Origin of the sequence: Paenibacillus sp. E222, from assembly GCF_013401555.1 — a bacterium.
Classification (GTDB): Bacteria; Bacillota; Bacilli; order Paenibacillales; family Paenibacillaceae; genus Paenibacillus.
Genome location: NZ_CP058552.1, coordinates 5,535,938 through 5,651,280 on the forward strand (window position 1 = coordinate 5,535,938; position 115,343 = coordinate 5,651,280).

86 protein-coding genes and 1 other annotated feature (2 of these 87 running past the window's edge) are annotated in these 115,343 nt (G+C 46.2%); of the genes, 20 read left to right on the forward strand and 66 right to left on the reverse strand.

Annotation, left to right across the window (positions count from 1 at the left end):
- Positions 1-674, forward strand: the 3' portion of a protein-coding gene (cyoE, locus tag HW560_RS24525; protein WP_373565014.1) for a heme o synthase. It extends 250 nt beyond the left edge of the window; only the last 674 of its 924 coding nucleotides appear in the window; its start codon lies off the left edge, out of view; the stop codon is at positions 672-674.
- Between the two features lie 101 nt (positions 675-775).
- On the opposite strand, the gene HW560_RS24530 is transcribed toward cyoE, so the two are convergent.
- The 5 genes from HW560_RS24530 to HW560_RS24550 all read right to left on the reverse strand — a co-directional run bounded on the left by HW560_RS24530 (position 776) and on the right by HW560_RS24550 (position 7,784).
- On the reverse strand, positions 776-2,545 hold the full coding sequence (locus tag HW560_RS24530; RefSeq protein ID WP_179264992.1) for an ABC transporter ATP-binding protein: 1,770 nt from the start codon (positions 2,543-2,545) through the stop codon (positions 776-778).
- The gene (locus HW560_RS24535) at positions 2,542-4,287 is read right to left on the reverse strand and encodes an ABC transporter ATP-binding protein (protein WP_179264993.1); all 1,746 of its coding nucleotides are present in this window, start codon (positions 4,285-4,287) and stop codon (positions 2,542-2,544) included. The genes HW560_RS24530 and HW560_RS24535 overlap by 4 nt, the downstream gene beginning before the upstream one ends.
- 136 nt (positions 4,288-4,423) lie before the next feature.
- Entirely contained in the window at positions 4,424-5,155 is a 732-nt protein-coding gene (locus HW560_RS24540; protein ID WP_090897219.1) for a Stf0 family sulfotransferase, read from the reverse strand.
- Positions 5,156-5,602: 447 nt separating this feature from the next.
- Entirely contained in the window at positions 5,603-6,427 is an 825-nt protein-coding gene (locus HW560_RS24545) for a stalk domain-containing protein (RefSeq protein WP_090897214.1), read from the reverse strand.
- A 121-nt stretch (positions 6,428-6,548) separates the two neighbouring features.
- A complete protein-coding gene (locus HW560_RS24550) occupies positions 6,549-7,784 on the reverse strand; it encodes an MDR family MFS transporter (protein WP_090897210.1) in 1,236 nt (411 codons plus the stop codon).
- A gap of 148 nt (positions 7,785-7,932) precedes the next feature.
- Between HW560_RS24550 and HW560_RS24555 the strand changes: the two genes are divergently transcribed.
- On the forward strand, positions 7,933-9,699 hold the full coding sequence (locus HW560_RS24555) for an ABC transporter substrate-binding protein (protein WP_179264994.1): 1,767 nt from the start codon (positions 7,933-7,935) through the stop codon (positions 9,697-9,699).
- 78 nt (positions 9,700-9,777) lie between these two features.
- On the opposite strand, the gene HW560_RS24560 is transcribed toward HW560_RS24555, so the two are convergent.
- The 5 genes from HW560_RS24560 to HW560_RS24580 form a co-directional block, all read right to left on the reverse strand.
- A complete protein-coding gene (locus HW560_RS24560; protein WP_090897205.1) occupies positions 9,778-12,447 on the reverse strand; it encodes a PAS domain S-box protein in 2,670 nt (889 codons plus the stop codon).
- A gap of 201 nt (positions 12,448-12,648) precedes the next feature.
- A complete protein-coding gene (locus tag HW560_RS24565) occupies positions 12,649-15,033 on the reverse strand; it encodes a polyprenyl synthetase family protein (RefSeq protein ID WP_179264995.1) in 2,385 nt (794 codons plus the stop codon).
- 189 nt (positions 15,034-15,222) lie between these two features.
- Positions 15,223-16,020, reverse strand: coding sequence for a sulfite exporter TauE/SafE family protein (locus tag HW560_RS24570; RefSeq protein WP_179264996.1), 798 nt, complete (start codon positions 16,018-16,020; stop codon positions 15,223-15,225).
- 732 nt (positions 16,021-16,752) lie between these two features.
- Positions 16,753-17,508: an SDR family NAD(P)-dependent oxidoreductase gene (locus HW560_RS24575; RefSeq protein WP_179264997.1), complete on the reverse strand. Its 756-nt coding sequence runs from the start codon at positions 17,506-17,508 to the stop codon at positions 16,753-16,755.
- Positions 17,509-18,114: 606 nt separating this feature from the next.
- Positions 18,115-18,630 (reverse strand): DUF6376 family protein, encoded by a 516-nt coding sequence (locus HW560_RS24580; RefSeq protein WP_090897190.1) that lies wholly within the window; start codon positions 18,628-18,630, stop codon positions 18,115-18,117.
- Between the two features lie 102 nt (positions 18,631-18,732).
- Here HW560_RS24580 and HW560_RS24585 point away from each other — a divergent pair, with 102 nt between their 5' ends.
- The gene (locus HW560_RS24585) at positions 18,733-19,701 is read left to right on the forward strand and encodes a bile acid:sodium symporter family protein (protein WP_090897187.1); all 969 of its coding nucleotides are present in this window, start codon (positions 18,733-18,735) and stop codon (positions 19,699-19,701) included.
- A gap of 89 nt (positions 19,702-19,790) precedes the next feature.
- On the opposite strand, the gene HW560_RS24590 is transcribed toward HW560_RS24585, so the two are convergent.
- The 11 genes from HW560_RS24590 to HW560_RS24640 form a co-directional block, all read right to left on the reverse strand.
- Positions 19,791-20,051, reverse strand: a complete 261-nt coding sequence (locus HW560_RS24590) for a hypothetical protein (protein ID WP_256222030.1) — start codon at positions 20,049-20,051, stop codon at positions 19,791-19,793.
- Between the two features lie 394 nt (positions 20,052-20,445).
- A complete protein-coding gene (locus HW560_RS24595; RefSeq protein WP_179264998.1) occupies positions 20,446-21,462 on the reverse strand; it encodes a sugar kinase in 1,017 nt (338 codons plus the stop codon).
- Positions 21,455-22,207 (reverse strand): 2-dehydro-3-deoxy-phosphogluconate aldolase, encoded by a 753-nt coding sequence (locus tag HW560_RS24600; RefSeq protein ID WP_090897182.1) that lies wholly within the window; start codon positions 22,205-22,207, stop codon positions 21,455-21,457. Before HW560_RS24600 ends, HW560_RS24595 begins: the two co-directional genes overlap by 8 nt.
- Entirely contained in the window at positions 22,200-23,312 is a 1,113-nt protein-coding gene (locus HW560_RS24605) for a DgaE family pyridoxal phosphate-dependent ammonia lyase (RefSeq protein ID WP_179264999.1), read from the reverse strand. Before HW560_RS24605 ends, HW560_RS24600 begins: the two co-directional genes overlap by 8 nt.
- The gene (locus HW560_RS24610; protein WP_179265000.1) at positions 23,290-24,390 is read right to left on the reverse strand and encodes an amidohydrolase/deacetylase family metallohydrolase; all 1,101 of its coding nucleotides are present in this window, start codon (positions 24,388-24,390) and stop codon (positions 23,290-23,292) included. Before HW560_RS24610 ends, HW560_RS24605 begins: the two co-directional genes overlap by 23 nt.
- A gap of 186 nt (positions 24,391-24,576) precedes the next feature.
- A complete protein-coding gene (gene asd, locus HW560_RS24615; RefSeq protein ID WP_063563527.1) occupies positions 24,577-25,662 on the reverse strand; it encodes an aspartate-semialdehyde dehydrogenase in 1,086 nt (361 codons plus the stop codon).
- Positions 25,663-25,779: 117 nt separating this feature from the next.
- Positions 25,780-26,061, reverse strand: a binding site (T-box leader).
- Between the two features lie 191 nt (positions 26,062-26,252).
- The gene (locus HW560_RS24620; RefSeq protein WP_179265001.1) at positions 26,253-27,098 is read right to left on the reverse strand and encodes a class I SAM-dependent methyltransferase; all 846 of its coding nucleotides are present in this window, start codon (positions 27,096-27,098) and stop codon (positions 26,253-26,255) included.
- Positions 27,099-27,244: 146 nt separating this feature from the next.
- Positions 27,245-28,117: a UTP--glucose-1-phosphate uridylyltransferase GalU gene (galU, locus tag HW560_RS24625; RefSeq protein WP_179265002.1), complete on the reverse strand. Its 873-nt coding sequence runs from the start codon at positions 28,115-28,117 to the stop codon at positions 27,245-27,247.
- A 1-nt stretch (position 28,118) separates the two neighbouring features.
- Complete coding sequence (locus HW560_RS24630; protein WP_090897167.1) at positions 28,119-28,556, reverse strand: GtrA family protein; 438 nt, start codon at positions 28,554-28,556, stop codon at positions 28,119-28,121.
- Positions 28,549-29,535, reverse strand: a complete 987-nt coding sequence (locus tag HW560_RS24635; RefSeq protein WP_179265003.1) for a glycosyltransferase family 2 protein — start codon at positions 29,533-29,535, stop codon at positions 28,549-28,551. The genes HW560_RS24630 and HW560_RS24635 overlap by 8 nt, the downstream gene beginning before the upstream one ends.
- A gap of 33 nt (positions 29,536-29,568) precedes the next feature.
- Entirely contained in the window at positions 29,569-31,836 is a 2,268-nt protein-coding gene (locus tag HW560_RS24640; protein WP_179265004.1) for a glycosyltransferase family 39 protein, read from the reverse strand.
- A gap of 203 nt (positions 31,837-32,039) precedes the next feature.
- Between HW560_RS24640 and HW560_RS24645 the strand changes: the two genes are divergently transcribed.
- Both HW560_RS24645 and HW560_RS24650 read left to right on the forward strand, forming a co-directional pair.
- Positions 32,040-32,723 carry a response regulator transcription factor gene (locus HW560_RS24645; protein ID WP_090897159.1) on the forward strand — a complete coding sequence of 228 codons (684 nt, stop codon included), beginning with the start codon at positions 32,040-32,042 and terminating at the stop codon, positions 32,721-32,723.
- On the forward strand, positions 32,723-34,249 hold the full coding sequence (locus HW560_RS24650; RefSeq protein ID WP_179265005.1) for a sensor histidine kinase: 1,527 nt from the start codon (positions 32,723-32,725) through the stop codon (positions 34,247-34,249). The genes HW560_RS24645 and HW560_RS24650 overlap by 1 nt, the downstream gene beginning before the upstream one ends.
- A gap of 148 nt (positions 34,250-34,397) precedes the next feature.
- On the opposite strand, the gene HW560_RS24655 is transcribed toward HW560_RS24650, so the two are convergent.
- The 8 genes from HW560_RS24655 to HW560_RS24690 form a co-directional block, all read right to left on the reverse strand.
- A complete protein-coding gene (locus HW560_RS24655; protein WP_111618948.1) occupies positions 34,398-34,988 on the reverse strand; it encodes an HAD family hydrolase in 591 nt (196 codons plus the stop codon).
- A 42-nt stretch (positions 34,989-35,030) separates the two neighbouring features.
- The gene (locus HW560_RS24660; protein ID WP_179265006.1) at positions 35,031-35,606 is read right to left on the reverse strand and encodes a GNAT family N-acetyltransferase; all 576 of its coding nucleotides are present in this window, start codon (positions 35,604-35,606) and stop codon (positions 35,031-35,033) included.
- A gap of 40 nt (positions 35,607-35,646) precedes the next feature.
- Complete coding sequence (locus HW560_RS24665) at positions 35,647-37,113, reverse strand: S8 family serine peptidase (RefSeq protein WP_179265007.1); 1,467 nt, start codon at positions 37,111-37,113, stop codon at positions 35,647-35,649.
- A 65-nt stretch (positions 37,114-37,178) separates the two neighbouring features.
- Complete coding sequence (locus HW560_RS24670) at positions 37,179-37,529, reverse strand: VOC family protein (RefSeq protein ID WP_090897142.1); 351 nt, start codon at positions 37,527-37,529, stop codon at positions 37,179-37,181.
- Positions 37,526-38,101, reverse strand: coding sequence for a GNAT family N-acetyltransferase (locus HW560_RS24675; protein WP_090897140.1), 576 nt, complete (start codon positions 38,099-38,101; stop codon positions 37,526-37,528). The genes HW560_RS24670 and HW560_RS24675 overlap by 4 nt, the downstream gene beginning before the upstream one ends.
- A 173-nt stretch (positions 38,102-38,274) precedes the next feature.
- Positions 38,275-38,580, reverse strand: coding sequence for a hypothetical protein (locus tag HW560_RS24680; protein WP_064638752.1), 306 nt, complete (start codon positions 38,578-38,580; stop codon positions 38,275-38,277).
- 98 nt (positions 38,581-38,678) lie between these two features.
- Entirely contained in the window at positions 38,679-40,433 is a 1,755-nt protein-coding gene (locus HW560_RS24685) for an ATP-binding cassette domain-containing protein (RefSeq protein ID WP_179265008.1), read from the reverse strand.
- On the reverse strand, positions 40,418-41,281 hold the full coding sequence (locus HW560_RS24690; protein ID WP_179265009.1) for an energy-coupling factor ABC transporter ATP-binding protein: 864 nt from the start codon (positions 41,279-41,281) through the stop codon (positions 40,418-40,420). The genes HW560_RS24685 and HW560_RS24690 overlap by 16 nt, the downstream gene beginning before the upstream one ends.
- A gap of 112 nt (positions 41,282-41,393) precedes the next feature.
- Between HW560_RS24690 and HW560_RS24695 the strand changes: the two genes are divergently transcribed.
- Positions 41,394-41,984, forward strand: a complete 591-nt coding sequence (locus tag HW560_RS24695) for a biotin transporter BioY (RefSeq protein WP_090897131.1) — start codon at positions 41,394-41,396, stop codon at positions 41,982-41,984.
- Between the two features lie 102 nt (positions 41,985-42,086).
- Here HW560_RS24695 and HW560_RS24700 read toward each other — a convergent pair whose 3' ends face one another.
- From HW560_RS24700 to HW560_RS24715, 4 genes are all read right to left on the reverse strand, one after another.
- Complete coding sequence (locus HW560_RS24700) at positions 42,087-43,976, reverse strand: beta-glucoside-specific PTS transporter subunit IIABC (RefSeq protein ID WP_090897128.1); 1,890 nt, start codon at positions 43,974-43,976, stop codon at positions 42,087-42,089.
- Positions 43,977-44,190: 214 nt separating this feature from the next.
- Positions 44,191-45,021, reverse strand: coding sequence for a BglG family transcription antiterminator LicT (licT, locus tag HW560_RS24705; RefSeq protein ID WP_090902232.1), 831 nt, complete (start codon positions 45,019-45,021; stop codon positions 44,191-44,193).
- 286 nt (positions 45,022-45,307) lie between these two features.
- A complete protein-coding gene (locus tag HW560_RS24710) occupies positions 45,308-46,750 on the reverse strand; it encodes a 6-phospho-beta-glucosidase (RefSeq protein WP_179265010.1) in 1,443 nt (480 codons plus the stop codon).
- A 466-nt stretch (positions 46,751-47,216) separates the two neighbouring features.
- A complete protein-coding gene (locus HW560_RS24715) occupies positions 47,217-48,047 on the reverse strand; it encodes an amidohydrolase family protein (protein ID WP_179265011.1) in 831 nt (276 codons plus the stop codon).
- Between the two features lie 306 nt (positions 48,048-48,353).
- Between HW560_RS24715 and HW560_RS24720 the strand changes: the two genes are divergently transcribed.
- Positions 48,354-50,084: a cellulase family glycosylhydrolase gene (locus tag HW560_RS24720; RefSeq protein ID WP_373564961.1), complete on the forward strand. Its 1,731-nt coding sequence runs from the start codon at positions 48,354-48,356 to the stop codon at positions 50,082-50,084.
- 149 nt (positions 50,085-50,233) lie between these two features.
- Here the strand turns inward: HW560_RS24720 and HW560_RS24725 are convergent, their stop codons facing one another.
- Entirely contained in the window at positions 50,234-50,650 is a 417-nt protein-coding gene (locus tag HW560_RS24725) for a hypothetical protein (protein ID WP_179265013.1), read from the reverse strand.
- A 399-nt stretch (positions 50,651-51,049) separates the two neighbouring features.
- Here HW560_RS24725 and HW560_RS24730 point away from each other — a divergent pair, with 399 nt between their 5' ends.
- A complete protein-coding gene (locus tag HW560_RS24730) occupies positions 51,050-51,496 on the forward strand; it encodes a hypothetical protein (RefSeq protein ID WP_179265014.1) in 447 nt (148 codons plus the stop codon).
- A gap of 105 nt (positions 51,497-51,601) precedes the next feature.
- Here the strand turns inward: HW560_RS24730 and HW560_RS24735 are convergent, their stop codons facing one another.
- The 3 genes from HW560_RS24735 to HW560_RS24745 all read right to left on the reverse strand — a co-directional run bounded on the left by HW560_RS24735 (position 51,602) and on the right by HW560_RS24745 (position 56,413).
- Complete coding sequence (locus tag HW560_RS24735) at positions 51,602-53,569, reverse strand: sucrose-specific PTS transporter subunit IIBC (protein ID WP_090897112.1); 1,968 nt, start codon at positions 53,567-53,569, stop codon at positions 51,602-51,604.
- 26 nt (positions 53,570-53,595) lie between these two features.
- Entirely contained in the window at positions 53,596-55,071 is a 1,476-nt protein-coding gene (locus tag HW560_RS24740; protein ID WP_179265015.1) for a glycoside hydrolase family 32 protein, read from the reverse strand.
- 358 nt (positions 55,072-55,429) lie between these two features.
- Positions 55,430-56,413, reverse strand: a complete 984-nt coding sequence (locus HW560_RS24745) for a LacI family DNA-binding transcriptional regulator (protein WP_090897103.1) — start codon at positions 56,411-56,413, stop codon at positions 55,430-55,432.
- A gap of 579 nt (positions 56,414-56,992) precedes the next feature.
- Here HW560_RS24745 and HW560_RS24750 point away from each other — a divergent pair.
- Positions 56,993-58,075 (forward strand): bifunctional 3-deoxy-7-phosphoheptulonate synthase/chorismate mutase, encoded by a 1,083-nt coding sequence (locus tag HW560_RS24750; protein ID WP_090897101.1) that lies wholly within the window; start codon positions 56,993-56,995, stop codon positions 58,073-58,075.
- Between the two features lie 170 nt (positions 58,076-58,245).
- On the opposite strand, the gene HW560_RS24755 is transcribed toward HW560_RS24750, so the two are convergent.
- The 15 genes from HW560_RS24755 to HW560_RS24825 form a co-directional block, all read right to left on the reverse strand.
- Positions 58,246-59,919 (reverse strand): ribonuclease J, encoded by a 1,674-nt coding sequence (locus HW560_RS24755; RefSeq protein ID WP_179265016.1) that lies wholly within the window; start codon positions 59,917-59,919, stop codon positions 58,246-58,248.
- Between the two features lie 161 nt (positions 59,920-60,080).
- On the reverse strand, positions 60,081-61,352 hold the full coding sequence (rhaA, locus tag HW560_RS24760) for an L-rhamnose isomerase (RefSeq protein WP_090897095.1): 1,272 nt from the start codon (positions 61,350-61,352) through the stop codon (positions 60,081-60,083).
- An 18-nt stretch (positions 61,353-61,370) separates the two neighbouring features.
- A complete protein-coding gene (locus HW560_RS24765) occupies positions 61,371-63,440 on the reverse strand; it encodes a bifunctional aldolase/short-chain dehydrogenase (RefSeq protein ID WP_090897093.1) in 2,070 nt (689 codons plus the stop codon).
- Between the two features lie 250 nt (positions 63,441-63,690).
- Positions 63,691-64,623: a glycoside hydrolase family 5 protein gene (locus HW560_RS24770; protein ID WP_373565015.1), complete on the reverse strand. Its 933-nt coding sequence runs from the start codon at positions 64,621-64,623 to the stop codon at positions 63,691-63,693.
- Between the two features lie 368 nt (positions 64,624-64,991).
- Entirely contained in the window at positions 64,992-65,702 is a 711-nt protein-coding gene (gene treR, locus HW560_RS24775; RefSeq protein WP_090897085.1) for a trehalose operon repressor, read from the reverse strand.
- A gap of 121 nt (positions 65,703-65,823) precedes the next feature.
- On the reverse strand, positions 65,824-73,383 hold the full coding sequence (locus tag HW560_RS24780) for a fibronectin type III domain-containing protein (protein WP_179265018.1): 7,560 nt from the start codon (positions 73,381-73,383) through the stop codon (positions 65,824-65,826).
- A 172-nt stretch (positions 73,384-73,555) separates the two neighbouring features.
- The gene (locus tag HW560_RS24785) at positions 73,556-74,212 is read right to left on the reverse strand and encodes a carboxylesterase family protein (RefSeq protein WP_090897077.1); all 657 of its coding nucleotides are present in this window, start codon (positions 74,210-74,212) and stop codon (positions 73,556-73,558) included.
- Between the two features lie 9 nt (positions 74,213-74,221).
- Complete coding sequence (locus HW560_RS24790; protein ID WP_090897073.1) at positions 74,222-75,244, reverse strand: SDR family oxidoreductase; 1,023 nt, start codon at positions 75,242-75,244, stop codon at positions 74,222-74,224.
- A gap of 96 nt (positions 75,245-75,340) precedes the next feature.
- The gene (locus tag HW560_RS24795; RefSeq protein WP_090897070.1) at positions 75,341-75,766 is read right to left on the reverse strand and encodes a cupredoxin domain-containing protein; all 426 of its coding nucleotides are present in this window, start codon (positions 75,764-75,766) and stop codon (positions 75,341-75,343) included.
- A gap of 203 nt (positions 75,767-75,969) precedes the next feature.
- On the reverse strand, positions 75,970-76,923 hold the full coding sequence (locus HW560_RS24800) for an EamA family transporter (protein ID WP_090897067.1): 954 nt from the start codon (positions 76,921-76,923) through the stop codon (positions 75,970-75,972).
- Between the two features lie 337 nt (positions 76,924-77,260).
- Positions 77,261-79,474: a DEAD/DEAH box helicase gene (locus tag HW560_RS24805; protein WP_179265019.1), complete on the reverse strand. Its 2,214-nt coding sequence runs from the start codon at positions 79,472-79,474 to the stop codon at positions 77,261-77,263.
- Positions 79,471-80,811, reverse strand: a complete 1,341-nt coding sequence (locus HW560_RS24810) for an ATP-binding protein (RefSeq protein WP_179265020.1) — start codon at positions 80,809-80,811, stop codon at positions 79,471-79,473. The genes HW560_RS24805 and HW560_RS24810 overlap by 4 nt, the downstream gene beginning before the upstream one ends.
- A gap of 7 nt (positions 80,812-80,818) precedes the next feature.
- Positions 80,819-82,417 carry a TerB N-terminal domain-containing protein gene (locus tag HW560_RS24815; RefSeq protein ID WP_179265021.1) on the reverse strand — a complete coding sequence of 533 codons (1,599 nt, stop codon included), beginning with the start codon at positions 82,415-82,417 and terminating at the stop codon, positions 80,819-80,821.
- A 196-nt stretch (positions 82,418-82,613) separates the two neighbouring features.
- Positions 82,614-85,154, reverse strand: coding sequence for a diguanylate cyclase domain-containing protein (locus HW560_RS24820; protein WP_179265022.1), 2,541 nt, complete (start codon positions 85,152-85,154; stop codon positions 82,614-82,616).
- A 46-nt stretch (positions 85,155-85,200) separates the two neighbouring features.
- On the reverse strand, positions 85,201-85,806 hold the full coding sequence (locus tag HW560_RS24825; protein ID WP_179265023.1) for a biliverdin-producing heme oxygenase: 606 nt from the start codon (positions 85,804-85,806) through the stop codon (positions 85,201-85,203).
- A gap of 235 nt (positions 85,807-86,041) precedes the next feature.
- Here HW560_RS24825 and HW560_RS24830 point away from each other — a divergent pair, with 235 nt between their 5' ends.
- The 4 genes from HW560_RS24830 to HW560_RS24845 all read left to right on the forward strand — a co-directional run bounded on the left by HW560_RS24830 (position 86,042) and on the right by HW560_RS24845 (position 88,671).
- A complete protein-coding gene (locus HW560_RS24830; protein ID WP_179265024.1) occupies positions 86,042-86,839 on the forward strand; it encodes a Nif3-like dinuclear metal center hexameric protein in 798 nt (265 codons plus the stop codon).
- 168 nt (positions 86,840-87,007) lie between these two features.
- Complete coding sequence (locus tag HW560_RS24835) at positions 87,008-87,433, forward strand: DMT family transporter (RefSeq protein WP_179265025.1); 426 nt, start codon at positions 87,008-87,010, stop codon at positions 87,431-87,433.
- A gap of 35 nt (positions 87,434-87,468) precedes the next feature.
- Positions 87,469-88,167, forward strand: a complete 699-nt coding sequence (locus HW560_RS24840) for a Crp/Fnr family transcriptional regulator (protein WP_179265026.1) — start codon at positions 87,469-87,471, stop codon at positions 88,165-88,167.
- Between the two features lie 18 nt (positions 88,168-88,185).
- Positions 88,186-88,671 (forward strand): DMT family transporter, encoded by a 486-nt coding sequence (locus HW560_RS24845; protein WP_076291148.1) that lies wholly within the window; start codon positions 88,186-88,188, stop codon positions 88,669-88,671.
- A gap of 85 nt (positions 88,672-88,756) precedes the next feature.
- Here the strand turns inward: HW560_RS24845 and HW560_RS24850 are convergent, their stop codons facing one another.
- From HW560_RS24850 to HW560_RS24865, 4 genes are all read right to left on the reverse strand, one after another.
- A complete protein-coding gene (locus tag HW560_RS24850; RefSeq protein ID WP_064640900.1) occupies positions 88,757-89,473 on the reverse strand; it encodes a YebC/PmpR family DNA-binding transcriptional regulator in 717 nt (238 codons plus the stop codon).
- Between the two features lie 210 nt (positions 89,474-89,683).
- Positions 89,684-91,405 (reverse strand): assimilatory sulfite reductase (NADPH) hemoprotein subunit, encoded by a 1,722-nt coding sequence (gene cysI / locus HW560_RS24855; RefSeq protein ID WP_090897035.1) that lies wholly within the window; start codon positions 91,403-91,405, stop codon positions 89,684-89,686.
- A gap of 54 nt (positions 91,406-91,459) precedes the next feature.
- Positions 91,460-93,301 (reverse strand): assimilatory sulfite reductase (NADPH) flavoprotein subunit, encoded by a 1,842-nt coding sequence (locus HW560_RS24860; protein WP_179265909.1) that lies wholly within the window; start codon positions 93,299-93,301, stop codon positions 91,460-91,462.
- Between the two features lie 211 nt (positions 93,302-93,512).
- Positions 93,513-93,902 carry a winged helix-turn-helix transcriptional regulator gene (locus HW560_RS24865; protein ID WP_256222027.1) on the reverse strand — a complete coding sequence of 130 codons (390 nt, stop codon included), beginning with the start codon at positions 93,900-93,902 and terminating at the stop codon, positions 93,513-93,515.
- A 177-nt stretch (positions 93,903-94,079) separates the two neighbouring features.
- On the opposite strand from HW560_RS24865, the gene HW560_RS24870 reads away from it, so the two are divergent.
- Positions 94,080-94,640 carry an NAD(P)H oxidoreductase gene (locus HW560_RS24870; RefSeq protein WP_090897025.1) on the forward strand — a complete coding sequence of 187 codons (561 nt, stop codon included), beginning with the start codon at positions 94,080-94,082 and terminating at the stop codon, positions 94,638-94,640.
- A 192-nt stretch (positions 94,641-94,832) separates the two neighbouring features.
- On the opposite strand, the gene HW560_RS24875 is transcribed toward HW560_RS24870, so the two are convergent.
- Positions 94,833-100,046, reverse strand: coding sequence for an S-layer homology domain-containing protein (locus HW560_RS24875; RefSeq protein WP_179265027.1), 5,214 nt, complete (start codon positions 100,044-100,046; stop codon positions 94,833-94,835).
- A 425-nt stretch (positions 100,047-100,471) separates the two neighbouring features.
- Complete coding sequence (locus HW560_RS24880; RefSeq protein ID WP_063563476.1) at positions 100,472-102,028, reverse strand: ABC-F family ATP-binding cassette domain-containing protein; 1,557 nt, start codon at positions 102,026-102,028, stop codon at positions 100,472-100,474.
- Positions 102,029-102,273: 245 nt separating this feature from the next.
- Between HW560_RS24880 and HW560_RS24885 the strand changes: the two genes are divergently transcribed.
- Positions 102,274-102,747 carry an SET domain-containing protein gene (locus HW560_RS24885; RefSeq protein ID WP_090902226.1) on the forward strand — a complete coding sequence of 158 codons (474 nt, stop codon included), beginning with the start codon at positions 102,274-102,276 and terminating at the stop codon, positions 102,745-102,747.
- Positions 102,748-102,952: 205 nt separating this feature from the next.
- On the opposite strand, the gene HW560_RS24890 is transcribed toward HW560_RS24885, so the two are convergent.
- The 4 genes from HW560_RS24890 to HW560_RS24905 form a co-directional block, all read right to left on the reverse strand.
- Entirely contained in the window at positions 102,953-103,561 is a 609-nt protein-coding gene (locus HW560_RS24890; protein WP_090897019.1) for a DUF1349 domain-containing protein, read from the reverse strand.
- 261 nt (positions 103,562-103,822) lie between these two features.
- Positions 103,823-105,166 carry a dihydrolipoyl dehydrogenase family protein gene (locus HW560_RS24895; protein WP_090897015.1) on the reverse strand — a complete coding sequence of 448 codons (1,344 nt, stop codon included), beginning with the start codon at positions 105,164-105,166 and terminating at the stop codon, positions 103,823-103,825.
- Between the two features lie 39 nt (positions 105,167-105,205).
- On the reverse strand, positions 105,206-106,720 hold the full coding sequence (gene opuFB / locus HW560_RS24900; RefSeq protein ID WP_090897011.1) for an osmoprotectant update ABC transporter permease/substrate-binding subunit OpuFB: 1,515 nt from the start codon (positions 106,718-106,720) through the stop codon (positions 105,206-105,208).
- On the reverse strand, positions 106,713-107,756 hold the full coding sequence (locus HW560_RS24905) for an ABC transporter ATP-binding protein (RefSeq protein WP_179265028.1): 1,044 nt from the start codon (positions 107,754-107,756) through the stop codon (positions 106,713-106,715). The genes opuFB and HW560_RS24905 overlap by 8 nt, the downstream gene beginning before the upstream one ends.
- A 616-nt stretch (positions 107,757-108,372) precedes the next feature.
- On the opposite strand from HW560_RS24905, the gene HW560_RS24910 reads away from it, so the two are divergent.
- Both HW560_RS24910 and HW560_RS24915 read left to right on the forward strand, forming a co-directional pair.
- A complete protein-coding gene (locus tag HW560_RS24910; protein ID WP_090897004.1) occupies positions 108,373-108,735 on the forward strand; it encodes an iron-sulfur cluster biosynthesis family protein in 363 nt (120 codons plus the stop codon).
- Between the two features lie 245 nt (positions 108,736-108,980).
- Positions 108,981-109,757, forward strand: coding sequence for a M15 family metallopeptidase (locus HW560_RS24915; RefSeq protein ID WP_090897001.1), 777 nt, complete (start codon positions 108,981-108,983; stop codon positions 109,755-109,757).
- Between the two features lie 211 nt (positions 109,758-109,968).
- Here the strand turns inward: HW560_RS24915 and HW560_RS24920 are convergent, their stop codons facing one another.
- Positions 109,969-110,739 (reverse strand): alpha/beta hydrolase, encoded by a 771-nt coding sequence (locus HW560_RS24920; protein ID WP_257031428.1) that lies wholly within the window; start codon positions 110,737-110,739, stop codon positions 109,969-109,971.
- Positions 110,740-110,888: 149 nt separating this feature from the next.
- Between HW560_RS24920 and HW560_RS24925 the strand changes: the two genes are divergently transcribed.
- Entirely contained in the window at positions 110,889-111,509 is a 621-nt protein-coding gene (locus tag HW560_RS24925) for a TetR/AcrR family transcriptional regulator (protein ID WP_257031429.1), read from the forward strand.
- A 258-nt stretch (positions 111,510-111,767) separates the two neighbouring features.
- Here HW560_RS24925 and HW560_RS24930 read toward each other — a convergent pair whose 3' ends face one another.
- Positions 111,768-112,043: a hypothetical protein gene (locus tag HW560_RS24930; protein WP_110001016.1), complete on the reverse strand. Its 276-nt coding sequence runs from the start codon at positions 112,041-112,043 to the stop codon at positions 111,768-111,770.
- 130 nt (positions 112,044-112,173) lie between these two features.
- Here HW560_RS24930 and HW560_RS24935 point away from each other — a divergent pair, with 130 nt between their 5' ends.
- A complete protein-coding gene (locus tag HW560_RS24935) occupies positions 112,174-112,806 on the forward strand; it encodes a nitroreductase family protein (RefSeq protein ID WP_179265029.1) in 633 nt (210 codons plus the stop codon).
- 210 nt (positions 112,807-113,016) lie between these two features.
- The gene (locus tag HW560_RS24940) at positions 113,017-113,481 is read left to right on the forward strand and encodes an AraC family transcriptional regulator (protein WP_090896988.1); all 465 of its coding nucleotides are present in this window, start codon (positions 113,017-113,019) and stop codon (positions 113,479-113,481) included.
- A 91-nt stretch (positions 113,482-113,572) separates the two neighbouring features.
- Here the strand turns inward: HW560_RS24940 and HW560_RS24945 are convergent, their stop codons facing one another.
- Positions 113,573-114,817 (reverse strand): aminopeptidase, encoded by a 1,245-nt coding sequence (locus HW560_RS24945; RefSeq protein ID WP_179265030.1) that lies wholly within the window; start codon positions 114,815-114,817, stop codon positions 113,573-113,575.
- Positions 114,818-114,918: 101 nt separating this feature from the next.
- A protein-coding gene (gene mbcS, locus HW560_RS24950) for an acyl-CoA synthetase MbcS (RefSeq protein WP_179265031.1) crosses the window boundary here: on the reverse strand, positions 114,919-115,343 show its end. Its footprint extends 1,186 nt past the window's final position; only the last 425 of its 1,611 coding nucleotides appear in the window; its start codon lies off the right edge, out of view; it ends in the stop codon at positions 114,919-114,921.

The following is a 115,343-nucleotide window of genomic DNA, read 5'->3' on the forward strand; positions in this document are numbered from 1 at the left end:
TCGATGCGATCATGGAACGCACCAAAACACGTCCAACGGTAACTGGTCGTGTAGATACCAAAACAGGTTTGATCCTCGGTATTGCCATTACGATTATCGGGGGCATCATGTTGTATATCGCTTCCCCTTCGGCTGCCGTATTCGGCATATTGGGACTGCTGTTGTACGTGTTCCCTTATACGATGTGGACCAAGCGGACAACGGTATACAATACGGAAGTTGGAAGTCTTTCAGGCGCTGTTCCTCCACTCATTGGTTGGGCAGCCATTTCACCTGAGCTGGGTCACTATGAAATTTGGGCTTTGGTCGTTACCATGCTGTTGTGGCAGATGCCTCACTTCTATGGCATTGCCATTCGGAGATTCGATGAATACAAAGCGGCTGGTGTTCCCATGCTTCCTGTTGTAAAAGGAATCAGACGGACATACATCCAGACGAATGTTTATCTGGTATTGTTGCTATTCTCCAGCTTCTTGTTCTGGCCGATGAGTCCGTTTATTGCCATTGTTGCGTTTTTGGTAAGCCTGGCCTGGCTTATTCTTAGTGTGGCAACCTTCGATAAGAAAGAAACCAAGAAATGGTCACATAAAATGTTTATTTTCTCCATTAACCACATTACGATCATCTTCCTGGTCATCATTGCGTATTCATTGATTGCACAGCTGATCAAATAAAGGTGGACCCAATGAGCAATAATAAAAGCCGTACAGATCTTAACTCTTTCGAAAAGAGTTGTCTGTACGGCTTTTTTCATTTTTTTATCGTATATCTTATCCTAACCCACTTTAACCGGTGTTTGTTCACCTTGCCAAAGCAGCTGCATCTCTTCATTAGTGGCAAGCAAATCTGATAAGCTGCCCTCGGCTTCAATTCGTCCATCCTTCATGACGATGATATGATCTGCCTTCGCAAGTGCTGCTCTGCGGTGAGACACCGCAATACAGGTGACATCTGGCTCCTGGAACAAACCTTCCCAGACCTGCTGCTCGGTTTCCACATCCAGCGCACTGGACAGATCATCGAAGATGAACAGGTCTGCTTCCGTCATCAGCATGCGTCCGGTAGCCGCGCGTTGAATCTGACCACCCGACAGCATGACACCTCTTGGACCTACGGACGTTTCGAGTCCTTGATCCAGGTTTTGAATATCTTTATCCATAACAGCCAAACGAATGGCTTTTGCAAGTGCGATTTCCGTACGGCCCTGTTTGCCCTGAACAATATTCTCTTTCAGCGTATCACTGAACAGTCGGGGTACTTGCGGCGTATATGCTGCTCTAGGCGGCATCAGGAAGGTAGCGGGATCTACATCTGTACCATTCCATCGAATTGAACCCTCCTGTTTGGGCAGCAGTCCCAGAAGTGTGCGGACCAGAGTCGATTTGCCAGAACCGATCCGTCCAGTGATGACCAGAAATTGTCCCCGCTTCACACGGAAGCTGATATCCTGTATTCCATTTGCGGAATGAGGATATTGGTACGCCAGATTGCTGATCTCCAGCTCTCTTAGCTTCTCTTTGGGATCTCTCTGTTCATCAGGAAGCTCAGGCGGATCTTCATTCAGATACGTCTCTCTGAAATCCATGATCCGGTCTTCCTCACCAGGGCGAAACAAGGTTCGCATGCGGTCAAAAGATACTTTGAGCCGTTTATGCTGGAATACCATATAGCCAAACAATGAAATACTAAAGCCAATATTGGCAAGATAACTGGTGAACAAAGCAAAGTTACCTACGGTGAAATTGCCGGATTTCATCTCGGCCGCACACATCAGGAGAATGAGACCTGTACATATACTGAGCACATGCTGATTAAGTGATCTCATCCACTGTTTGAACAGATTATCCCGGAGTGCGGCTTGACGACGTTCTTCATTCAGTTTGTTAAAACGAGTAGAGACATGCTCTTCTGCCTGCCCAAGTTTCAGTGCCTGCACAGCCCCAAAGGTTTCGGCAATGAAACTGGTGATACGTCCTGTCGACTCACGATTGACCTGAGCATATCGACGAGCCCGATTACCAGACAAGTTATTCAGCAACGTTACGACTACCAGTGGCAAAACAGCTACCAAAGTGATTTTCCAGTTAATGTTCGCCATAATGATGATGGATACGATGGCGAACACAAGCCTTCCCCAGAAATCCACCCAGGATTCTACGTACTCAACCACTTCATCCACATCATCCCGAAAGCGACTCATCGCTTCTCCCGGTGAAGCTGGCAGATTACGTCCTGGCCAGCGCATAATACCAGCGAGCATATTGGTACGCAGAATGGCCTGAATATGGTAAATGTACGTAATCCATGCATAGAATGCAGCAAAAAACGTACCTACTCTTACTGCCCTGATCAAAGCAATGAAGATCAGGGGAGCTGCCAGCCACATATAATCACTGGAACCCGTCGTTGCCCGGTCAAAGAACCACTGCATCCCGATCCCTATTGCCAGCGGCAAAGAATGAAATATACACCATAATAATCCGTTGATCAAAAATAGAAAAGGCCTGAATCGAAATAAACGGCCTATAAATCCTGTTACATTCACGCCAATTCCTCCTCTCGCCCCGTAATCAGCAATCTGGCATAATGTGACGACGGATCGCTGGCGAGTGCTTCTCTGGCTCCGAATTCCAGTACCTTGCCATCACCCAGTACCATAATCTGATCGACCTTTTCCAAAGTAGCCAAGCGATGTGCAATGATAATTCCCGTACATTGCTTCATCAACTGATCAATGGCAGACTGAAGCATGCTCTCTGTAGCGGCATCCAGCCGTGAGGAAGGCTCATCGAGAATAACCAGGCTTGGTTCAGTCAGAAATACTCGCGTCAAGGCAAACAATTGAGCTTCCCCTGCGGATAATGAAGAACCGCCTGCCTTCAGATGGGTGTCCAACCCTGCGGGCTGTGATTCAATCCAGTGACTTAATCCAAGTCGATTCGTTGTCTCCTTAATAATCTGATCCGAGACGTCCTGGTTGAACAGCGTTAAATTGTCTCGCAACGTACCGTCGAACAGCTGTACATCCTGCGTAACCATACCAACCCTGTGGTAGAGTGCAGGCAAGGTAAGCTCTGAAATGTCTTTGCCCCCAACTCGAATCGTTCCGCTATCCAGATTATACAGGCGCAGAAGCACCCGACTGAGACTTGACTTGCCGCTACCTGTACGACCGATGATGCCAAGCCGTTCGCCAGGTTTAATGGCAAAGTTAATATTTTGTAACACAGGTTTATCCTCGTTATAACTGAAGTTCACCTGCTTGAATTCCAGACCAAGCGGCCCTTCTGGCAGCTGATCCTCTTTTCCGTTTTCGATCTCACTGCGCAAAGATAACAGCTCTCTTGACCGAAGCATGCCGGATTTGGCCTTCTGAAACTCTTGAACCTGATCGCCCAACATCTCAATCGGATCATTAAGCATCTGGGTGTATTGATATATCAGAAACAGGGTACCGATGCTAATGATGCCTTGCATGTAGTAATGAACACCAAGCAGAAGTACTGCCGTGACTGCGAGTGCGAACAGAATGACCGTTGTATTCCATGGAATCACCCGAAGCAGCCAGGCTTTCCTTCCTTTTTGAAATACAACACGCATCGTACGATAAAAGCGATTCATCACATACGGGACATGCCCGTTCGCTTGAACATCTTCAATTCCCGCAATACGCTCTTCAATTAATCCAAACAAGGATGCACTCGCTTCCCGCTCATTTTTGGAAGAGTTTACTCCCAGATTCCGAATGAACACCATAAACAGAATCGATAACAATGTAAACACCGTCATGACGATCGCAATCGGGATGTTTACGGTGAACATAAATCCGAGAATTCCGGCAAGCAAGACAAAGCTTCCCACCACCTGCACAATAAACATCGCGAAGAAGTTGGAGATACTCGTCACATCACCATCCACCCGTTCAATCATTTCTCCCGGCGTCTTCACATTATGAAACCGCATATCCAGACGCAGACAATGCTTCAGGAGATCTCCCCGTAACCGGTTCGTTGCTCGCCAGGCCACATCATTCCCCAGATAACTTACGGCTACTGTAATCAATTGATTTACGACGGCAACAATTAGAAACAATCCGGCAAGCTGGATCAGGTTAGAAAGGATTCCCCCACTTGCCGCTGTATCAATGAATCGTTTGATAATCTGTGGATTCAGGAGCTGCAGCCCTGTTGACGTTAGCAACATCACCATAAGTATGGCCAATCGGCCTTTGACTGGTTTTAGATATTGCAGCAGCCAGGACATGGAGCGTTTCTCTGTTTTGGGCATAGCCCCTCACCCCTTCGTATAACATTTCTTTTCATTTTGGTGATTCAAAGCATTTTGCTCCCTCACTAAGATGAATCATACATAACAACAATAAATGCAACGTTTCCAACTCGTGGATGAATCTTACCAAGTGTATTTACCATTTAACATTCTCCCAATCTCTTTGGCATTCTTCCCGAAATCTTTGCACCCATTGTTCAGAAATCTCGTCTGCGATCGGGTCAAAGAACGGGGGCGATACGGTTACACCGTCAGTCTGAACATCCAAAAAATCTAGCACCTGCATGACGGTCCCTTCGTAATCCTGTATAAAATCCTCATAAACAATTGTCAGCGGCACAATGCCTGACTCGGACAGAAAGTCTTCAATTGCTGCTTCGCACATATTACTCTCCACAAGCAGATGTTTAATCGCATCAAAATTATATTGATCTGCAATATCTTGTAACTGAGGGCTGTCTCCGTGCTTGCGGTGCCATTCACCCGAGACAATGGCTCTCCACCATGACACAGCCAATCTGACTTTGTTGCGACGCGTCATGTAAATGTGCTTGGTGCAATTAGGGAAGCCCGTACTCCATACCTCAGCCCGCGATAACGTTGTTGGCAGACTATAGAGACTGCGGAATGCGTCAATCCATCGTTGTTCAAAATTAATTTTGATGCCGAATACTCCGTTCGACGTTGTTCCCTGATCCCAGATCCGTTCCAGATCTTCACGCTTTAATGTGTCTGGGCTCTTATGCTGATAATGCAACCACTCCCTCGGATATCCTGCGACACCCGTAGAACTTAAGGCTTCACCCAGCAGAGTACTGCCGGTTCGTTGGGAAAACCAAATGGTATAACTTTGAGCAGGTCGTTTCATATCGCTGCCTCTCTTTCTCCCCTTAGGGGTGATTTCCCATCAAAAAGTACTACAAAACCTCCCTTCTATGTGCAACAAATTGGGTGGAATGCATGCAAAAAAGCCATAGATGAACTAATGTTCATCTACAGCTTGTAACAATAAGAGAACCATATGAAATAAGAAGCGTTTCCGGATTTCTCCTCTGCACGCAATAATGATGAGCGTCCACGACAGGGGTGCACAAACATGACTGTCTAAACGCCAACACAAAAAAACATTGGTTAAGTCACTTGCTCATGCGTATTCAGTTATCGATTCAGAATGCGCCCTGTCTGGAACATGTTCATCTTAACCACCCGTCACACATATTTGTTGTTTATTGTAATCGCTCCACTGTAATCCGTCAAGATAATATTAACTCAATTGTTATTTCCTTCATGCCACTGAACATCATATGCTACGATTTCAACGATCATAACCCAAATAGGGAATTTCTCTGAGATTAAACATTAACTGATTCACTTTCCATACTCCATTACTGTAAACAAGTTCAATATTTCGATCATTTACATAATGAGAATCACCCGTTAATGTGTTTCCGATTACGAACGATTGGGATAATGTCGCTGTTGTACTGCTTGTGTAATAGACGGAGGTCTCTGGAGCATCGTACACCATCCAATCACTTACGAGATCCTGCCTTTTGAGAATAAATTTGATTAAATCTTCAGTGAAATAAGGCTTGAAATACGTACTGACCTGCTTAATCTGAGACAAGCCTGAAATTTCATTCAATTTCTCTGACAAAACATTTATTCGTCCCTTGGTTATTTTCACAGAATCAGGTATCTGAATGGTCTCCTCTTGCATACTCACTATCATGTTTTGTTTATTCAAGTGGATGATTGCCTGTTTAGTTTGTGGATTCCACTCTAGCTTGGCTCCTAATATTTGGCTGACAAATCGCAGCGGAACGTATGCTGTATTTCGAATTATTTCAACAGGAGAATCCATTTTGATGATCTGTTCATTCACTCTCGCATTTTTAAAGTTAACCACAAGCCAAATTTCTTTTTCATCCGTTTTAATTCGAATGCTTTTCCCTTCCTTATACCACGTTACATCTGCCCCCAAGTTGCTGGACACAACCCTCAAAGGAATTAGCACCCGGTTATTGGACAATACGCCAGTCCCAATCTCTAACGTGTCATTCTCAGCTAAACTCGGCGTTGAAAACGCGGCAAACATAACACACGCCAGCAATGTTAAGGTGAACTTTTTTAATATCATTTGGAACCCCCATGAGGAAATGTTTAACTAATTAACGCTGATTTCTCAATGAAAGTTATGGTCCCCAAAAAAAAATTAAAACAGCTAATGCTTATGTGTCATACAACTGGCATCGCTTAAGCTAGGCACTCACTTGTATGGGTGTGGTCTCCTTCTCCCTGACTACAAGACGCTTATGGGCTACGATAAGAAAAGGCAGTCCAAGTGCAGTGGTCAGGGCCAGCGGTACAAAAACGAACAGACCATTCCCCGTCCCAAATTGGGTTAATAACAGACCTCCCAGAATCGGTGCCATGACGCTGCCCAAGTTATTGAATCCAATTGTGCCAAAGTACGTCCCTTTCCATTCGGGTTTGGCAATACGGTCAATCAGCACATCCATCATGGTGAACATGAGCACTTCCCCAATGGTGAACAGAATGACACTGATCATCAGCAGCATAACGCCTTCAGCTATGCCAAACAGGAACAGACTTGTAGCGACCAGCACGTTTCCAAGAATGAGAGGTACAACCGGTGGGAATTTGCTGGCCACCCGCACAATCGGGAATTGGATTACAAGCACAGTCAACGCATTGAGTGAAAGCATATAGGAAAACACTTGACTTCCATGTTCAAAAAGAGGATTCTGGGCCACATACTGAGCCAGGGTCGAGCTAAAGTGCCCATACCCGAGCACGCAAAACGTAGTTCCGATAAGTACTGGCAAAAATACACGGTCGCGTCCCGTAGTAGCGAGTGCATCTCGTAAACGAGGTGCAGTGACCTGAACATGTTCCGGCAGATTTGCGCGCTGCAATCGAAATTGCAGGAACAAAACCAGGCCGTAAACGATATATACCAACCCGGAGATCATGAACGGAAATGTAGACTCCGCTGATCCAAGCTGAAGACCGATAATAGGTCCAAACACGACACCCAGATTAATGGCCGCATATCTGAGGTTGAAGACAAGCAGTTTATGTTGTGGTGGAGTAATATCCGATAGAAGTGCACGTGACGTGGGCTCAAACACGGCGCGGCATAAACCGTTTAACGTATTGGCCACAAAAAATACCCACAGGTGCTCAGCTGCTGAAAAGATGAAGAAAACACAGGCCCAGCCAAATACGGAGACCATCATGACCACTTTGCGGCCGATTCGATCGGAAATGTAACCTCCATAAAAGCTGACCATAACCCCCGCCAGAGAACTAACCGCGACGGTAATTCCAGTCTGTGTGGGTGTAGCTCCCAGTACCTGAGTCAGATAAATGGATAAAAACGGGATGCTCATGGACGTCACCAGACGTCCAAACATCGTTCCAACAATGATGGTCCAGGCTAAAGGGTGAATTTGACGTAAATGCTGCTTCATGCGTATGGTTCTCCTGTTCTAGATGTTTTTGTCTCAGATGGGCTACCTATGCCCTATCCCTTTATGTATAATTGTATGGATAAAAGGGGGAAATAAAAGTGTAAGAAAACGTGAGCACATTTCACCCTTTATGAAGGAGCACATTCATATGGATACAGCAACAACCCATTATTTGCGTCTTGCCAGAGCAAAAGAACTTGCTCTTCAATTTCATGAATCGGTTCCGGTAACGATCGAGAGCCTTTCCGCTGCCCTATGCTGCACCCCACGCAACGTGAAGTTTATTCTGCGCAAGCTGGAGGAACAAGGCTTTATTCACTGGCAGCCCGGGCGAGGCCGGGGACATCATTCGGAGATGACATTACTGCGCAGTGTGAATGAGGCACTCGAAGAGAGCTTTCTGGAACTCATGGGCAGAGGTAAAATGAAGGAAGCGATCGAGTTGATCGGCAGCACAGAGAAGAACGACGCTCTCCGGGAACGGCTGCTGAATTCATTGAATAAACAGATGGGATTCCAAAGTCATGTTGAAACAGCTTCCGGTCAGGATGTGCTTCGCATGGTGAGATCACGAAGATTGGCAGACCTTGACCCTGCTTTTGTGTATACTGCTTTTGAAACCTATCTGCTTGGACAGGTATGCAGCACGCTAATCACCTATGACGCCAAAACAGGAACCTTCCTGCCGGATCTGGCGCATATGTGGGAGTACAATGAGGAACAAAGAGTTTGGACTTTCTATCTGCGCAAAGGTGTACGATTCCACCATGGTCGGGTCATGACATCCCGAGATGTCCAATCTGCATTGCAACGCTTGCGCATTGTAGACAGTCCATTCATTTGGCTATACCGGGATATTGAGCATACCGAAGTTGTCGGGGATTACTGCATTCGTTTTTATCTAAGTCGGCCTAATCGCTTCTTCCTGAACTTGCTTAGTTGTGTCTCAATGACGATTCTCCCCTATGATGTCGATGTAACCCAACAATTGATTGGTACCGGACCTTTTCGGATCAATGAAATAAATGAAACGGTACTGGTCATAAGCGCATTCGATGCCTATTATGGAATCCGTCCTCATCTGGATCGAGTAGATATTTGGTTTGTACCCAATCTGGGTCCTTATGAGCGCCATTATGAGTTGCCGGGAACAGACCGACTGAAATTAGCTACAGACGATACAGGGACCAACAGTGTTGATTATCCAGCATCAGGATGCCGATACATGCTGTTTAATTTCCGCAAAGCCGGTATTCACCATCAACTGGAATTTAGGCAAGCCATGCGCATTGTATTCGATCCCGTCGCTTTGGTAAGGGAACTGGGCAGCAATCGAATTACACCGGCAAACAGCTTTCTTCCCTGGAAAAGCGCTGAGCATGCTTGGCGCGAGTCTTCTCTTGAGGATGCCCGTGAGCTCCTGCACATCAGTGGATACCAGGGAGAGAAGATTATCCTTGCGTATACTGTGGCTAAAGACCAAAAAGAAGCAGAATGGCTTAAACAACGCGGAGCCTCCATCGGCTTATGTATTGAGCTGCAACCCTTCGTTGAATTTCCCAATGTGAGGGATACAAGCGAAGCCGACCTGATTATCGCAGAAGAAGTTTTGGAAGATGACTGGCAATTTGGCATGATTAATTTCTTCATCAACAAACGCAACTATTTTCATATTTGTTTATCACCTGATTTACAGTCCGTATTTTATCAACAAATGGAGAATTTCCTTCAGCAAAATGAAGAGCAAAGGGCGTTGCTGCTCAATAAAGCAGAGGATTTGCTTCGCGATAACTGCTGGATATTGTACGGCTGCCACATGAATAAAAAAGCCCTGCTTAATCAAAGTCTCTTTGGCCTTCATACCGCTGAGTTTGGGTTCATGGATATCTCCAAACTATGGATCAAAAATCAGTAATTTAGTGATTCCCGGAATGGGACATAGCAAAAAAAGCCGCTAACATATCTATCGATAAGTTAACGGCTACATTGCTAATCAAAAGTCCCTTCTTACGGAATGTTGAATTGAATGGTATGCAGTGGGATGATTCTTTATTTGGTAAAACTCCTCCATCACTTGCATAATGGATTCACTTTTAATTGGTTTGCTTACATACGCATCCATTCCAGCCTTCAGACATTTGTCCATATCCCCTCGAACTGCGTTTGCAGTAACCGCAACAATATAAGGGCATGCCTCTGGCCGGATTGATTCCTTAATCGCTTTGGTCGCTTCAAATCCATTCAGTCGAGGCATGTGCACATCCATGAACACAATATCGTACGAACTTCGTTTGACAGCTTCCACTGCCTCTAAACCATTCACGACATGATCAACAAGATGTCCTTTCTTCTCAATCATCCGGCGCAGAACAAGCTGGTTCACCTCATTGTCCTCCGCAATCAGAATTCGAAGTTGATCCGTTTTATTCTTTTTCTGTTGTAGATCGTATCTGTTGAATTCCTCCATGTTGCTGGTTTTAAACGACGCTGTAAACATAAATGTGGTCCCCGGATCGCCGGACTCTTCAATCCAGATATCACCCTGCATAAGCTCTACAAGCTTCTTGCTGATGGCCAGTCCAAGTCCCGTACCTTGAGGCTTGCGTGTCATGAAATTCTCCAATTGGTAGAAGGCTTCGAATAAATGCTCCCTTTTCTCCACTGGAATTCCAATCCCTGTATCCTTCACCTTGAACTGAAATTGAATGTCATTGTATTGTTGTCCGGTAACCTTCACCTCGATTTCAATACTGCCTTCCGGGGTGAACTTCACAGCATTGCCGATGATGTTGGTTAGGACCTGTTTTAGACGGTAAGCATCCCCAAACACGGGAACAGGAATGGCGTCATCCAGGCTTAGACGAAGATCCAACTGCTTCTCCCGAATCATTGGCGTTACGATCTTAACCGTCTCCGTCACAATTTCCTTAAGATCGAAGGGTTCATCCATCAAATCGGTTTTACCCGACTCTATTTTGGAAAAGTCCAGAATATCATTAATAATCGCAAGCAACGAATCCCCGCTTTTTTGGATGATTTCAATATATTCCTTTTGTTCTCCGCTAAGTCCAGGTGTGTCCAGAAGCAAGTCCGTCATCCCAATTACTCCGTTCATGGGTGTACGGATCTCATGGCTCATCATCGCCAAAAACTCACTTTTGGCCTTATTCATTCGTTCAGCAGTCTCTTTGGCTACAAGAAGCTTTTTCTGTTCCGTAATATCCTTCGCAATTAAGTAGAACCCTACGTTTTTCTCATTAATAATGATAGGGGCAAGCGTTGCCAAAACTTCTGTCTCAGAACCATTTACGTGCTGAATAGCATTGATTTCTTTTTCAGCCATCTCATACTGGCTATTGAGAATCAGTCCCAGATGATACGGTCCGATAAACCTGCATATACTGGTTCCGATCATTTCCACAACCGGGCATCCCGTCATTTTCATAGCTACCGGGTTGGCATTTATGATATTGCCGTCCATATCAAAAGAAATGATGGCATCATGATTATATTTCTTGAGTGAAGTATAACGTTCCACCGACTCCTGAAGCTTGAATTCGACGAGTTTACGCTCTGTAATATCCTGCAAAGTCCCGTTTAGCTGTATCGGTCGTTGATCCTCATCAAAGGTAATTAACCCTCGCAGATGAAGATACTTTTCTTTACCATTTGAGCCCAGATGCCGATATTCAAAATCAAGCGGTTGGCCTGTTTTCACCCATTCAATACAGTCCTTCAACCGCTGCTCCTCCGCCTGTTCCATGAATGCAAAGATATCGCTGGCCTTATACTGCTTATTGTTATCAATTTCAAACATCTCGTATATTTGATCGGACATTGAAACATGGCCACTCAGCATGTTCCACTCCCAACTGCCAATCATGGCTATCCGTTCAGCCTCTGCACTAATTTCCTCATGTTTCTTTCTCTCCGATATATCGCGCCCAATGGCAAGGATTTGTTGTTCTTGCCCAGGCTCCCCGATAACCTTATATGTGGTTTCAAACCATAGACTGTGCCCATCTTTATGGCGAGCCTGCATATTCAACATATGACCTGTGCTCAAATCGATCTGTGAGACACGTTCCAGGTCCTGTGGGTGAAAAACGGCAGTATTGTTATTGCCAACCACTTCTTCTGGAGAATAACCAAGCAGATTATAAATAGAAGGAGAACAATAGCGACAAATCCCGTCAATGGTCGCAATATAGATGATTTCTTGTGCATTATCAGAAATAAGTTTGAACATTTCTTCCGTTTGAAGCAGCTTTTGTTCGGTTGTTTTATGATCCGTAATATCTACAACATGGCAAATAAAATACAGAGGTTCTCCACTGACTTCGTTCATAGCCAATGAGACATGTAGTGATATCCATACAACATCTCCATTTTTCTGAATATAACGTTTTTCGAATTTGTACTCTTGCGATTTACCTTCACACAGTTCGCGCTCGTACATCAGATCCTGTGCAAAATCATCGGGATGGGTGATATCCTTGTAATGAAGATGGATTAATTCTTGAGCTGTATAACCCAGCATTCTGCAAAAAGCAGGATTCACTTTCATCCACTGTCCTGTTGGAGCAACAAGTGCAATCCCAATAGGTGCTTGATTATAAATCTGCTCAAACAATTCGTGATGATCGACCTTTTGAACCTGCATCTTAAGCTCTCCTTTTGGTGTATAAACACAATATTTGCTTAATACCCGAATTTTTCATTGTTGAAACATCTCATTTTCTAAACGTTTGTGTCATTAAAGCAAAATAAGACCTGGATTCTATTCACATGGAATCCAGGCACCTTTGTTTTATTTCATATAAACCAGCCGAAGATGGGAATGAGATTTAGTCAAAAAAAGAATTTACCGCTCCCGTCCAATGATGTAATCCAACAGATGCCTCAGAAAAGAGATCGGCTTCGGCATTTCGTTCAGCGCATCGGTTGCAAGACAATAGTGCTCCCACATCTCTTTCTTCGCGCCATCTTCACCCAAAATGGATACAAAGGTTGAGCTATTGTTCCGTACATCCTGACCTGCCGGCTTTCCGAGTACCCGATGATCCCCTTCCAGGTCCAGCAGGTCATCCTTAATTTGAAAGGCGATACCCGCATGATACGCAAACTTCTTTAAGGATGCAATCTCCGCTTCCTTCACTTGAGCCAGAATGGCTGGCATCACAAGTGCAGCCTCGAAAGCAATACCTGTTTTGTAGAAACAGATCATGTTCAATTGTTCAAGGGACAGCGTTTTTCCTTTAGCATTCAGATCCATCGCCTGTCCCATGCACATATCCTCTGCTTTTTCAGCGGAATATTGAATCAGGGTAAGCACGGTTGAGGCATCAAACTGATTGAGGGAAGATTGCTCGCCAATGGCCTTTTGGATGAGAAATAAACCTGTCAATTCCGCTGTTGCGCTGTTGTGCACCTGATGTAAGGTAGAGCGCCCCCGCCGGGTCGAAGCATTATCCTGGGTCGGCAGGTCATCAAAGATCAGTGAAGCGGTATGCATGTATTCCAGTGATCTCAGAAGAGGAATGATAGATGATTCATGCAGACCATATTCACGCACACCCATCACCCAGGTCAGAATCGGCCTTAGCCGTTTTCCATCTCCTTGAAGACTGTAATTCGCAGCATCAATAAGCGTGCCTTTCATCTCTGGAAGACCACCCGGCTTGGATATCTGTAATTCAATATTGATCTGTTCACGAACCGTGCGAATCGTATCCAGAAAATCCTGTTTTTCGCGCTTGTCATTCTGCAATTGGAGGATGACCTGATCCCGCAGCAATTTATCTAGGAAATCCACATCATCGGCTTTTCGCACCATTTGTTGAATGAGGCGATTGAATTCCGGTTGTCCGGAGGCAAAGATGTTCATCACTTCGTTGTATTGTTCCTGACCCAACCGCTCTTTACAACGCTTAAGTCCATTAATAGCACGATCCAGTATGACCTCACGAGTCTTCGCATCGGAATGATACACCTCATGAATCAGATAAGAGATAACCGCCCAGTATAGCTCATACGGATTAATTAAATCGGGCCGCAGGTCACGATACTTCAGATAGTAGGTATACGGAGTCACGGCTCCTTCCTCCATATCGTCAAACATATCCGCGAAATCGTCTGCGAGCTGATTATATATGCCATAGTAGAACGTCCGCAGATCAAACCCTTCATCCGCCGATGCACTAAGCACAGAACGAACAATGAGTCTGGAGGATGAGGATTTAATAATAATCGGGATATAAAGTTCTTCATTGGAATAATTCGCGTTGGACAATTTCTTGGCACGGTCTATTTCCTGAGACTGAAAGAATACATAGGATTGCTCGAAGAACGTACGCTGCGTCTCAGGGCGCTGGTAGTTCTTGATATACTCGAACGCATCACGCAGCTCGCCATGAACATATTGAATGACTTGGAGATTGGCTCCCTTCCATTCGCCGATATCCGGTACGATCCCGGTGAGAAGCGCATTCCGAATCAAGAGAGAATACTGCTGCTTCTCTTGCGCAGTCAACGCCTGCGAATCCAGCAGGTCATCAATAAATGGATAGGTCAGTCCGTAAGAATAACCAAGCCGAATTGCAGCATCCAGCCTCTCGGAACGCTCTGCCTGGGGAGTCTCATCATTCATATCATCGTTCACATGCAGAACAACGCCAAGAATGATCTTGAGAAGCTTGCGCTGCGCCTGTTCTGCATCCAGTTCTTTGGGGATATTGGATGCGACATTTTTTAATTTGCTGATGACCCAGATAACGGCTGTTTCCACGTTCTCCTTCTGAGCCCAGCGATACAAGGCAGCCAGACTGATATAGTCCTGGTTTCCCTTGCGTTGGGTTGTATTTGAACGCATAAAGTACGCTTTGGTATCCTGAGCAACTCGCTGAATGCGTGCTTGGGTGTCCGGCGAATCCAGTGCTTTGCCCAGATCCCGCATATAGATGTAAGAAATACTGCGATCCAGGTAATCATCCAGTTTGCCTGCAGCATTAAGCCAATGGATATATCTATGAGCATCCCGGGAATCCGGTTTTCTTCGACTTGTTGATAAAAAAGATAACCAGGAAAACGGTTGAATATGTTTCTTTTGCCACAACTGAATATCTTGCGTAAGGGCAGTTATATACGTGTTATTCAGAAGTTGTTCATGAAGAGAAGTAAAATACTGAGCGGCCTTCTGCTCAGCCAGCCGATATCCTGCATCAGCCTGATCTGTAAGTACGTTATTCATAGGATGGTTACCTCAACTTCTCATAATGTTAAACATGTATCCATGAAAGGAGTTTGAGGGTGCTCCATGGACGAAAACTGATGTGAATTCATGCAACAACAAATTCCCCAGCTCATGTTCATAACCTTTATACGGCATTCCATCCGTTTGGTTACGAAATCGTCATGGTCGCTTTTATCCTATGCGGTTTTACAAAATGGAAGACCATACCTTCACTGCTGTAATGGCGATAAGAACTATCAGTCCGTACCGAAGCAGTCTCACATTAATCATTGAACTCACTTTGGAACCGAGAGAAGCTCCAAGCAGACTCCCGATCACCGTATAAATGATGGGCTCCAGCGGAATGTCTCCACCCAGAATCTTGCCCACCACCCCACCAATGGCGGAGATGAACACTATCGCAAGTGAAGAAGCAATGGTCGTCCGGGTAGGGATCTTAAGCACGGTGAGCATGATTGGAATCAATATAAAAGCACCACCCGCACCGACAATTCCCGAGACGATCCCCACGGCAAGAGCCGATCCTGCCGCAACATATGTGTTGAATGTCAGCTGTCCAGCCGAGCCTTCTGTTCCCTTACCAGGGATCAGCATGAGCACAATCGCGATAATGGCCAGAATGCCATAGATCAGATTGATGACTTCTCCATTCAGATGACCTGATATGAATCCGCCGATCAGACTCCCAACCAAAATACTGGAGCCCATGTAAGCCACCAGACCTTTATGAATGAGAACTTCACTCTTTTTCCCGTTCCCTGTTCTTCTAATGTAGGCAATCACACCAGCGAGTGAGGCAAAAAACACCTGAAACATGCTGATCGACGACACCTCATGTGCGGTGAACGGTTCCAGCCCCATGAGAGAAGGTACATACAACAACAACGGGTAATTAATTATGGCTCCACCAATACCCAGCAAACCGGAGAAGAAGGAACCGACCAGACCCAGTATAAACATGATGACAAAAAGCAGAGTATCCATCGGTTTTTCTTCCTTTCTTGCGGTGTGAAACATGATGCAAAAAACAGTATACGCAGTTAAAATAATCAGCTATAATAAAAACCAAGTAAATTAATCCGAAATGAGTGATTAAGCATGTTTAACGTGTTGAAGACTCTTTTTGAAAATAAATGCCCGCTATGCAACGAAAAATTACAATGTCACAGTGATGCGTTATGCGCAACAAAAACATGCTCACACTGTCACTACAAAGAAGAGAGTTATGGCTCTCTCGGTGTGCGTATTGTCTATAACACCACAAAATGATAAAAGACGCATGTCCACTTATTGTATCATGATCTCTGAACAACCGGGATGACTATATAAAATTATTTTCATAATGAATACTCTTCGTATATGGAATACAAAAAGGGGATGTCCCATAAGTCATGAATATGACAGGGGGCATCCCTTGTTCGTGTTATTTTGTTTGAATGAACCTGAGACACGCTATTCGCTTCCATTGGCCCAGATCTGAGAACTAACGAATCACAGAGACGTTATTTCGTCGATTTGGTCCATTTTTCAGGTTTTGGCAAAGTGTTATGACGAAGTAGCGTTACTGAGGTTCGTTAAATCTTGCCAGCGTTGATGATCCGCCTTTTAAGGTGCGGTAGGTTCGTTAGCGCTTGAGGCGAGGAAGAATTCCTTTTGAGATAGCCTCTTATCCTTTTATTTTTCGGAGACGGACTGGATTACCTTACAGCTCAAATCTTATTTTGTTTTGAAGCTGAGGAATCCATCATCTACCGCAATCGTTGTACCATTCACTGCACTGGCAGCGTCACTGAACAGGAAGGTTACAACACTCGCAACTTTCTCCGGTTGAATGAGCTCTCCCCGCATATGTTGCGTGGCAAGTGCATCCTTCATCGCTCTGTCATCACCCAGAATCGGTGTCTCGATGAAGCCTGGCGCTACACCAACCACACGAATGCCATGTTCGGCAAGTTCCAAGGCACCGGATTTGGACATCATTACAACAGCCGCCTTGGCTGCATTGTAGTTAAAGCTTCCCACAGCGGCAATACTTCCGTAGATCGATGCTGTATTGACGATGGTGCCTTGTACATTCAGTTCAACCATTTTTTTGGCGCCATAATACATGCCGTAATACACACTGTGCTGGTCAACATCGATTACTCTGTGATAGGATTCCGGGTCCATCTCCAGAAATGGCTTCACAAGTCCAATGCCCGCGTTGTTGAAAATACCGCTCAATGTTCCGTATTTCTCTACGGTCCAGTCGATCAGGGCCTTGATCTCGTCTCCTTTGGACACGTCTACTTTGTATGCTCCGGCTGTGCCACCACTAGCTTCAATCTCAGATGCAAGCTTTTTGGCACCCTCTTCGTTATAGTCTGCTATGACAATCGTTGCACCCAGATCCGAAAGCTGAAGCGCTGTTTCTTTACCAATCCCACTCGCTCCGCCGGTGATAATGATTACTTTTCCATTTTGTTCAGACATAACGCAGGTCTCCTTTGATAAGAACATATTTTGTACACTAAAGTAAGCAACTATATTTTCCTCTGTTCTTTAATCATATTAAAAGTATCACCGCTTCTTCAAACTATGGGAAATGATTTCTCTATTATGAGAAAAATGTCATATCCAGCACACAAATCCATTACATAGTCTTGCTAGTGTGAAGTTAAATATTCATCCGATTCGGAAGCAGAATCGAATTTTTCCTTACTCATAAAAAACGCAGCCAACAGAGTAATAATAGCTGGAAAATGACCCCAATGACCGCCGTAAAGTCATCATTGTGCCTTTGTACGAAAACAAGGAAGAGGGTCAGCAGCACATACCTCACCCTTCACGCAGCTATGGTTAATCTGGCTTCCACATATACAGAGGAAGAGCTGGAACTTATTAAAGGGTTTCTGAGTAAAGCAGGAAACGTCCTGGATGAACAGATAGAAGATTTAAGCTCCAAAATCCGTGGCAAATCAACATCTTAATATTAGAAAAATAAAAAGGACGAAATCCGCAAGTGATCAAAATCACTCCGTTATATCGTCCTTTTTGGGCATGAAGCCCCTTTGCTCTAAGCCTAACATGGTTTAACTCTTAATTGGATTGGTTCCCCAGCCCACTTAACGGATCTTTTAAACCATTAATATTGGTAATCAATTCGGGAATCCCTGTCTTTTCCCAGTTTTCAGCCGTAAAACCCTGCTCTGCAAGCGTGTTCTCAAATTGACCCACAACTTCGGTTAATTGATTGTTGTAACTGACCAGATTTTCATGAATGCTTTCCCCGATCGCTGGTGCTGTCAGCTGAGAGAATTCGCTGGCTTCCGCCTGAATCTGATCTATTTTCTCCTGTACCTGGTTTGTTATTTCCGGGTTACTCACCGCTCCTGATGCGAGTTCTTGCAGATCGGCTCCGGCGTTCGATACTTGCTCTATATAATCAGTAGCCCCACTAACGTAATTCAAACTTTGATTCGCTTGTTCTATAACAGAACAGGCAGATAACACAAGAATACTTGACGTAATAAGGCCTGCCATCATCAATGTGTGCTTTCTTTTCCGTTTGATTATGACCATCTCCCCTTCTTCAACTTGAAGTGTTTCTTCCAAATTTATGATAACTGCTCCGTATGCTACATTGCAAATGGGTCTGCACTCAGCGTTATTAACATGTATAATAAAGGAATCATACGGTAAAGGGATGTCATGAATATGCTTCAGGCCTTAAATGTACGCTTGAACCGCATCATGCCACTGATTACTCCAATCAGTATTATTATTGGCGTTCTTTGCGGGAGTCTTCTTTCTTCTTATACCTTTTTGTCGCCATGGCTTTTTGCGTTCATGACGTTTGCCGGAAGCATCAGTCTCGGGATACGGGATTTTGTGAACGTGATGAAGAAGCCTTTTCCGCTATTTGTTTGTCTGTTTATTTTGCATCTGGCGATGCCTCTCATTGCTCTGGGCATGGGTCATCTCGTTTTCCCAACGGATGCCTACACGATAACTGGGCTTGTGCTGGCTGCCCTTATTCCGACAGGTGTGAGCAGCTTTATCTGGGTTAGCATCTATCGGGGCAATATCGCGCTGACGCTGTCGATTATCCTGATTGACACTATACTTGCTCCTTTCGTCGTACCTGGCGTGTTATCTTTGCTGATCGGCACTAGCGTATCGCTGGATATAGCAGCCATGATGAGCAGTCTGTTCTGGATGATCGTTGTTCCCTCTTTGCTTGGGATGCTTTTGAATGAATGGACCAAAGGGGCCATTGTCCCCGTCTGGGGGCCCAGACTGAATCCGTTCTCCAAATTGTTCATGGCAGCGGTTGTTGCGATTAATGGCTCTGTTGTTGCTCCTTATTTGTCTGACTTTAACTGGCAGCTTGCTGGTCTGGCAGCGATCATTATTTTTCTGGCCTCATTCGGCTATGCTCTGAGTTACTTCATTGCCCGATTACTCGGTTGGAATGAAGCCGATCAGGTCGCGCTTGTGTTCAACGGAGGCATGCGCAATATTAGTTCAGGAGCGGTGCTTGCCGTATCGTATTTCCCTCCACCAGTAGCCGTCCCGGTTGTGCTCGGCATGGTATTTCAACAGATGTTGGCCTCGCTTGCAGGATACCTGCTTGGCCGCCGCTCGCAGACGCTTCACAATGCTGATAAGACGTCTGCAGCCTAGTACAAAATAAGCAAAGCAAAAACGCCGACCATATGGTCGGCGTTTTTTTGGGGTATCACTATACACTATTTGCTAATTCTTCTTGAAAACTAATAATTCGAATCGTAGAACGTTGCTGAAACACCCAGAACAACGAGAAGTATCCATATTACAATTCCAATCGCTGCCCACAGCAATGCTGCTTTGGCATAATTGGCTTTGGAAGGGTTAGAATCTCCAAATGCCCATACAAACAACATAATAATGTTTACAAGCGGAATCGCCATAAGGAACAATGTGAGCATCCAACTACCGAAACTTACTGGCTGTGGTCCTGGCTTATGTACTCTTTGACTAGCAACTTCTGACATAATGTTTCTTCCTCCTTTCTTCTTCATTTCAATTGCTACCTGCTAAGACAATCTACTTCTACTTTATAAAAGAAAAGTTTGCCGTTAATAAAAATACCGGAAATCTCATGAATTTACAATGTAATATTTACCATATCAGTTTTAACATCAAATTTTTATTACATATCCTCCATCTCCAATACACAAAGGACCTGCAATGAGTGACACTTTGAAGTAAAGTGCCTATCCTACAGATCCCCGTACACTCTATTTCCATTTTCCTCACACTAATTCACAAGGTATCACAACGATTTCAGAAAGCCCACAATTCTGGAGGATCGTACCGAGACCATGTTAATAAAGAAGAAGATCAGCATCTATCGCTCATACGTTCCAGGCATTCTCCACTAAAATATTACCTTGTTACATCACGCACGGTGCTGTTCCTCGCCTGTAGGATGTCTCCAGCGGAAGCCATCGGTGTATCACCTGCTACGGTATGCGCCAGCATTCCGGCTGTTGCAGCAAAAGAGATGGTCTCCTCTGGCATCCAAGCCTCCAGTTCACCATACATAATACCGCTTGCAAACGCATCGCCCGCGCCGATCCGGTCATAAACGGAAAAGGTCAACGGCTCGGAATAGGCGAACGCCCCTTCCTTGAACAGATAACCCTGTAGGCAGTGTCGGTTATCGCTGTATATGGTACGATGCGTTCCGGCAAGGGTACGCACGCCATACCGTTCAGCAACCACGGGAATGAGCTCATTCAGCTGCTCTTCCCTCTGTACTTTATCCGTATTCAGCCCCAGAATATGAAGAGCATCCCGCTCATTCATCAGGACAATATCTGACAAATGCAACATTTCCTCATAGTGCGGCTTCGCAGTGACATAACCCTGATCCCCCCATAGAGCGGGACGATAATTACAATCAAAAACAACTGTGCCGCCTTGTTCTTTGACCGCCTGTGCCAATTTTTTCATCGCCAGTCTCACCGAATCATTCATCGCCAGCGTGATTCCGCAGAAATGAATAGCATCCATGCCCGATGCAATTGTCGCAAAGGGATACGTGCCTTCTGAGGCAATATTAAAGCTGCTCTCCATCCGGTTAGAGTAGGTCACCCGCCCAGGTCTGGCCCCATAACCATTCTCCAGAAAATACATCCCGATATACTGCCCTCCGCGAAGCACATACTCGGTGCTCAGGCCCAGTCCGCGCAAATAGGATTCGGCGGCATCACCCAGCGGATTGACTGGAAGCCTCGACACCAGCAGGCCTGAGTATCCGTAACGTGTCATCGCCGATACTACATTGACCCCACTGCCCGAAAAGGAGTATTTCAGCAGATTACTCTGAATCAACAGATCATGTCCCGGAACTTCAAGTCGCATCATGACTTCGCCAAAAGCCCCTACGCGTTTAACCATACTTCTTCGCCAGCATCTTCATTGATGCATATAACGACTGCACATCACGTACAAGGGTCAGACCCTCCTGATCAATAATGGAGGAATACACATGTGGAATAACCTGCGGAACCCCCGCCTCCAGTGCAATTTCGAGAATGGCTTCAAAATTATCCATATCTATGCCACCGGTAGGCTCTAGCGCAAAGTCTGCTTCAGCACACGCTTTCGCTACTGCTCGCAGCTCCTCTTCCCTTTTCAGACCCTGCATCGGGAAATACTTCAACGCATTGCCACCCATATCCCGCACCAATGCGATGGCAGCGTGCACAGGCACGACGGCAAGCTCGGATTGGGCAGCGCTCACTGGCCCCGTCGAAATATTGACAAAGCCCGGCTGACCTGTCGGGGAGACGAGACTGTTAATCCAGCTGTCCCGGTCTCCGAGATTTGCCCGTGTCGCACCGACTGCCGGAAATACCTGATTGATATGACTGCCCGGAAAATGTTTGACGATTTCGGCGACGACAGCAGCCTGCCGATTGTCTCCGGCACCCAGTCCAATTGAAACGGCATTGTCAATTTCACGGCCATAGGCTTCCATCGCCTCGACTGCTTCTGACACAGTAGCGTAATCCTTGGAAAGAACACCGACGAGAACATGGCCCTCAGCCGCATCAAAAACCTCTTTTGCATTCGTAATGTCCTTGGCAAGCACATTCAAAGCCACCCGATTGTTATAAAATCGTTTTGCGATCTCAGACATGTCCTTCTCCTCCTGTCAGCTGTCGAATTCGATCTTCAATGACACGCATGTCATCCCCCATCAACGGGCGTGGATCAATATCGAAATACCCCTGCCTTACGCCATAATCACGTGTATAAATGGCGATAGGTCCGCCCCTCAGCTCCTCATTGAGCTGTTTGGCACTGATCCCCGCCTTCGCCTCGTCGACCTGAATGCGCCCTCTGTAAATCGCTCGGCCCGCTTCGTCCTGAACGATCGATACCTGAATCCCGGCTATCTGATTGAGTGACATTAGCGCCTGCAAGGAATCCTTTTCCTGCTCACTATGGTCCGCTTTGACTGCATATTCATCCAAAGCCTGAAGCAAGCCAAACGTAGTTTCTTTACCAACCTTCATACTGCGCCCGATCCCGTGAAGCTGAACCTTCAACCATTCGATATAGGTTCGTTTACCTGCCACAATACCGGAAGTTGGGCCTTCAATGGCCTTGGATCCGCTGTAAATGGCTAGATCCGAATACTTCACATATTTGTGCAGGTCCTCTTCCGCAGCCGCATCGACTATGAGGGGTACCTCGCACTTCTGGGCAACCTGCCAGGCTTCCTCTACGGAAATCATGTTTTTCTGTACCGCATGATGGGATTTGACGTACAGGATGGCAGCCGTTTTGTCGGAAACCGCATCCGCGATATGCTCAGCCCGACCTTCGTTGGCATATCCGGCTTCGATCAGCTTTCCACCACCAAGGTAAACCATCGTCTCCACAGGAGCTCCGTATTGTACATTGTGGCCTTTCAGCATAACAATTTCATTATTCGTGATTACTCCCTGATGCAGCTTCAAACTTGCGTGGCGTTTACCCTTTGTTACCATGGCAGCTACGGAGAGCGCGATGCCGCTTGAGGCGGAATTGACAACAACGGCCGCTTCGGCACCGATTAGACGGGACACATAATCCCCTGATTTGTCTACAAGGTCTGCGATTTCCACATAAGTCTGCCCACCTTGCTTCATGGCGTCCATGACTGTGTCCGTCGGTGCCGATACGCCGAGAATACTCATCCGGCCGCTGGCGTTGATAACACGTTTCAGTCCATATTTAACATTTAATGAATTGCTCACCCACAATCACTCCTTTTACTTCAATTTGACGGCTGGCTATCTTGCTTACGCCCTCGGAGTCCACAAGCGTTACAGGCTTGTCCACTACTTGAAAAAGAGTCAAATTGGCTTCATCACCTGCCTGAATCCTCCCCAGCTGCGGTCTGCGCAGCCACTCGGCTGCCCGTACGGTCACTCGATCTATCGTCTCGCTCAACGAGTAACCAAGTGCCAGAAACTTGCTTAACAGATTAGCCATGCTGTAGACCGGGCCGTTCAGGCGATTGCCCCTGTAAATATCCGTACTGATTGTGTCCGGGTCAATCCCATGCTGCTTGGCAGCTTCTGCAACCTGAAATGAAAAACTCGCTGTCCCATGTCCTACATCCAAATGCACCCCACGCTTGATGGCATCCTGCAATACTTCCAGCGGCGCGCCGCTATCATCGAACAAATTATTGCTTTTTCCATTCAAATAGTGAGTGACTACATCACCATCCTGTAAGATCGGCATCACCTCACGAATATCCGGTGGGGCTGATCCAATGTGAACCATAAGCGGCAGGCCTGTTTCCTGTGAAAACTCTCTTGCCAAATACAGCGGCTGCAGGCCGTTTTTGCCGACCACACTTCCACTGATTCTCGCTTTTAATCCCACGATGAACTCAGGATATGCCCGGGCAGCCTCTAGCACCTTGTCCCGATCAATCCAGTCCAGATTCGACAATTCGTCAGTACGCAGTAAGCCGAGTCGAGATATGTTCAAAAAGGCAAACAGCCGGGTAGCCGCCTTATGAGCGCTTATCGCCAGATCGCCAATTCGATCAGCCCCGCAGCTGCCTGCGTCCACAATTGTAGTAACGCCCTGCTTTACACCGATTTCATCCATATCGTCCCCATAAGGATCAAGCTCTGGAAAAGCATGTACATGCATGTCGATCCATCCGCTGGATACGTATGCTCCAGGCGACTCCCACATCCGATCTCCCGTTGCCGTTCCGCCAGGAGCGATCTTCACAATCCTGCCTTCATGGATAACCACATCCACCTCTTCACCGCTTGTAAGACGGACTCGACGCAATACCAGCTGACCGTCCATCACAATCCCCTTCCTGTTCTGGAATATTGGATTCACCTGTTCCTGCTTCATATGTATTGATATGAGAATACCCCTCTGTTCAACAAAAATAAATTCATCTTTCCAGATGCTCATACTCTTGTCTACTAAAAGGGGTAGCCTGTCAGTCATATTCTATTACTTCTATTCCTATTTCCACAATCCTGTTTATTTCGGCTGAATATATCCTTCAGCTTTGAGCAATTCAGCGATCAGTACAGCACCGCCTGCTGCTCCGCGCAGCGTGTTGTGAGACAGTCCTACAAACTTGTAATCATACAGGGAGTCTTCGCGCAGTCTGCCCGTAGAAACACCCATACCGCGCTCGATGTCACGATCCAGCTTCGTTTGGGGTCTGTTCTCTTCTTCGAAATACGTAATGAACTGTTTCGGTGCGCTTGGCAGACCCAGTTCTTGCGGACGACCTTTGAATTGCAGCCAACGGTCCAGAATTTCTTCTTTGGATGGTTTTTTCTCAAAGGATACAAAAACTGTCGCCAGGTGACCATCTGTTACCGGAACACGAATACATTGTGTTGTAATTAATGGGGACGACGCTTTTACAATCTCATTATTTTGAATGCTTCCCCAGATGCGAAGCGGCTCCTGTTCACTTTTCTCTTCCTCGCCACCGATGTATGGAATCACGTTATCCAGCATTTCCGGCCAGTCGGTAAAGTTTTTACCTGCGCCAGAGATCGCTTGGTATGTGGAAGCCACCACTTGAGTTGGATTGAACTCGCGCAACGCGTGGAGTGCAGGCACATAGCTCTGAATCGAGCAGTTTGGTTTAACTGCGATGAATCCGGTTTTGGTTCCGAGACGTTTGCGTTGAGCTTCAATCACGTCCAGATGTCCCGGGTTAATTTCTGGAATGACCATGGGTACATCCGCTGTCCAGCGATGAGCCGAGTTGTTGGAAACAACCGGAGTTCCCGTTTTGGCATAAGCCTCTTCGAGCGCTTGAATTTCATTCTTTTTCATATCTACAGCACAGAATATAAAATCAACCTGGCTCGCAAAAGCTTCCACTTGGGAAGCATCCTGCACAACGATGTTTTTCACGGCTTCCGGAATCGCAGCAGCGAGCTTCCATCTGCCTTGTACGGATTCTTCGTATGTTTTGCCTGCCGAGTTGGCACTTGCTGAAATAGCCGTTACTTCAAACCATGGGTGTTCATTGAGCAGATCCACAAAACGCTGACCTACCATCCCCGTTCCTCCGACGATACCGACTTTCAATTTTGCTGACATAAAATCATCATTTCCTTTCGGTGTGAGTTTCCTCTAATTAAACACTATTCAGGCATTTCCAAAGCGTGTAGCCAACATCCCGGAAAAACCAAAAAATCCCATCCCCAAGACAAAAGTCTCAGGGACGAGATTGTTACACTCGTGGTACCACCCAGATTCGCCAATATGTCGCCATACCAGCCTCTTCGAGTTAAGGATAACCGCACGCACTCCATCATGCCGCATCCGCATATACTCTCGCTCTGTAACAGGAGCTCCTGTCACACCATCCCTCGATCATGAAAGTTCCGATGTGCTGCTCTGAGTCTTTATTCAACAAAAAATTCTTTACCCCTTTTCAGCTGCCGGAGCTCTCTGTGAAAGAAACCTTTTATCTACTCATCTCTTCATCGCATTTGATATTGCGATTATAATATCAAAATTACCATCGTGAAGTAAACACATTTTTTTAGATCATGGAATTTATGCGTTTTCAGCGGAACTGAACAATTCAATTATCGCAACAAAAATTGCAGCTAAACGCGGTCTGTCTTCTGTGTAAGTACGTCGATAGACGTTTTTCTTATAAATTGCTGCAAATGGCTATTTCTTTACTGCTTTTTGGCAACCATCGCATACGTTCCCAGTGGACTCCCAGGCCCCGTCGCATGATGTGTCCTAAGTAATTTAAGTTCAGAAAGAAGGAGTGTTTTTACCTTGTCCGGGATCGGAAGCATTTGCAGTTCCACAGGCGCTTCTGCCAGTGTCATTTCGGTTTCCCAACGACCGTCCTGCAGCTCGGAAGAATGGATCGAAATCTCTTCCTTAATTGTCCAGCCCGCCGCAGAGACAAGCTCTTGGATATCCTCCGGTGTAAAAAGCGTACGCACATTGGAGAAGCTGTTCTCCTTGTAACACTCGACCTGGGACTGAATCAGAACGGATAACCAATGCGAGAGCTGGCTCACATCTGTAACTCGTGCATCCCATTCAGCGAAGCATAACTGATGTCCCCACGTCCTAACCTTGCTAAGAATCTGCGCGAGTTCATCAAATGATTTCAAATACCATGAACAATGGGAAAGTACGATCACATCAAACTCATTCTCGGCAAATTGAGCCTGATCACTTAGGATGTCAAACTCATAATCCATTCGAATTCGGTCACCCAGCGGAGATTTCAGCAGCTTGGCTGCTGCTTCCCCTACGGTCAGTGGTGCACCATAATCCTCTGGTGCAATATCTACACCATGAACGTACCCATGCTCCCCCACCAGATGTGCAAGCACGGCCGTTGTATCTCCCTGACCACAACCGATTTCCAGAACGCGGCTGCCTTCCTTGATTCCCCAAAAGAGTCCCAGTTTCAACCGATGCTCGGTCTGAATGTATTGAATGGCGGCGTTATCCTCCACGTCCATATAGTGAATAAGATCCCTGATGATAGTCTCACTCATGATTCCTCACTCCTCAAAGAGCAACTTGAACTTCCTGCCATTGTAGCGTGACAGGCATCATTGTACAAGGCTGGAGTCTATGACAGGACCATAGCACGGAGGAGCCCCACCTACAGCAGATCTAAACCTCTGCTACATATCAATCCCTATGCCCATTGGGTAGTAAGCTTCTGAAGATATGGTGTCAGCATGGGCTGTAGTTCCTTACGCATCAGTCCAATCTCCAGGATGGCCTGAATATATCCGAACTGATCACCAATATCGTAGCGGCGTCCTTCCAGCTCAAGGGCCAGTAATTCCTCCACCTGGCTTACTTCTTTCAACGCATCCGTTAGCTGATATTCCCCTCCAGCACCTCTCTCAATTCGATCGAGAATAGGAAAGATGGAAGGTTTCAGAATGTAACGTCCCATCACAGCTGTTCGGGAGGGCGCTTCTGCAATGGAAGGTTTCTCTACCAGATTGGTGATCCGGTGAACCCGTTCCTCTGCCCCTTGTGAATCGATAATCCCGTATTTACTCACGTCAGCAGGTTGCACCTGCCGCACGCCAACAATCTGGCTGCCTGTCTTTTCATATAAATGAATCATCTGTGCGAGCGCCGGTGGATCTGACACCATAATATCATCACCAAGCAGTACGGCAAATGGATCATCTCCCACAAACTGACGAGCACATCCAATCGCATGGCCTAATCCAAGCGGCTCTTTTTGACGGATAAAATGAATACTCGCCATTTCGCTGATCGCTTGCACTTCTTCCAATAGCGCTTGCTTGCCTTTGGCGTACAGGGAATGCTCCAATTCAACCGATTTGTCAAAATGATCTTCGATTGATTTTTTATTGCGTCCGGTTACGATGATAATATTTTCAATGCCCGATTGTACCGCTTCTTCCACAATGTATTGGATGGCCGGTTTGTCCACTATCGGCAGCATTTCTTTGGGTTGTGCCTTGGTTGCAGGCAAGAATCGGGTGCCAAGCCCCGCTGCCGGAATGACTGCTTTTTTAATTCTCATATTATGAAATACTCCTTTCATTAGCATCAGATGAAGGGTCAGATCCTTGAACAGGCTCAGCCCGGAACACCCAATACCGACTGGCGATATAGTTTATAACCATGCCCGAGAGAGTCGCCAGTATTTTACTCATGACAACGCTCCAACCTAATGTGCTATTGCAGATGTACAGAATCAGAGAGGATAACGCCAGAACAACTAGATTGGTAATTACAAAACGTATGATTTCGTTTTTTTTGCCCTGTCTTCCCGCATTCTGAAAGGTCCATCTGCCGTTCCACCAGTAACTGTTCACGACCCCACAGCTATACGAGATCACCTGGGCAATTAGAGCATGTGCGCCTGCGGCAGCGAGCAGCGTGAATACCATCGCATCCACTGCCGTATTCAGGACACCCACAATTCCGAACTTAAATATAGTGACCAACCGATTAGTCATGATGAGCAACTCTGCCCGTTAACCGTGACTGACTCGACTGACTTTCCACCTGATACACATCTCTTATGATATAGAGCGGACGCGCCTTCGTTTCATCATAGATTCGGCCAACATACTCGCCAAGAATGCCCAGCATGACCAATGTGAAGCCGTTAAAAATCAGCATGATGCTGACCATTGAAGGCCATCCTTTGATCGTTGAATCGGTAAATATCGCTGAAGCGATGACACTTAGCATATAGATGAAGCCTCCGATGGATAAAACAGCTCCCACGTAACCTGCAAGCTTGAGCGGTTTGTGTGAGAATGAGGTGATGCCGTCCAGACTCAGCTTCAGCATGCGTTTTAGCGGGTATTTGGTCTCCCCTGCCAAGCGTTCATCCCGTTCATACTCAATGGCCGTCTGACGGAATCCCACCCAACTGACCAGACCGCGGACAAATCGATTTTTTTCAGGAAGACGTTTCATCTCATCACATACCTTGCGATCAATCAAACGGAAATCCCCCGTGTCCACTGGAATATCCGTATCCGTCGACGCACGCAGTACACGATAGAAAAGGCTTGCCGACCATTTCTTGAAGCGGGTCTCCCCGCTTCGTCTGGTCCGACGGGCATAGACAACCTCATAGCCCTCTTTCCACATGGCGATCATGTCCAATATCAGCTCGGGAGGGTCCTGAAGATCCGCATCAATAATGACGACTGCATCGCCTGCTGCATAATCCATCCCTGCCGTAATTGCGATCTGGTGACCGAAGTTGCGTGCAAAATCAATCAGCTTCACACTCTCGTCCCAACGGGCGTAGTCACGGATCATCTGTGCACTTTGGTCCACGCTGCCGTCGTTGACAAAGAGAAGCTCGTAGCTCTCTCCCGTGCTGCCCATGACTTTTTTCAAACGACGATAGGTTTCCTCAATCACCGCTTCTTCGTTATACATTGGAATGATAATGCTATAACGGCACTTTTGAGCCATGTTCGTTCCCTCCCTTGTACCATTTGATCACGCTTATAATTTCACTTCATATAAAGTGGTTTGACCACCGAAACCGAAACCGGAACCCGAACCGCTATCCGTACCTGTCTTCCACTCTGACGTTGGAATTTCGGTACCATGCTCCTTGATCCAGTCACCGATATCCGAACTGCCACCTCGGCCGCCCATGCCACCTACCATGAAGTATTTCACCTGTCCACTCTTCACGAGTTGTTCCAGTTTTTCCGGGGTATACACCGGATCTGAGCCGGAGAATCCGCCAAGCGTAATGACTGCTTCATTCTCATCGATGATATATGGGGCTGCCTGGTTATAGTCCGTTGTTGCAAAGAGATAGGTTTCACCTGTGTTATGCTCTCTCAGATAATTCAGTGTTGTGATGTCCACTTCTTCGTTGCGGTTTCCCGCTCCACCTCGACCACCTGTCGTCGGCAAGCCTCCTCCGCCATTCATGTTTCCGCCTGAATTCGGAGGTGTTCCCATGCCCGCATTGTTCGGGTCAGCTTCATCGGACGATGGAAAAGCCTGATCGGTGTTGGTGTCATTTGATGTATTCGGCTGAGCCATACCCATACCGCCACCATTGCGATCACCTTGTCTATCTCCCATCGCCATGCCCATTCCGCCGAACATCCCATTGGAACCTGTCGGTCCAGCCGCCGGAATCATGCTGTTGCCTCCATACGTGATAGGGGTAAAGGCCCAATAGGTCGGACCGATCAGCATGACCATGAAGCCTGCGATAATCAAACCCTGTTTCCATGGATGTGAACGATTAAGCATCACAATCAGGATAACCGTAATCAGAATGCCTGCAATTAATTCAGCTATAGACCAAGCTGCCCCGATAGTTTCGTTATACACCTGCATGATATACCAGCCGAAGATGGTCGTAAGCAGTACGGATATCGGAAGCAGCCAGGCTTGCCAGCCATGGCGTTCACGGTACGCCGTCCACATGGCTGCAAATCCTGCTCCGGTTAATGCCGCTACTGGAGGGGCGAGCATAATCAGATAATATTGATGGAAGAAACCAGCCACACTGAAGAAAGCAGCTACCGGAAGCAGCCAGGCCAGCCAGAACAAAGCTTCCTTATGCTTCTCGGTTATATTTCTCCGTTTTAACCCTGCAAATATGGCGATGCAGCCAAGCAATACCATCGGCAAAAGCCAACTGGCCTGACCGGACAGTTCGGTCTGGAATAACCGCAAAGGACCTTTCTCCCCGGTGCCAAACATGCCGCCCATGCCACCACCGCCGCCATTACCACCACCGAAATTTCTTCCATTAGGCATCTCGCCACCGTTAGGCATCTGACCACCCGGGAAAGTCATTCCATTCATGCCACCCATTTCACCATTTCCCGGTGCATTGCCTGTTGGAGCCGAGCCGCTGGCCGAATGATCAGATGCTGAGGTCTGGGAAGCTGCGTTGCCACGGGCCTTGCCTTCATCGGAGGCGTTTGGCATGCCAGCATTCGCTGATCTGTTCTGTTGCCCTGTGAGACGGGATAAGCCGTTATATCCAAAAGCCAACTCCAGCACTGAATTGGTTTCACTGCTGCCGATATAAGGCCGTTCATCTGTAGGTATTGAATCCACGGTGACTGCCCAGGATAAGGAAACGACTGCCAGCACCGCCGTACTTCCGATCAGCAGAATGATTTTTCTTCTCCACTTTGCATTGAATGCAAGCAGATAGAACAAGTAGAAAGCCGGAAGAATCATATAGGCTTGCAGCATTTTCATATTAAATGCAAGCCCAATAAGTGCAAAGGCAACCAGGATACGCCACGTACTGCCTTGTTTGCTTCCCTTGAACAAAAACCATGAACCCAGCAGCAATGTGAATACCAGCATGCTGTCAATATTGTTGGTGCGGCTGACTGCTGCCACAACAGGAACAGTCGCCATTGCAAGTGCCGAGATTCGCGCTGCGGCAAGACCAAATGTAGGCTTGACCATGAAATATATCAGCAGCACCGAACCGATCCCCGCTAACGCTTGCGGTAAAATAACACTCCATCCATGCAATCCAAAAACGTAAGCAAAAGCGGTTTGAATCCAGAAGACAACCGGTGGTTTGTCTACGGTTACCGAACCAGCCGAGTCAAGCGATGCATAGAAAAAGTTATGGAAATTCCTCAGCATGCTCCCGACGGCGGTCGTATAATAGGAATTGGCATATTGGTCGTTCCAGATGCCATACCCGTTCAGAAATGCCGCCAGTAAAACAATCGGCAGAAGGACAAGGTCAATCCTTCGTTTGGCGTTATTCAATCTCAATCACTCCTTCAAATTCTTCATGTCTACTATTGTGACAGGCCAAAATAAAACTGGGATGAGTGCCCGCTGAATGTTGCCTGAGGATAACTTGCAAACTTTTCAGCTAATTTTCAGTTTGGCGAGCGATAATACAGCATATAGACCTCTAGAATTGAGGGTATGTAATTGATGGATTTAACGGGAGGGAACGCCTGCTTATGAAGCTAAGTACTGGCATTAAAATACTATTGGCCGATGATGAACCACATATTTTGCAATTTCTGGAGCTAGGACTAAGCAACGAAGGATTTGACGTACGTACGGCCCCGGATGGAGCCGCTGCGCTTGAATTGGCACTCGACTTTCGTCCACATATGGCCATTCTGGATGTCATGATGCCCGAGATGGATGGGTTTGAGGTTGTTGAGCGTCTGCGCAAGAGCGGGGCTCACGTCGGGGTGATCATGCTGACAGCCAAAGATGAAGTCGAAAATCGGGTAAAAGGCCTATGGCTTGGTGCTGACGATTATATGATTAAGCCTTTTGCGTTCGATGAACTGCTTGCACGGATTCAGGCAAGGCTGCGTAATCAGTTTCCTTTATTAATAGGGGCTGTGACTCATGGCCCATTCCGAATTGATGATCAACGCAAAGAGATTACCTATCACGATCAGATTCTGGAGTTATCTCCAACCGAATATGAACTATTAAAATTCATCGTGCTCAATCATGGTATTGTCCTGAGTAAAGCGACCATTCTGAACCGCGTGTGGGGATATGATTTTGGTGGAGAAGAGAATATTGTGGAGGTGTACGTCCGCTCCTTGCGTGACAAACTGGGGGATAAAGAACATAAGCTCATTCGTACACTTCGAGGTGTCGGATACAGGGTGGATCTCTGATGGTCTCTCTATTAAAGAAAGATAAACATCTTTGGACATGGCTGCATCAATGGATATCGCCACGTTCGCTCCGCTCTCAATTACTTGCACGCTCCCTGTTCATTCTGGCTGCTCTGCTATTGTTAATTGGCATTCTTCAATTCTGGATTATGGAAAGCTTTCTGTATCGCAACCAGGCGAAAACCATGGAAGAGCAGCTCATGTCCATGCCTCCTGTGTGGCTCGGATCGTCTTCACGAAGTGGTGCGACAAACAATCCTTTTGGCGGGCAATCCGGATCAGATCCAAGAGGATCAGGCAATCGTTTCTTATACATTCCTGATCGTTCACTGGCTTTATTTGATAATCAAAGTGGCTTCGAGGATATTTTTGGTGAAGACGGTCTGACAGCTCCTCGCTTGACGTCAGTTGAATATCAGAACATTACAGATCGGATCAACGATAAACAGCATGTTCCGTACCGGATTGTAACGGATAATCAAGGCAATGAGCAGCTAATCGTCTTCTCTTCGCCTGGACCGCGTAATCGCGGCTTACCCATGGTGCAGATGGGCACGGCTACGAAACCGCTAAAAGATCTGATTGTGAAACAGCTTCTGATCTTCTTGATGTTATCCCTGCTGGCTATGATGGCCGGACTCGTTCTATACGCCAAAGCACTTCGCCGGACGTTAATTCCATTGTCCAGTATGGTAGATACGGTGCAACGAATCGATGCAGGCAGCCTGGCTGAACGTCTTCCTTCTGTCCAGGGACAACAGGAAGTGGATCAGCTGGCGCTTTCATTTAACGGCATGCTTGAGAGGCTGGAAGACTCGTTTGAAGCAGAACGGGAGTCAAAAGAACAGATGCAGCGTTTTCTGTCCGATGCTTCCCATGAACTACGTACCCCTCTTACCTCCATTCACGGATTTATTGAGGTGCTCCAGCGTGGCGCAGCCTCCAACAGCGAGCAATTATATAGCGCACTGAACAGCATGTATGGTGAATCGGTGCGGATTAACAAACTTGTAGAAGATCTGCTGATGCTGACCAAGCTGGATCAGGCGCCTCACCAGGAGCAGGAAGTCATCCAACTTGACAGTCTGCTGCTCGAAATGCAGCCACAGTTGATCATGATGGCTCAGGAAAGACAGGTTCATCTCGACCTGACCGCTGAAGTTCATGTAATGGCCGATGCTCACAAATTAAAACAGGTTGTACTCAATCTGTTCCACAATGCAGTGCAGCACACCGATTCAGATCGGGGAACCATCAGTATTTCGTTGTATGCCGCTCAGCATAAAGCCGAGTTAACCGTCAAAGATAACGGCTCTGGGATTGAACCGGAACATCTCCCTCATATCTTTGAACGCTTCTATCGCACAAGCTCTTCCCGTTCCAGAAAACAAGGAGGCGCGGGTCTAGGGCTTGCCATTACCCGTTCGATTGTGGAATCGTATGGCGGGAAAATAACAGTGCGCAGCCAATTAGGAGCAGGAACGGAATTTACGATTTTGCTGCCTTTGGTCAAGATCGAAGCCTAGCTAAACGAGGCTTGTAAGACGACGCTTTCGGTTTTATTGCGGCACTTATCGCATGCTAAATAACCTTTTCATTTCTGCGGAGAAATGAAAAGGTTATTTGTTTGTTATTGGATTGGTGGAATGGTGAACAGTGCCTTTGTATCAAGGGTTATCGTGGGTATGCGAGCCATTCGTCAATTTCAGCAATCCATTGATGCTGTTCATCAGCAAGTAATGTTTCCCATCCCAGCTCAGCAGCAGGCTTCAAATTTTTAGCCTGATCATCCACGTATATAATACGTACATCCCTGTCTAGATGAGATTGTACAAGTTCATATATCTCTATATTGGGCTTGCAATATCCGACCTGATTGGAAATGGTTATGCTCTTGCAATACGGCTGGATCAACGGCAAAATAGCTTGAATCCATTCATGACAATGATTGCTCAAGAGATGAAGTTCTGCCAGCTCGCTCCATCGTTCAAGACAATGCATGGCAGGTAGCAACTCTGTTGTTTGATCAAGCAATTCATAGGCATACATCTTATCCATCTTGGGATATTGGGTTTGCATCCAGATCCAGAACTGCTCCTCCGTCAACCTTCCTGTCCACAAATCCTTACGTATAGCACTCAATTGCTCGATTAAAACAGGAAAAGGCGTACCTGCATACCTAGCAAGCTCCTGCCAGAATGAAGAGGAAAGATTGGTGATCAGAACACCGGCCAGATCTAAAACAAGTTGGGGTTTGGAATCCATGGGATCACTCCTGTGCAGTCATCTTGATTCATTACTGTAGGGTTATCGTGGGTGCTTCAACAGTTGGTAATGGTTGTACGGTTCATTCTCGATTTCAATCCTATTCAGATATTCAAACTTGCATTTCTGTATTACCTTGCTGGATGCCTGATTCGTTAATAAAGCGATGGCATTCAATACTTCAACGTTTGTATTTTCAAATAAATACTGCGTTATTCCTTGTACTGCCTGCGTTGTAAAACCACGGTTCCGGAAGTGTTTCGAAATGCCGTACATAATCTCCCGATTGGGCGCTGGCAGTTCATCCTTGATCCCCGAGCAGCACCATCCGATGAACTCATCATTTTCTTTGAGCACAATAGCCAACCGTAAACAGAGGTTTCCGATGTCTCCTCCGGCCAAAACAGCTTGTTTAAAATTCTGATTCTCAGGGATTTCGTACTGAGTGAGCCAAAGGGCTCTCTCTTCAACTGTCGCATTCCAACCCGGCAAAAATTCGTAAACCTCCGGTTGCCAGGTGATTTCCTGCAATTTCTGCAAATCCTCAGGTCGATACTCACGCAAATAAATATCTTTGCAATCAATGATTAATTCATCACTTTGTATAATTTGTTTCATATATGCCTCTTTTCATTGCTTTTATTGGTTTATTGAGAACCTAATTTTCTTTACAATATAAGGCCGTGTACCATTGCCATAAGGGCAATGCGTTGGCTGTTATGGAGTCAGGATCTTGCGTTTTTTCAAGTTGGGGGAAATACTCTGGGTATTGAGCCATATATTCGCTGACACACCATCGAACTGACCAATTGATATCTGTCGCCCAGTTCATCCAATTATGTATTTCCTCCTTTGGAGCATTTTGCAATAACCCATGCATATACCACCCCCTTACGCCACCTTCTTTTTCATGCAATAAGCACTCCCAATAAAACTGCCGCTCTTGTTCGTTCATTGGTTCACGGAGGGTTGATACCGCAATTTTACGAACAATAGGGGACGAATCCTCAGTGAAATCCCATAACTCTTCTCGTGATAATACATTACTCCGAACTAGCATAGTTAACGCAAGCGCTCTTTCAATCTCATCCACCGAATGAATACCCATAAAGGGGTTTTCAATACTTGTAATTAGTAAAGTATTTGGTATGTACATTGGCCCATCAGCAGTTTTCAGATAACGTATCGTATTAGCAACATTAATTCTCGGAGCAGGGTTATCGTAACTCTCAAATGTGTCACCATGCTCAACCAAGGCGCGCCTCAACATATCGGAACTTAGTTCCGGAAATTGAGAGAACAAATGGGCGGCAACACCAGCGACAAGCGCAGCAGCTCCAGATGTTCCTCCATAATAAGATACACTGCGATCACGTTCTTCCATTTTATAAGAAGGAATTGTAAGATGTAGTCTGGGTGCCAAAATATCGGGTCTGAAGTGACCGTCTCCATTTCTGCCATAAGGTTCATCCGGGAAAGAAACATGTGATGAACGATCAGCCTTTCCACGATCAACGTAGCCACCAACCGCTAAATACTGTATTGGCGGCATAACGTTATTTAAACGTGTATTTCCATTCGAGCAAATAACCAGAATCCCCTGTTGAACGGCTGAATCCAGTGCTTTTACTGTCGAGTTTTCTCTCGTATTCTGAAGATGAACTTCATTATCTAATGCCTGCCAACCCGTGCTTAGAATAATTTTTATATTCCAGTCGATTCCATGTTCAAGGATCCAGTCGATTCCTTTTTTCAGACGTTCTCCTTCTCCTGCTGTAAATGCTCCATGATCAAGAACGATAAATGTGGCCGCTGGTGCAATTCCGATATGTGTCATTCCCTCTAATCGGATTGGCTCATGGGCCAAAGCCAGCACACTCATAAGACCATGCTCACCTTTAAGGTGATCTTCCTCCCCGTTATTAGTTGAAATGTCCTTCATGGTGACGGTCAGATTTTCATGTACGGTAACACATTTAATTCGAGTATTTAAGTGATTTATGAGATGATGTGGCTTGATTGAATCAATAATTACGATCCCTACTCCCTGACCTGAAGTATGAACATCAGGCTGTTCAGAAAAACCTAACCTTTTCCATGTTGGATCGGGTATTGCTCTATCCACACGATCACCTCAGATTTGGATATTATTAAAACAATTTCACCTCTTGCACATTGTCAGTATCCTAACTAACATTTGCATACCATCAACCAATTCCCGTCTGGATCTTGAAAATTAAACCATTGTTCATGTTCTATTGGTGTTCTTATATTTACATTTTTGGAGTGCATAAACGCATAGGCTTCCTCAATGTTGAGTGTATCAAAATGAAATGCCGGGGTTTTAAATGTATGATCCTCTGAATAAATTTTGCTATCTAGCACAATACGTGTTCCATTCATCGGAATAATGTACAGATGACCAAATAAAATCTCCCCGTCAACAGGCAATCCTAATATATCGCAATACCACTCACGTGCCTTTTCAATATCACGAACAGGAATAAACACCGTACTGATCTGATTTAAAATAGGGCTCACGCCAGTCCCCCCTTATCAATAAACTCGTCTTTGGTTAATCCGAACAGGATCATATCCTGGTATTTTCCATCGGTATAAATCACCTGACGACGCACGCCCTCCTGTACACATCCAAGCTTTCTCATCATGGCTGCGGAAGGTTCATTGCCTTCGAGAACAGAATCATTGAATTTATTAAGCCTACGCTCGAAAAAGGCATATTTGAGCAAAATTCGAATGGCTCTCGTCCCGTATCCTTTTCCGCGATGATCCCTGTCAATTTGAATTCCAATGCTAAAGGTACCATTCCGCTCATCGATGCTGTTCAGGTTCAGGCCCCCGACATTCTCACCATCCATATTTTCAATCGTGAACATGATCCGTCCCCTGTCTAGAGAAAAATCGGAGAAGGCTTCCGTAAATTTCTTCGCCTCAGCATTCGTAGGTGGCAGTTCTACCTCACATTCCAGTAAACGACGAGCGGGTGAATCAAACCGGTTATAATAATGATCCTCCCAATCTTCCTCACGCAAAGCACGTAATCGAACCTTATCATCCTGCCAAAAATAATCGCTATAGTTAATCTCTCTCATTCTGATATCCCTCGCTTGGCCATGAATTGTTATCAATTTAATATGAGCTACGCCTATGATAACCCATATTGTGGAATTTGAGGAGAATTGTTTTCATCAACGATACAACTAAAAATAGCCCCCGGACAGGAAAATCCTGCCGAAGGCTATCATCTATTTTATATAATACGTCTTTACGATTCTTCTTCTTCCGGGTATTGAGGCTTGGTTACATTATCGGGAACCGTTTCATCGTAAACGTCCTGACCGGGATAATCCCGAACTTCCCCTTCGTGCAGCTCATGATTTTCATAATCGAAACGATGTGCGGTCCTTTGATCCACTCGCCATGGCGAGCTTTTGCCAAGAGATTCAGACATTAGAGATGAGCCGTAAGGACCTTCAGGGAACTCTTCGAGTGTGATATCATTTCGCTGCGACTCCACCGTGGACACATCGGTATATTCTTGCCTTTCTTCTTGCAAAAATTTATCCTTCATCGTTCGTCCCTCCATATCTGCTTCGTGGTGATCAAAGCATGTTTATTTTGAACGGAAATGAAAGGATTTATGCATGAACCATGGCTAAAATCCATTCTTCAATCTCTAATCCAGATATAAAATACAAAAACAATAAGTCCGAAGATGCAAATCCATGTATCTCGTTTGGACCATACCAATAAGGAGGAACGTGCTCCAAGCAGGGAATTCTCTCTAACTTTCCGCATTTCCATCGCAATTGTCATATCTTCTGCACGCTGAAACAGCGCCATGAGCAAGGGAATGACCATTGGACCAAGATCACGCACACGTACCGTATTCGGTCGTAATGCAGCTTTGCCGCGTGCCCGGACGATCAGCGAGAATCGCTGCCATTCACTCCAGATCATCGGGATAAAACGAAAGATTAAGGACACGGCGAGTGCAAACGACGACACGGGCAGTTTAATTTTTTTGCCGATACCAAGCACCCAATTCAGTCCCTCGACCATGCGACCATAAGGTGTAGTCAGTGAAAACCAAAGACTTGCCAACGTGACGATAAACAAACGATATACATTCAGTAACGTCCCCTCCGCCTGTATCAGGGAAAATCCGAAATGCAGACCGCCACCTTCTGTAGAAAGAGTCGTCCCTGACAACGCGGTTGATACGATAAAGAACAGTACGAGCGGTTTCATTAATTTCAAGCATCCCATAAGTGCCTGCCGTGGCAGCACAACGAGCGCCAAGATGACTGGCACCAACGTAAGGGAGAGACCTAACCAGTGGTGTTGAAGCATCGTAGCGGTCACGAGTAAAATGTATAAAATCCATTTCAGACGCGGGTCCATAGCACCATACAATCCTCTGCTTGATCCTGATTCAACGTGGGCGTATATGGCCTCCTGTGTGCCTTTTCCTCCCGAAGTATCGGAGCTTGTTAAGGCAAGCTTTGCTTCATCTATTCTGAATTGATCCTCATTACCAATAACATCAACCTTCGGCTCTAAAGGCTCATTGACGGACTGAACGATACCTTCAGCCATTTCCTCCGGAGTCAACGCAGTACACGTAAAATGAATGCCCGCCGCCGCAAATTGTTGTGCCAGTTGCATAGAATGTGGCAGACCAATTCCGGCAAGCTCCAGCAGATCTGGCCTTGTATGAATTTCCAGTGGTGTGAGATCAGCAACCAGACGTCCCTCTTGCAACAAAAGAACCCGATCTGCATGCGGCAAAAATGTGTCCAGGTCATGTGTAGCCACAATGGCTCCCTCACCTGCAGTTCGATGCTGGTCCAATGCATCCAGGAGCATGACAACACTTTGCGCTTCCAATCCGGCGCTGGGTTCATCGAGCAATAGCCATGAAGGCTGCGTCGCAGTTCCCAAGGCAAGCCCTAATCTTCTCCGTTCTCCCCCACTTAGTGCAAAGGGGGATCTGTCCGAATGGAATCTGTCTCCCTCTCCCTGACCTGCTGGGGAATCCCAACGTTCCAGTGTCTCGGAAATCTGCTTTTTCTTTTGTTCATCCGGTAGCCGATATGGACGCAGGGAATAAGCAAATTCACGCCCAATGCTTCGGGCGAACAGCTGTTGCTCTGGGAATTGAAAGACCAACCCCATTTGTAGCAGAATGGACTGTGGTACTTTCCCGTTCTGCCAGAAAGGCTGTCCGTCCAGCTTGAGGCTACCCGTATCTGGCGGTTTTAGACCGGCGATGGTTTGCAGCATTGTGGTTTTGCCTGATCCTGTGCAGCCTAACAATAAAGTAATTTCGCCACGGTTCAGTCGGACAGTGATATCTTGAAGCAGCGCTCTTTTGTCAGGTTGTGATGAAACTATACCTACATGTTCTAATTCGATTGCCAAAGCGTTACCTCCTTAACCAACTGCTCTGGTCGCAGAGGTGTTGCATGTTGCAGCATACCTTTCTGTTTCAGGAGTAGAGCCGTCTGCACTGTAAAAGGTGGAGCAAGCCCAAGCTGTTTGCAGGGAGAGGGTTGTTTTACTTCTTTTCCAGCGTCAGCCGCTGTCTCTTCCTTATCTTTCCCATAAAAGAAAGCCGCAGGCGCTCCATCGTAAACACAGCGTCCCTCTTCCATGGCAATAATTCGATCGCACAGCGTTGCTTCCTCCAAATGATGCGTAATCCAGATTACCGCCGTCCCTTGCTGGACAATGGCTTGAACTACCGCTTCCATTCGTTCTCTCGCTCCCGGATCAAGCATGGCCGTAGGTTCATCCAGAATAAGTACATCCGGCTTGGCCGCCAGCGCTACCGCGATATTCAGCAGCTGCTTCTGCCCTCCCGACAGCATCGATATTGCCGCCTCTGGCGGATGTTTAAGTCCTACCGTATGTAATGCGTGCTCTCTCCGGCGTAATTGTTCATCAGGAGATTCCAGCAGCGAGGATAAGGCAAAATGAAATTCCTCCTCAATGGTATCTCCAAGTACCTGCGCATCAGGCTGCTGGAGGACTCCACGAACAACCAGTTCTGGAGCAGCCTTTCTTTCTCCGCCGGATAGCGGAATGAATCCAATCAGCAGTCCAGCCAGCGTACTTTTGCCGCTACCATTGGCTCCCACAATACTTATCCATTCTCCCGGAGCTAATTCCAGCGAAACTCCATCCACCGCCTTACGAACACGTCCTGACTCGGACGCATAATGAACACGAACTTGATCCAGTGTAATCAAAGGTGTAACGTCTTGCATCGCAAATTGGTCCTTTCCCTTTTGAATCTTTTGTGGTACGATCCAAATCGTTAACCACATACGTTTAATCGGTTAACAATAAGATTACCAAAATTGAAAGGAATGTTCAAACATGAAATTATCTTTGCGAGGTATTGTTTTCAGCGCACTCATGGCAGCCATACTTGTTCTTTTTGGTTACATAAGTATTCCCATTGGTTTCTCTCCTGTGCCGATTACATTGCAAACACTTGCGGTTATGCTGGCAGGCGGACTGCTTGGCCCATTATATGGTTTTCTAAGTATCGCTCTGGTCGTCATTCTGACTGCAATTGGATTCCCGCTTCTGCATGGCGCAGGCGGACTTGCAGTACTCCTTGGGCCTACCGGGGGATATGTCATGATGTGGCCCTTCTCCGCATTGCTCATTGGGTTATTACTCAGCAGAATCAAACTGAACGGATTCGTTGGTTATTTCCTGGCCTTTATTGTATTTGAGGTATTTGGTTCAATGTTGATCTATGTTTCGGGCGTGCCATGGCTGGCCTATGCTTACAAAATGTCGTTACCCGAAGCCATGATACAAGGGTTCTATCCCTACATCATCGGTGATCTGATCAAAGCCTTGTTCGCTGCGATCATCATCGCACCTGTACGCATGGTCTTCCCTCCACAACGACTGACAGGCAACATGAACTCAACGGTTGTAAAGGTTGAATCCTAATCGTAATTGGTTAGCGTAAGCTTGAACTGAAATTACGAACAAAGCCGCGTCCACGTAAACAGAAAACGTTCTGTTCCACGTTGGACACGGCTTTTGTTATTTCTACTCTTGTTCCTGTCCTTTTCCACCATACAGGGTAAGTAACGGCTCTTGTACCCGAACTTGTCCCGTAATCAAAGGAACTACTTCCTCATAATTCGCAGAATTCGTAACAATGATAGGGGTTACCGTATGATAACCAGCGGCCTTGATTGCAGCGATATCGAATTCCAGCAGCAAATCTCCTGCTTTAACCCGATCACCTTCCTGAATATGTGATGTAAAGTGCTGACCATCGAGCTTAACGGTATCCACTCCGACATGGACCAAAATCTCCGCACCTGTATCTGATACAACAGCCAGGGCATGTTTCTTTTTGAAAGCCACGGTAATGGTACCGTCAAAAGGAGCAACGACTCGGCCAACTGCCGGCTCAATCGCAATGCCTTTGCCCATCGCACCGGATGAAAATGCCGGATCTGGCACCTCAGTCAGTTCAACAATGGTCCCCTCAATCGGGTTTAGAACTTCTTGATCAACGGAATCCGCTGTTCTTACTGATGGAGTGGTAGATTCCGTGCTTTTTTCTTGTTCTTCCTCTTCAACCGGATCTTTGAATCCCATAATGTACGTCAATGCAGCCGAAACAACAAAGGACACGCAGATCCCAAGAATCAGTCCAGGGAAACCCTCTCCACCCGGTCCATAGAAGATCGGCAAAGTCAACAGTCCTGGAGCGCCTGAAGCGAATGCCTGAGTACCTGCTTGACCAATGATGGCTCCACCAACGGCACCCCCGATCACTCCTGCGATAAATGGACGTTTGAGTGGCAGAGTAACACCATAGATGGCAGGCTCCGTAATCCCGAACAAGGCTGTCAGTGTAGATGAACCCGCCAGCGTTTTCAGCTTTTTATTTTTGGTTTTCAGCATAACACCGAATGCAGCACCAGTCTGTGCGAAGATGGAAGCCGTCGCAGCAGGTTTGACACCATCACGTCCATATACAGCAACGTTATTGATAAATACGGGAATGAGCCCCCAGTGAATTCCGAAAATAACGAGCAGCTGCCAGCTTGCACCCATAACGGCTCCTGCCAATAACGGACTGAATCCAAAAGCGGCCACCAGTCCTGATGCAATGGCATTACCTACATATACTCCAAATGGACCAAATACGAGCAGGGTAAGAGGAACCATAATGACTAGCAAAAATAATGGAGTGACAAAATTTTTCACACTTTCGTGAAGAACCTTATTGAAGAATTTCTCCAATTTGCTCATGACGATGACTGCCAGAATAATAGGGATAACGGTAGATGAATAATTCATCAATATCACAGGGATACCGAAGAAATCGGTTGGCGTTCCCTCCGCCTTGAGCGTGACGATGGAAGGATAGATTAATGCGCCAGCAATGGTCATCGCCACAAACATGTTACCCTGGAATTTGCGAGCGGTTGTAACCGCTAACAGCAAAGGTAAGAAATAAAACAAGCTGTCTGCTGCTGCAAATAGGATCTTATACGTGGTTTCTGTCGTTTCCAGCCAGCCGACATTACTTGCAATGAGCAGCAGCCCTTTCAATATACCGGCTCCCGCCATTACCCCTAGCAGCGGTGCGAATATACTGGAAATCACATCGATAATGCCGCCTAAGCCTTTTGCGGACTTCTTGGACTTTTCCTTTTCGGAAGAGTCATCCAAAATGTTGCTGATCTGACCAATGGCGTTATAAACCTCAGGCACCTTATTGCCAACGACCACCTGAAACTGTCCCCCGTTTTCCTTGACTGCGATGATTCCTTCTGTCTTTTCCAGCTTGGCTTTGTCTGCCTTGGCGTCATCTTTCAATACAAACCGCAAACGTGTTGCGCAATGTACCAGTGATACCACATTTTTTTCCCCGCCGACAAGCTCGACGATCTCTTTTGCGAGTTTTTCCTGACTCATGATGTGCACCCCCATATTTACTAAAACAGGCATCATACCGATTTTTTTGCACGCAAAAAACCTAAGCCTAGAGTAAGGTTTGGACACATGGGTCCTGCCTTCTCATGACTTAGGTTTTGCCTGCATAACCAGTAACAATCCCAGTTAAATCGTATTCAATTCCTGTTAATCTCATATTATTATGATTTAACCAAATTTGTCAACATTTTAATTGTTATCGATTAACGACCCGTTCAATGTGGACGGTCAGATACAATTTCTCTTCGTTGGTAAGCTGATGGTTGTATTCCTTGTTGACGAACATTTCGATTTTCTCCGTACATGCCGCCGCTTCCGGGTGCTTCTCTTTGATCATGTCGTAAAAGTGGTCATAATTATTGTCATAATGCGTGCCGCTTAATACCCTCTGGGAGAAGAACTTCAGATGCGTAATGAAGCGAAAATAGCTGAGAGACTCCTCATCGAATTCCATCTTGAAGTGATATTTCGCTATATTAATAATCTGCTGAATAAACTTCGTGATGTTCATCGTTGTAATGACTTCTTCATTCATCTCCGCATTGACAATGTGCAGGGCAATATACGCAGCTTCATCCGGTGGAAGCTCGATATGAAGTCTGGACTTGATCTGCTCCAGCGTTTTCAGACCCAGTCCGAACTCCGCCTTGTACAGCTGTTTGATTTCCCACATCAGTGCATTCTTGATTTCTACTCCTTCACGATATCGTTCAATCGCAAAGTTAATATGATCTGTTAGGGAAACGTAAATATTTTCATTCAGGTTACGGCCCAGATTTTCTTTGGCGTAGGTAATAATTTCTTCCACAATTTCGATCAGTTCCATAGGCACTTCGCGCAGCAGCATTTTGAAATTGTCGGATGTCTGCTTGTTTTTAAGCGCAAATACTTTCTGGATGCGGGTCTCGTCTACTTTATCCCCCGGCTTTTTCTTAAAGGCAATCCCACGCCCCATCACTACAAGCTCTGCTCCATCCGCTTGATAGATGCTAATGACGTTATTGTTGATAACCTTTGCTATTTTCACTTCAATCCCCCCGTCACGATCCACTCTCTTGGCAGTCATATATCGTCTTTTGGGCATACAAAAAAAACCTGAAGCATCACAAAATAAACAAGACATGTCGGTCTGCTTTTTTTGGTGCTTAGGTTTTGCCTACTTCAAGTAGTAACAATCCCAAAACGATATAATTGCGTCAAGTATAGCGCGAAGAGACACATATGTCAACGCTTTCAACGAGGGAACAATCGGAAGTTCCATGAAGCGTGGTCCTTCCGATATGATATGGAGAATATCCCTCCTCTTCCCCTGCTTATTCCGATTCTAAATTGCTGCCATCGGATTGAATTACATTTTTGTACCAATGGAAGCTCTTTTTCTTGATCCGCTTCAAATCACCCTTACCTTCATTGTCACGGTCCACATAGATGTACCCATAGCGTTTTCTCATCTCGCCTGAAGAAGCGCTGACAATATCGATAGGGCCCCAGCTTGTATAACCGATGATCTCTACACCGTCCTGCAGAGCTTCACCCATCTCGACAACATGGCGTTTCAGATAATCAATCCGGTATTCATCATCAACCTCACCATCAGGGGTAACCACGTCATTGGCTCCAAATCCATTCTCTACAACAAACAGCGGTTTTTGATACCGGTCATGCAGCTGATTGGCTGTAATACGGAAGCCTTTGGGATCAATCGTCCAGCCCCACTCCGATTTGGCCAAATAGGGATTGGCTACAGAACCAAATACATTGCCGCTCGTCATGTTTTTGACGACTTCCGGGTCTGTGGAGGTTGTACGACTTGAATAATAACTAAACCCGATATAATCAACCGTATGGTTTTTCAGAATTTCCGCATCACCTGGCTGCATGGCAATATTCAATCCATGATCCTTGAAGAAACGTTTGGCATAGCCTGGGTACTCTCCACGCGACTGAACATCAATGAAGAAGTAAGACTCCCTGTCTTTCTCCATGCCCTGGAACACATCTTCCGGATTACAGGTATAAGGATAAAAGCTTCCTGCCGCAAGCATACAGCCGATCATTGCGTCCGGGATGATCTCGTGACAGGCTTTAACCGCCAGTGCACTTGCCACCAGTTGATGGTGTGCTGCCTGATACTGAATCTCTTTGACATGATCACCATCCTTGAAGACCAGACCCGCACCAAGGAATGGCAGATGCAGCAGCATGTTAATTTCGTTGAACGTCATCCAGTATTTCACCTTGTCCTTATAACGGCTGAATACAGTTTTCGCGTAGGTTTCGAACAGAGTCACCAGCTCACGGCTTCTCCAGCTGCCATATTTCTCAATCAGATTAACCGGTACATCGAAGTGAGCAAGTGTTACTACAGGCTCGATGCCATGCTTCAACAGTTCATCGAATAATCGATCATAAAATTGCAAACCCGCTTCATTCGGCTGTGCATCTTCTCCGGTGGGGAAAATCCGTGCCCAGGCAATCGATACACGCAGCGCTTTGAATCCCATCTCCGCAAATAGCGCGATGTCTTCGGGATAACGATGATAGAAATCAATCGCTTCATGCGAAGGATAAAACTCGGTTTCCAGCGGGGTTAATGCAGGGACATTACCCTTCATGATGCTTCTGCGATTCTCTCCTGTCGGCAGCAAGTCAACAATGCTCAGCCCTTTGCCATCTTCCAGATAAGCACCCTCTGCCTGATTGGCAGCAATGGCTCCACCCCACAAAAAGTCTTTGGGAAACTTAAAATTAGTCATTCGTATTCTCCTTCCAAATATGTAATTCTGTTATCCGCTCCAATCGCATGAAACATGAATAAGACAAAGTATTTAAGTTGAACTACACATTTACTTCATAAACGGAGAGGACAGATAAAATCTGGAGAAGCAACGCTAAAAGCGTTCTGAAAGAAAGCTGCTTCGGAAGCATACGCTTCGCCTTTATCCCTGGGTTTCCCTTTAAAAAGGGAATCCAGAAATCTGGGGATAACAGCGATCGGAGGATTGTTCTGGCAGCGCAGTGTCCAATGTAAAATCGTTCTTTCAACTTAAATACAAAAAACCCGAACCAGCCCGAATACACGTTGCAGTGTATACAAGCCAGCTCAGGTTATGCCCATATCGGTAACATTCCCAGATCACAATTATGCGGATTGGTTAAAACTTTAACAAGAATTAGGGGACCTGTCAACATCGTGCAGCCTGATTCTGCTGTCTAATTCAATCACGATAACTGATAAAAGGTAGCACAGGTGCCGCCGAATATCATCTGCTTCTCTACCTCAGACATGCAAGAAGTATGCTTTGTGATAATCTCAAGCACTTGAGCATATGTACCAGCCACCGTACATACAGGCCAATCCGAGCCAAACATCACCCGATCTGGACCAAAGGCTTCTAAGGCGATATTCAGATAAGGGGCAAAGTCCTCCTGTTTCCAGTTTGTCCAATCGGCTTCCGTTATCATTCCAGATAATTTGCAGTATACATTCGGTTGTTCTGACAAAGAGTATAGCGCTTCCTTCCAAGGGGAAACCGTTCCTGCCTTAATATCGGGCTTCGCCAAATGGTCAAGTACAAATCGCTGTTCAGGAAACATCTTAACCAGCTCTACAGCATAAGGGAGCTGCTCCTTGGACACGAGCAGATCGTAGGCCAGATTATATTGCTGTAGCAAAGCAATTCCGCGCTGAAAATCGTCACGCAATACAAACTGGACATCCGGTTCATCCTGTATTACATGACGCACCCCCTTCAGCCAAGGGCTTGATGCATACTTCTCAAGTTGATGCTCAGCTTCTACAGAACACAGATCCACCCACCCCACAACACCCCTGATGAACTCATGCCGTTCTGCCAAGTCCAGAAGCCATTCGGTTTCCTCCAACGATTGTCTAGCCTGTACCGCCATACAACCGGATACCCCTGCACGGGTTAACAGAGGCTCCAAATCTTCTGGAAGAAACGATCGTCGAATGACGCTCATGTGTTCCTCGATCCAACCATATTCACGAATATTATAATTCCAGAAATGTTGATGCGCATCCAGTCTCATTTAATATCCCCTCCTGAGATTTATTTAACTTCAACCACGGATGTAATGCAACGCTATTTATTTGAATGAATTTAGAATAAAATAATCCATTAATCACTAATTATGACATGGATTTTGTGCTAATTACGGGGGTGTTTACTTTCGATGAATCGTGCTATATTTGCATTTCAGAAAACGTTTTCAATACTTAATTTGGTGGTGATTCCATTTAAATCAATCCAGAATCCTGTTCTATGCCGAGCTTAAATCTTCATTTTTTTGTAAGCGCTCTATATTAGTTCAACAATAATCATTACAAAGGAGAATATGTTAATGAACAAAAAACGCAGATCGTTCCTCTCGCTCACTATCGTAACGGCAATGATTCTATCCCTGTTGTCATCCGCCATCGCTTCTGCTGCTACAGATGAATCTATTCAGGCAAGTGCGGCCGCTGCTCCAACGAATATTCAGTCCTATGTTAATGCGATGGAACCGGGCTGGAATCTGGGAAACTCGCTGGACGCCGTTGGTACAGATGAGACGGCCTGGGGTAACCCGCTGATCACTCAGCAGCTGATTCAAAATATTGCTAATCAAGGCTACAAGAGCATTCGTATTCCAGTGACCTGGCAAGCTCATATAGGAGGAGCACCCAACTATACAATTGATACCGCTTACATGAATCGTGTACAACAGGTTGTAAACTGGGCGCTTGATGCCAATCTGTATGTCATGATCAATATCCATCACGATTCATGGCAGTGGATCAGCTATATGGAGAATGACCATGCCAATGTTCTTGCTCGTTACAACTCAGCCTGGACTCAAATTGCAAACAAATTCAAAAACTCATCCACGAAGCTGATGTTCGAAAGTGTAAATGAACCACGCTTCACGGAAGGTGGTACAACGAATACCGCTACTGCTTACGCTTTGCTGGATGAGTTAAATGTATCTTTTCATAACATCGTGAGAGCATCGGGGGGAAATAACGCAACACGTCCATTGGTCCTGCCAACGATGCATACCTCTTCCGCTCAACCAGATCTGGATGCATTATCCCAGACGATTGCGAAATTAAATGACCCTAACATTATCGCTACCGTTCACTACTATGGTTTCTGGCCATTCAGCGTGAATATCGCAGGGTACACCAAATATAATGCTGAAGTGCAGCAGGATATTATCGATACATTTGACCGAGTGTACAATGCATTCACAGCCAAAGGTATTCCGGTAATCGTCGGTGAGTATGGCTTGCTCGGCTTTGATCAGCACACAGGTGTCATTGAGCAAGGTGAGAAGTTAAAATTCTTTGAATTTATCGGCCAGTACCTGCGTCAGAAACAGATGACCACCATGTTATGGGATAATGGACAGCATTTTGGCCGTACCAGCTTCACCTGGTCTGATCCGGATCTGTATAACACGATGAAAGCAAGCTGGACTGGTCGTTCCTCCACAGCTGAATCCGATCTGGTTTATCTGAAAAAAGGGGCTGCAATTCAGGATAAAACAGTAAAATTGAATCTCAATGGCAATACATTTAGCTCTCTTGCTAATGGCAGCACAACTCTTGTTCAAGGTACAGATTATACGATCAGTGGTGATGTGCTCACATTGAAATCAAGCCTGTTAAGCAGACTGACCACGTCCGGCAATCTTGGGGTTAATGCCAAGCTGACCGTCAAATTCAACAAAGGCGCAAACTGGAACCTGAATATCATCAAGTATGATACGCCTAAACTGAGCAATGTAACGGGCACAACGAGCTCGTTTGCGATTCCGACAACCTTTAATGGCAATCAGCTGGCCACCATGGAAGCCACTTATACAAGTGGCGGAAACGCAGGTCCGCAAAACTGGACTTCGTTCAAAGAATTTTCCTACACTTTCAGTCCGAATTATAGCAGCAACGTGATTGAATTGAAACAAAACTTCTTCAACGAAACGAATAATGGCGAAGTTATTCTCAAGTTCCACTTCTGGAGCGGAGACGTCATTACGTACAAAATAACGAAGAATGGTTCCAGTGTAGTCGGAATCTCTTCCTAATAGGGTTTCACAATTCAATGTATAGCACATAGGAATCAGCACATAAAAATTCACGAAACGTTGTGTCCAGGGCAACAGGCTCCGGACACAACGTTTTTCATTGATACTCGGTTCATCGGACTGGCGACAGGAACCCATAATCAGGTGATTCACAATAAAAATGAGACATCTCCACTCCGGCTGTGAATGACATATGTCGCTCCCAGACCTTTATAAACCAGCCCAACAGGAGCTCTGTTGCTGGAAACAACGTAGAGTTGTTGCGGACACAAGCTGCGACACAGCTCAATGTCCTGACAGCACTGCGGCAAGTTATTTTCAAATACAAAGGCGTGTTTCACTACAAATTCTGGCGAAAGCTGATTACGGAATGCCATTTCCTGAATGTAACGCACGGTGACTGCACCAAGCGACTGAAATTGTTCCCCCTCCTCTTCGCTGTGTACAAGCACGACAACCGCAAATCCCCTTTTCAATAATACATCCACAAAATTCTTTCCCGCCTCACTGTGTCCTGTTGATACCACCATCATTGCTTCATCCATTGCCGCCAACCTCGCCTTCACATCAGATCCTGCAAATGCCATCTGGAGTACGTTATGTGCGAATCATAGTCCTCTGTCTGCATCTCTGCAATTGAACTGCATGCGATTTCTGCACCGTTCTGATCGATTCCAGACAATCCAGGTGAGCAATTCTTGCCTAATCTCCTCTTTTCGCAGTCATGCGGCATGTTGCTTGGTCTGTCATGAGCTGAAGAAAAAATCGAGATAATGGAGTCCAAAACGCAGATATATCTCTTGTTAATCGCTTACATGTGTGGATTTCAAATCAAACATCGGAAAATCAGGCTTATATCCATTCCGGTTGATTTTACTTAAACTGTGTTCAGTCGTAACATAATCCGCAGGATAACAAAAAAAATAGAAACAATAAGATGATTTTGCCTATGGAGGTTGGAGCGTGTGATTGCAAGTTGTGATGTGAAAATTCGACCGGAGATTCGTGTTGATGCCCGGATTAGTTCCATGGAGATTATTCGGTACGATATGCGAAAATTACCTTTCGTAGCGCAGGAACGTTCATCCTGCTACTGCGGATTGTTCAAAATCTCATGCGGGAATGTTCATGGTTTTGCCGAATTTAAATTGCCTGTAGGTTCCCATCCGTCCGATCTGGTAAAATGGGCTTCGGTGTTCAGAGCTTTAAAAGGTATGGAGTTGTCACAGGTCATGCAATATATCCAGCAGCATCAAGAACTATGGGGAAATGAACGCATGCTTTTCCTGCACGAAGCCGTCAGCAATTTGCTTTTCAACCTGGAGCAAGCCAGCACATCTGATGTGGTGTTAAGCCGGGACGAAATTCGTGCCTTTCTGATGCAATACGCACTCACCTATTATTCTTTTTGACACCTTCCGTGAATAGAAAAGATACATAAAAGTGCAAAGAAACCCTGGTGATATACACCGGGTTTCTTTGCATTTTCCAACCTGTCTTTTTCAAAGGTTTTACGCTTATTGCGGTTCAGTAAATTTCACAACGATTAGTGCTTCTCCATTAGCTTGAACAGGGCCTGTCATCGCTGGCATCACCTGCTCGATTCTATCATTCCCATTCGGGATGAGCACAGGTGTAATCAATGGCAACCCTGCGGCCTGGATCGCTTCCATGTCAAATTCAATCAACAGTTGTCCTGCAGTTACGGTATCTCCGCTATTCACATATGCGGTAAAGCCTTCCCCCTTCAGTCCAACGGTATTAATTCCAATATGCACAAGCATCTGAACACCTGTTTCATGTTCCAGGATTACGGCATGTTTGCTCTTGTTCATCACATGAGCGATGACGCCGTCAAAAGGTGCAAATACTTTGCCCTCAGAAGGCTCAATAGCGATCCCTTCTCCCATATGCTTTTCCGAAAATGCAGGATCAGGAACCTGCTCCAAAGCAACCGCTGTGCCTGTGATGGGTGATGCAATCTCCAGCATAGCTACCCTCGCACGATAGTTAACAGCCTGGCTGGCAGATGAGTTTGACTTTTGCGACAGCACTTCCGTCTTGCTCTCTTCTCCTGCATTGCTCGGAACTTCCTCCGCAACCGGCTGATCCTTATATCCGAAGAACCAGGTAAGTGCAAATGCAATTCCCATGGCTACCACGTTGGACAAAATGTACAAAGGCAATTGGCTGTTCAGATACAGCAGGGTGCCCGGAATAACCGTCACCGCCATACCTGTACCTTGCAAATGGAACAAGGACGCGATGAATCCACCGACAGCGCCTCCGACAAGACCCATGATAAACGGTTTCATATACCGCAAGTTAACCCCGAAGATCGCAGGTTCAGTAATCCCTAGAAATGCAGAGAATGACGAAGGCAGTGCGAGTGCTTTCAGCTTTGTATTTTTGGTCTTCAACCCCACTGCCAGACAAGCTGCTCCTTGCGCAGCCATAGCACATGTAATAATCGCGTTAAACGGATTAAAGCCCGTTTTCTCCAGTAATTGAATCTCCAGAAAGTTAAAGATGTGATGTACACCGGTAACAACAATAATTTGATGGAAGAAACCAATAATAATGCCCGCAATACCGAATGGCAGTCCCAATACGGCTGTCGTCCCATGCAGCACCCACTCCTCAAGAGAATGGAATACCGGACCAATTGCGAAGAGCCCCAATGTAATCATGACCGTCAGCGTAATAAAAGGAGTCAGAATTAAGTCTAGAGCCTCGGGTACCCGTCTTCTCAGAACCTTCTCAAACTTCGCTCCGATCAATCCGACGAAGAATGCAGGCAGCACCGAACCCTGATACCCGACCACCGGTATGAATCCGAACATATGCAGCGGTTGTGCTGATCCATCGGCCACAGCGTATGCATTCGGCAGCGCCGGATTCACAAGCATTAGTCCCAAAACGATACCGAGAACTGGACTACCGCCAAACACGCGGAACGCAGACCAGGCTACGAGTGCAGGCAGGAATGCAAATGCCGTGTCCGTCAGGATTTGAGTAAATAACAGGAAATTGGGCGAAATGTCCTCCGGTGTTGCACCAAACAGCGATAGAATTTCATTTTGAGTGAGCAGCCCGCGCAGACCCATGAATAGCCCCGTTGCTACAAGCACAGGGATGATCGGTACAAATACGTCACCGAACGTGCGAATGGCCCGTTGAAAAGCATTACCTTCCTTTTTGCCCTGACTCTTCACGTCTTCCTTGGAAGATCCTTCGATGCCCAGCTTCTCAACCTCTTCAAATATCCGGTTCACTGTTCCTGTTCCAAAAATGATCTGATACTGGCCCGAGTTGAAAAAGGCCCCTTTGACTTTGTCGATGTTCTCGACCTGCTTCTGATCGATCTTGTCCTTGTCATTCACCATGATCCGAAGACGTGTTGCACAGTGTGCAAATGATGCGATATTTTCTTTGCCCCCGATGGCACGAATAACGTCCTGGGCAATCTGCTGATTATCCGACATGGTCCTTCATTCCTCTCACGTTATATCTAATAATCCCATTTGGATGCCTGAAATCCTGCCTTGCCTCCATGTGCAAAGAAGCGAATCTCTGTGCTATCCTTGCTTGGAAAGATACGGCTAGTGAATACCTCTTCTCCATCATTGACAAAGATCTCAACAGAAGAAGAATCCACAAAGATATGGAACTTAAGCACGTCTGCATTCAATGTGCAGCGCCGTACATTCCCGTTCTGTTCCGCAAGCGTTGCGCCTGATTGCGAGCGATCCAGAATTACTTTCTGATTCAACCGATCATACTGCACCACGGTCTTCTCTTCTGCACTCGCCCGCAATTCAATGCCTACAACCTCTGCCTCAACACCAAGGATTTCACATTCCAATTCATAAGCCATTCCAGCAAAGTCTGCGAAAGATCGAGTCTCATCATCGATTGTGAATTCCATATGAGTTCCTTCAGAATTCCCACGCAGCTTCACCATTTCAGAAACTGGCTGCTGAATTAACTTCCCCTCCCGGAGTGACAACTGCCGCGGAATCGTCAAGCAATGTGCCCATCCACTCTTATCTGTCGGATACTCCAAATCGGGAAGTCCCATCCAGCCCACCAAAATTCGTCTTCCATCCGGCGCCTGCATCGTCTGCGGGGCATAAAAGTCAAACCCACGATCCAACTCCTGAAATGGACCATGTTCGAAGTGCCTTGTCTGAAGATCCAGTGGTTCACCAATCAGATAACCCGACTGAAAAATGTTGTGATACTCATCTCCCTGACTCTCTATACCTTGCGGCGAAAAGATCAGCACACCCTGACCCTGCATCTCCAGATAATCGGGGCACTCCCACATGTAGCCAAAGTTAGGTAGTCCAGTGTGAATCTCTCCAAGAAATGTCCAGTTTCTGAGATCTGACGAGCGATATAATACCGTGCATCCCGTTTCATCTACACGCTGGGCTCCAATCACGCAATAATACATGTCACCCTGCTGCCAAACCTTGGGGTCTCTGAAATGTTCCGTGTAGCCAGAAGGTACTTCTGAGATCATAGGTTGATGCACTTTGGTTATTGAACCGCTTTCATCCATAATCGCCAGACACTGATACGGATGCCTGTTCCAGTTCTCATCTCTTGTATTGCCTGTGTATAGCAGATTGAGCTGGCCATCTTTTTCAATAGCACTGCCCGAATATGCCCCGTGTGAGTCATATGTGTCGCCCGGCTGGATTCCAATTCCGACTTCTTCCCAGTGCACCAGATCCGTTGAACGGGTATGGTACCAATACTTCAATCCATGCTCGGTTCCGAGTGGGAACCACTGATAGAACAGATGATAATATCCCTGGTAATAGGAGAATCCATTAGGATCGTTAAGCAGTCCGGTTATCGGCTGGATATGGTAATGCTGTCTCCATGGACAAACAGAAATCAAAGCTTCCAGCTTGCCTATTTCTCCAGGCTCTGCCTGCTCGATTCGTCTGTAGCGTTGCTCTCTAGTCATTTTCATAAAAAGTGTTCTCCATCCTAGCTAATATAAATTAGAAAAAGAAAATTTACACTTGGTCACTTCAATGGCAGAACCATCTTTCGATCGCTGTTATCCCCAGATTTCCTTGATCCCTTTTCTAAAGGGTGAAATCCGGTGATAAAGGCGAACACTACGTTTCTACAGATTTTTTCTGCCCTCTCCGTGATCGTGTAACTCTTAATTTAATTTATTTAAAAATCCAAAAAAAATAGAGGAACCGGTTCCAACACACTCAAAAAAATAATTCCATATGGCTTTTCGCCTGCCACCTTGTTCCCATATCCGTATTGGCATCCAGTGTGGAACCGGTTCGATGGAATTATCATAAAGGATTCATTTATATCTTGTCAACGCTTTCTCGTGGAATAATCTCCACATCAAGAATCGTGCACTGCTCCACTGGCTCGCCTTGTACCAGACGAATAATGTGTTGGGCCGCCACTTGACCTGCCTCGAAATAATGATATTTTACGGTCGTTAGTGTAGGATGAATCATCTCGGTAATTTCATAACCGCCAAATCCGGTAACCGATAAATCCTGAGGAATTTGTATCTTATTGGAAAAAGCAATCTTCATCACACCCAGTGCGATGTTATCTGTTGCGCCCACAATAATGGTCGGTTTGCTTTCTTTCAAAATCGCTTCTGCGGTAATGATAGCCTCGGACATTTTGAAGCTTGTCTCATAATACGTCACATCACATCCGCCACATTCGTCAATCGCACGCTTGAACCCCTGTTTGCGATGGATACCCACCGCCTGATCTCTCTCGGTAACGCCAATATAGACGATTTTTCGATGGCCCTTTTCCACAACATGCTTACCCATCTCATACCCCGCCTGATCATCATTATGAACCAGACTGTGCAGATGTTCATGCTGCTGCCCTACCAATAGCACCGGAATTCCGATGTCTTCAACGGCTTTGAGATGTGCGTCCGTTACTTCTGCGGCAAGCAGAATAATGCCGGATACCTTCTGTCTGGCAAAGTCATATATGGCATCAATCTCGCGCTGCATATCCTGGCTCGTATTCGCGATCAGCATCTGATACTGATTATTTCTTAATTCTTCATCGATACCTATCAATGTCTGAGAGGTTGCAAAGGAATCCAGACGAGGCACAACCGTTCCAATAATGCTGGTTCTTTTGGCCTTGAGACTCTGTGCAAACGTATTGGGTACGTAATTGTATTGTTTAATAATGCGCTCAATTTTCTGCCGTGTATCGTCACTAACAGAACCACCATTCAGGAAACGAGAGACGGTGCTCTTCGCCACGCCTGCCATTTGGGCGATATCCGAAATCGTTTTATTCATAACTTCTCCTCTTATTCTCATTCACTTGAATTCACTTATATTACCTTATATTATACTTCGAATGGCAAACCCTTGCGAATACTATTCCCATGGAGATATTAGTAAATCTCACAGAAGACTGGAAGTGGATGCTTAATGCGCCACGGTAAAGCGTTATTGATGCATGGCATTAATTCAGCTTCTTGCAGATAAGTAACATGAGATGCTAGTATAACTTCAATTCATAACGTGCATCATGAACTACAGAACAGAATATCAATATTCATACAGGCTATGACGGAAAGAGTACGCGGAGTTATCGTTCATTACAGGGACGCGGTGCCGAAGACTGAGAGCACCCGAAAGGAACACGCCGCCGAAGTTCACTCCCGAGCCGATTGCTGAAGAGCTGCTCCTCATGGATATAGCTTCTAGGACAATCCGTTCCTTGCGTTAAAAGGTCAAAGTGAGAAACAGATCGGCTGTATTCAATCAGCAGAACCGTTTCTAATTAGGGTGGTACCACGGCTTCTTCGTCCCTTACGGATGAAGGGCCTTTTTGTGTTTTTTTATAAATCTAAATTGAAGGAGTGGATCAGCATGGATCAAAGCAAGAACTTGGAACAATTAAGAGGCCGATTGAGTGAGATTAATCATAACCTCCTGCACTTGTTGTCAGAACGGGCCCAAATTACACAGGAAATTGGTCAAATCAAGGAAAAACAGGGTGTACCCAAGTTTGATCCGGTTCGTGAAAAAGAAATGCTGGAGGAACTGACTGCCGCCAATCCGGGACCTTTCCAAGACGATGCCATCAAACTTCTGTTCAAACAGATTTTCCAAGCTTCCCTGAACCTTCAGGTCGACGAACATAAGAAACAGCTGCTCGTTAGCCGCAAAAATCAGCAGGAAGATACTGTCGTCTCCATCGGAAACGTCAAGGTTGGCGCTGGTAAACCGATTCTGATCGCCGGACCGTGCTCGGTTGAAAGTTATGAACAGGTACGCGAAGTTGCCGCAGCGCTGAAAGAAGCCGGCATTACTGTGATGCGCGGAGGTGCATTTAAACCTCGTACTTCTCCATATGACTTCCAGGGACTTGGAATCGAAGGATTGAAAATTCTGAAGGAAGTTGCCGATGAGTTCGGATTGAAGACCATTAGTGAAATAGTACATCCAAGTCATATTGAAGTGGCTGGCCAGTATATTGATGTTATCCAGATCGGTGCACGTAACATGCAAAACTTTGAACTGCTCAAGGCTGCCGGGGATGTTCAGATTCCTATTCTGCTCAAACGTGGTTTGGCGGCAACCATTGATGAATTCGTTCATGCTGCGGAGTACGTTGTCTCCCGGGGAAACAAACAGGTTATGCTGATTGAACGCGGCATTCGCACCTATGAAAAAGCAACACGAAACACACTAGACATCTCAGCTGTACCGATTCTGAAACAGGAAACTCATTTGCCTGTGCTTGTGGATGTCACCCACTCTACCGGGCGTAAAGATATCCTTGCCCCATGTGCCAAGGCAGCTCTTGCAGCAGGTGCGGATGGTGTTATGGTTGAAGTTCATCCCAATCCGGCTGTAGCCCTCTCGGATAGCGCACAGCAATTAAATATCGAGCAATTCCACCAGTTCCTCTCCTCTGTGAGACAATCCGGATTGCTGAAGGATCAATAGGTCATTAACAATAAATAACAATAAAAGCCTGACTGAAATGTACGGTTCATACGAAAAACGGTATGATCCTACATTTCTCAGGCTTTTGATCATCATAATCTTAATCTTATTTTTAATTCACATCTTATTCTTATCCTTAATCTCTTTACATCGGCCCTGCTCCATTATTCTCAAACCTCAATAATAATGGGCAGAATCATCGGTCTTCGTTTTGTCTGGGCGTAGATGTAATGACCGATCTCGTCTTTCAGCTTTCTTTTGATCACATTCCACTGATTCGCCCCGCTTCCGGTTAACTCATCCATCTTGTTCTGAACCAGCTCATGAAGCTCTTTCATGAATTCTTCGGAATCCTTCACAAACACAAAACCTCTGGAAATCATCTCAGGTGCTCTCACCATATGTTTCTCTGTTTTGCTCAACGTAGTCACAATCACCAGCATGCCATCGGATGACAGCTGCCGGCGATCACGCAGCACGATATTCCCGACATCGCCCATGATCAGACCGTCGACCAGACTGTTGCCTGAAGCAATTTGGGGGCCAGGAGAAGCCACGCCGTCTTTGTACTGAATCATATCCCCATTGTTCACGATGAATACGTGATCCCGTTCGATGCCTACGGACTCCGCCAGTTGTCTATGCTGATACAGCATGCGGAACTCACCGTGAACAGGAATCAGGTAATCAGGCTTCATCAGGGTCAGCATCAATTTGAGTTCTTCCTGACTGCCGTGTCCTGATACATGCATACCTGCTGCTCCGCTTGAACCGTAAATGACGCGTGCTCCGAGCACATACAGATTATCAATGACATGCGCAAGATTTCGTTCGTTTCCAGGGATCGCCCCAGCAGCTATAATGACGGTATCTCCAGGTGCGACCTTCACATGAGGATGCTTGGAGGCCGCCAAACGGGATAATGCTGCCATCGTTTCACCCTGACTTCCCGTACAGAGCACAACGACCTCATCAGGTGGAAACTGGTCCGAATCAATAGCCTCTATGAGCAGCCCCTCAGGTACATCGAGGTAACCCAGTTCACTGGCTACAGCCACTACATTAATCATGCTTCTGCCCAGCAGAGCCAGCTTGCGTCCTGTTTCGAATGCTGCATTTACAATCTGCTGCACTCTGCTTACATTGGATGCAAAGGTTGAAATAAACACTTTTTGTTTGGCACGAATAAACGCGTCCAATATGTGGTCACCTACGACACGCTCGGAAGGAGTGAACCCGGGTCTCTCTGCATTGGTGCTCTCGGACAACAGCACATGCACACCTTGTTTGCCAATCTCGGCCATACGATGCAGATCGGGATAAGGCCCATTTACAGGTGACATATCAAACTTGAAATCCCCGGTATGCACGACATTTCCCCCAGGTGTCTGAAAGAAAATACCCAGGCAATCCGGTATGCTGTGACTCGTCGCAAAAAAAGAAACCTGAATTTCACCCAGCGTAATGCTGGATTTGGAATCAATCGTATGCAGATCGGCTTTGCGCAACAGCCCATGCTCTTTGAGTTTCAGTTCAATTAATCCACGTGTCAGTCTGGATGCATACACCGGGATATTGATCTGTTTTAACAAATAGGGAATACCGCCAATGTGGTCTTCATGTCCATGAGTAACCACAAGCGCCCTCACCTTGTCCTGATTTTCCAGCAGATACGTCACATCCGGAATGATGAGATCAATGCCCGGCAGCGTTTCATCCGGGAATTTGGAGCCACAATCGATGACAATGATGTCCTGATTATACTGGATAAGATACATGTTCTTGCCTATTTCATTCAAGCCGCCAAGTGCTGCGATATACAATTTGTTGTGGGCGAGATTCAAATCCGATTCATCCTCCTCTGCGTTGCAGTAATAGGCAAACGATACTTTGCATTTTTCTATGTATTTTTAGTATGGAAATTCTGACCGCGGTTATGCATTTTGCATTTTTTTCATGCAAAAAGGCCACAGCAGAGAGCTTCTCTACTGTGGCCTGCATCATCCTATACGAAAGATTTATCTCGTTGAAGCAAAACTTCCTGCTCATAAGTTTTGATCTTAGCAATCCACTGTTCACGTACAGGTACTTGCTGTTGTTCGCAATAATAATCCCAGATCGCGCCGAAAGGATAGGACTTAAACTCTTCTGTCAAAGCAAGACGAAGGGTGTAATCTCCTTCCAGTTCCGCTGATTTCAGCGCATCCACAGGTTCCAGCATCGCACGCAGCAATGCTTTAATCGTGTTGCGTGTGCCAACTACCCACGCCGCAACCCGGTTGATGCTGCCATCAAAGAAGTCGAGTCCGATATGTGTCGTTGGAAGCAGATCATGACGTACCAGTTCGCGGGCTATTTCCAGCAGCTCATCATCCATAATGACAACATGGTCACTGTCCCAACGCATTGGACGGCTGACATGCAGCAGAATGCCGTTGGTGAACAGGGCCAGTGAAGACAGTTTGTTGGATATGACTTCCGTTGGATGAAAATGTCCAGCATCGAGGCAGATTAACGTATCATTTTGCAGCCCATAGCCCATATAGAATTCATGAGAACCAACGACATACGCTTCGGAGCCGAGGCCAAACAGCTTACTCTCGACCGCATCCAGGTGATACTTGGGATCAAGCTTCTCAGCAAACACCTCATCTAGGGAATCCTTCAACCGCTTCCGCGGTGTCATCCGATCGACCGGATTATCCTTGAACCCGTCCGGTACCCACACATTGGTTACACAGGTCTGCCCCAGCTGCTCGCCAAAGTAAGCGCCAATGCGGCGGGATGCTTTGCAATGATCAATCCAGAACTTGCGAATCGCCGGATCGGAATGACTTAGCGTGAAGCCGTCACTTGATTTTTCATGCGAAAAGCACGTTGGATTAAAATCCAGGCCAAGCCCCTGTTCTTTGGCCCATTTTACCCAATTCTCATAATGCTTCGGCTCAATCCGGTCCAGCTCCACTTGTTCGTCCGTATCTGCGTAGATGGCATGCAAATTGACCTTATGTTTGCCCGGAATCATGGAGAAAGCTTGCTCCAGGTCTGCCCGAAGCTCTGCAGGTGTCGTTGCAGCCCCCGGATATTGACCTGTAACGGATATTCCGCCCGTAAGTTCCCCGTCTTTATTGAGAAATCCTTTCACATCGTCCCCTTGCCAACAGTGAACAGACACTTTGATCTCCGCGAGCTTCTTCAGCACTTCATCCGTATCAATTCCATGCTGAGCATATAATGATTTGGCTGCTTCATATGCTTGCTTGACCTGATTTTCCATGTGCGAGAACCCTCCTTATTATCGTGTAAATGCTGCTGGCACACCGCCATCAATCGTCATCATGCAACCGGTTGTTTTTTCCGATTTGGAAGAGGCAAAGAAGGCGATGCCTTCCGCAATATCTCTCGGATAAATATTGACGAGCAAAGTTGTACGTTTGCGATAGTACTCTTCCAGTTGATCCGGTTCGATACCATAGGCTGCTGCACGTTCATTTCTCCATGAACCGTTCCAGATCGCTGAACCTTGCAGAATGGCATCCGGGAGAATCGTATTTACACGAATGCCGTATTCTCCACCTTCAGCCGCGATGCAGCGGGCCAAATGAGCCTCAAGTGCTTTGGCCGAGCTGTAAGCAGAAGCGCTTTTACCCGCATATACCGAGTTTTTGGAACCGATAAATACCATACTACCGCCAATTCCCTGCTGTTTCATCAACTTGAAGGCTTCACGCGCCACGAGGAAGTACCCTGTACCCAGCACGTTCATATTCAAGTTCCACTCCTTCAACGATGTTTCGTCAAATGGACTGGAGGTGGCCAGGCCTGCATTGTTCACGATAATATCCACGCCGCCATATTGTACGGCAACTTCGGCATACGCAGATTGCACGGCTTCCTCATCGGTCACATCCATCTTCAATGCATATGCGCGATTAGCACCATATTGATCGTTAATTTCCTGAGCTACCTTCTGCGCTCCTTCAAGGTTAAGGTCCGCAAGAACGACATGTGCCCCTTCGGATACCAATCTGCGTGCAGTTTCACTTCCAATTCCACCAGCACCCCCGGTAATAAACGCCACTTTGCGGGAAAATTCAGTCTCCGCTGGAGCCAGCGATAATTTGTATAGCTCAAGCGGCCAGTACTCCACATTGTAGGATTCATTGGCACTGAGGGATACGAATTGGCCCAGACTTGTCGCACCGCGCATCACCGCAATGGCTCTATGATACAATGCCCCGCTTACCTGGGACAGGGCCCAGCTCTTGCCTGTGTTGATCATGCCCACACCGGGGATAAGAATGACGCGAGGTGCAGCTTCGAACATCACGTCACCTTCATTTTTGTTGCTCTCAAAATATTGTTGATATTGCTTTTTGTAGGCGGCCACGCCCTCTACCAGCTTGGATTTCAGCCCTTCAATATCCTCCGCGTCCGGTGTCCAATCGATGAATAGAGGTACCACTTTGGTATGCACCAAATGATCCGGGCATGCCGCGCCTACCTGTGACAGCTTCGGTGAATCCACTCCACCAACAAAAGCAAGCACATCCTCCTGATCGTCAAAGGACAAAATCATTTTTTTGCTATCCGATACCGCTCCCCGAATGGTCGGCATTACTTTGGATACGATCTGGCGACGCACTTCTGCCTCAAGCGCAGGATGCTTCTCTCCGCCAAACAGAGTTCCTTCGTTCACACGTGCTTCAATGAAAGCTTCCGCTTCATTAATAATTTTGATCGTCTGCGCGTAACATTCTTCCGATGTTTCTCCCCAAGTCACAAGCCCGTGCTTCTCCATCAGAACCAGTTCCGCATTCGGGTTCGAGAATACGCTTTCAGCAATCATCTTGGATAGTGTGAATCCCGGACGCACATAAGGAACCCATACAAATCGATCCCCGTAAATCTCTTTCGCCAGTTCTTTTCCGTTATCTGCACAACACAGACTAATAATCGCATCCGGATGGGTATGGTCCACATGTTTATATGGAAGGAATGCATGCAGCAGCGTCTCAATGGATGCACGCGGGTGTTTGGAATCGATCATGCAGTGCCCCAGATATTCGACCATCTCTTCATCCGACATGGATTCACGTTCGATTAATGGACGAATGTCTTCGAGTCCAAGGCCTGTAAAATGCTTCGCCTGCATGGAAGCCAGGTCAGATCCACTACCTTTTACATACATCACTTCTATATCACGGCCGCGAAAATCTTTCACCGTCGTTTTGGTAGACGTGTTACCTCCGAAAATGTTACATACACGACGATCTGACCCAATCAAATTGGATCGGTAGACCAGCTGCTCCAGTCCGGTTGTTTTCTCCGAAGCCTGTGATGAATTCCATAAACTCTGTACCATTTGTTCCCCTCCGATAATGTTTGTTTTATTCCTAATCAGAGTTTATCATCTTTGTTTTGTTTTGAAAACAAAAGATTTTAAATATAAACGGAAAAATTCAAAAGAGTTTCTGTTTTGATGATTTTTCTTTCAATAAAAAACACCCTGACGTGTTGGTCAGAGTGTTTGGAAGAGAATTTTTGGTCAGAACAAGCTTAAGGTCACTAGTTGATTAGATGAATCTTTTTAGAAATGCTAGACCCTATAGACCTTAGTAGATCCCTGCTTTTTTTGAAGTATTTTTAATTCCATAAGTGTCGTTCACAACCGTGTTTCCAAAGGATGTCAAACTTCCGTTAGGACCTGTAGCCAAGTCCAAATAGTTCAAATCGGAGCTGTTGCCATACCAGGACCATGCGAGCCAGCCTACCCCTTTTTCCTGACCATATTTCATGATTGCATATTCATCGACGTCTCCGTTCGTGTGGTATCCACCGAATTCACCAATGATCAGGGCCAGACCTTTGTTTAAAACGCTTTCCATGTTGGCTTTTACGGTTGCCGCGTCTTTACCGGCATATTCATACATGTGAATCGAGAACACAGTATTTTTCTGTGTATCTGCTGCAAATACACTTTGTCCATAATCCACGATGGATTGCGGGTATTGCCCCCAGCCTGCTGCATCCACGATCAATGTATTGTTAATACCGGCATTTCTCAGCTTGGGAATTGCTTTTTTGTATCCGTCAGCCCAGGCACTGCCGTTCCATGTTCCATACCATTCGTTCGCAATATTTACGATAACCCTGTCTTCTTTGCCAATGAGTGCTTCCTTGATGCTAATCCAGTAGTTCACTGCTGCGTCCAACGAATTATAGTCATCCTTACCTGTTGCATCATGTACTTCAAGCACCGCAATCATTTTGTTTGCGCTTACAACATTAATGATGTTTTTAACAGAGTTCAGATCGTCTTTGGTGTACTGCACGCCATTGGAGAGCACAATCCGTACGGTGTTGGCACCTGTTTTGGCAATCGCAGGAATCGCCGTGTTCAGGTCGTTCTTAAACCATGAATGTCCATGATTGACACCTCTCATAACAAATGCCTTGCCAGTGGAATCGTACAATTTGCCTCCGTTTACATAAAATCCTGTAGCAGCAGACGCTTTGGGTGCAGCACTCCCCAGAATCACCAACATAAGTGCAGCAATTACGGTAAAGACTGTACACTTTTGCAACTTGACCATTCGTTAGAACCTCCTACATTTTTTTGTTTATTTCAATTAACCCTGCTCAAGGCAATAAGTTAACTAAAATCAAGAGTAAATCATCATTAAATAAGGTTATAATCAAGAAAATATAACCTCATAATAAGATAAATGATTTAATTATATTTACCTTATCGTTAAGGTTATGGACATATAATAAAATGAAAACGCTTACCGGTCAAGTTATTTTTACCATGAAAAGGAATGAAATTTTGTGCTCCACAGCAAAGAGAGTACCTCATTCACCGATAAAAGAAGTGAACAGGTACTCTCTTGGTCATATGGATGGTCAATGGATATCATCTGCGCCGGGCAAAATCCACAAATCTGAACTTGTCGGGGCGATGCCTTGCTTCTGTGAACTGGAATTGACTCGCGTCCTCCAGGTAAACCTGGCTCCTTACCACAACTACATTGTGGAACCCTTCGAGATCAAGCAACTCCCTATCTTCAGCGGTAGGCTCCTCCACCAAAATTTCCTTTTTGGCAAAAGAGATGGTCAGCCCGAGTTCTTCCTCAATGTACTCGAAGATAGAATCATTACATATTTCCCTGCTCAAACCGGGAATAAGCCTCTGGCTTATATGGTCCTTATCGAGGATGACATGTTCGCCATCCACTTGCCGTACACGTCTGATCTCCCAGACCTTTTCATTCAGGCCAAAATTGATTTTCTTGAACAAGGCCTGATCAACCTTTTTTTCTTCAAAAACCTTAACGTACGTTTTGGCCCGATGTCCCATTTTTTTAGCCAGTTCCTTGAAGCTAACGAGACCTGAGATAGGAAAATCAATTTTACGTATATCCAAAACAATGGAGCCCTTACCTTGAATTTTCTGAATATAACCTTCTTCAGACAGCATTTTCAGCGCTTTGCGAATTGTCTCTCTGGACGTTTGATAACTTTCCGATAAATCCAGTTCCGAGGGAAGCAGCGTGCCAGCTTCAATTTCTCCAGTCCGAATACGAGCTGCGATATCTTCATAGATTCGGATAAATTTATTATTCATCATTCATCACCACTGTCCATTACCCTTTTTTTATCATATTAGCAACCTATTATAACATTAAAAGTCGAATAACGGATAATGTCGCAACTATCGATGATAAAATGATGAATTGACATGTGATTCAATCCAAGTCTTTTACGTCAAATTTTGACGCGTTATCCTTACCATCTATGTCGCTACTCGTTCCTTTATCATCCATAGTTGGATTCTCTTCCTCCATAGTTTGGTTCTCTTCAATAATACGGATCAGCTTGTTCAGTCGGAAGATGAGGGCTGCCGCCTCGGATCTGCTCAGATGCTGCAAGGGACGGAAACTGCCATCTTGGTATCCCGTAAGCATATACATTCCAGCAAGCTCTTCAACCTCTTCTTTGGCCCAATCGGATACATCCATCTGATCCGTAAAAGCACGACGTGAAGTTGCGGGTTCCGGCTTGATTTTGCGAATAACATTCGCGATGATCTTTGATGCTTGTTCCCGGGTTACCAGCGCATAAGGTGCAAATTTACCATTCCCCATACCATGTACCATACCACGACTTACGGCTGCTTCGATCTCCGGAGCAAACCAATCCTGATCGTTCACATCCTGAAAAGCATTTTGATAATCCGCAGATGTGTCCACACCCATTAATCGCACAATAAGTGCTGTGAATTCAGCTCTTGTAATGGGACGACGGGGTTCGAAGCGGGTTTCACTCACACCTTGAATGATGTTTTGCTCTGCCAGCCATATAATCTGATCTTTATTGAATGTTTGACCAATATCAATGAACTTGATCTCTTTCTTGGCTGTTGTTTCCGCTTTGTCATTTTGCTCTGGTTGAGACACAACGGACTGGGCATCCTCCGGTTTGGAGGAAGTTACAGGTGAACCGGCCCCACTTCCGTTTGAAGGTGGATACGGCATAGTCACAGCCACGGCCTGCTGGCTTTCACTTTTTTCCCCGGCTGAATTTTCAGTCCACAATATGACATCATAGCGCTGCCCACCCGTTAATCCTGTCCAGATGTAGCTTCGATCCTTTCCACGATAAATCTCCCGCCCACTACTAGAAAGTACGATTATTTCATTCAAAGATTCCAACTTCCAGCTCAACGCAATGCTGCTTGTACTCTGAGAGGTGGCTGAAACGGTGAATTCTTCTGATGGCAATGTCTCGAACTCAGGTACATTAACTGTCTCTCCGTCTCCCGCCTCATTAAAAGGCACAATAGAAAAGTCTGGATAGCGCTGGGCACTTTCCAATTCAGTCACATGTATCGACGTTCCCATTGTTGTCGCAATCAGCTCGTCTTTCCGATAGATGCGATAGCCTGCTGCCCCAGGAATCATATCCCATACAATATCTGCACCATGCTGAGCGCGTTCTTCCACTTGGGGTGGAGAAGGAATTTTGCCTGGCAGTGTTACTGCTGTTAGATTAAAGCCGACCTCGCTCTTACCGGAAGCATTAACGGTTTTGATGGTGTACACATAATCTACACCAGACTCAAGCCCCCGGTCCTCGTAATAAGGCTCGTCAACAGACACTCGGCCGATCTCCGCACCGTCACGTTCAATGATGAATTGCTCAGCCCCCTTGACACGGCTCTTTTCGAACTGAAGTTGTATGCTCTCCTGTGTCGAACGATATTCCACTTCTTTGGGAGCTTCCGGTTTGGTTAACAGCGTATACTCGAGCTTATGTGATATATCCCCCTGCTCGTTCTCGGTATACAATTCGATGGAGTAGTTCGTTCCGCCCTGCAGCTCATTTACGATATACTCTTTTTGTTTACCTCTATACAGCTCGATACCATCCATTAGAACCACAAACGTTTCGTTGAGATAAGGGAAATCCCACTCCAATCTGGCATGCTCCGTCTCCGGATATAGCTTTATCTCAACAGAATCGACATGAGGCAGGGTGAAAAATGGAGCAACGACCATTGGACTTCCTTTACCTGCCGTATTATAAGGAACGATCTGTACTTGATCATATTGAGCTGCGCTGGTAAGTCCATTAAGGGTAACCTCAGTCAAATCATTCTCTGTAATGGTTGTGAATTCGTTATCCGCTATCATTACAATGTAACCCTCTGCCCCTTGGACCTTTTTCCACTTAATCACTGCTGCCGTCTCTTCAATTACATCTGGGTGCAGCGTTTCCTTAATTGTTGCAGGCAGCGTACGCAATTGAACATCAAATCCCGTATCGCTATCGCCCGAAGCATTCGAAGTCTTAACCGTATAGGTGTATCTCTCTCCCGGCGTCAGGTCACTATCTTCATAAGAAATGCTGTCAGCCGGAATACGGTCAATTTCAATACCATCTCGCAATATGATCAACTGTTCTGCTCCTCGTGTGGCGCTGCCACTCAGATCCAGCTTTGCCGATTGATCGGTTACGGCAGCAATACTTGCTGTTTGTGGGGATATGGGCTTGGTCAACAAAAGAACCTGAACAGGAGAAGAACGGTGACCATCCTCATTCATGACAGTAAGTTCAAACGCATACGTTGTGCCATCCAATAAACTGGCGAGATGGACCGATGGTTCGGACACAGTCTGTACTTCCCCCGTGGTCTGATTGCGTATTTCATATGCGGCAGCTCCCTTTACTGCTTCCCACGCCAAATCAAACGCGTGCGTTCCCTTGATCACCGTAATCCCATCTGAGGATAGTGGCAGGGTTTGAGTTGTTATTCCATAGGTAAGGGAAGCACCCGAACCACTTGCATTAACCGCCCGGATCTTATACGTATATTTCGTGCCTGGCAACAAATCCTCATCTACGAATTGGGTTTCACGCGCATCCATGCGAGCAATCTCTCGCCCATTGCGTTCAATGATGTATTCGTCTGCACCCTTAACTCCTGTTTTGGTAAAATCAAGATTAATACTGTTTTCCGACACTTCCAATGCCTTAATCTCCACTGGTTTCTCAGGCAATGTCAGTACAGATACATTCGTCGCTTCGGATGAGGTCCCTTGTCTGTTCATGGCAACAAGTGTGTAATGATGCATCGTTCCATCCTCAAGTCCTGAAATCAGTGTGGTCAGCTCTGTTCCACGGTAAATCTCTTTGTTCCCCTGTTTAATTACATACTCCGAGGCACCTGCTACCGCAGCCCATGACAAGTTGGCTTTATGTACCCCTGGTTCAACTACGATTTCTGAAGGCGATGCTGGTTTGGATAATCGAATCAAGCTGGCGGACTGACCGACTCCAGACGTGTTCAAGCCCTGTACTTCCACTAAATACTCCATGCCTGGTGACAATTCTTCAGCCGTATAGGCAAGTCCAGAAGTTCGACCCACTTCGGCCCCATTGATACTCACAATATAGGATTCGGCTGTATTTACAGATTCCCATTCCACACCAATGCTCGTTTCATCCGTATGTGTTACTGTGAGTCCTTCTGGTCTGGTTGGCAAAGTAAGAAGTTCACCGCTTGTGGGTGCACCGTAACCGGCTGCATTTCCGGCCTGCACCTGATACGTGTAGTGGCGGCTGCCAGATAACTGATGGACTTCAAGCTGTGTATCTGATATCTCATAACTCTGCCCCTCAAGAACGACCCGGTACTTCGTCGCTCCGGGTACTGCATCCCATCTGAGTGTTGCTCCTGTTTCAGTCGGCTGAACAAAGTGAAGACCTGAAGGACTCTCGGGAAGCGTCGTTCCAGATACTCGATTGGATTGACCTTGTCCACTTCCATTGCCTGCCTGAACGTCCACCTGAACCAACGTTCCCGCGGTCAATCCCGTTAGCAGATATTCATGGGTTCCAGCAAGCAGCGTCTCTCGCTTCTCCCCATTCACAAAGACTTCGTATCGCTCCGCGCCTCTTACAGGATCCCAACTTAGACTCATGCTCGTTGTTGTAGCATTATCTATACTCAAGTTTTCAATGGCCCCCGGCAATGTCATCAGCTTCTGCAAGCTTGTTACCGGGCCTTCTCCTGTCTCGTTTGCGGCCAGCAATTCATAGCTATACTCTGTTCCACTATCCAGACCTGCGTCCACATACTCCGTTTCCAATCCTTCGTAGATTCCTGCTCCACTACGTGAAAGGCTGTAATACGTGGCTGAAGTTACCGTCTCCCATCCCAGAGAGATCTCATGCTCCCGAATCTGCACTGCCTCAAATTCACCGGGTGCTGCAGGCAATGTCAGAAATCCCGCCCTGCTGCTTTCTCCCGCACCACTCTCATTCAGAGCTGTGACCGAAATCGTATGAATGCTCCCCGGGACCAGATTGGTCAAGTACGGAATATTGGAAGAATCGGAGATCGTCTGGTCATAAACAATTCTTCCATCCGAAGTTGCAGCCGTGATACGGTACGCAGTAGCCCCTTGAACCGAATCGAAATGCACTTCTGCCAGCCCAGGCTGGGAATCGACTTTTCGAATTTGTAATGATGCCGGTGCTGCCGGGATTGTCAGTGCACGGACAGCTACTGCATCACTTATGCCAGTGTGGTTTCGAACTCTCACTTCGTAATCATAGACTTGCCCACCACTTAGGGAGTCATCAATGTGCGTATGTTTTGGATAATCCAGTGTCCACGACTGGCCTGTCGTTTGGTTTATAATTTCATACTGATACCCGTCGGTATACCATTCTCCTGTCGGCAAATCCCATGTAAGTTCTGCCGAAGTCTCACTGATCTGTGTGATGCTCACATTTCCCGGTTGCTGTGGTTTGCGCTGGATCTGATAAGGCGCCGATACCGTCTCATATGTATTCCCTGCCACATCCATTGTTTTGGCATGGATATACCAAATGCCTTCGGATTCAATTGAAATTACAGGCTCATTCGAGCGAGCTTCATTCCAGTTGTCTGGCGATAAGGCACTGTTGGTCACATTGTACAATCGCGAATTCTCATTGATACCCGAATCAGAATCTTCATATTGAACGGTAGCAGATATATTAGTGTCACTCCAGCCTTGTCCATTCGGTGTAAATGTAACCGTTGGAGCAACCTGATCGACATAAGCCGTACGACTAATCTCCTTGCTAACGTTTCCGACAGCATCTCTCGCTCTGGCTCGAATGACGGTGGGACCGTTTGAACTCACGGTGCCTGAGTTTCCTGCAATATACGGGGCCCCATTCAAACTATATTCATACGAAATGGAATGTTCGTCTACGCTGCCAGCAATCGTAAATTGTACAGCTTCCTTGCTCCAGCCTGACTGACTTAATGTAATAACCGGTTCTGTTGGAGCGGTCTTATCCAATCGAATGATTGCTTTCGCAACAGTACTTACGTTCCCTACCTGGTCAAGCGAGCGCGCATATACTGTGGTTTTTCCTTCTTTGGTAACCTTCACTTCTCCAGTGTAATCGATCCAGGGGCCTTGTTCGTTTAGACGATATTGGCTTTTGGCAAGTCCACTGCCTGTATCTTCACCACTGGTGATTTCAAAAGACACATCCTGGTTTGTCCATTCATCATCACTGAGTGTAATCTTTGGCTCATCAGGGCCAGTCTTGTCAATTCGGGCAGTGGCTGAAGTTGACGCACTGACGTTAGAGGCCCGATCCACACTTCGCGCCTGAATCTCGGTTATTCCTTCCGTATGGATAGTAAATGGCTCTCGATAATCGACCCAAGTCCCTTCACCTCCAAGCCTATATTGCGTAAGACCCACTCCGCTTGCTTCATCCGTACCTGCCGTTAACGTCACCGTTACTGCCGAATGGGTCCACTCCGGAGGATTTAACGAAATGACGGGAGGTGTCGGAGCTGTACGGTCCACTCGCGCTGTAACCGAAGCCTCCTGTCCTGTATTGCCAAATGCATCTATACTTCGTGCAATTATGAGCGTGTTTCCTTCAGAAGCAACCGTAAAGGGAGCAGTGTATTCCTTCCATTCTCCTCCAATCCCTAGTTTGTACTGTGTCTTCTGCACACCACTTAAGGCATCCGAACCTGCTGTAATCGTAACCAGGACATCTTCCTTGGTCCAAGAAAAAGGATTGACTGCTAAAGAGGGAGCGGTGGGACCAGTTGTGTCCTTTGTGATCTGACCTGCAGAGGCAAATGCAGTCTGTATGCCTTCTCCATTCAGAGCTGCTACATATACGTCATATATTCCGTCTGCAAGTCCTGTTAGCGCAAGTTCAGTCCGAGTTGATGAAGTTGTACCCGATGCAAGCACTTGTCCAACGGAGTTGCGTATTTCCGTTTTGTAATTCGTTCCCGCAGGATTGCCATTATTGTTCCAACTAGCCGTAACGGAGTTACCCGACTGGCTCACAGCTGCATCGCTTGGTGTATTGGCCAATGTAAATTTGCTAGCTGGGCTTGAATACCCCGTATAGGAACCGACCGAATTTTTGGCGCGCACAGCAAAAGAATACGGGGTATTCGGTGTAAGCCCGGTCACCTGACGACTATTGGATGTACCTGTATCGAAGCTCTGATTCGTCGTTACATTTTTCAGTTCATATGTCACGGAGGCATCATTCGCCTTCTTGTCCCAATTCACCGTTAGATTATTATTGTTAACCGATGTAAATGTTGGTGTTCCCGGAACCACGAAACTTTTTACCGTGAAATTGACCGTGCCCGCTGAGGAGACCCCTCCCTTGTCATCCATAACCCATACCTGCAACGTATGTGCACCATCTGCGAGCGTATCCGGCAATGTGTAATTCGTGTTAAACAACTGATTGGAACCTGTAGCCGTCATTTGTGTCAACATATTTTCGGAGCCTCCGTCGATTGACCATTTGACAGTCAGAAGATCTCCCACATCCGTATCCCGGGTTGTACCGGAAATTTGGAGCTGTTCTCCTTTATAGTAGGTCTGGCCTGAAGACGGAGCCGATAGTGCAAAAGAAGGCGGTGCATTTTTGGGGCCAATTCCCACGATCGTCGAAAATTTGCGTGAAGCCTGGTTGGCAGTTGCTTTACCGTCCCACCAAAACTGCGCAGCAGTATCCGTTGCGGTAATGGTCTGGCCTGGCGTAAAGGAAGATGGAGAAGAACCACCTGTCAGCTGTGCACTGTCCGGGCTATTGTACTGCCCCATGAAAATGCGATCCGCGTCCACGACGTTATACGTGTTAGCATAAAAAGCGGTTACCTGAACTCCACCACTGTAATTGCGCCAGCCGTTCTCAATCACTTCAAACGGAGAAGCATCGTTGCCATTCACCATCGTATCCCAATAGAACGTACCTCCCAGATTGAGCGTAGAGCCGCTGCGATTAACAGCCTCCAGTTCCACCTTCATATAACCGCCCTGAGATGTGGCATTCACAATGGATACGCGCAAAATATACTCTACATTGTCTTTTTGCCTGGACATTTCGATTACATTATTATTGATTCGATAATAATTAAGGGGCAGCGACTTAAAATTAACGGGTGTTCCGTTATGATCAATAATGGTGGATACATTCCCTGTATCACCACCGTAGAATACATTTGTATTTGGAAGCAACACAATTCTATATTTGCCATCACTATTCATCTCCACTTTCACCTTGGAGGATTGAACAGCCTTCATGCTGGAAGTATCGGATACAATACTGATGGTTTCCACCGCTTCAGCCATAACGGCCGTTGAACCCCATTCGACCAGCATGGCTTGGGGTGACAGCAAGGCAAATGCCAGTACCACTTTGCTAAGCTGCTCGGCCTGTTTTTTTATACGTTTCTCAGATTTCTTCTTCAACGTCTGCTCTCCTTTTCTGCACACACAAAAAAGGAGGCACCCCAACAAAGGAACAAAGTCCTCTGTTGGGGTGCCTCCCCTAACAAGTGTCATTTTTTCTTGATTATAACGATTCAAATAACGAAAGTAAATACTTAAGAAGGCTGAATTTTGTCAATTCACGATTGATTGATTATAACGAATGGCTGAGAAACCATTTGTACAACTCCGGGTTTTCATACGTTTCTGTCCAAGCATCATGATCCCCTTCAGGGTATATCGTCAGCTTCACATCCGCATTCAACGCTTCAAGCGCATGAACAATTTTCTCGGATTCCGTTACATAAACGACGTCATCCTTTGCCCCATGAAACGCCCATATCGGCGTATTACGCAGTTCTTCCGCTTTGGAAGGGTCCGCTCCCCCACATACAGGAGCCAATGCAGCAAATGTATTGGGGTAAAAGAGTGGCAGATCCCATGTACCATACCCGCCCATACTCAGACCTGTAAGATACACCCGGTCTGGGTCAGCTGCTTCGGTTTCCAAAACATGTTCCAGAAGGGCCATAACAGCTTCGCGATGCATACCCCAAAATTCGTCCACAGGACATTGCGGTGAAATCACGATAAACGGGAAACTCTTGTCCTGATCGGCAATAAGCGGAACCCCGTTTGCTTTAAGCATTTCCAGATCATTACCGCGTTCCCCGGCACCATGAAGAAACAAAATGACAGGCCATTTCTGGTCCTCTGCAAGTGGTTCCTCCTTCTCAGGAATGTGCAGCAAATAATCCAAAGTGACGGTTTTGGTGATTTCTTTTACCAGTCGATGCCCGGTTTGCGACATATGCTCGCCTCACTTCTCATCTCTAATTTTCAGTAACGCTTCATCCAATGCTCCAACCACCTTGTCACACCATGCATCAAATTCGGGATCTTCGGTCTGCAATTCAGGATGTGCAAGAATATATTCTATGGTACTCCGGATTCCTTGATCAGCCCGAATGGTTGCCACAAATTCCGGAACAAGCCTTTTTAATTTACTGTTATCAAATACAACCGTATTCGCCTTGTCTCCCAGCAGACCGCCGCGAAGATCCTGATCACTGCACGCCGCCAAAAACTCGGAAGATACATGCACCGCATGAAGCTTGACACCAAGCACTCCTGCAATAATTTCATAGATCTGATTCCAGGTTACTGACTCATCTGAGGTAATATGTACCGATTCACCAATCGCGTGAATATTGCCCATAAGGCCAATAAATCCTTTGGCAAAATCACGGTTATGCGTTATGGTCCAGAGAGATGTGCCATCTCCATGAATGAGTACGGGTTTATTTTCACGTATGCGCTTGAGGACCTGCCAGCTTCCCTCTGCTCCATGTACACCGAGAGGTACAGAACGTTCACTATACGTATGACTTGGACGCACAATGGTGACCGGAAATCCTTCTTCACGATACTGTTTCATCAAATAGTCTTCACAGGCAATTTTGTTGCGCGAATATTCCCAATACGGATTGGATAATGGCGTACCTTCCGTGATCCGATAGTCAGCAAGTGGTGTCTGATAGGCAGATGCCGAACTGATAAATATAAACTGCTTTGTTTTATCTTTGAACAAACGGTAATCTCTCTCCAGCTGTGAAGGTACAAACGCGATAAAGTCTGCGACAACATCGAACTCCAGGTCGGCAATCAGCTCCGCAACCCGTGCTTCATCGTTAATATCGGCTTGCAGCACTTTGATTTGCGCAGGCAAATTATCATTTTGATTTCCTCGGTTGATCAAATAAAGTTCGCAGCCTTGCTTCGCAAGCTGATCGGTAATTGCTGTACTGATGGTACCTGTTCCTCCAATAAAAAGCGCTTTCATATTTGGCCACCTCCAGATGAAATTGATCACTAGTCCATGATATCATGCACACAAAAGAGGAGCAAAGATTCATTGAAGAATCTTTGCTCCTATCCATTATATGACCTTAATTGTTCCGTAAATCATGTACATACCGCAGTGAATTTCATATTCACCAGGTTGGACATCCTTGTCAACAGTGTAATAGTTGTTTCCTTTTTGCATATAAAGATCCATGCCCAGCTTGTCAGCCGCTACCGATTTAACATGCGTAACCTTGCGGGTAAGGATAAAGTTAATTTTGGTTGGAACCCCGGATTTAACTTCAATAACATTAGGTTCAAAGCCGTCGTTGCTTACATTCACATCAATAACTTCATATCCCTTCAAGTCTTCTGCCGTCTCGACTTTGGCCGTTACGGCACTTCCTGAGCCTGGGGACATATCCTTGCCCATAAAATACACCATAAACGATCCAAGCAGCACAACTACAACAAGACCCAGCGTTAGCCAAGGCCACATTTTTTTGATCCAGCTGTTCATCTCAACGCTCCTCTGTCTATGTTCCCATTCTATTAATACTCTTCTTTAGCATACCCCATCCAGTTAAAATTGAAAATGACTCGAATGGGCCATATCGATGGTACGTTACTTAGCCCAATAAATATATTCATCCAAAAAGAGCCTGAATCACTCAGGCTCTTTCAGCTATAGCTATTGTCTTGATCGTTCTATCTATTCACCAATCAGGAATATATAGGTGTATTTCGACTTCGTCTCATTCGTAACTTATAGATCTCTGGCAGCGCTACACCAATCAGCACTATGATAACCCCGATCCATTGCAAGGCGCTCACATGCTCGTGAAGCACAATGGATGAGAGCAGGACTGCGATTGGGAGCTCAACCGCTCCAAGAATTCCGGCCATGTCGCCACCAATATGAGGCACACCTACTGCGAACAGTACGGGTGGGATAAAAGCTCCGAAGAAGCCCAGTAACAATCCGAAAACAAGCAACTGGCTCCAAATTAATCCGTTAAACAGGAATGTCGGTGGGAACAGGATGCACAGCAAGACCAGACCCCCGGTAACCATCCAGGCACTGCGAAAAGCCGGATGTGCCGTTGGAACCGCTTTTCCACTAAACAGTACAAACAGGGAGTAACTTACAGCCGCCATTAAGCCAAGCGCTATGCCCAAGCCGTTAAACTCTCCGAGTCCTTGTTCCAGAAAACCAGCTGCCAGCAATGTTCCACCGAACAGGATAATCAAAGTCAGGAATGTTACCTTGTCAGGACGCTGACGTTTGCTCACCGCCTGAATCAATACGCTAATCCACGTAAATTGGAACAAAAGAATAATGGCCAATGACGCGGGAATATACCGCAAAGACTGATAATAGACAAGACCGGTAATTACCGTTGGAGTCCCTGCAGCCATCAATAGCAAACGCTGCTTCCACGTTAATTTCTGAAGCGCTTTTGCCACGGCTGCTGATGGTTTTCCATCGGCCTGTGATTTTCGTTTCATTCTAAACTTCGAGTATAATGCCAGCATCCAGGACAGAATGAAGCCCGTGATCAGCTGTGTGCCCACGACCTCTCCAAGTTTGTACCCTTCGCCGTAAGCCAGAACCACAATTGTGGATAATATGCCATAGCTCATCGCTCCAGCGAGAACGGACAGATAATATTTCATTGTAAGTAAACCTCCTGATGATCGAAAAATGCGTCCGCATGTTTGATCCATGCCAAGGTCACAGACACCATCCAAATGCAAAAAATCCTAACTACGAGCAAGGAATACAATGATTCCCTGGCATCGTAGTTAGGAAGTATAGGCTTCCCGTAGAGACCCTCGCCCTGTGTACACTTTCGGCCTGCGAGGTTATACGAAATGAAATATGCATTTGTTGTTTGCGGTTCGTGTGTGACGACTTTTCATATATTACATGGGAGGTGAGGTGGTGTCAACCCTGATTCACAATTTAAATTTCTTTAATTCAAATTAAAGACAAAACACATGCGTTATTGCGTCATTTCACAGATGAAGAATCCCATGTTAACGTTTGCTGTAATCCTTCTTTGAGCCCATTTAAATCCAATCCATCCACTGCAAAGGCCACTCGGATCAATGGAGGAGACACAAATTCATCATATTTACCAAGATACGGTGCTTCATCTTCTGAAAGCAACGCAGATGCGTCTTCTGCTGCTCGACACTCACTCATGATCTCGGCCAAAAGTGTGCGACCATCCACTTTGCCTGACACGACAAAATAATAAGGCTCCATAGGTACAACAGATCGCAAGGCTAGCTTGTCAGACAAGTTGTGCTTCATTAAACGTTCGAGTGTGCGGAAAGACTTGCTTCCCACCCAAGGTAATACATACAAGGAATCTCCTCCTGCTGGAATGACAACCTGCTTCAATAATCCACTTTCACGCGCAAGTCGACGGGCGCGCTCCAAACGATTTACCGCTTGCGGAGATAGATACGGATATATCACTGTGTCTGACAGTACTTCTCGCATTTTCTGGACGACCGTCGTATGAATGTCCCCACCCGCACCAAGCCATAACGTATCCACTTTGCCTTTGGCCGCCTTGACATACACGGATTTATGCTTGTGATCCACCTCTTCCACTTTCCACAGCTTTCCGGCAAGGGAGAAACAGTATCCAGGTGGCGGCACGGTTGTAATCGACCCGATCTCCTCGGAACCGTTCAGCACTTTGTGCTCTTCATCATCTTTGAACACCGCGTAAAAGCGATAGTTATTGACGGTTTTCTCACCCGTAAGCCCGATAATTAATGTCCGATCTTCTGTCCATTGCAGATGATCAGTCTCAATCAAATAATTCAGAAAAACCTGATATTGATCTGCACGAATCTGCGCGAATGGTGCGAGTGAAAGGATAGCCTCAGCCAGTTCTTTGGGTTCAGCCTCCCCCATGCTTTTCAGCATGCTCATCGTCTGATGATAGAGCACACCCATAGGCATCTTACGAGCCTCAAGCGGTTCAACCCACTTGGTCTTAACATACAATTCAATCACAGCAATCGCCCTCATCAGTGTCCATGGCATTCGAGCAGGCAATTGGGCTTCCTCATCCTCTTCTTCCGGACATACAAATAACATTTCGGAAGCCATATCCTCGCGCCTGCCTGATCGTCCAAGACGCTGTACAAAGCTTGATGCGCTATACGGTGCTCCAAGCTGCACAACCCGCTCCAGCTCACCCAGGTCAATGCCCAGTTCCAACGTTACGGTAGCCGCAGCAACTGCTGGCCCTGACCCGGTTCGCAAGGCTGCTTCGGTCTCTTCTCTCAACATGGCGGAAATACTCCCATGATGAACATGGAATACGTCCCGCTCCTGTCTCCGTGCGGCGACACGTCGCATCTCAAGTATAGTAACTTCGGCATCCGTCCGGCTATTGGTGAATATTAAAGCTTTTTTGCGATGTGTACTCTCATAGATGAAGTCGTAATAGACTTTACGTGCGTTATGCAGATGTTCCGCCTGTTCTTCATCCCGTGCATCCGGAAACGAAAAATGCTCCACTCGCAGACGCAACTTGCGACCACCGGGGGAAGAAACCACCTCCACCCCCTTGTTAGTTCCAGCAGCGAGCCAGGCTGTAGCCGCATTATAATCACTTAATGTTGCGGATAATCCGACTCTTCGCGGTTTACATCCAGCCATACGCTCAATTCGTGCCAGTTCACTCAATACCTGAATACCTCGATCCGCTCCCATGAATGCATGAACCTCGTCAATAATGACATACCGCAGATCATGAAATAACGCCGGAATGGCATTGGGACGATTCATCAGCAGACCTTCAAGCGATTCAGGCGTAATCTGAAGCACACCGGAGGGACTTCGCATGAGACGTGTTTTCTCTGCCTGAGGCACATCTCCATGCCAGTGCCATACCGGAATATTCCCCTCGGACAGCAGATCCTTTAGTCGCTCGAATTGGTCATTAATCAGTGCCTTAAGCGGCCCGATGTACAAGATGCCCACGGATTTGGAGGGCCGTTCATACAGCTCGGTCAGTGCTGGAAAAAAAGCCGCCTCCGTCTTGCCGGAGGCTGTGCCTGCCGCAATCAGCATATGATGCGGGGTATGAAAGCAAATATTGCAAGCTTCAATCTGGGCAGGCCGAAGTGATTCCCATCTTTTTTTATAAATAAATTCCTGTACAAAAGGGGCCAGTCGATAGAAAGGGTTCTCACTCATAATTCAAACTCCGCCAGAAAATCATCCAGATCATCCGGAGATGATGAATCCGTTCCTTTTCCTGCTTCCGGCGGTTTAACTGCTCGCTCACCAAGCAATTGAGCATAGGTCACTTCGGGATTCTGATGGAGCGTGTGCAGCACATCCATGAAGTCCCGCACCACTTCACGTGTAGTCAGTAACTCATCCGCACCGAGCCGGTTAACCGCTGTTTGCATAAAATCAACTAAATCCTCATCCGTCAGACTTGCACTATACCCAAAATGCAGGGCATGAATCTGACGCAGCTTCTGCAGCAGAATCAAAATCTCTTCATGGGATAACATCGTAAGTTTCAGGATCGGTCCGGTATAATTCGCATATTCTCTTGCTGCATAGCGACCATCAATAAGTCTGGAGCGAAGCGCTTCATAACTAAAGAGTCCGCGTCTTTCATCCTCCACAAATTGTGGTGTGCCGCCTACAAAAATACCCAGGTGTTCTGCTTTGCCCTGCATCGTATCATTGAACATGGTAAGCAGCTTCTCGTAGTTGCTTTGCCGGGAGATGCTGTTTGTAATTTTATAAAGATTCACCGCTTCATCTATAAACAACAGCAATCCTTTATAACCGATCCGTGCCGTAAATTCGGACCATAATTTGAAGTAGTCATACCAGTTATCATCGTCAATGATGACGCCGACAGCCAGCTCTTTCTTGGCTTCCGTTTTGGTTGCGAATTCGCCTCTCAACCAGCGCAGCGCAGCCTGTTTGCGGTCATCATCCTCCAATTTATAGCCGTTCCAGTACGAAGCCAGCACTTTGGCAAAATCAAATCCATGCACCAAATTCTGCATTTCGTTTGTCACCGCATAGATCTGCTTCTCAACTTCAGCAGGAAGAGCCGGATCATCCGGGCGCAACCCCTGACTCTGCATCGCTTGTTGCTGAAGACCGGCAATCCATTTCTGCAAAATCGGTTCCAGTGCCCCGCCATCCGGTCGTGTACGAGTAGACAGACGAGTCATCAGCTCACGATATGTTGCGAGCCCCTGACCTTTGGTTCCCACCAGTCTGCGCTCAGGTGACAAGTCGGCGTCCGCCACAACGAATTCGCGATCCATCGCATAGTTACGAATCATCTGCAACAGAAAGCTTTTCCCGCTTCCATACCTTCCTGTAATCAGCTTAAAAGCTGCCCCGCCTTCTGCAATATTGTCCATATCCCGCAAGATCGCGTCCACTTCAGATTTCCGACCAACAGCAATCTGCTCCAGTCCGATTCGTGGCACAACGCCTGCGGTCAACGAATTCACTAGTGCGGTAGTCAGCCGCTTCGGTATTTTAAGTTCTGCCACTGCCCAATCACCTCTTCACATGTTCAAACACATTGATATAATCGAAAACTAGGCGATCACCATCAATCAGTAGATCACCAATCGTTTCCATAGCCATATCATTCATTTCATCCAACAGGAGTGCAGGCATCGTTCCGTATTGCTCAGCCACCCGCATCAGGTCCGTATGCGGGTTAACACCAAGCAAGGCATAAATTGCCTGTACATGCTGCGGAGACAGCATTTCAGAGAACTGCAACCACTCTTCATCCAAATCAGCAGAAAAATTCGCCTCCCATTGTAATGATAATGGCTCGCTAATCCCGCTTTCATGAACTCCGTAAGTTTTAAGCGCTCCCTCAAAGCCCACCTCCGGTTTTTCAGACTCCTCAGCTCTTTCAGTGTCATCCGTTGAATTTTGAATCGTTATAGGAGCTTGGCTGCTCGCATTGTTCGCATCCTCATCTTCGGAGGTACGATTTTCCTCGATCATGAGTGCTCTGCGCACATATTCACTTTCCTGCTGCAGCGATGCAAGTTTCTCCGCATCAATGCGGACTATCGGTTGCTCTACTACTGGCATTTGCTCGACTGCAAAGGCTTTGTCCAGGTAACGTTCAATCACATTTGCAAGCTCAGGTTCAAGGGTCTTTCCACGAAGTCGCCCTCGGAAACCGAGCAGTTCACGGCATTTATTTTCCGTGCATCGAAAAACCCGGGTTACAAACTGGACAAAATCTGCATGCTCTCCAATCGGAACATATGTTATTCGAACCGATTTTCCATAAATGGAGTCGTCATATACGGCCTTTCGAAACAACGTACGTTCGATCGTCCTTTCATGATTTAGCTCAAACTGATTCAATATGCCGACCTTGCGTGTACGCATCAGATAAGAATCAACCAAAGCCATGACTCGGGGAATGTACTGTTCCAAAATTTCTTTGCCGCCGTCCCTGTAAAATTTGCTGAGCGTAATGTCGTAGTCATAATATCGTTGTAACAGCTTCAGCGAGATATCCGATATATTGCTGCTTAACAGCCGGTGCAATTCCTTATCCAAAATCTCCGGTGTAAGATAGCCACTCGAAAGCTCCACCATCTCGGATAATGACATGTTCAACTCATGTACGAGATCATAATCAATAATCCATTCCTGCATGTATACATCCAACTGCGGAAGCCGTTCACGATAGTTGATCCATAGCTCTTTTAATTGGTCGTAACCTTCCTGTGGTTCCTGCCAACCAATTCCGTTGATCAGCTCATAAATATGAACAAACAGATAAGACAGATCCGTATCAGGGAACCGTCCTTGCCGGACTTCAGTCCTCCAATACATATACCAATGGCGCTGGGGTTCGTTCATTACACCATAAGTCGGCCAATAACTCATAAAAGGAACCCAGGGAGCCTGTTCCCCTTCCACTTCCATGAGTTGCCTTGCTTCCTCCACAAACCTTTTCTCCGAAGACAATATGCCGCCAGGTAATCTTATATCAAAATCAGCACGGACAATCGTTGAACGATCAGGAACCGGGACTGCCGCTGTGATAGGCTCTTCGCTCAGATCGATTTCCATAAACTCCAGTTGTCTTGAATCCTCTTTCATTTGATTCCGTTTCACCGTCCTCCACCTGCGAATACGAACAAGTGTATCCATATCCATTATTATAACACTTGTCCTGGGCCTGCGGTTATGAAAATAATACTTTGCGTTTGAATAGAAAAAAGAAAGGCATTTAAACTGATATCCAGTTTAAATGCCTTCCCTCTATACCATTTTGCTGCACCCTTTACAGTAAGGCTAGTAAAACCTCGTATCAAACCATGATAGCCCGATTTTTCCCGTCACTTTTGGCCTGAGCAAGGGCCTGACTAGCTTTCTCAACCAAATTCGACATCATTAGCGTCTCTTCAGGAACCATTACCGCACCGCCAACGCTAACAGTGACCACTTCACTTGGACTGGACAGATCCCTCTGAATTTGAAGTGCAAGCACATGTTGTCTAATTTCTTCGGCAAGCTCCGCTGAACGTTCCGACGTTGCATTCTTTAGTTTCAGCATGAAGGTTCCTCCCCGAAGGCGTGAGATGATGGCATCATTCTGCTCACTGACAACGGTCAGTACTTCTCCAATCCACTGCAGGCACAGATCCCCACCTTGAAGTCCATAAGATGCATTATATGAACGGAAATCGTCGATATCTATAATTATCAGTCCCAAGCTGCATTTCTCCTGCAAACATTCATTCCAATCATCCTGAAGCTGGGCTTGGAATATGGTCTGAAGCGGCATGTCTGTTAACGGATCTGTGTTGAGATAGTTCTGGAGCTGACTGGTTGTCTCTGTATAATGATCCTGATCGTGATGGGATGACCTGCTGTTCAGAAGCACCATCACTGACGGTTTGCCTGTATGTGTAACAGAAGCCAGTGTAATCTCAAACAATAGGGACGTACCCGTTGCTGTGGTGAAATATGCCTGGTTGGTAAACATACGCATATGATTAAGTTTCAGTTCCTCGAGATTTTGCTGCAAAATTGTTTTCGTCTTATCAGGCACAAATTCCCTGAAATCCTTGCCGATGAGAGATTTGGAATTTTCATAACCAAGCAGTTCGGCTGCCTTGTTATTGCAATAAATGATGAACCCGTCCGTCAACGTAAAAAAGGCTACCGGTGAAAATTCCATCAACTGCAAATAGCGCTGCTCATTTTGTCGTAAAATACGTGCATTTTGCAACGCTTGCTCTTCCGCCTGAACGAGCTGGTTTTCCGTCTGACGACGCACGATGGTTTTGAGCAATGGCAGCACATTCAGTTCCTTCGTTGTCCACGGATAAGAGGTAGACTGGACGACCTCTCTCCATTTTTCGAAGGATTTCCGGGGAGAGAGACGCATGCCATCATCGGTTCTGATCACCGCTTTGGCTGGATCACCTGCCCAATCCACAAGCTGAACCACTTCAGGCCGGAACCAGATGATATAATGATGCTGCCCAGGGGATATGGCAACATAAACAATACCCGATGCTTTTTCCTTGTAGGCTTTAGCAGGATCATACTCCAAACTCAGCTTGGAGGTGTGATAACTGTAATCTTCCGACTTGCCCGCCAGCCATGCAGCCAATTCCCGTACTTGCTCTTTTGCTGGCGTATCGCCATATAGCAGCAGCTTATCCTGATAACAGATCGCAGCTCCCGAAGCATCCATAAGACTCAGTAAGGTCTGCTCTTCGCCCTGCAATTCTTCAATAATCCTCGCTGGACTTGTATTCCCAATAAAAATATTAGCAATTTGGGTAGCCGCTTCACGTGACCTGATCTCAGCCTGATATTCATCCAGCTGCTGCCGTTGAAACAGTTCACTTGAGAAGAAGGAGCCCAGGAAGTTACACAAGTTACGAATACGATGGGGTATATATCTGGCTGAATAGTGATGACATGTAATCAGGCCCCACAGTTGGTTGTCATGGATCAGTGAGATGGTTACGGTCGCACCAACACCCATGTTCTGTAAATACTCAATGTGCAAAGGAGATACACTCCGCAGAACCGACAAGCTCAGATTAAGCGGTTTGCCCGTTAAAGGTTGAAGCAGGGGAACGATCTCGACAGGTGTATAATTCACGTTCACGATGGTGCGCAACCAATTTCGCAGGTACAATTCCCTTGCCTGTTTGGGAATATCTGACGCAGGATAATGATGGCCGAGAAACGGTTCGAGCTCTTCCTCGCGTGCTTCTGCAATGACCTTCCCATTCCATTGTTCGTCAAATTCATAGATCATGACCCGATCATAACCTAGCATTTCTTTCACTTGTTCGGCTGCAATCTGACTCGCTTCCACCCGATTATCAGTACTTTTAAGCCGGCTGAAGAAGCTGGAAATCCACTCAAAATCATTAACTTCAATATTTCCTTTCTCATAGGAAGGCTCCATTTCCAAAATTAACAGGCCTTCACTTTCATGAATGACAGAAGTGAAGACCTGAGCATGTCCGGAAACGGTAACCGTGAGATCCATATATTGCAGGTCTGATGTTACAGATGCACTGAAGGTGCGTGCCAGTACCTGCCTTGTATTATCCTTGCCAATTAGATGTTCGAGTGGAAGGCCCAGCACCTCTTGCGTAGTAAGACCGAGATGTTCCTCCGTATTTTGGCTGCATTGTACAATAGTCGGTATATTGTTGGTGCTCACAGCCAAGAGCACACCATGAGGTTGAATGAAGCCGGGGATATGAATAGGTTCTTTGTCGCAATTGTTTAGATCAATTGGATCATTGGTGTACGTACCCTGATTGAGCAATGTACGGTTAAGCAAATTATTTTCTTTCTTGGACTTCGATTCGGGCATAGCCTGAAAAATCCCCTCTCATGATGTGATAACTCTTATTCTCAACTTACAACTGATCTGTATCTGTATTGATCCATTCGTCAAGTAATCGGAACGTTTCCGAGGCCGTGTGCACCATGATGTCGTGATCTTCTTCCGCTGTGATGGATTGACGCAGTAGTTCCGTGAACTCCGCCCATCTCGTTCTGGTTTCCGTACCATAGGCATTAAAATATTCCAGCCCCCGATCTGCATCAATCGGCAAGAACTGTGACAAACGTTTGGTCATGATCTGACCTCCGTTCGTAGATCCTTCAATGACGTATAAATAACCGAACAACCTTGCTGGTGTCGAGATATCCGGAAGATCCTTACATAAAGGAACCTGGCTGATTTCCTCTTCACTGGCGCCAAGATTCCGCAGATCATTTTCAAGCAAGTTCGCTTTTCCTCTGATCCCGATATCCAGTCCCGTGCTTTCCCAGAAAGGCTGCTGTACGGCTTGATCTTCCAATGGTTTCAGGAACCCGTAAAATTTCTCCAGATATTTCTTATACTCTCCCAAGCTAACGGTTTGATTCATAATAGCCTTGGCATAATCGTTTTGTTCCACTTGTCTGTGATAATGAGCTGTCTCACTCTTCAGACGTTCCATAATGGTACTGGCTGTCATGTAATCATCGCCCTTCTATGTCGGATCTCTTCATCAGAATTAAGACTTATACTTAACTGTATGTTCAATGTAGGTTTGAATGGATACTCCATTTCATCTAGATAAAGATTCTATGTAAGTATACTTTTTCTTGTACGAGAAAACTATATGAATCCACCAAAGTCCATATCTATAATGCTGTTCATCCATCAACATGATAAACTGGGCATATCCTGTTCTTGGAGGTATGAAGCAGATGAATATAACCATTCAACACATTATAGATCACCTTACTGCCAAAGTTGAACTTCCAGAAACCACCGTGGATCAACTGATTACGGGTTCTCCCAACCAAACGATCACAGGCGTTTTTGTAACTTTTATGCCTACACAACATGTGATTGAGCATGCCATACAGCGTGGGGCTAATCTGATTATCGCTCATGAACCTCCCTTCTATAATCATCATAGCCATACCGATTGGCTGGCTGATGATCCAGTTTATGAAACCAAGAGAAAGCTAATCGAGAACGGTGGAATTGCGATCTATCGCTGCCATGATGCAATTCACCGCTTTCACCCGGATGGCATTACGGAGGGATTGGTTCAGGCATTAGGATGGTCCCCTTATGTGGTACAGCGTAAACCGGAAGCTGACATTCTGTCCTTTCCGGAAGAAATGACAGTTCAGCTTATTGCGGAACATATTAAACGTTCGCTTGGGATCGAATATGTACGCCTAGCTGGTGATCCAAAGATGACATGCAGACGAGCAGCAGTGCTTGTTGGTTTTCGAGGCAACGGCAATCTGACCATTCCTTTACTTCAACAGGAAGAGTTGGATCTGATTATCGCAGGTGAAGGATTCGAATGGGAGACACCGGAGTACATACGAGATGCTGTGCAGCAAGGAAAACAAAAGGCAGTTCTTATGATCGGTCATGCCGAGAGTGAAGCTGTCGGGATGAAGCTTTTGTCAGAAAGATTGGCTACAGCTTTCCCGGAATTGCCTGTTCATTTTATTGGTGAGCAACCGGTGTTTCAAGTATTGTGATCTTCAGAATGACGAGCCATCCTGGGTTCTGACTGGATTTTGCGGAGGGTTTATTGTACTCTAAATGCTATGACTTCTGAGCTGAGGACATTTGTCCTTGGCTTTTTGAGTGGATATATCATTTAATAGAAATCGAAGAAGTAATGACGCGACAAGGAGAGTACAACCATGAGAGGAATTATTTTTGCAATATTAGGCGGTGCATGCATTACCCTGCAAGGGGTTGCCAATACCCGAATCAGTACGGACATGGGAACCTGGCAAGCCGCAACCATTACCCAACTCACCGGGTTCATTCTGGCGGCTCTGATCCTTGTATTCGTGCGGGACATCAACCTGCAAGGATTGAAGCAAGTCAAGCCCATGTACTTGGCAGGAGGCGCGTTTGGTGCAGTAATTATTTTTAGCGAAGTCACGGCTATCCAGCAAATTGGGGTAACTTTTACGATCTCCGCCCTGTTGATTGCACAGCTGTTCCTGACCTTTCTGGTCGACAGTAACGGATGGTTTGGTGTTGTGAAGCAGAAAATGAAACTACCGCAATTTCTGGGTATAGCATTAATGGTTACGGGCGTCATTATTATGAAGCTGTAACTGGTCGAGTATAAAGTCGGGGGTGAAATACATTTATGGAAGAGTTTCAGAATGAGCATCAATTATTGCACTATTTAAAACAATATCAGCTCGAATCGGTATTTCACGAGCCCCTGCGTCCGCATATGACGTTATGCCACTTCGAGAAGTGCGAATTAATCTGCCGTGAAGGCGAAACATCCGAATATTTATATATACTGGTCGAGGGGAAAGTCAAAATCTTCACGACCTCACCACAGGATAAAACACTCGTTCTTTGCTTCAAAACACCGCTTGAAGTGGTTGGTGATATCGAGTACGTTCGGGAGAGTAACATCGTGAACACGGTACAGGCGGTCTCACCTGTCGTGATGCTGCGCATTCATTATCAATGGTTAGCTGAACTTGCCAGCGATTACGCACCCCTGTTGAAATTTCTGCTCCAAATTATATCCCATAAGTTTTACATTGATTCGAACTTCTCCAACTTCAACCTGATGTATCCGGTCGAGGTTCGATTAGCCAGCTATTTGCTCTCCATCTCTACCGAAGAAGCGGGGACTGTTGTCCACGAAGAACTGGACGCCTTTAATTTGACAGATATCGCGAATCTGATCGGTACGAGTTATCGGCATTTGAATCGGGTGATTCAGAAGCTGTGTGCAGATGGATTAATCATGCGGGATCAGGGCTTTATTATGGTCAAAGATCGGGCAGGTCTGGCAGAAGTGGCGGGTCACAACATCTATGAATAAGGAGATCTCTATCCTATGATCATTACAGGTATTTTGCTAGCGTTACTGGCAGGTTCTCTTGTCAGTCTGCAGACCATCTTTAATAGTAAGGTAAATGAACGTACCGGCTCGTGGTCCACAACAACGATGGTGCTGTTCACCGGGTTTATTGCTTCGTTTCTGATTTCTCTAATGGTGGAGGGCAAAAATACGTTTAGCTTCCAACATATGCAGCCCTGGTACTGGCTTAGTGGAGCCATCGGTGTTGGGGTGGTCTTCTGTCTCGTTCAGGGGATGAAGCTGCTCGGTCCCACCTTTGCGATCTCCATCGTACTTACATCCCAGTTAAGTTTCGCCTTGCTGTTTGATTCCATGGGATGGCTTGGACTGGAGCAGATCCCATTCTCGTGGAACCAGCTTCTGGGCGTTCTTGTCATCGTTGGCGGTATTGTGTTATTCAAGTTTGGCGGTAGCAAATCGGCAAAATCGAAAAAATCTCCTGGTGCATTGCAATCCGATTCATAGGAGAACAATAAAAAGAGTGTCTGTCCAATCCGTAGATTGGCTAGACACTCTTTTTGGCAATCAAACCACGTATCGTTTAGTTCGCTTAAACGAACTCTACGTTGTGGTACACTTGCTGAACATCTTCAAGGTCTTCAAGCGCATCGATCAGTTTCTCGAACTGGGCTTGTGCATCCTCTGGAAGTTCAATATGATTTTGCGCAAGCATCGTCAGCTCGGCTACTGTGAACTCAGTAACACCGGCAGCTTTAAATGCTTCCTGTACAGCGTGGAATTGATCCGGTTCTGCATATACGATCACAGCATCGTCTTCGTCCACGATATCACGTACATCCACATCTGCTTCAAGCAGAAGTTCCAGTACTTCCTCGGAGTTTTTGCCTTCTACCCCGATTACCGCTGTAGGATCAAACATATAAGCAACCGATCCGCTCACACCCATATTACCCGCGTTTTTGTTAAAAGCAGAGCGTACTTCGGGTGCAGTACGGTTCACATTATTCGTGAGGGCATCCACGATAACCATGGCACCATTGGGCCCGAATCCTTCATAACGCAACTCTTCATAATTTTCGTCCCCGCTGCCTTTTGCCTTTTCCATGGCACGGTCAATAATGGCTTTGGGTACGTTATACGTTTTGGCACGTTCCAGCACGACTTTCAGTGCGCGGTTCGCTTCCGGGTCCGGTTCGCCCTTCTTGGCAGCTACATAAATCTCAACGCCGAATTTAGCATAGACCCGGCTGGTATTTGCATCTTTTGAAGCTTTTTTTTCTTTAATATTATTCCACTTACGACCCATATCGTTTCCGCTCACTTTCAACATATAATCTGCTTTCTACCTAGTCATTATATCTTGTTGGGCGTACTTCAACAAGTTTAGACTCACGAAAAAATGGTAAAAGGCAAGTCGATCTCACCTTGCCACGTTCAGAAATCCCAAAGGGAAACGATCCAAAAACGCCAAAGAAGCAATTCCCTAGGGAATGCTTCTCTTCACGAATTCATCTAATTAGGCATGAAACTGCTGACCGTCCAGCACTTCAGGCACATAACCGGCACGAATGACGAAATCTCCAAAATGCTCACCATCATGGCGCTCTTTGGCATATTGATTCACCATTGGAGTCAATGTATCCAAAATTTCGGCTTCGCCAATATTTTCTTTGTACAATTTGTTCAAGCGATGACCGGTAAAACTTCCACCGAGGTACATATTGTATTTTCCCGGAGCTTTGCCGATAAACGAAATCTCGGCCAGCATCGGTCTTGCGCAGCCGTTCGGGCAACCCGTCATACGAATGACAATCTCTTCGTCTCTCAGCCCCGCTTCGTCCAGTACAGGCTCCAGCTTGTCGATCAGTGATGGCAGATACCGTTCGGATTCCGCCATGGCAAGACCACAAGTCGGAAGCGCCACACAAGCCATAGAGCTTCTGCGAAGCGCCGAGTAGTGAGCACCATCGGTCAGATTGTATTGCTCAATCAGTGCCTCAATCTTTTTCTTCTTCTGGCTGCTTATGTTTCCGATAATGAGATTCTGATTAGCTGTCAGACGGAAATCTCCGGTATGGATTTTGGCAATTTCACGAAGACCTGTCATGAGCGGATAACCGTCCACATCCTTCACACGTCCATTTTGAATGAACAAGGTGTAGTGCCATCTGCCGTTGCTGCCTTTCACCCAACCGTAACGATCTCCATTATGTTCAAAATGGAACTCACGCGCCGCATCCAGCTTCCAGCCGAGACGACTCGTCAGTTCTTCCACGAACCAGGCGAGGCCGCGGTCATCGATTGTATATTTGAAGCGAGCATGTTTACGCACTGCACGATCCCCATAATCACGCTGAATCATAACCGTCTTCTCCGCAACATCAATCATTTGCTCTGGTGTACAGAAACCAATGACTTTGGACACCTGAGGGTACGTCTTCGGATCACCATGAGACATCCCCATACCACCGCCGACAGATACGTTAAAGCCTTGCAGCTTGCCGTTCTCTACAATAGCGATAAAGCCGAGATCCTGCGAAAACACATCTACATCATTGGATGGCGGAACGGCAATCCCGATTTTGAACTTACGCGGCAAATACACTTTGCCGTAGATCGGTTCTACTTCTTCATCCGTGTCCTGTGAATCGATAATTTTCTCTCCATCCAGCCACAGCTCATGGTAAGCACGCGTGCGTGGATCAAGATGATTACTCACCTGGCATGCCCATTCATATACTTCAGCATGAATATCCGATTGATCCGGATTCGGGTTACACATGACGTTCCGATTGACGTCACCACATGCAGCCAGGGTGCTGAGCAACGAATCGTTCACTTCCCGAATGGTATTTTTGAGGTCCCATTTAAGCACACCATGCAGCTGAAATGACTGGCGCGTCGTCAGACGAATGGTTTCATTCGCATATTTATGTGCTACACGATCCATCATTAACCACTGTTCGGGTGTAACAATTCCTCCGGAAGCACGCACACGCAACATGAATTGGTACGCAGGCTCCAGCTTGGATTTATTCCGCTCATTACGCAGGTCGCGGTCGTCTTGCATATAACTGCCGTGATGTTTCATCAGACGGTTATCGTCCTCAGGAATCGCACCACTGATCCGATCCGCCAGCGTTTCAGTCAGACTTCCACGCAAGTAGTTACTTTTGATCTTTATATCTTCCACATCGCTGTTCGTGCGCTGCGGGTTAAGTAAGTTATTATAAGCCATGCTGCTTTCTCCTCTCGTATCTCCGGGATGCCTCATCCGGCATATGCTCTGTAATTAATATACATCCCGCTGATACCGTTTTTCCTGCTGCAAACGTGTCAGATATTCCGCTGCCTGTTCAGGTGTCAGGCCACCCTCTTGTTCAAGAATGGTTGCCAGTGCAGCATGAACATCATGTGCCATTCGTTTCTCGTCACCACAGATATATATAACTGCGCCTTCCTGTAACCACTGATACAGCTCTTTACTATGTTCCAGCATGCGATGCTGCACATATACTTTCTCTTCTGCATCACGGGAAAAAGCGACATCCATCTTCGTAAGAACGCCGTCTTTGAGCCAGCGCTGCCATTCAGTCTGATAAAGGAAATCGGTGGAGAAATGCTGATCACCGTAGAACAGCCACGTCTTGCCTTCTGCACCTGTCTCTTCACGCTCTCCAAGGAAAGATCTGAACGGAGCTACACCTGTACCTGGTCCAATCATGATGATTGGAGCATCCGGGTTCTCCGGCAGTTTGAAGTTTGGATTTTGCTGAATGAATACAGGCAATGTATCCCCTAATTCGACTCGTTCAGCTAGATGAACAGAGCACACACCGTAGCGCTCTCTGCCACGTGATTCATAACGTACTGCACGAACGGTAAGATGAACTTCATCCGGGAAAGATTTCGAACTGCTTGCGATCGAATATAGACGTGCCGGGATTTTGCGAAGCACAGCTACGAACGCTGCAGCCGGAATACCTTTAAGCCCATAATCCTGTACCAAATCCAGCAAATCACAGCTGTTCATGACTTTCCGGAATTCCGAATCATCTGCAAGCAGGGCGGGCAACCCGCTACCCGGGCTCAGCGTTGCCAGTTGCTCCACAACGGGTCTTGTAACAGCAGTAATTTCGAAATAACGCAATAATGCTTCACGTACAGATACCTGGTCTCCACTTTTATTCACCGTAACGCGCTCATCCGCATTCCATTCCATGGCTGAAATCAGCTCATCAACAAGGCGTGGATGATTCTCAGGGAATACACCGAGGCTGTCGCCCGGCTCGTAGTCCAGATTGGAACCTTCCAGAGACAATTCGATATGACGTGTCTCGCGGTCCGATCCTCTGCCGTTCAGGTTGAGATTTTCCAGCACTTCCGCTTTGAATGGATTCGTCCGGTTGAACTCGGATTCACCGCTGCTTATTGCCGCTCCAACCGCTTCACTGGTTACCGCTCCCGCAGCAGCAGGTGTGCTGCTGAGTGAAGCAAGCACATCATTCATCCACTGTGCAGCCGCTTCATCAAAATCAACATCACAGTCCACACGTGGTACAAGCGCTGTTCCTCCAAGCTCTTGCAAACGAATGTCAAAATCCTTTCCTGTCTTACAGAAGAACTCATACGAAGTATCTCCCAAAGCCAATACGGAGTAACGTAATCCTTCGAGCTTCGGAGCCCGTTTGCTATGCAGGAACTCATGCAGCGGAATTGCATTATCCGGCGGTTCGCCTTCTCCATGTGTGCTGACAATAATGAGAAGATTTTCTACTTTTTTCAGTCCGTTCGGTTTGAAATCTCCCATTGACGACAGCGTCACCTGAAGACCCTGCTCTTCCAGCTTTTTCGCCAGTTTCTTGGACAGTCCACTGGAGTTCCCGGTTTGTGATCCAAAGAGTACCGTAACTTCCCTGGACACCACAGCAGGTGCGCCTTCAGAAGTAGTACCTGCAGAAGATGCAGGCTGTTGTTCCACACCAGCAGGTGCAGCTACAGCCGCAAATCCCTGAATGGCTGTCAGATATCCGCTAAGCCACGTTTTCTGTCCATCGTTCAATGTAGGAATAAGGCGATTGAGCAGCTCAACCTGTTCCTGATTAAAAGGGCTGTTTGTCACTTGAAGTTCCACCATTTGCCACCTCGCGCATTACGTCAATTTTAATTCCTACTAAAATGATCATATTAATTTCTACTCTCTTGAACCTACCATACCCGATGGTAAGGGTCAATTTCGATGATTTTATGGTATTTATCAGTTTCACTGATAAAGGACAAAAAAACAACAAATCCCCTCCCCCTCAACACAGGATGGTTTTGTTGTTTTTTTAATTTAGGAGCAGTTAGTTCGAAGTCGAAAGCGGAATATATTCGCTAAAATGATTCTCCAGCACTTTATTTTTATCTCCATATACTCTGTCCAGATGATTCTCTCCCCACAGACAGATGCGGTCGATGATTGCCTGCAGTGTTAAGCCATACTCGGTCAGCTCATACTCTACCTTGGGCGGAATCTGAGGATGAATAATCCGATGGATGATTTCATTCTTTTCAAGATCACGCAGCTGCTGGGTAAGGACCTTCTGGGTAATGCCAGGGATGGCTCTGCGAAGTTCACTTGTTCGTTTTTTACCTGATATCAGTTGATGCAGAATAAGAATCCTCCATTTTCCACCGACCAGTTCCAGCATTGCCTGTACACCGCTCTCATATTTTTTCAATTCCTGTTCCAATCGTAATCCCCCTTAAATCACATATATGTATATCCATTATTAAAAGTAACCGAAGAACCTCAAGGTATCTACAGCACTCGAAGGTGCGTACTTCTCAAAAAGATGTCATGAAACTTATAATAACATTGGTCAGAACGTTAAACCAAAAAATAAAGGAAAAAGGATGGTTACTCATACATGAAAATCAAGCTGGTTGTTACTCACCCAAGACAGGACTCCCTAACATTTGCCGTGATGAATCGTTTTATAGAAGGTTTAAAGGAAAATGACCACGAAATCGATATCCTTGATCTGTATCGTGATGGATTCGATCCGTTATATAGCGTAGAAGATGAGCGAGATTGGCAAAATCCTGAGAAGCAGCATGCCCCTGTGATTCGCAAAGAGCTGGATCGTGTTCTAGCGGCTGATGCCATTGTATTTATTTTCCCGGTATGGTGGTACAACGTTCCTTCCATGCTCAAAGCTTATCTGGACAAGGTATGGAACATGGGGCTGCTAAACAAGGCAAACTCTAAAAAGGCACTCTGGATTGCACTAGCTGGAGGAACGGAAGCTTCATTCCATAAATACGATTATTACAATATGATTTCGAATTATCTGAATAACGGGATCGCGGGTTATGCAAGAATGCAGGAATCCCGAGTCGAGTTTCTCTATGAAACCATTTCAGAATCCAAAGAACATATCGAAAGCTTGCTGGAGCAAGCATACCAAATCGGCAAACATTACAATTAACAAATCGCAGACATTACAGATAATAATTCGTAGAATCTACAGATAACAACTTTAAAACGACATTAAACTACTCGTTCGTTGAGTTAATTACTTATCGCCCATGGCTGGCGTACAATTAAGAAGGCTTACTCCAACCTGGGTTCCAGGTCAAAGCAAGCCTTCTTTTTCACACGCTACGATGCTGGTGTATCATCATTTCTTCCATACCAGTTTGCTCATCATCGCATATAACAACGTAGCCGATTCGGCTCGGGTTGCTTCGGCAAGTGGTTTCACCTCATCGTTGTACCCGTGGGCGATGCCCAGATCCACAAGTAATGCCACACTATCCCGGGCATAAGAGCGAATCTCGGAAGCATCACGGAAACGAGTAAGGTTATCAGTTCCAGCCTTCTCGGAGTCAACCAGTCCAGCCGCCGCAAGTGCCCTCACTGTCAATGTCATCATCTCCTGACGAGTGATCGTGGACTCTGGCAAGAAGCGCCCGTCACCTTTACCACTGGTGATACCTAGCGAACGAGCAGCTGTAACTGCTTCGTAATATGAAGCCTTTTCGTTTACATCAGAGAACGCATTCCCGGAAGAAGCATTCAAGCCCAGCGCAGTCATCAACCATTGCATGTATTGGCCGCGGGTCATCTCCTGTTTTGGATGTAACTGGGTGGAATCACCGCTTGCCTCAGCATCAATTACACCTCGGACAGCCAAAGCCTCCATTGCTTTCTTGGCCCACTGCACTTCTGCAAGATCTGCGAATGTCTGCTCCACAGACACAACAGCATAATTTCCTGTGAGTGATGTTACGGAAAATACAAGCTGCCCGCTTTTTTGATCGTAGTAACTTTGCGGCAATGGGGTTGCCACACCGTTCGCACCAATGGCAAATGCTACAATCCGATCCTGCTGAGCATTTTGTGATGATTGGTAAGGCAGACGAAGGTTCAACTCGCTTTCCGATGGCCATGGTTGACCATCGAGTTGAAGTCCAATCTGGACTCCATATTGCGTGCCAAGCTGATCTGCCACTGTTTTTGGTAACTCTGTTCTGACCAATCGGATGGATGCAATACCATCACCAACGATATCCTTCGTTAACAGTGTCGCAGGAAGCTCCAACATGCCCAGCTCTGTAACCAAGTTGAACACATGTGACTCACCCTGAGCTATCAACGCAGAGGCAGGGAGAGATACTTCATATGCCGTTGCTCCCGAAACCGGCTTCAACCGAAGTTCGACCAAGCGCTGACCCGCATCTGTTACAGGGGCAACTTTAAAAGCCTCTTTAATCGTTGAAACATCTACGTTAGACTTCACTACACCCTTCTGGTCAGACTGTCCCTGCAACTCCAGAACGGAACGGTCTTTCTCCGGTTTAGGTTGTGGTACAGCATTCTCTGCACTTGGGTTACCACTTCCTGATTGTCCGCCATTGTTGCCTAAACCAGAACCATTTCCTGGATTTCCACCGGAATTGCCGCCTGAACCAGGGTCCGGGCCTCCTGGAGAAGGAACAGATGCCGGCACCTTCAACGTCAACGGTACAGTCAGGGCTCTACTGTCGTCAGAAGTTCGAGTAATTTCCAACTCCAGTGTTACTGTTGTTTCCTTAGATGGTGGGACAATCGTTCCATCGGTTTGAATGACCGACGGTACCGAACTGGAAGCGATCTTCACCGTGAAACCTTGTGGCACGGATGGTAACTTCAGTTTTTTTGCACCTGCGGAAGGCTGTTCCAGTGCCGTAATCCCTGTTGCTACATCCGCAGCGCTCTGCTGAGCCGTGTGCACCTGATAAGCGGAAGATACACCTCTCAAGGATTGCCCCGTCGCATCCAAAGCTTCCACTTTGTAATAATATTCCGTGCCGGGGTTCAGTTCACTGTCCGTGTACTCCCGTCCATTGCCGTTATAGACCACCTTGTACTCACCTTGCTCACGATCTGAGCGGTAGAGCTTGTAGCTTGCTGCACCAAGATGAGCATCCCAGTGAAGCGTTGCACTCGTTGAATCCACCGCATCCGCATTGAGACCAGCACTGTCATTAACAGGTGGCGTAGCATCTGGCTGAACGATCATTATCCAACTAATCATCGGGTCTTGCGATGCCGTATTGCGCACGGTTAACTCCAGTTTGTTGTCCAACACACCAATGCCTTTGTGGGCTCTAACACTGGCAGGCGTAAACGTAACAGCCCCGGTATTGGCGCCATTGATGATGAAATTCGCTCTGCGCGATGTATTGGTCCACGGATCGTTGAATCCAGCGTACACATCGTACGTCCCGTTTGGTACATCGAATTTATAGGTTAAATCCGTGCCTTTAGGAGAATTACTGACATTACCACCGTTCAGATAACGTACGGTCGAGAATATATCCCCGCCATTCGAACCGGATGGCAGTGCATCTGCGCTGACATAACCCCAATTACGCCCCTCAGCCGGAGCGTACATCTGATCGGCCGCTCCCGGGTTCGCAAGTGTTCCTTTCATATAAGCACCCATGAGATTGTAATCAGCCGTTTCGTAACCTCCGCTATTCACAAAATATAATGTATTCTCCGGAATGACATTTACGCGAACTGCCTGCTTTTTGTTGTTAAATTCCGGTGTCGTTACCTGTAACGTGAGCGGTCCTGGCTTAGCAAAATCTTCTGCCGTCATGGACCGGTTATCAATTGTCCATACTGCTGGTGTTGACACCAGTTCACCACCGTCGCGTACGTTCAATCTCGTTGGCAAGGATGGTACTTTGCCAAGCGCCACGGCTTCTGGCAATGGATCAGCGATATCCACCTTGCCCATCGAATTCAGCAGATCCGGTGTCCAACTGTTATACCACTTGATCGCGATATCGGAGCCTATTCCAAACTCAATGGGCAAGAACACGTATTTTGCGGCGTCATTCGAGAAATTTCCACCATTCCACGTATCCCCCACGTAAATGAACTTGCCTTTTTCCGGATCGACCGGAATGACGGATGTGGTCTGTGTGCCAAATGCCTTGCCTGGATCGGGATCACTTGGCAACGTGCGAACGAATGGATTGGTCTGCGTTGACCACGGGCCAAAAATGTTATCCGCCACCGTCACTTTGTTTTCGTTAGGGGCCCAGCCGGAAGCTCCGGAAGTCAAAATATAATATTTTCCCTGATACTTGAACATTGCTGGCGCTTCCCGTTGCCCTCCCGTGAATACACGCACGTAATCTACGCCATACTCGGCCTGATAGGTCGAATCACGTACCGGATTGCCTTTGTCATCCGTTCGTCCTTCCTTATGCCACCCTGTTACATCACTGTAGTCTTCATTCAGTTTGGAGATATAGAGTGTCAGGTTTTCTTCGCTGGAGTAGATCAGATAACCGGTACCGTCATCATCCTTGAACAACGTCATGTCACGGGCCATGCCCTTATCGCTTGGGAAGTAATCTTTCTCCCCTTCCGGAGCTCTGTCCATCCGGTAACTCTTCTGATACACAAAAGGCCCTGTTGGAGAGTCGCTGATTGCGTAGCCAGCCCGCGCCTTACCGTAATTCGCATTATCGTTATAGGGGTCCTTGTCGCCGTCCATGTGGGCCCACATCACGTATTTCTTCGTTTTGTCGTTATAGATCACCTTTGGTCGTTCAATGATCCGTCCTTTGCGGATATCTGCCCAGATATCTACGCGGTCTTCACGCCCCGCATACAATTCGGAGATCAACGGGTCATTATCAAAATCATCCATGGATTGAAGTGTTGTTAGAGCCATGCCTCGGTCCGTCCAATTCATGAGATCCTTCGATGAATACACACGCACACCAACAGCTGGCCAGCCGCCCTTATGATATTCGCCATACCAGTAATAAGTCTCCGTCTGTTCATCATAGAAAAAGCCAGCCCCATGCGCATCGATCGGCTTCCCGTCCAGATCTGGCCACAGTTGCCCTGGTGTAATGCTTGTGCGAACTGTGGCAACACCCAACGGTGCGGATGCTGGAGAAGTCACACCGTCCACGGTCGCCTGGATCATGTAAAAATATCCTGTGCCCATCGTCAGACCACTATCGTTAAACGTGCTTTCATTGCCACTATATACCTGCTGATACGTACCCGTAGCGCTGGTAGACCTGGAGAGCTTATATGTTACATTAGATCCAGGCAAGACATTCCACCCCAGAGAGATTGATGTGTCCGTCACAGCTGTGGCAGCGAACTCTGCTGGAGAGTCAATGGAATATGTCGTGGCTTCTGCAACAGTGGCAGCTGACTCACCAGCTGCATTAAAGGCCGTCACACGATAGCTGTAGCTGGTGCCCGGCTCAAGTGCATTATCCGTGAATGTTAGCCCTTTACCTTCATAGATCTGCTCGTATTGCTCACTGCCAGCTTCGGCCCGAACCACGCGATAACCAGTTGACTTGTCCACGGCGGACCAAGATAGCTTCACGCTTGTGGCATTGAGTGCTTCGGCCTTTAATTCGCCAGGAGCCTGTGGTGCCGCCGCAGTCGTCCGAACTTCCAGCGGAGCAGTCCACAGTGACTCGGTTAGACCTCCGTATTCATAAGCGAGTTTGTAATAATACACCGTATCCCCGCTTAATCCTACATCCGTGTGTCCCAAAGATCCGGTACTAGTTACCAGAGAATAACCGCCTTCAGGCGTAGAGGAACGGTACAGGCGATAGGCTGATGCACCCGCGATTTCAGACCATTGCAGTGAAACCGAAGACGCCGTCTGCTCAGCAATAGAGAGCTGAATATCGTTCCCAGGCGGTTGCTCGGCGATGATCACGTCATCTGCATGTACCGACTGCCACTTATTCCGAATGCCTACGGTACCTGACCCGTATGTAGTATCGAACAGATCAAATACTAACCGATCGGAGCCGTTTTCTGCGATATACCCGCGAATGGTGGTACCTGATAGCACCACTTTAAGTGTGTACCATGTATTTTTGGCAAACGCATAATCCACCGTGTTCAAAGTAGTATCTGTTCCGTTCACCCGTTTGGAGAAAACGAGTTTATTATTGGGGACCTGCATTTGAAAATAGTAAAAGTTGTTCTTATCCTGAAACCGCGGCAATATTCCCGGATACCCCTGACCGGCTCCCGAGTAAAAGCGCATGGACACGGTCATGTCCGACATGGAGTCTCCAGTAGAGATGATGCCTTCATTGGTGTCACTCTGGAAAAGCGTGGTGTTGGACGTATCTGTCGGGTCCGCGAGTACTTCCCAATTGCCTGAGCTTACGTTCCACGCAGGTGATTCCGTGTAATTCCCATCCGAAAAATCGTCCTGAAGCAACGTGGCGGGTATACTGCTCAGATCGGCATACGCCATACTCGGCAGCATCAACGGTCCGGAAGACAGCGCAAGGGTTGCAGATAACATAAATATCATTGGTTTCCTGAGTTTATCCAATGTTCATTCTCTCCTTTGGCGTGAAAGATGAAAGCATGGTTCTTGAACGCGCGGTGTTGTTATTCAGCCTATCCTTCTCAGCAGCCAGCGGTCAGTACAAAGCGTGGTCCACCTCCTCATTTTAATGAAACCGGTTTCATCGAAGTGCAAAAAAAGACCTGTCTTCCCTTCTAAGTGCAATGATACCCATACGGAATACCGTGTCTTTCTTGCCCCTATGCAGTGAAACAGGTTTCTAATATATAAATGTAATCGCTTTCTTGGATTATATTATTGCCTTATTCAAGCTGTCAACTGTGAATTGGGCTCAAACATTTTTCGTTAAAACCACGCAAAAAAGGCGCGAGTTCTGCCTGTTTTGCAAGCAAAATTCGCGCCTCTTCTCACCCTCCGAGCTTATGCAAGCTCGCTCGTATTGTATTATCTTAGAATACTTTCGTGGTCCACGACTCACAATTCCATGTCTCTGTAACCACATCACGATAGAATTCAGGTTCGTGAGAGATCAGCAGAATGCTGCCTTTGTAGGCTTTGAGTGCACGTTTCAACTCTTCCTTCGCATCAACGTCTAGATGGTTCGTCGGCTCATCGAGTACGAGCAGGTTCGTTTCGTTATTGATCAGTTTGCAGAGACGCACTTTGGCTTTCTCGCCACCGCTCAGTACCGCGACCTTGCTCTCAATATGCTTGGTAGTCAGTCCGCATTTTGCGAGTGCTGCACGCACTTCAAATTGGGTATAGGAAGGGAACTCCTGCCAGATCTCTTCGATACAGGTATTGTAATTCGCATCCTTCATCTCTTGTTGGAAATATCCAATCTCCAGATGTTCACCCCGCTGAACGGTTCCTTCCAAAGCTGGAATCTCACCCAGAATGCTGCGCATCAGCGTTGTTTTACCGATACCGTTCGCACCAACGAGGGCGATCTTCTGTCCACGCTCCATACGCAGATCCAGTGGTCTGGACAACGGTTCGTTGTATCCAATGACAAGACCTTTTGTTTCGAAAATGAGCTTGCCGGACGTTCTGGCATCACGGAAGTTAAACTGTGGTTTCGGTTTTTCCTTGGCGATTTCGATAACATCCATCTTGTCCAGCTTCTTCTGTCTGGACATCGCCATGTTGCGCGTAGCCACACTTGCCTTGTTCCGGGCCACGAAGTCCTTGAGATCGGCAATTTCCTGTTGTTGGCGCTTATACGCCGACTCCAGCTGCTGTTTTTTCATCTCATGGACTTCCTGGAAGTGACTATAATCGCCCACATAGCGGGTGAGATCCTGATTTTCCATGTGATAGATCAAGTTAATTACACTGTTCAGGAACGGGATATCATGCGAGATCAGAATAAAGGCATTCTCATATTCCTGCAAATAGCGTTTCAGCCATTCGATATGCAATTCATCCAGATAGTTCGTAGGCTCATCCAGGAGCAAAATATCCGGTTTTTCAAGCAGCAGCTTGGCGAGCAGTACCTTCGTACGTTGTCCACCACTAAGATCGTTTACGTCCTTATCCAGACCAATATCGGTCAGACCCAGACCGCGTGCTGTCTCGTCGACTTTGGCATCGATCATATAGAAATCCTGGTTAGTCAGCGTATCCTGAATCGTACCTACGTCCTCCAGCAGCTGTTCCAATTCCTCTGGAGTTACATCGCCCATCTTGCCATACATATCATTCATTTCCTGTTCCATGTCGAACAAATACTGGAATGCTCCACGAAGAACATCACGAATGGATTGTCCCTTGCTGAGCACAGCGTGCTGATCCAAATATCCGACACGCATGCGTTTGGACCACTCCACTTTACCTTCATCGGGCTGGAGTTTACCCGTAATAATGTTCATGAAGGTGGATTTACCCTCACCATTGGCCCCGATCAGACCAATATGTTCGCCTTTCAGGAGGCGGAAAGAAACGTTGTTAAAGATAGCACGGTCACCAAAACCGTGACTTAATTTTTCCACATTTAATATGCTCATTCATGACACCTTTTCTATATAGACTTAATTCTTTGTATATTATAAGCGTTATATCATGCACAACTCAACGCCATATTGTAAATTCACCACCATCTTTCGATGAAATGTCCTTCGTTTTGACCCCTGATCCTCTCAAACTGATATCAATGACATTTGCCTTATAGGTATGGATGGGTTAAAATTTTTCCTTAAACGACTTACTACTATAAGAATGGAGCTCTCTTGGAGAGCATCAGGTGAAAATCATGATTGAAGTGAAACAATCCAAATTGGGTAATGGTGAATTTAACCGCGGCGTATTTGCGACCGTAGACATTCCGAAAGGCCAGCTGATCCATCAGGCTCCGGTTGTCCCTTATCCCAATGAAGACCACGAACATGTTGAGAAAACAATTCTCGAAGATTACGTATTCGAATACGGAGCCAATCATACGGCTATCCTGCTGGGCTACGGCAGTTTGATCAATCATTCTTACGAGCCTAATGCCACCTATGACATCAACTTCGAAAACCACACCTTTGACTTCTATGCCTATAAAGATATCAAAGCCGGTGAAGAAGTATTGATCAATTATAATGGCGAGGAAGATAACATGGACCCATTATGGTTCCTGGATGATTACGAGGAACGTATGCGTGAGCTGAACGAAACAAGTGATGGTGAAGAGGATGCTGATGACATCGAGTCTGGCTCCAAGAACACGGATTCAAGCAAATAAACAAGACTTCGATGATAAGCTACAGCAGCAGTGCAGCATCATGTGAAAAAAAACTTAAATAAACCCCAACATAATCCGTTGTAGGCTTGATAAATTAACCTATGGCGCTGCCTAATGCAAACGAAAACAAGCAAGCCCTCCACAAAGGAAGACTTGCTTGTTTTAGGTATGTTGTGGTAACGTCACATTCCCAACCAAACCCATCTTAATCGACAATAGGTGGGTCAGTGTGCAAATCCTGATCCGGTTCAGTCAATTTCCATTTGGTAAACGCAACCTCAAACCCGGCACGCTTCGGTGAACAGAGAAACGGTCCTGCCTGTTTGTTCGTTGGATAAGCAAACCGAGCAACCCGAATTGTGCGCCAAGGATGCTCGTCCGTGCGGGCACGAATGACTACGGATTCGTCGTGGTACGAAGCCCGAATGGTAACGATGCGACCACCCCACTCCGGTACAGGTGAGAGCGACCAATCGGAAAATCGATCCGTTACGACCGCCCCTACATGAGCCACGCCGTCATTTACTTCAACCCCCGCCTTGATCCATTGATCCTGGCCATGCCAAAGCATTAATCCTGCCTGATCATATAATTCCGTGAATGAACTCAGATCGAACGATACTTCGATTGCCTTGGTTCCATCCCATGGAGCAAGCATGGCATGCCCATTCTGATGACAGAAACCATAGAAGGTCTTCTCCCAGAAGTCACTGCCCTCCTGTGCCTCCACAATCAGACGGTCACCTTCCGTTCGTGCCTGAACCGGCTCGGTGGTCCACTCGGCTTCATGAATCCGATGAAAATGAACTGACATGATTCTTCCCTTCCTTCCACATTCACGTCTTGTAACCTCGTTACTATATAAAATGAACTGAAGACTATAACACTCTGATACTTCAATTGCAGAACCATCTTCCGATCGCTGTTATCCCCAGATTTTTTTGATCCATTTTCAAATGGAAAAATCCGGGGATAAAGGCGAACGCTCCGCTTCTTCAGATTGGTTCAGCACTTTCCGTTTCGTGTAATCTTCTTTTTACTTTATATAGACACAAATTACAACACATGAGTTCATCTAGAATAAAGAGCCCATATCCGATGCGGCTGTAGGATATGCAAAATTCATGGTGTTTAGCTGATCGGTCGTCAAATCGAACTGAATAGCCATGGCGAAGAGGTTAATCAGTTCTTCTGTTTTGCCACCCAATACATGAGCACCCAGGATACGCCCTGTTGCCTTGTCGATTACGACTTTGGCCATGGCAAATTTTTCATTCGTACGTTTATAAGTATACCATTTTGACATGTCATTTACCTTCACCTCGAAACCCTCTTTTTTGGCCTGCTCCACAGTAAGACCTACAGACCCCAGGGATGGCACGGTAAATACAATCGAAGGCATTACTTTATAATTAGGTTTGTTATGATTGCCTTCAAGCAGATTCAAGGATACTGCGCGTGATTCCTGGCCTGCGAGCGGAGTCAACGGAAGCCCTTCCGTTGCGGTAACATCGCCCGCCGCATAGACTCTTGGATTGCTTTCGCTTTGCAAGTACTCATTAACGGAGATGCCTTTTTTCGTATAGCTGACATTTCCCTTCTCCAGTTCAAGCCCATCTACATTCGGAATACGCCCTGCACCATGAACGACAAGTCCACACTGCCATTGATGATCAGCCCCATTGCGGGTTCCGCTAACCACATACGAATTTCCCTGCTGACGAATCGCCTTCACTTCCGCATTCAAGTGCACGTGAATGCCTACCTCTTCGGATTTTTGCAGCAGTAGATCCACCAGCTGTGAATCAAACTGCTCCAGCGGCTTTTCCCCTCGATGAATAATATGAACTTCCGTACCAGCTCTGGCCGCAATATGGGCAAATTCAAAAGCAATGTAACCTCCACCCACCAGAACCAATTTATCCGGCAGCTGTTCCAGATCAAGAAAATCATCGCTGTATCTCAGATGCTCTGCCCCATCAATAGGAAGTGGCGCCGGACGCGCCCCTGTTGCGATTAGAATATGTTTCCCCTGCAGCACTTCGTCCCCTACACGAATGTGATCTTCGTCGACGAAAGAAGCCTTGCCATGAAAGGTGTCCATCCCGGCCTGCTTGAACTTATCCTCGCTTGCTCTCGGAATACTCTCCGTAAACGTTCGCTTGAACGCCATAAGATCCGACCACTGAATAGAGGCGTTACCTTCCACTCCTTTGCCCTTCATTCGTTCATTCCAGTCGATAAGTTCAGCCGCTCCTGCAAGTACTTTTTTGGGATCACAGCCCCGCAACGCACAGGTTCCACCAAACTCTCGTTCATCAATCACGGCAATGTTCCATCCGGCTTCGGCGCAGCGGGATAGTACAGAGCTTGCAGCGCTCCCGGTTCCAATCGCGATCAGATCATAAGGTTGTGTCATGGTAGTTCCTCCTCTTCATGTATAACCGTGAATATCAAGCTATAGTAACCCTGCTTTTTGCAAATAATCTGTTGCCACTTGTTCTGGACTGGCTCCATTAACGTTCACTTCGTAATTCATTTGGCGCATCTCATCATCCGTGATCCGACCTGCAAGTTGATTCAGCACCTCCACCAGCTGCGGATATTGGTCTGCCGTTTCTTTGCGGAGCATCGGTGCTCCCTGATATGGCGGGAACAATTCCTGATCATCCTCCAGCACAACGAGTTTATACTGTCTCAGTTCACTGTCTGTGGAGTAAGCATCCAGCAAATTAATATCTCCACGCTGAACGGCTGAATAACGCAGTTTCGGTTCCATTGTGGCTACGTTCGGGAATTTGATGCCATATTTCTTCTGAATTCCAACATATCCGTCTTCCCGATCAGAGAATTCCAGTGTGAATCCTGCCTTGATCTGCTGCTGTACCGCCTTGAGATCGGATATCGTCTTCAGATTATACTGATCGGCAACCTTCTGAGGCACGGCCAACGTATACGTATTGTTGTAATCCATCGGGTTCAGAAGAACCATATTGAATTGGCTCAACATCCCGTCTCTTGCTTGTTCATACACTTCTGTGCGATCAGTGCTAACTGCGGTTTCCTTCATAAATTCAGAGATGGCGGTACCCGTAAACTCTGGATAAATATCAATATCACCTGATTTCAGTGCATTGAACAGAAATGTGGTTTTTCCCAATCCTGGTTTCAATTCAACCTTCAGATCGGTATCTTTTTCAATCAGCAATTTGTACATATTAATCAGAATCTCCGGTTCGGCACCCAGCTTGCCGGCAATAACCAGATCTTTCTGCCCTCCACGGGAGAGCCAAGGAATCGTGATTACCAGAATGGCAACCAGAGCGAGTGTTCCAAGAGTAACCAGCGTTTTCTTGAACGATAAACGTTGGAACTGGCGGAGCAGCACATCAAACAAAATGGCAAGCAATGCGGCCGGGATGGCTCCCAGAATAATCAATGCAGTATCATTTCGATCGATACCAAGCAAAATGAGTTCACCCAGACCCCCTGCACCAATCAGGGCAGCAAGTGTTGCTGTACCTACAATCAGAACCATTGCGGTACGAATCCCTGCCATAATGACAGGCATCGCGAGTGGCAGCTCCACTTTGGTCAGACGTTGACGACTGTTCATGCCCATTGCATTCGCTGCCTCGACCATGGAAGGATCAACTTCGGATATGCCTGTGTACGTGTTGCGAAGTACGGGAAGCAGGGCATACACGACAAGTGCAATAATCGCAGGAAGTGTACCAATGCCGAATAACGGAATGAGCAATCCGAGAAGGGCCAGGGAAGGGATCGTTTGCAATACGGCTGTAACCCCAATAATCGGCTCAGCCACTCTTGGCTTACGTGTCAGGTAGATGCCAAGCGGGATCGCGATCAGAACGGCAAAGAACAACGCGATAAATGAGATTTGAATATGCTCAAGCAGGGCAGATAATAACTGTCCATTGCGCTCGCTGAACACTTCCGTAAATCTACTCATGTCCCTCACCTCGTTCCTGCAACTGCCCGGACCAGTACCGGATCAGATCGGCTCGACTGACTTCCCCTATAATCTGGCGGTCTCTCTCAACCAGTAAATGGTCATGGGCAGACATGATCTCCACAAAATCCGGCAGCGTAATCGATACGGGAACAGCCGTTTTGGCTGACTTCGGAACATGCCCGGGTGAGAGCGGTGACATGATCGTTTCAAGATCAAATTTTGAAGACAGTCGTTCTTTTTCGCCGGATACCTTTTGTATTTCATACATTGGGGCGCCCCCACCAGATTCAGGCTGCAAACTCCTCTCCGGAGCTGAACTACCAACAAAGTCACGTACAAATTCATTCGCTGGCTGGTGGATTAGTTCTTCCGGGGTGCCTACCTGTAACACTTGCCCATCCTTCATGATGCAGATACGATCCCCCAGCTTCATCGCTTCCTGAATATCATGAGTAACAAACACAATCGTCTTCTTCATCTGACGCTGAATGTCCAGAATATCATCCTGTAACTTCTCGCGGCTTATCGGGTCAAGTGCACTGAATGGTTCATCCATCAGTACAATTTCGGGATCGGCAGCGAGTGCACGCAATACACCGATTCTCTGTTGTTGTCCACCAGATAGCTCAGCAGGCTTCCGATCACTGTATGTGGTACCTTTCAGTCCGACCATGTCCAGCAAAGTATGTACGCGCTCCTTGATTTGCTCTGACTTCCACTTTCGGAGTTCAGGAACAACCGCAATATTTTCGGCAATCGTCATATGTGGGAACAGTGCAATCTGTTGCAGCACATAACCGATATTCCAGCGCAATTCATGAATGTTATATTCATCGATAGGTCGTTCGTTAATTCGTACGGTCCCATCTGAACGCTCGATCAGGCGATTGATCATTTTGAGCATTGTAGTTTTGCCGCAACCGCTCGGACCAATCATGACGAACAGCTCTCCCTTATTAATATTGAGATTAACCTGACGCAGAGCATGGGTTCCATCAGGGTATTGCTTGGATACATTTTCGAACTGAATCATCCGCTCTCTTCTCTCCTTTTATCAAACAATCATTCTCATCTATTTCCCCAAAAGCGTACACATATAATCACCGTGCTGAGTGGGGTATTGTTGTTTCAGTAGAAATTGGAATACGAACGGGTTCCTCCAAAGGTTGAACAATCAGCAAAAAAGACGGGCCTTCCGGCACCGTCTTCTTATTATTCAGCAGAATTTGCTTCCAATATTTTTATAATAATTCTTCTATGATTCCCCTCATTGCATATGCACAGCTCATATCATTACGGGGCCGGAAACCCTGTAAGTTGCTGGCATGTTCAGTCGTTTATTGGATCAGTCCATACAGCATGAATCTTTATCAGATGCGGAATTGAGGAACAGCATGATTCAGGCGGGAATGTCGGAAGATTACGCCGGTTATATAGGTCCGTCTTCATCAACGGAAGCACTGCCAAGCAATACGAATCGTTTAACGCCGCCCATAACGCTTCCTTGAGGAACGGAATCATTACGGCTTCCGGTGATCAGTCAAGAAAATAAATGCTTCGATTTTTGCCAAAGTGGTATAATGACAGTAGAAGTTGAATTCATTCATTTACCATTACGATCATGCCAATATATAAAGGAGTGTAGCGATATGCATATTCAAATTACAGATTTGGCTGCTGCGCGATTAACTGAAAGCCTGAATGATCAGCCCGGTTATTTCAAAGTGATCTATGATATGGAAGGTTGTGGCTGTAACGGAATTATCGCCATACTTATCGTGGATAAACCTGAAGCTCTGGATGTACAAATTGAAACCAATCTGGTGCCATTCTATGTCGATCCGAAGCAGCAGCTAAACCTGGAGCAGCACATGAAGCTCGATACGGAACCCAACTATCCTTCTTTCAAATTAAGCAGTGATTCCGGTGTACTCAGCAGCAATGTGCGTGTTCGGGATGCCCGCGCAGTGGCTGTTGGAAGCTCCAGCAATTCTGTTTCATGCGAGCTGTAATCCAAAGATTTGTGGCTGATATAATGAGCATTTGATTCGCCTATCTATGTATACACAAAGACTTTGCACAAAAGGTGCAGAGTCTTTTTTGTGTTCTTTTTCTCGCCAGACAATTAAAAGCTATGAATCTCGCAAACTTTGTTTACAACTCGGAAACAATTGGAGAACCTATGGATATAATCCTCTAGTATACTCGGTATATAACAAATCACGAGATTGATATAACCCGAGGAGGAACACACATCATGAAATCTTTCACACGTAAATCCATCGTATCCACGATACTTATAGGTTCTGTCGTAGCAGGCTCAGCATTCACCACGCTGCCCTTCACTAAGGAGCTGAATCCAGTCGCATCTGCTGCCAGCTCCAGCTTTACTCAATTCCTGCACGATAATGCACCTGGACGCACAATCAAAACGAGCAGCAGCGGTGTGGCAACGGTAACGAATCTATCAAGCACGGTTGTGCTTGTAAATAAAAAGAGAAACCTGCCTTCAACTTATGCACCTCAGGATCTGGTTGTTCCTAACATTCCATTCAGCTTCTCCGGCTCCAGTCCGAAAAAGCAAATGCGTAAAGTAGCTGCCACAGCAATCGAGAACTTGTTCGCAGCAGCGAAAAAAGACGGCATTGATATCAAAGCGGTGTCCGGTTATCGCTCTTATGCCACCCAGAAATCCATTTTTGACCGTAATGCAAGTATCAAAGGCGAAGCCGTTGCCAATAAAACCAGTGCTCGTCCTGGACAAAGTGAACATCAGACCGGACTTGCGATGGATATCTCCAGCGCATCAGCTGGATATGATTTGCAGCAAAGCTTTGGAAACACCAAAGAAGGCAAATGGCTGAAAGCCAATGCCCATAAATACGGATTTATCATTCGTTATGGCAAAGATCAGGAGAAACTGACAGGCTACTCTTATGAGCCATGGCATGTGCGTTATGTTGGCGTGTATATTGCGGGGGAAATTACGAGTCAGAACCTTACACTCGAACAGTACCTGGAGCGCGCCAAATAAACAGTAGAAATTTGATAACCAAAGGTATTCATTCCACTCTCATATGACTATCGTATGTAAATGACAGATACAACGAACAGGACGGGGCCCGAAATCGGGCCCCGTCCTGTTGAATGATATCTACAACATTTTAATTGTTCTCCAAATCGAAAAGATAAGGATCAGCTCAACCGTGTTGGTGTAAAGGTTACGTTCGATTTATATAGCAGATTTAATGTTTACTATTCAGTGCTGTGCTCCATTCCTCTACAGCATCAACGACCTGTTTTAATTGCTGCGCTTCCTCAATCGCTGGATCATTGTCCCCTTTTTGTTTCCCATAAGAGCCAAATTGCCCATGATTCCCTCCTTCTACACTGACATACAAAGTGTCATCAGGTAGATTAGTTTTGGCACTTTCCCAAGCTTCTTTATTGAGAACTCCATCTGCTGTACCTGTAATTTGCAAAACAGATAAATCTGTGCTTTTTATGGAGCCGCCCTCATCCGCATAAGAAGCCAAGAAAAATACACCCTTAAGCTTCTCACTGTGTTCTGAAGCATATCTCGCTGCAAATGAACCTCCTAAAGAGTGTCCCCCAATAACAAATGATTCGTCTGGGTGTTCTTCAAGAAAGGAGTCCGCTTTATTTTGACCAAAAATGGCTAGATTCAGTGGCATTTCCGCAATATATACGCGATGCCCCCGTTGAGCCAGTTCTTTGGCAAATGGTGAGTAGCTTTCCGGTTCGACTAGACCTCCAGGATAAAAAATAATATTAGGTTCGATTACTTTCCCGGTTTGTGGCTCAAATTTATAACCGTCTTTGACCTCTGTTACTTTGACCTGATCATCGTTCTGAAATGCGAGTTCCGCTTGATTGGAAGGACTGTAGGTTATCGAATTGAGGTATACCAATAAACCAATGATTACAATTACGATGAAAGAAACTCCCCATATCATTATTTTAGTCCATTTGTTTTTCTTCTCTGTTTTTGCCAAAGTTAAAACCTCTTTCAAACATTATTTTGGATTAGGTTATCATTGCATTGCTGCTTCAGTTCTAGTAAATTATATTTACCGGTAAGTAAAATTACAAGTCTAATCTTATTCAATGGATAAGTTGTCATAAAATATTCACGGAGGTACTGATGAAAATGAATACAGATTCACAACGCTCACCAGGAAGACCTAAACAATCAGAAGATGATTTACCCGTACAAGAAATCATTCTGCAAACGGCCGCCAAACTGTTTATGGAGCAAGGGTATGAACCTGTTTCTCTCCAACAGATCGCTAAAGCTTGCAATGTGTCTAAACCATCCATTTATTATCACTTCACCAGTAAACCGGAACTTTTTAAGATCGCGGTTACGACCATGTTTAAACATGTGCACCAAACGACGTCACGATTATTAAGAGAAGCAGACAATCTGGAAACAGGACTGCTACATGTGGCAGAAGCAAGGTTAGCTAATCCTCATGCGGAGATTGAGACCCTGCTCAGAGAAGCGGAGAGATATTTGAGTGAGAAACAGATCGAGGAAATCAGAGCAGCGGAAAATAAAATTTACATAGAGCTGGCTGATTATTTTAAAGATGCAATGGATAATAACCTTCTTCGAAGCAACAATTCCATGCTACTTGCCCAAACCTTTTCAACAATGATGGTCATCGGCAATAAGGAAGATACATTAAGAGCACATGATTCCACTTTAAATTTGGGCAAGGAGATTGTCGAAATTTTTTTGCGGGGTACGATGGTGAGATGACAGGCCACCAGACTTATTTAAAAATGGTGTTCCTATCTCCTCGTTCGGGGTTGGAGCAGAATACATGGAGGGTAATAAAGATGAGACGTGATATCAGAGGTTAAAGCGTCTGCAAAATGCTAAACTAAAGGAACCTCAGACACGTTATAACGGGATTTAGGCATATGTAACGTTTTTTGGAGCATTTTAGCAAATAACGTGTCCGGTGTTCCTTACGATTGAGAAAGAAAGCCCGGGGCCCATAAGCCGTCCTATTCCTTAAGTAAAGAACATGCTCATGCTCCCTGAACCTTCCTGCCGGCCTGCTATTTTTCTGAAAACGACTGGCAGCCTCTTCACACTTTCTGTTCCAGCCCAGGAACCAACACCAGCAAGAAGTGCATTATGAAACAGATAAAGCGCCACATTGTAAGCGAGGGTACCCAATACCATCTCCACCACCAAAAAACGTTTTAACGTGGAAGATTCGATGACGTATACCTGAAATTCATTTCGAGACTTACCAGCCCTGTACCTTGTGATGAATGTTTTCATGAATCACCTTTTCTGTTTTATTTTATCGTATGGCAGGCAGGTCTTGTCTTATTCTAAAATAATACTTACATAAAGTAACTTAGTGTGTTATAGTCAGCTTATAAACCATACATAAGCGAGGGAAATTACTATGAGAGATTTGGAGAATCTGGTCAAAAACCGCAGATCTGCCGTTATTTTTGAAGAAGGAATTGAGATTCCAGAGTCGGAACTGCAAGAAATGTTTGCCCTGAACAAATTTGCACCTTCTGCCTTTAACCTCCAACATACGCACTATCTTGTACTGACAGACCCGGATCAGAAAGAGAAAGTATACGAAGCTTCACAGCAATATAAAGTTAAAACCGCCTCTGCGGTCATTGTGGTATTAGGCGATGTTAACGCACACCATCACATCCGCACAATCAATGAGGGCCTGCTGAACCTTGGCGCGCTTACTCCGTTCCAATACGAGCAAGAATCACAGAGTGTCATCGAATTTTACGAAACGCGGGGAAGGTTCTTCCAGCGGGAAGATGCAATTCGTAATGCCAGCCTGTCAGCGATGCAATTGATGCTGATCGCTCAGGGTCGTGGTTGGGACACCTGCCCCATGATTGGCTTCGATGCGGAAGAGTTGCAACGCAGTCTGGATATTCCCGACCATTATGTCCCTGCCATGCTAATTACAATCGGCAAAAAGTCGGAAGCCAAACAACGTCCACGCGGATACCGCAAACCGATTAACGAATATGTCAGCTTCAACAAAATGCATGCCGAATAACTTGGGAATGTGACATCCGTAACTTTTCACTGATTCCATTACAAAAGAGAGGTCGATGATCATATCATCGGCCTCTTTCCTATATTCCCAGAATAAACAAATCACACGTCAAACTAACCAGTCTTTTCCCAAAATACATATGAATATTTTTTTATACCATGATAGCATTCGAGATGTAACCCATAACTGTAACGAAAGGAATGAAAATCAATGGAATTCTACATCGAAAACCTGCCAACCTCCCGGATTGCTTATGTACGACAAGTGGGTCCGTATGGTCCTGCTAACAGCCACGCGATGGAGACGTTAAAGACTTGGGCCAGATCCGAAAGCCTACTTACAAGGTCGACCATCTTGTTCGGCATTCCGCAGGATAACCCGGAAACCACCCTCCCCTCTCAATGCAGGTATGATGCTTGTATTGTCATATCGAAGGATTATGGCCTGGATGAGTCGACTCCCCATCTTGAAGAAGCTGAACTTCCTGGCGGGCAATACCTGGTTTGCAAAATCAAACATACAGCAGAAGATGTGAAACAAGCCTGGACCGAGATTTTCCCGTATTTGCAGAGCAATGGTTATATCATGGACAACAAACCCATTATGGAAAGGTATGCGGGTGATCTGCTTCTTCTGGATTTTTGCGAAATATGTATACCCGTTAAGCCGCTATAAAATCATTCAAAGTTGTGGATGCCAAAAACAACAAAAGCGACTTCAACGTTGAAGTCGCCTTTGTTTATAACCTATTTCCGTATTTCACCAATTAAAATGCCCAGTTCCCTTTACGGAATACAGGTTCCACTGTACCATCCTGCAGTTCACCATCAATGTCGAGCTCTGCGGAGCCGATCATAAAGTCCACATGGGTCAGACTGACGTTGCATTCATGTTTCAGCAATTCCTCGTTAGACATCGTCGTACCATCCTTCATATTGAATGGATATGCACTTCCGACGGCCAGATGGCAAGATGCATTCTCATCAATACCGGTATTATAGAAAATACGATTCAAGTTGGAAATTGGGGAATCATGCGGCACCAAGGCCACTTCGCCAAGATAACGTGCACCTTCATCGGTAGCAAACAAGTTTTTTAGATGCTCTTCACCCGAAGCTGCCGTAAAAGCAACAACCTGTCCATCCTTAAACGTAATTCTCATCTGGTCTACAAGTTGTCCATTCAGGTTCAGCGGCATCGTGCTGCTGACAAACCCGTTGACTCCACTGCGCTTCGGCATGGTAAATACTTCTTCTGTCGGCATGTTCGCAACGGTATACACACCTTGCTTGTTTTCGCTACCGCCGCCACCCCAGATGTGGTTGTTCACCAGCTCAATTTTCAAATCCGTTCCGGGTGCCCGGTAGTGCAGGCTTTTATAATTTTTCTTGTTCAGCAAATCACTCATGGCATTCAAGGTGTCCAGATGTTTTTTCCAGTTCTGAATAGCATCTCCGCCATCGACACGGTTCATTTTGAAGATGGTATCCCACATCACGTTAATACGATCTTCCTCTGGAATGTCGGCAAACACTTTGTTCGCCCACGCCTTAGTTGGCGCTTTGATCAGACACCAGCTAATTTCGTGGTTACGCGTATATTTCGAATATCCGCGACGTGCATGAGCCGCCGCTTTGGTTGCACGCGACACGTTGTCGGAATTGATGCCTTTGTACAATTCAGGGTCAGGTACTTTGATCGTAAGGGTAGCTCCGCCTGCTTCGGCAAACTTCTCCATCATTTCCCCCTTCCAGACTGGGTAATAATAGAAGCTGTCATCAGAGCCATGTTCAAAACGACTGCGTGTAATATCGTCGTCATCAAAATCAACCTGTACATAATTGGCGCCAGCCGCATACGCTTTTTGCACGATCAGACGGGTGAATTCCAATGTTTCGATGGGTGCCGTTACGAGCAGATCCTGTCCCTTCTGAATATTTACGCCGACTTTGACAACCAGCTCTGCGTATTGTTCCAACGACTTTTCAAAGGTTTGTTCAAAATTACTCATGGTTGTGTTCACTCCTGTTTCATATTTGAATATTCAGAATCGATTCCTTCCCCTTCACTACTTATGCTGATATTTCCAACTATATTTTTTCACGCAATTATTTAAGCCTTGCGTTTTTCTTGCTCACGCAACTCGATCCGGCGGATTTTACCTGAGTTTGTTTTTGGCAGATCGGCTACAAACTCGATTTTGCGTGGATATTTGTAGGGTGCTGTCCATTCCTTCACATGGTTTTGCAGTTCACGCGCCAGTTCTGGTGATGCGAGAGACTCGTCTCTCAGCACTACAAATGCTTTCACTACGTTACCACGAATCTCATCGGGACTTGCAACAACTGCGCATTCCTTCACACTGGCATGTTTCATGAGCGCTTCTTCCACCTCGAACGGTCCAATTGTGTAACCTGAGCTGATGATGATATCATCACTGCGACCTTCAAACCAGAAGTAGCCTTCTTCGTCTTTGCGTGCGCGGTCACCTGTTACAAAATAATCCCCACGCTGATTCGCTTCCTTCCGGCCCTCAT

Coding starts and splice junctions, on each gene's coding strand:
- HW560_RS24695 (WP_090897131.1), top strand. CDS start 41,394: ATGAAATTATCTTTGCGAGGTATTGTTTTCAGCGCACTCATGGCAGCC.
- HW560_RS24560 (WP_090897205.1), bottom strand. CDS start 12,447: ATGCAGGTTCAAAAGGTCGATCATCACGAATTGTTTGAGCAGATTTAT.
- HW560_RS24535 (WP_179264993.1), bottom strand. CDS start 4,287: ATGCCCAAAACAGAGAAACGCTCCATGTCCTGGCTGCTGCAATATCTA.
- HW560_RS24585 (WP_090897187.1), top strand. CDS start 18,733: ATGCTTCAGGCCTTAAATGTACGCTTGAACCGCATCATGCCACTGATT.
- HW560_RS24745 (WP_090897103.1), bottom strand. CDS start 56,413: ATGAATAAAACGATTTCGGATATCGCCCAAATGGCAGGCGTGGCGAAG.
- HW560_RS24880 (WP_063563476.1), bottom strand. CDS start 102,028: ATGAGCATATTAAATGTGGAAAAATTAAGTCACGGTTTTGGTGACCGT.
- HW560_RS24645 (WP_090897159.1), top strand. CDS start 32,040: ATGAAGCTAAGTACTGGCATTAAAATACTATTGGCCGATGATGAACCA.
- HW560_RS24710 (WP_179265010.1), bottom strand. CDS start 46,750: ATGACTAATTTTAAGTTTCCCAAAGACTTTTTGTGGGGTGGAGCCATT.
- HW560_RS24930 (WP_110001016.1), bottom strand. CDS start 112,043: ATGAAAACATTCATCACAAGGTACAGGGCTGGTAAGTCTCGAAATGAA.
- HW560_RS24840 (WP_179265026.1), top strand. CDS start 87,469: ATGGAAGAGTTTCAGAATGAGCATCAATTATTGCACTATTTAAAACAA.
- HW560_RS24565 (WP_179264995.1), bottom strand. CDS start 15,033: ATGAATAACGTACTTACAGATCAGGCTGATGCAGGATATCGGCTGGCT.
- cysI (WP_090897035.1), bottom strand. CDS start 91,405: ATGGCTTATAATAACTTACTTAACCCGCAGCGCACGAACAGCGATGTG.
- HW560_RS24650 (WP_179265005.1), top strand. CDS start 32,723: ATGGTCTCTCTATTAAAGAAAGATAAACATCTTTGGACATGGCTGCAT.
- HW560_RS24910 (WP_090897004.1), top strand. CDS start 108,373: ATGCATATTCAAATTACAGATTTGGCTGCTGCGCGATTAACTGAAAGC.
- HW560_RS24925 (WP_257031429.1), top strand. CDS start 110,889: ATGAAAATGAATACAGATTCACAACGCTCACCAGGAAGACCTAAACAA.
- galU (WP_179265002.1), bottom strand. CDS start 28,117: ATGAGAATTAAAAAAGCAGTCATTCCGGCAGCGGGGCTTGGCACCCGA.
- HW560_RS24750 (WP_090897101.1), top strand. CDS start 56,993: ATGGATCAAAGCAAGAACTTGGAACAATTAAGAGGCCGATTGAGTGAG.
- treR (WP_090897085.1), bottom strand. CDS start 65,702: ATGAATAATAAATTTATCCGAATCTATGAAGATATCGCAGCTCGTATT.
- HW560_RS24785 (WP_090897077.1), bottom strand. CDS start 74,212: ATGTCGCAAACCGGGCATCGACTGGTAAAAGAAATCACCAAAACCGTC.
- HW560_RS24905 (WP_179265028.1), bottom strand. CDS start 107,756: ATGATTCAGTTCGAAAATGTATCCAAGCAATACCCTGATGGAACCCAT.
- HW560_RS24740 (WP_179265015.1), bottom strand. CDS start 55,071: ATGAAAATGACTAGAGAGCAACGCTACAGACGAATCGAGCAGGCAGAG.
- HW560_RS24890 (WP_090897019.1), bottom strand. CDS start 103,561: ATGTCAGTTCATTTTCATCGGATTCATGAAGCCGAGTGGACCACCGAG.
- HW560_RS24630 (WP_090897167.1), bottom strand. CDS start 28,556: ATGACTAATCGGTTGGTCACTATATTTAAGTTCGGAATTGTGGGTGTC.
- HW560_RS24590 (WP_256222030.1), bottom strand. CDS start 20,051: ATGTCAGAAGTTGCTAGTCAAAGAGTACATAAGCCAGGACCACAGCCA.
- HW560_RS24915 (WP_090897001.1), top strand. CDS start 108,981: ATGAAATCTTTCACACGTAAATCCATCGTATCCACGATACTTATAGGT.
- HW560_RS24680 (WP_064638752.1), bottom strand. CDS start 38,580: ATGAAGGATAAATTTTTGCAAGAAGAAAGGCAAGAATATACCGATGTG.
- HW560_RS24805 (WP_179265019.1), bottom strand. CDS start 79,474: ATGAGTGAGAACCCTTTCTATCGACTGGCCCCTTTTGTACAGGAATTT.
- HW560_RS24600 (WP_090897182.1), bottom strand. CDS start 22,207: ATGTCTGAGATCGCAAAACGATTTTATAACAATCGGGTGGCTTTGAAT.
- HW560_RS24655 (WP_111618948.1), bottom strand. CDS start 34,988: ATGGATTCCAAACCCCAACTTGTTTTAGATCTGGCCGGTGTTCTGATC.
- HW560_RS24610 (WP_179265000.1), bottom strand. CDS start 24,390: ATGGACGGTCAGCTGGTATTGCGTCGAGTCCGTCTTACAAGCGGTGAA.
- HW560_RS24570 (WP_179264996.1), bottom strand. CDS start 16,020: ATGGATACTCTGCTTTTTGTCATCATGTTTATACTGGGTCTGGTCGGT.
- HW560_RS24830 (WP_179265024.1), top strand. CDS start 86,042: ATGAATATAACCATTCAACACATTATAGATCACCTTACTGCCAAAGTT.
- HW560_RS24595 (WP_179264998.1), bottom strand. CDS start 21,462: ATGGTTAAACGCGTAGGGGCTTTTGGCGAAGTCATGATGCGACTTGAA.
- HW560_RS24790 (WP_090897073.1), bottom strand. CDS start 75,244: ATGAAAGCGCTTTTTATTGGAGGAACAGGTACCATCAGTACAGCAATT.
- HW560_RS24715 (WP_179265011.1), bottom strand. CDS start 48,047: ATGAGACTGGATGCGCATCAACATTTCTGGAATTATAATATTCGTGAA.
- HW560_RS24635 (WP_179265003.1), bottom strand. CDS start 29,535: ATGGCTCAAAAGTGCCGTTATAGCATTATCATTCCAATGTATAACGAA.
- HW560_RS24885 (WP_090902226.1), top strand. CDS start 102,274: ATGATTGAAGTGAAACAATCCAAATTGGGTAATGGTGAATTTAACCGC.
- HW560_RS24800 (WP_090897067.1), bottom strand. CDS start 76,923: ATGAAATATTATCTGTCCGTTCTCGCTGGAGCGATGAGCTATGGCATA.
- HW560_RS24660 (WP_179265006.1), bottom strand. CDS start 35,606: ATGAAACAAATTATACAAAGTGATGAATTAATCATTGATTGCAAAGAT.
- opuFB (WP_090897011.1), bottom strand. CDS start 106,720: ATGAGTAGATTTACGGAAGTGTTCAGCGAGCGCAATGGACAGTTATTA.
- HW560_RS24770 (WP_373565015.1), bottom strand. CDS start 64,623: ATGTTGGTGATTCTGGGGAGTGCTGCACCCAAAGCGTCTGCTGCTACA.
- HW560_RS24540 (WP_090897219.1), bottom strand. CDS start 5,155: ATGAAACGACCTGCTCAAAGTTATACCATTTGGTTTTCCCAACGAACC.
- HW560_RS24720 (WP_373564961.1), top strand. CDS start 48,354: ATGTTAATGAACAAAAAACGCAGATCGTTCCTCTCGCTCACTATCGTA.
- HW560_RS24940 (WP_090896988.1), top strand. CDS start 113,017: ATGGAATTCTACATCGAAAACCTGCCAACCTCCCGGATTGCTTATGTA.
- HW560_RS24700 (WP_090897128.1), bottom strand. CDS start 43,976: ATGAGTCAGGAAAAACTCGCAAAAGAGATCGTCGAGCTTGTCGGCGGG.
- HW560_RS24850 (WP_064640900.1), bottom strand. CDS start 89,473: ATGGGTCGTAAGTGGAATAATATTAAAGAAAAAAAAGCTTCAAAAGAT.
- HW560_RS24870 (WP_090897025.1), top strand. CDS start 94,080: ATGAAAATCAAGCTGGTTGTTACTCACCCAAGACAGGACTCCCTAACA.
- HW560_RS24895 (WP_090897015.1), bottom strand. CDS start 105,166: ATGACACAACCTTATGATCTGATCGCGATTGGAACCGGGAGCGCTGCA.
- rhaA (WP_090897095.1), bottom strand. CDS start 61,352: ATGGAAAATCAGGTCAAGCAAGCATATGAAGCAGCCAAATCATTATAT.
- HW560_RS24550 (WP_090897210.1), bottom strand. CDS start 7,784: ATGAAGCAGCATTTACGTCAAATTCACCCTTTAGCCTGGACCATCATT.
- HW560_RS24945 (WP_179265030.1), bottom strand. CDS start 114,817: ATGAGTAATTTTGAACAAACCTTTGAAAAGTCGTTGGAACAATACGCA.
- HW560_RS24765 (WP_090897093.1), bottom strand. CDS start 63,440: ATGGTACAGAGTTTATGGAATTCATCACAGGCTTCGGAGAAAACAACC.
- HW560_RS24575 (WP_179264997.1), bottom strand. CDS start 17,508: ATGTCTGAACAAAATGGAAAAGTAATCATTATCACCGGCGGAGCGAGT.
- HW560_RS24555 (WP_179264994.1), top strand. CDS start 7,933: ATGGATACAGCAACAACCCATTATTTGCGTCTTGCCAGAGCAAAAGAA.
- HW560_RS24735 (WP_090897112.1), bottom strand. CDS start 53,569: ATGTCGGATAATCAGCAGATTGCCCAGGACGTTATTCGTGCCATCGGG.
- HW560_RS24620 (WP_179265001.1), bottom strand. CDS start 27,098: ATGAGTGAGACTATCATCAGGGATCTTATTCACTATATGGACGTGGAG.
- asd (WP_063563527.1), bottom strand. CDS start 25,662: ATGTCAGCAAAATTGAAAGTCGGTATCGTCGGAGGAACGGGGATGGTA.
- HW560_RS24795 (WP_090897070.1), bottom strand. CDS start 75,766: ATGAACAGCTGGATCAAAAAAATGTGGCCTTGGCTAACGCTGGGTCTT.
- HW560_RS24675 (WP_090897140.1), bottom strand. CDS start 38,101: ATGAGAGAGATTAACTATAGCGATTATTTTTGGCAGGATGATAAGGTT.
- HW560_RS24835 (WP_179265025.1), top strand. CDS start 87,008: ATGAGAGGAATTATTTTTGCAATATTAGGCGGTGCATGCATTACCCTG.
- HW560_RS24825 (WP_179265023.1), bottom strand. CDS start 85,806: ATGACAGCCAGTACCATTATGGAACGTCTGAAGAGTGAGACAGCTCAT.
- HW560_RS24545 (WP_090897214.1), bottom strand. CDS start 6,427: ATGATATTAAAAAAGTTCACCTTAACATTGCTGGCGTGTGTTATGTTT.
- HW560_RS24935 (WP_179265029.1), top strand. CDS start 112,174: ATGAGAGATTTGGAGAATCTGGTCAAAAACCGCAGATCTGCCGTTATT.
- HW560_RS24690 (WP_179265009.1), bottom strand. CDS start 41,281: ATGCAAGACGTTACACCTTTGATTACACTGGATCAAGTTCGTGTTCAT.
- HW560_RS24820 (WP_179265022.1), bottom strand. CDS start 85,154: ATGCCCGAATCGAAGTCCAAGAAAGAAAATAATTTGCTTAACCGTACA.